General features: G+C 56.4%; 91 protein-coding genes, 1 tRNA gene, 1 other RNA gene and 2 pseudogenes (2 of these 95 cut by a window edge). 51 read left to right on the forward strand and 44 right to left on the reverse strand.

Features of this window, described 5'->3' with window-relative positions:
- From HDF10_RS06315 to HDF10_RS06360, 10 genes are all read left to right on the forward strand, one after another.
- Positions 1-723 carry the final stretch of a DNA cytosine methyltransferase gene (locus HDF10_RS06315; RefSeq protein WP_183811717.1) on the forward strand. Its footprint begins 810 nt before the window's first position, so the window shows 723 of its 1,533 coding nt (coding positions 811-1,533); its start codon lies beyond the left edge, outside the window; it ends in the stop codon at positions 721-723.
- A 598-nt stretch (positions 724-1,321) separates the two neighbouring features.
- Positions 1,322-1,735, forward strand: coding sequence for a single-stranded DNA-binding protein (locus HDF10_RS06320; protein ID WP_183811718.1), 414 nt, complete (start codon positions 1,322-1,324; stop codon positions 1,733-1,735).
- Positions 1,736-1,766: 31 nt separating this feature from the next.
- Positions 1,767-2,162, forward strand: coding sequence for a hypothetical protein (locus tag HDF10_RS06325; RefSeq protein WP_183811719.1), 396 nt, complete (start codon positions 1,767-1,769; stop codon positions 2,160-2,162).
- 88 nt (positions 2,163-2,250) lie between these two features.
- Positions 2,251-2,556, forward strand: coding sequence for a hypothetical protein (locus tag HDF10_RS06330; protein WP_183811721.1), 306 nt, complete (start codon positions 2,251-2,253; stop codon positions 2,554-2,556).
- 2 nt (positions 2,557-2,558) lie between these two features.
- On the forward strand, positions 2,559-2,852 hold the full coding sequence (locus HDF10_RS06335; RefSeq protein WP_183811723.1) for a hypothetical protein: 294 nt from the start codon (positions 2,559-2,561) through the stop codon (positions 2,850-2,852).
- A complete protein-coding gene (locus tag HDF10_RS06340; protein ID WP_183811725.1) occupies positions 2,849-3,907 on the forward strand; it encodes a hypothetical protein in 1,059 nt (352 codons plus the stop codon). Before HDF10_RS06335 ends, HDF10_RS06340 begins: the two co-directional genes overlap by 4 nt.
- Positions 3,904-4,950, forward strand: a complete 1,047-nt coding sequence (locus HDF10_RS06345) for a hypothetical protein (protein WP_183811727.1) — start codon at positions 3,904-3,906, stop codon at positions 4,948-4,950. Before HDF10_RS06340 ends, HDF10_RS06345 begins: the two co-directional genes overlap by 4 nt.
- Before the next feature lie 263 nt (positions 4,951-5,213).
- Positions 5,214-5,531: a hypothetical protein gene (locus HDF10_RS06350; RefSeq protein ID WP_183811729.1), complete on the forward strand. Its 318-nt coding sequence runs from the start codon at positions 5,214-5,216 to the stop codon at positions 5,529-5,531.
- Positions 5,532-5,546: 15 nt separating this feature from the next.
- Positions 5,547-7,583 (forward strand): type IV secretory system conjugative DNA transfer family protein, encoded by a 2,037-nt coding sequence (locus HDF10_RS06355; protein ID WP_183811731.1) that lies wholly within the window; start codon positions 5,547-5,549, stop codon positions 7,581-7,583.
- Positions 7,580-8,482, forward strand: coding sequence for a TadA family conjugal transfer-associated ATPase (locus HDF10_RS06360; protein WP_183811733.1), 903 nt, complete (start codon positions 7,580-7,582; stop codon positions 8,480-8,482). The genes HDF10_RS06355 and HDF10_RS06360 overlap by 4 nt, the downstream gene beginning before the upstream one ends.
- Before the next feature lie 34 nt (positions 8,483-8,516).
- Here HDF10_RS06360 and HDF10_RS06365 read toward each other — a convergent pair whose 3' ends face one another.
- The 7 genes from HDF10_RS06365 to HDF10_RS06395 form a co-directional block, all read right to left on the reverse strand.
- Complete coding sequence (locus tag HDF10_RS06365; protein WP_183811735.1) at positions 8,517-9,152, reverse strand: hypothetical protein; 636 nt, start codon at positions 9,150-9,152, stop codon at positions 8,517-8,519.
- Positions 9,153-9,186: 34 nt separating this feature from the next.
- A complete protein-coding gene (locus HDF10_RS06370) occupies positions 9,187-10,113 on the reverse strand; it encodes a LysR family transcriptional regulator (protein WP_183811737.1) in 927 nt (308 codons plus the stop codon).
- Between the two features lie 218 nt (positions 10,114-10,331).
- Positions 10,332-11,516, reverse strand: coding sequence for a substrate-binding domain-containing protein (locus HDF10_RS06375; RefSeq protein ID WP_183811739.1), 1,185 nt, complete (start codon positions 11,514-11,516; stop codon positions 10,332-10,334).
- Between the two features lie 137 nt (positions 11,517-11,653).
- Positions 11,654-13,978, reverse strand: a complete 2,325-nt coding sequence (locus HDF10_RS06380) for a DUF6259 domain-containing protein (protein ID WP_183811741.1) — start codon at positions 13,976-13,978, stop codon at positions 11,654-11,656.
- A 57-nt stretch (positions 13,979-14,035) separates the two neighbouring features.
- Positions 14,036-15,589, reverse strand: a complete 1,554-nt coding sequence (locus tag HDF10_RS06385; protein ID WP_260177697.1) for an arabinose isomerase — start codon at positions 15,587-15,589, stop codon at positions 14,036-14,038.
- Positions 15,525-16,715, reverse strand: a complete 1,191-nt coding sequence (locus HDF10_RS06390) for a glycosyltransferase WbsX family protein (protein WP_183811743.1) — start codon at positions 16,713-16,715, stop codon at positions 15,525-15,527. Before HDF10_RS06390 ends, HDF10_RS06385 begins: the two co-directional genes overlap by 65 nt.
- 97 nt (positions 16,716-16,812) lie before the next feature.
- Entirely contained in the window at positions 16,813-20,046 is a 3,234-nt protein-coding gene (locus HDF10_RS06395) for a TonB-dependent receptor (RefSeq protein WP_183811745.1), read from the reverse strand.
- Positions 20,047-20,296: 250 nt separating this feature from the next.
- Between HDF10_RS06395 and HDF10_RS06400 the strand changes: the two genes are divergently transcribed.
- Entirely contained in the window at positions 20,297-21,424 is a 1,128-nt protein-coding gene (locus HDF10_RS06400) for a substrate-binding domain-containing protein (RefSeq protein ID WP_183811747.1), read from the forward strand.
- A gap of 178 nt (positions 21,425-21,602) precedes the next feature.
- Here the strand turns inward: HDF10_RS06400 and HDF10_RS06405 are convergent, their stop codons facing one another.
- The 3 genes from HDF10_RS06405 to HDF10_RS06415 all read right to left on the reverse strand — a co-directional run bounded on the left by HDF10_RS06405 (position 21,603) and on the right by HDF10_RS06415 (position 25,912).
- On the reverse strand, positions 21,603-23,435 hold the full coding sequence (locus HDF10_RS06405) for a hypothetical protein (protein WP_183811749.1): 1,833 nt from the start codon (positions 23,433-23,435) through the stop codon (positions 21,603-21,605).
- Between the two features lie 780 nt (positions 23,436-24,215).
- Complete coding sequence (locus HDF10_RS06410; protein ID WP_183811751.1) at positions 24,216-25,076, reverse strand: hypothetical protein; 861 nt, start codon at positions 25,074-25,076, stop codon at positions 24,216-24,218.
- Positions 25,070-25,912, reverse strand: a complete 843-nt coding sequence (locus HDF10_RS06415; protein ID WP_260177698.1) for a phytanoyl-CoA dioxygenase family protein — start codon at positions 25,910-25,912, stop codon at positions 25,070-25,072. Before HDF10_RS06415 ends, HDF10_RS06410 begins: the two co-directional genes overlap by 7 nt.
- A gap of 186 nt (positions 25,913-26,098) precedes the next feature.
- On the opposite strand from HDF10_RS06415, the gene HDF10_RS06420 reads away from it, so the two are divergent.
- Both HDF10_RS06420 and HDF10_RS06425 read left to right on the forward strand, forming a co-directional pair.
- Complete coding sequence (locus HDF10_RS06420; RefSeq protein ID WP_183811753.1) at positions 26,099-26,989, forward strand: AraC family transcriptional regulator; 891 nt, start codon at positions 26,099-26,101, stop codon at positions 26,987-26,989.
- Between the two features lie 2,275 nt (positions 26,990-29,264).
- Positions 29,265-30,376 (forward strand): IS3 family transposase gene (locus HDF10_RS06425; RefSeq protein ID WP_183811755.1). Its coding sequence is split into 2 segments (ribosomal slippage): positions 29,265-29,517 and positions 29,517-30,376, totalling 1,113 coding nucleotides; the frame shifts between segments, so codons are not numbered across the junction.
- A 58-nt stretch (positions 30,377-30,434) separates the two neighbouring features.
- Here the strand turns inward: HDF10_RS06425 and HDF10_RS06430 are convergent.
- Together HDF10_RS06430 and HDF10_RS06435 are read right to left on the reverse strand one after the other, a co-directional pair.
- On the reverse strand, positions 30,435-30,680 hold the full coding sequence (locus HDF10_RS06430; RefSeq protein ID WP_183811757.1) for a hypothetical protein: 246 nt from the start codon (positions 30,678-30,680) through the stop codon (positions 30,435-30,437).
- Between the two features lie 526 nt (positions 30,681-31,206).
- Positions 31,207-34,479, reverse strand: coding sequence for an Ig-like domain repeat protein (locus HDF10_RS06435; protein ID WP_183811759.1), 3,273 nt, complete (start codon positions 34,477-34,479; stop codon positions 31,207-31,209).
- 624 nt (positions 34,480-35,103) lie between these two features.
- Here HDF10_RS06435 and HDF10_RS06440 point away from each other — a divergent pair.
- Positions 35,104-36,432 (forward strand): serine hydrolase domain-containing protein, encoded by a 1,329-nt coding sequence (locus HDF10_RS06440; protein WP_183811761.1) that lies wholly within the window; start codon positions 35,104-35,106, stop codon positions 36,430-36,432.
- Between the two features lie 435 nt (positions 36,433-36,867).
- On the opposite strand, the gene HDF10_RS06445 is transcribed toward HDF10_RS06440, so the two are convergent.
- On the reverse strand, positions 36,868-37,701 hold the full coding sequence (locus HDF10_RS06445; RefSeq protein ID WP_183811763.1) for a hypothetical protein: 834 nt from the start codon (positions 37,699-37,701) through the stop codon (positions 36,868-36,870).
- Between the two features lie 411 nt (positions 37,702-38,112).
- On the opposite strand from HDF10_RS06445, the gene HDF10_RS06450 reads away from it, so the two are divergent.
- Positions 38,113-38,808 (forward strand): Crp/Fnr family transcriptional regulator, encoded by a 696-nt coding sequence (locus HDF10_RS06450; RefSeq protein ID WP_183811765.1) that lies wholly within the window; start codon positions 38,113-38,115, stop codon positions 38,806-38,808.
- Between the two features lie 661 nt (positions 38,809-39,469).
- Here HDF10_RS06450 and HDF10_RS06455 read toward each other — a convergent pair.
- The 4 genes from HDF10_RS06455 to HDF10_RS06470 all read right to left on the reverse strand — a co-directional run bounded on the left by HDF10_RS06455 (position 39,470) and on the right by HDF10_RS06470 (position 44,940).
- A complete protein-coding gene (locus HDF10_RS06455) occupies positions 39,470-40,129 on the reverse strand; it encodes a general stress protein (RefSeq protein ID WP_260177699.1) in 660 nt (219 codons plus the stop codon).
- 54 nt (positions 40,130-40,183) lie between these two features.
- Entirely contained in the window at positions 40,184-40,585 is a 402-nt protein-coding gene (locus HDF10_RS06460; RefSeq protein ID WP_260177700.1) for a BON domain-containing protein, read from the reverse strand.
- A 2,333-nt stretch (positions 40,586-42,918) separates the two neighbouring features.
- Positions 42,919-43,959: a S8 family serine peptidase gene (locus tag HDF10_RS06465; RefSeq protein WP_183811767.1), complete on the reverse strand. Its 1,041-nt coding sequence runs from the start codon at positions 43,957-43,959 to the stop codon at positions 42,919-42,921.
- Complete coding sequence (locus tag HDF10_RS06470; protein ID WP_183811769.1) at positions 43,960-44,940, reverse strand: AAA family ATPase; 981 nt, start codon at positions 44,938-44,940, stop codon at positions 43,960-43,962.
- Between the two features lie 507 nt (positions 44,941-45,447).
- On the opposite strand from HDF10_RS06470, the gene HDF10_RS06475 reads away from it, so the two are divergent.
- From HDF10_RS06475 to HDF10_RS06520, 10 genes are all read left to right on the forward strand, one after another.
- Positions 45,448-45,969, forward strand: coding sequence for an Hsp20/alpha crystallin family protein (locus HDF10_RS06475; protein ID WP_183811771.1), 522 nt, complete (start codon positions 45,448-45,450; stop codon positions 45,967-45,969).
- Positions 45,970-46,098: 129 nt separating this feature from the next.
- Positions 46,099-46,380 (forward strand): hypothetical protein, encoded by a 282-nt coding sequence (locus tag HDF10_RS06480; RefSeq protein ID WP_183811773.1) that lies wholly within the window; start codon positions 46,099-46,101, stop codon positions 46,378-46,380.
- 989 nt (positions 46,381-47,369) lie between these two features.
- Positions 47,370-47,813 (forward strand): hypothetical protein, encoded by a 444-nt coding sequence (locus tag HDF10_RS06485; RefSeq protein WP_183811775.1) that lies wholly within the window; start codon positions 47,370-47,372, stop codon positions 47,811-47,813.
- 46 nt (positions 47,814-47,859) lie between these two features.
- Complete coding sequence (locus tag HDF10_RS06490; protein WP_183811777.1) at positions 47,860-49,053, forward strand: YXWGXW repeat-containing protein; 1,194 nt, start codon at positions 47,860-47,862, stop codon at positions 49,051-49,053.
- A gap of 37 nt (positions 49,054-49,090) precedes the next feature.
- Positions 49,091-49,369 (forward strand): hypothetical protein, encoded by a 279-nt coding sequence (locus tag HDF10_RS06495; protein ID WP_183811779.1) that lies wholly within the window; start codon positions 49,091-49,093, stop codon positions 49,367-49,369.
- Between the two features lie 648 nt (positions 49,370-50,017).
- Positions 50,018-50,155 carry a hypothetical protein gene (locus HDF10_RS06500; RefSeq protein WP_183811781.1) on the forward strand — a complete coding sequence of 46 codons (138 nt, stop codon included), beginning with the start codon at positions 50,018-50,020 and terminating at the stop codon, positions 50,153-50,155.
- A 113-nt stretch (positions 50,156-50,268) separates the two neighbouring features.
- Complete coding sequence (locus HDF10_RS20860; RefSeq protein WP_260177701.1) at positions 50,269-50,946, forward strand: KH domain-containing protein; 678 nt, start codon at positions 50,269-50,271, stop codon at positions 50,944-50,946.
- Positions 50,943-51,560 carry a histidine phosphatase family protein gene (locus HDF10_RS06510; protein ID WP_183811783.1) on the forward strand — a complete coding sequence of 206 codons (618 nt, stop codon included), beginning with the start codon at positions 50,943-50,945 and terminating at the stop codon, positions 51,558-51,560. The genes HDF10_RS20860 and HDF10_RS06510 overlap by 4 nt, the downstream gene beginning before the upstream one ends.
- Before the next feature lie 76 nt (positions 51,561-51,636).
- Complete coding sequence (locus tag HDF10_RS06515; RefSeq protein WP_183811785.1) at positions 51,637-52,476, forward strand: hypothetical protein; 840 nt, start codon at positions 51,637-51,639, stop codon at positions 52,474-52,476.
- A gap of 276 nt (positions 52,477-52,752) precedes the next feature.
- Positions 52,753-53,175: a YybH family protein gene (locus tag HDF10_RS06520; protein WP_183811787.1), complete on the forward strand. Its 423-nt coding sequence runs from the start codon at positions 52,753-52,755 to the stop codon at positions 53,173-53,175.
- On the opposite strand, the pseudogene HDF10_RS06525 reads toward HDF10_RS06520, so the two are convergent.
- The 5 genes and pseudogenes from HDF10_RS06525 to HDF10_RS06545 all read right to left on the reverse strand — a co-directional run bounded on the left by HDF10_RS06525 (position 53,172) and on the right by HDF10_RS06545 (position 57,122).
- Positions 53,172-54,375 (reverse strand): annotated as a pseudogene (locus HDF10_RS06525) (IS3 family transposase). The gene HDF10_RS06520 and the pseudogene HDF10_RS06525 sit on opposite strands and share 4 nt — an antisense overlap.
- A 65-nt stretch (positions 54,376-54,440) precedes the next feature.
- Positions 54,441-54,731 (reverse strand): hypothetical protein, encoded by a 291-nt coding sequence (locus HDF10_RS06530; protein ID WP_183811789.1) that lies wholly within the window; start codon positions 54,729-54,731, stop codon positions 54,441-54,443.
- Positions 54,676-55,209, reverse strand: a complete 534-nt coding sequence (locus tag HDF10_RS06535) for a MarR family winged helix-turn-helix transcriptional regulator (RefSeq protein ID WP_183811791.1) — start codon at positions 55,207-55,209, stop codon at positions 54,676-54,678. The genes HDF10_RS06530 and HDF10_RS06535 overlap by 56 nt, the downstream gene beginning before the upstream one ends.
- Positions 55,210-55,709: 500 nt before the next feature.
- The gene (locus tag HDF10_RS06540; protein WP_183811792.1) at positions 55,710-56,945 is read right to left on the reverse strand and encodes a tyrosine-type recombinase/integrase; all 1,236 of its coding nucleotides are present in this window, start codon (positions 56,943-56,945) and stop codon (positions 55,710-55,712) included.
- Positions 56,946-57,047: 102 nt separating this feature from the next.
- A tRNA-Phe gene (locus tag HDF10_RS06545) sits at positions 57,048-57,122 on the reverse strand.
- 205 nt (positions 57,123-57,327) lie between these two features.
- Here HDF10_RS06545 and HDF10_RS06550 point away from each other — a divergent pair.
- The 4 genes from HDF10_RS06550 (at position 57,328) to glgP (ending at position 62,782) form a co-directional block, all read left to right on the forward strand.
- Complete coding sequence (locus tag HDF10_RS06550) at positions 57,328-58,992, forward strand: adenosine deaminase family protein (protein ID WP_183811793.1); 1,665 nt, start codon at positions 57,328-57,330, stop codon at positions 58,990-58,992.
- Between the two features lie 130 nt (positions 58,993-59,122).
- Positions 59,123-59,413, forward strand: coding sequence for a hypothetical protein (locus HDF10_RS06555; RefSeq protein WP_311732684.1), 291 nt, complete (start codon positions 59,123-59,125; stop codon positions 59,411-59,413).
- A gap of 6 nt (positions 59,414-59,419) precedes the next feature.
- A complete protein-coding gene (locus HDF10_RS06560; RefSeq protein WP_183811795.1) occupies positions 59,420-60,790 on the forward strand; it encodes a pyridoxal phosphate-dependent decarboxylase family protein in 1,371 nt (456 codons plus the stop codon).
- Positions 60,791-60,985: 195 nt separating this feature from the next.
- Entirely contained in the window at positions 60,986-62,782 is a 1,797-nt protein-coding gene (gene glgP, locus HDF10_RS06565; RefSeq protein WP_183811796.1) for an alpha-glucan family phosphorylase, read from the forward strand.
- A gap of 140 nt (positions 62,783-62,922) precedes the next feature.
- Here the strand turns inward: glgP and HDF10_RS06570 are convergent, their stop codons facing one another.
- The 3 genes from HDF10_RS06570 to HDF10_RS06580 form a co-directional block, all read right to left on the reverse strand.
- Positions 62,923-66,255, reverse strand: coding sequence for an efflux RND transporter permease subunit (locus tag HDF10_RS06570; protein WP_183811797.1), 3,333 nt, complete (start codon positions 66,253-66,255; stop codon positions 62,923-62,925).
- A 180-nt stretch (positions 66,256-66,435) separates the two neighbouring features.
- Positions 66,436-69,594, reverse strand: coding sequence for a multidrug efflux RND transporter permease subunit (locus HDF10_RS06575; protein WP_183811799.1), 3,159 nt, complete (start codon positions 69,592-69,594; stop codon positions 66,436-66,438).
- Positions 69,591-70,976, reverse strand: coding sequence for an efflux RND transporter periplasmic adaptor subunit (locus HDF10_RS06580; RefSeq protein ID WP_183811801.1), 1,386 nt, complete (start codon positions 70,974-70,976; stop codon positions 69,591-69,593). Before HDF10_RS06580 ends, HDF10_RS06575 begins: the two co-directional genes overlap by 4 nt.
- A 190-nt stretch (positions 70,977-71,166) precedes the next feature.
- Here HDF10_RS06580 and HDF10_RS06585 point away from each other — a divergent pair, with 190 nt between their 5' ends.
- From HDF10_RS06585 to HDF10_RS06605, 5 genes are all read left to right on the forward strand, one after another.
- Positions 71,167-72,660, forward strand: a complete 1,494-nt coding sequence (locus tag HDF10_RS06585) for a UbiA family prenyltransferase (RefSeq protein WP_183811803.1) — start codon at positions 71,167-71,169, stop codon at positions 72,658-72,660.
- A 336-nt stretch (positions 72,661-72,996) separates the two neighbouring features.
- The gene (locus HDF10_RS06590; RefSeq protein ID WP_221271529.1) at positions 72,997-73,176 is read left to right on the forward strand and encodes a type II toxin-antitoxin system HicA family toxin; all 180 of its coding nucleotides are present in this window, start codon (positions 72,997-72,999) and stop codon (positions 73,174-73,176) included.
- Between the two features lie 4 nt (positions 73,177-73,180).
- Positions 73,181-73,396: a type II toxin-antitoxin system HicB family antitoxin gene (locus HDF10_RS06595; RefSeq protein WP_183811805.1), complete on the forward strand. Its 216-nt coding sequence runs from the start codon at positions 73,181-73,183 to the stop codon at positions 73,394-73,396.
- A gap of 9 nt (positions 73,397-73,405) precedes the next feature.
- Positions 73,406-74,503: a phenylalanine--tRNA ligase subunit alpha gene (gene pheS / locus HDF10_RS06600; protein WP_183811807.1), complete on the forward strand. Its 1,098-nt coding sequence runs from the start codon at positions 73,406-73,408 to the stop codon at positions 74,501-74,503.
- A 211-nt stretch (positions 74,504-74,714) separates the two neighbouring features.
- On the forward strand, positions 74,715-76,178 hold the full coding sequence (locus HDF10_RS06605) for an outer membrane beta-barrel protein (protein ID WP_183811809.1): 1,464 nt from the start codon (positions 74,715-74,717) through the stop codon (positions 76,176-76,178).
- Between the two features lie 531 nt (positions 76,179-76,709).
- Here the strand turns inward: HDF10_RS06605 and HDF10_RS06610 are convergent.
- The 5 genes from HDF10_RS06610 to HDF10_RS06630 form a co-directional block, all read right to left on the reverse strand.
- Positions 76,710-77,471 (reverse strand): bestrophin-like domain, encoded by a 762-nt coding sequence (locus HDF10_RS06610; protein WP_183811811.1) that lies wholly within the window; start codon positions 77,469-77,471, stop codon positions 76,710-76,712.
- Between the two features lie 26 nt (positions 77,472-77,497).
- Complete coding sequence (locus tag HDF10_RS06615) at positions 77,498-77,854, reverse strand: phage holin family protein (RefSeq protein WP_183811813.1); 357 nt, start codon at positions 77,852-77,854, stop codon at positions 77,498-77,500.
- A gap of 163 nt (positions 77,855-78,017) precedes the next feature.
- A complete protein-coding gene (locus HDF10_RS06620; RefSeq protein ID WP_311732685.1) occupies positions 78,018-79,016 on the reverse strand; it encodes an alpha/beta hydrolase in 999 nt (332 codons plus the stop codon).
- Positions 79,013-79,507 carry a nuclear transport factor 2 family protein gene (locus HDF10_RS06625; protein WP_183811815.1) on the reverse strand — a complete coding sequence of 165 codons (495 nt, stop codon included), beginning with the start codon at positions 79,505-79,507 and terminating at the stop codon, positions 79,013-79,015. The genes HDF10_RS06620 and HDF10_RS06625 overlap by 4 nt, the downstream gene beginning before the upstream one ends.
- A gap of 170 nt (positions 79,508-79,677) precedes the next feature.
- Positions 79,678-80,208 (reverse strand): PEP-CTERM sorting domain-containing protein, encoded by a 531-nt coding sequence (locus HDF10_RS06630; protein WP_183811817.1) that lies wholly within the window; start codon positions 80,206-80,208, stop codon positions 79,678-79,680.
- Positions 80,209-80,477: 269 nt separating this feature from the next.
- Here HDF10_RS06630 and HDF10_RS06635 point away from each other — a divergent pair, with 269 nt between their 5' ends.
- The 11 genes from HDF10_RS06635 (at position 80,478) to HDF10_RS06680 (ending at position 94,307) form a co-directional block, all read left to right on the forward strand.
- Complete coding sequence (locus HDF10_RS06635; RefSeq protein WP_183811819.1) at positions 80,478-82,973, forward strand: phenylalanine--tRNA ligase subunit beta; 2,496 nt, start codon at positions 80,478-80,480, stop codon at positions 82,971-82,973.
- A gap of 456 nt (positions 82,974-83,429) precedes the next feature.
- Entirely contained in the window at positions 83,430-83,687 is a 258-nt protein-coding gene (locus tag HDF10_RS06640) for a hypothetical protein (protein ID WP_183811821.1), read from the forward strand.
- Positions 83,688-83,706: 19 nt separating this feature from the next.
- A complete protein-coding gene (locus tag HDF10_RS06645; protein WP_183811822.1) occupies positions 83,707-84,093 on the forward strand; it encodes a cell division protein ZapA in 387 nt (128 codons plus the stop codon).
- Between the two features lie 142 nt (positions 84,094-84,235).
- Positions 84,236-85,285: a TlpA disulfide reductase family protein gene (locus HDF10_RS06650; protein ID WP_183811823.1), complete on the forward strand. Its 1,050-nt coding sequence runs from the start codon at positions 84,236-84,238 to the stop codon at positions 85,283-85,285.
- A gap of 70 nt (positions 85,286-85,355) precedes the next feature.
- Positions 85,356-85,541: non-coding RNA, 6S RNA (ssrS, locus tag HDF10_RS21575), on the forward strand.
- Positions 85,542-85,743: 202 nt separating this feature from the next.
- On the forward strand, positions 85,744-86,493 hold the full coding sequence (locus HDF10_RS06655) for a prolipoprotein diacylglyceryl transferase family protein (protein ID WP_183811824.1): 750 nt from the start codon (positions 85,744-85,746) through the stop codon (positions 86,491-86,493).
- Entirely contained in the window at positions 86,483-87,595 is a 1,113-nt protein-coding gene (locus HDF10_RS06660; RefSeq protein WP_183811825.1) for an RluA family pseudouridine synthase, read from the forward strand. The genes HDF10_RS06655 and HDF10_RS06660 overlap by 11 nt, the downstream gene beginning before the upstream one ends.
- 10 nt (positions 87,596-87,605) lie before the next feature.
- On the forward strand, positions 87,606-88,892 hold the full coding sequence (locus HDF10_RS20865) for a VWA domain-containing protein (RefSeq protein WP_311732686.1): 1,287 nt from the start codon (positions 87,606-87,608) through the stop codon (positions 88,890-88,892).
- Positions 88,893-89,164: 272 nt separating this feature from the next.
- Entirely contained in the window at positions 89,165-89,761 is a 597-nt protein-coding gene (locus HDF10_RS06670; protein ID WP_183811826.1) for a hypothetical protein, read from the forward strand.
- Positions 89,762-89,953: 192 nt separating this feature from the next.
- Positions 89,954-92,641: an AMP-binding protein gene (locus HDF10_RS06675; protein WP_183811827.1), complete on the forward strand. Its 2,688-nt coding sequence runs from the start codon at positions 89,954-89,956 to the stop codon at positions 92,639-92,641.
- A 109-nt stretch (positions 92,642-92,750) separates the two neighbouring features.
- On the forward strand, positions 92,751-94,307 hold the full coding sequence (locus tag HDF10_RS06680) for an alpha/beta hydrolase (protein ID WP_183811829.1): 1,557 nt from the start codon (positions 92,751-92,753) through the stop codon (positions 94,305-94,307).
- Positions 94,308-94,418: 111 nt separating this feature from the next.
- On the opposite strand, the gene HDF10_RS06685 is transcribed toward HDF10_RS06680, so the two are convergent.
- The gene (locus HDF10_RS06685) at positions 94,419-94,874 is read right to left on the reverse strand and encodes an ArsR/SmtB family transcription factor (RefSeq protein ID WP_311732687.1); all 456 of its coding nucleotides are present in this window, start codon (positions 94,872-94,874) and stop codon (positions 94,419-94,421) included.
- 29 nt (positions 94,875-94,903) lie between these two features.
- On the opposite strand from HDF10_RS06685, the gene HDF10_RS06690 reads away from it, so the two are divergent.
- From HDF10_RS06690 to HDF10_RS06700, 3 genes are read left to right on the forward strand one after another with little or no spacing between them, the layout of a single operon-like run.
- Positions 94,904-95,761, forward strand: coding sequence for an arsenite methyltransferase (locus HDF10_RS06690; protein ID WP_183811831.1), 858 nt, complete (start codon positions 94,904-94,906; stop codon positions 95,759-95,761).
- 1 nt (position 95,762) lies between these two features.
- Entirely contained in the window at positions 95,763-96,266 is a 504-nt protein-coding gene (locus HDF10_RS06695) for an arsenate reductase ArsC (RefSeq protein WP_183811833.1), read from the forward strand.
- Positions 96,263-96,967, forward strand: coding sequence for an MIP/aquaporin family protein (locus HDF10_RS06700; RefSeq protein WP_183811835.1), 705 nt, complete (start codon positions 96,263-96,265; stop codon positions 96,965-96,967). Before HDF10_RS06695 ends, HDF10_RS06700 begins: the two co-directional genes overlap by 4 nt.
- A 300-nt stretch (positions 96,968-97,267) precedes the next feature.
- Here the strand turns inward: HDF10_RS06700 and add are convergent, their stop codons facing one another.
- The 4 genes from add to HDF10_RS06720 form a co-directional block, all read right to left on the reverse strand.
- Positions 97,268-98,308, reverse strand: a complete 1,041-nt coding sequence (add, locus tag HDF10_RS06705) for an adenosine deaminase (protein WP_183811837.1) — start codon at positions 98,306-98,308, stop codon at positions 97,268-97,270.
- Between the two features lie 58 nt (positions 98,309-98,366).
- Positions 98,367-99,974 carry an amino acid permease gene (locus tag HDF10_RS06710; RefSeq protein WP_260177702.1) on the reverse strand — a complete coding sequence of 536 codons (1,608 nt, stop codon included), beginning with the start codon at positions 99,972-99,974 and terminating at the stop codon, positions 98,367-98,369.
- 71 nt (positions 99,975-100,045) lie between these two features.
- Positions 100,046-100,201, reverse strand: a complete 156-nt coding sequence (locus HDF10_RS06715; RefSeq protein ID WP_183811839.1) for a hypothetical protein — start codon at positions 100,199-100,201, stop codon at positions 100,046-100,048.
- A gap of 43 nt (positions 100,202-100,244) precedes the next feature.
- Positions 100,245-103,025 (reverse strand): ATP-dependent helicase, encoded by a 2,781-nt coding sequence (locus HDF10_RS06720; RefSeq protein WP_183812592.1) that lies wholly within the window; start codon positions 103,023-103,025, stop codon positions 100,245-100,247.
- Positions 103,026-103,321: 296 nt separating this feature from the next.
- Between HDF10_RS06720 and HDF10_RS06725 the strand changes: the two genes are divergently transcribed.
- A complete protein-coding gene (locus HDF10_RS06725) occupies positions 103,322-103,666 on the forward strand; it encodes a hypothetical protein (RefSeq protein ID WP_183811841.1) in 345 nt (114 codons plus the stop codon).
- Positions 103,667-103,798: 132 nt separating this feature from the next.
- Positions 103,799-104,371 carry an LOG family protein gene (locus HDF10_RS06730; protein ID WP_183811843.1) on the forward strand — a complete coding sequence of 191 codons (573 nt, stop codon included), beginning with the start codon at positions 103,799-103,801 and terminating at the stop codon, positions 104,369-104,371.
- A gap of 11 nt (positions 104,372-104,382) precedes the next feature.
- Here the strand turns inward: HDF10_RS06730 and HDF10_RS20870 are convergent, their stop codons facing one another.
- The 9 genes and pseudogenes from HDF10_RS20870 to cysD form a co-directional block, all read right to left on the reverse strand.
- Positions 104,383-104,595: a DUF3050 domain-containing protein gene (locus HDF10_RS20870; protein WP_260177704.1), complete on the reverse strand. Its 213-nt coding sequence runs from the start codon at positions 104,593-104,595 to the stop codon at positions 104,383-104,385.
- A gap of 4 nt (positions 104,596-104,599) precedes the next feature.
- Positions 104,600-105,187: pseudogene (locus HDF10_RS20875) on the reverse strand (DUF3050 domain-containing protein).
- 8 nt (positions 105,188-105,195) lie between these two features.
- Entirely contained in the window at positions 105,196-105,633 is a 438-nt protein-coding gene (locus HDF10_RS06740; protein ID WP_183811846.1) for a gamma-butyrobetaine hydroxylase family protein, read from the reverse strand.
- 66 nt (positions 105,634-105,699) lie between these two features.
- Positions 105,700-106,479: a sulfite exporter TauE/SafE family protein gene (locus HDF10_RS06745; RefSeq protein WP_183811848.1), complete on the reverse strand. Its 780-nt coding sequence runs from the start codon at positions 106,477-106,479 to the stop codon at positions 105,700-105,702.
- A gap of 61 nt (positions 106,480-106,540) precedes the next feature.
- Positions 106,541-107,320 (reverse strand): ATP-binding cassette domain-containing protein, encoded by a 780-nt coding sequence (locus HDF10_RS06750; protein WP_183811850.1) that lies wholly within the window; start codon positions 107,318-107,320, stop codon positions 106,541-106,543.
- Between the two features lie 124 nt (positions 107,321-107,444).
- Positions 107,445-108,209 carry a sulfite exporter TauE/SafE family protein gene (locus HDF10_RS06755; RefSeq protein ID WP_183811852.1) on the reverse strand — a complete coding sequence of 255 codons (765 nt, stop codon included), beginning with the start codon at positions 108,207-108,209 and terminating at the stop codon, positions 107,445-107,447.
- 33 nt (positions 108,210-108,242) lie between these two features.
- Complete coding sequence (locus HDF10_RS06760) at positions 108,243-108,947, reverse strand: phosphoadenylyl-sulfate reductase (RefSeq protein WP_183811853.1); 705 nt, start codon at positions 108,945-108,947, stop codon at positions 108,243-108,245.
- Entirely contained in the window at positions 108,947-110,623 is a 1,677-nt protein-coding gene (cysN, locus tag HDF10_RS06765; RefSeq protein WP_183811854.1) for a sulfate adenylyltransferase subunit CysN, read from the reverse strand. Before cysN ends, HDF10_RS06760 begins: the two co-directional genes overlap by 1 nt.
- Positions 110,624-111,535: a sulfate adenylyltransferase subunit CysD gene (gene cysD / locus HDF10_RS06770; protein WP_183811855.1), complete on the reverse strand. Its 912-nt coding sequence runs from the start codon at positions 111,533-111,535 to the stop codon at positions 110,624-110,626.
- Positions 111,536-112,136: 601 nt separating this feature from the next.
- Between cysD and HDF10_RS06775 the strand changes: the two genes are divergently transcribed.
- Positions 112,137-115,343, forward strand: partial view of a TonB-dependent receptor gene (locus tag HDF10_RS06775; RefSeq protein WP_183811856.1) — the 5' portion only. Its footprint extends 45 nt past the window's final position; the window shows 3,207 of its 3,252 coding nt (coding positions 1-3,207); its start codon is at positions 112,137-112,139; its stop codon lies beyond the right edge, outside the window.

Here is a 115,343-nt window from a genome sequence, read left to right on the forward strand (position 1 = left end):
CAAGACTATGAGAGCGAGACACTGATCGCGCACGCTCTCTTCGCCGAAGGCTTCGATGCCAGCGAGGACGGCACGGGACGCGGTGTCCCGATGATTCCGATTGCCATCTGCACGGCACACACACAGTCGAACGGCAGCGCCTTTTCGGATGGTATCGTGCACACCCTCGAACGTGGCACCACCCAAGCTGTCGCCTTCTCCGTGAAAGACTGCGGTGCCGATGCCAGTGACCTTGCTCCGACACTGCGTGGAATGAGTCACAACGCGAGTCACGCCAATGGCGGCGGCCAGGTGGCTATCGCATTCGCGCAGAACCAATCCGGCGATGTCCTAAGCGGCGAGGTGATGCAATCGCTTGGGACAAGTGCCAATGCGACGGGTCGCAACGCCGCGAATGTAGCGGTCGCATGGACGGGAGAACTCAGTGCGTCGACAGACATTGTCGGGACGATGCAACGCGGTGGCGAAGGTGGCCGGGCCGATGGTGTGATGACCCCGCAGATGGCGGTGAGACGGCTGAAGCCACGCGAGTGTGAGCGGCTGCAAGGATTCCCGGACGATTACACGCTGGTCGAGTACCGCGGCAAGCTGGCAGCGGACGGACCCCGCTACAAAGCGCTCGGCAACTCGATGGCGGTTCCTGCAATACGCTGGCTCGGGCAGCGTATTGCAGCAGTCGATGCCATCCTCCGCGATGGGCAGGGCACCGGGAGTGTCCGATGAGCCAACGAGCGCACATCCCGACGATACTGGCGCACACCTCCCAACCACGGATCGAAGCGAGTCTTCTTCTTGCCCTCGCCGCCCTGGATGAGGAGCCGCACACTTCGCCTACTGCTGTATCACCCTTCTCCAGGTTCTTCGCACGCCAGGATGCCGGGGGCACTACAGTGCCACCCGATACGGTTCACCCACTCACTGCTCTTGTAGCCGGACTTGGTGGCCGGCGAACACAAAGGGTCTTCTGCTGCTTGGTGGCGATGGCGTCCGACGCGCCATGCAACCTTCAGACAAGTGTTTCCGTAGAGCACCATCTCTCCCGTATTTTCCCTGCTCACCCTCGGTCACTCGCTTCGGTGCTTACCCCGCGCCCTGCGGCACTTCGATGTTCTGCTTCGGCTACGCCGCCCTACGGGTCTGGGTTTCCAAACAAAAATATCCCGCGCAAGATGCGCGCGGCTGCGGCCCAAAGTGCGGGCGAGATTTTTCTTCGGAGCCTCCGCAGAAAGCACATCTCGGCCTTGGGAGCGGGGCACCTCGCGTCGCTTCGCGCAGGAGTGTCCCGAGCCCAATCCGGGCAAATACAAACAGGAGAAATGACATGGCACTCTACGAAAACAACATCAAGCTGAAGGGGTTCCTGGGCAAGGACGCCGAGAACTTCGCCACCAAGCAGCAGAAGACCTTCACGGTCCTGTCGCTGGCCACCAAGTCCGGCTACAAGGACAAGCAGAAGAACGAGTGGGTGAACCACACCGAATGGCACCGCATCGTCGCCTTCGGCAAACCCGCCGACTACGCGAAGAACCTGAAGAAGGGCGACTACGTCGAGATCGAAGGCGAGCTGCGCAGCACCGAGTACGACGTCCAGGTCGGTGAGGGCAAGAAGAAGACCACGGTCAAGCGCCGGGGTTGGGAGGTGCGCGCCAGCATCGTCAAGAAGCTGGCGCAGCCCGAGAGCTCGCGCGGAGAGAATCCCGATGCCGAGCCGATCACGGAGGACGACGCGGCTTAGGCCGCGTTGTCCTCCCTCGGGAGGTTTCGCCATGAATATCTTTGAGAACACCCTCAAGTTGCGCGGCTTCCTCGTCAGCGATGCCGAGGTGCCTGCTTCGGATGGAATTACTGACGACGCTTACGCAATCCTGTACCTGGCAACAATGTCCGGCACGTGGGACATCGCCACCAACGAGTGGACGCCACGCACCACGTCTAACCGCATCGTCTGCCCTGGCCCCTGGTTCTGCGGCTTCACCCGCGGCATGAGGCGGGGCGACTATGTCGAGGTCGAAGGCGAACTTTACGTCCACGACTACGAACGGCCAGTCGTAGTGGCAGGGGAACGCTTTTCTGCCAAGCGATATGTCTGTGAAATACGCGCGCTTCAAGTTCGTAAGCTGGAGCGCCCGTTGATAGTCGTCGATACGGGTGAGGACGGCTAACGCCGTCCGCCCTCTTTCGCGGAGAGGCGGAAACCTCTCCGCTTTCTTTTGATCGTGCCGCGCAAAGATCGCGGCGGAAAGGATACCGATGATCGCCAACGCCGTCTTCGTCGCCACGCTGATCTTCCTCGCGCTCGGCTTCTGGTCGATGCACGAGCTGCACTTCCTTGTGCCGTGGCGCAGCCTCATCCTGCACCGCTACCTCCAGAGCATCGCGCTCTACGCCGCTCTGCTCTTCGCCAACATCCTCGGCCTTACCGTCTGGATCGAGCGCAAGTTCTTTCTACGCGACACCGGCCGCAAGCTCAGGCACCTCGATCAAGAGATACATACGGGACAGAGCGAACTCTCTGGCGAAATCCTTGCGCAGTTCGGTGATGAGGAGGAGCGCTGACGATGCAGAGCGAAGACGAATATCTCGACCGCACGCCGGACCTTGTGGCCAAGGTCCGAGCCATGCGCGAAGCCGCCGAGAAAGAGATGAACCGCTTCACTGTTGTGGCCGACTACGACGTGCGTCGTGTCGTCGGCCAAAAGCCGCAGGCGTCGCCGATTTCTGTCGAAACCGTCCCGCCTTCTCCCAGCGTGGAGCAATCGAAAAAGACTTCTTCCAAGCCATCGACTGTACAGACCTCTATTCAATTTGCGCCCGCTCCTTCGGAGCGCGGCGATGATGGGGAGGGCGCATGAGGCTGGACATTCCGCAGGAACAGCCGCGCCGCCGCCAGGGAGAGAATACGGCTCCTGGCCCTTCGGATGCGCGGACGCCTGCGCGGAAGCTGCCGGACAATCCGATCCTCCATCGCCTGAAATCTCTGAAGGAGCGTGCCGCGGATCATCGCTGGACTCATCCGCCCGTTGAGCGCAGGCGTCCTGAACCCACGCAGGATGTGTCCCGCGAACGCCGCCTCCCTGTCGCTTCGGCGGAGCCGCGCCGTCCGGCCCGGACCGCCAGCAACGTGTTCGGACTTGAACTGCGACCGGAAGAGAAGAACCTCCTGCGCGAGGTAGGGCGCTTTCGCGTCATCCGCACAGTGGATCTCCGCGAGACGCTTTACAACGGAAAGACCCGTCCTCTGGAGAATGATCTTAAATATCTCCGCGACAAAGGCCTGATCGAAGCCCAGCATGTCAATTTGCGCCGCGATGGGCGACGGCGCACGATTGAGCGCGTCGAGGTCGTCACGCTCACCAAAGACGGTCGCAGCCTGCTCCTGAGGCAGGGCGAGCTGCCCAAAGACCAGAGGGTCTACGCGGGATTGGTCAAGCCCCGTGAGGTCGAACACGATTCGCAGATTTATCGCGCGTATCGAAAAGAAGCGCAGCGGATCGAGAGCAAAGGAGGCAGCAACCTCCGCGTGCGCCTCGACTTCGAGATAAAGTCCGGCGTGCAGAAGGCCATCTATGCCGAGCGTAAAGCCGATCCTAAGCGAGATATCGCAGAGATCAAACAGCAGGTCGCCGAACGGTTCGAGCTGCCGTTCGTCGATGGCAAGATTCAGATTCCCGATGCCCGCATCGACTATGACCTGCCACACGGGACGGATCAGGCACTAAGCCCGGATCAAGGCTCACGCACTGGGCACCAGGACATTGAAGTCCTGACTGCCGCCTATCACGCCGGTCACCTGCGCTCCAAAGCGCAGGCCGGCTTCCGCAACTATGCCTCGGCCTCCGACCGCTCGTCCCTGACCGCGAAGATCCATGAAGACCAACACCTGATGGAGAACATTCTCGACCTATGACACTGGACTATGACCCGATCGCATCGCTTGAATCCGTTGGGTATCTGGAGCGCGAAGCCTCGTTCCTATACCTCGTCGCCATTCACTCCGGCTACTTTCTGAGCAGGCAGTTCTGCCAGTTCGTGAAGCGGGAGCGAGGAGCACTCCCCACGCGCTTTCTCGAAAAGGCCAGCCGCCTTCATCACATCCGCGTCATCGAGTGTGGCCGTGGTCGGCACATTTATCACCTGATCTCGAAGCCGGTTTACGAGGCGCTGGGCCGCCGCGACTCTCAGAACCGGCGCATCAAGGGCGACGCGCATGTCAAGTCCCGGCTCATGGTGCTCGACTTCATCCTTGCGAATCTTGGTGCCAACCTTCTCGAAGACGAGGTCAGTAAGGTCGATTTCTTCACCACGCAGTGCGGCGTGCCGAACGAGTCGCTGCCCCGAAGCTACGCCGGGCGGTTGATGTATTTCTCAGATGGGTTTCCCATCCTCGTCTCCAACACCGGCATCCCGCGCTTCACTTTCTTCGACGAGGGCCAGGTCACGGCCACTCGCTTCGAGCGTTACCTCAAACAGTACCAGCCCCTGTTTGCGGCGCTCGGCGAGTTCGAGCTGATCTACCTGGCCGACACCGAGAGCAGCTCTGCACGCGCCAGTGCCACCTTCAACCGCTTTGTCCCCCCAGACCGGCTGCGTGGAGTGACGCAATTGACCCCGATGGGTGTGGAGCACTTCATCGAATACCTTGCCGCCAGCCATCGCTATGAAGCGAAGGGTAGCGTCAGCAGCGCCCGCGATCTTGAAGTCCTGCGCGAGGGAGAGCACCGCTACACCACACTGGAACACCGTGCTCTTCAAGCGGCATGGAACAACCAAAGCACCGGTGCCGACAGAATCCGGCAGAGATTCCTAAACAAATCTCTGCGTGCCACCTTCACGACCGTCGTGCTTCCGTACAGCTATCCGGTCTACAGCTTGCGACAGAGCGCTCCGTCTCAGCAGGGGCACGGGACACCCCAGCGGACACGCGAGCGGGCACAACCACAGGAGACTTAGTGATTCGAATACAACGAGTTATGCAAGTAGATGGGGTCAGGGAGAGATATGTGCTGGGGGCGGGAGCGACCCCAGTGCTCCGCACTTCCCGCGTCGGCTATACCGCGCTGGTCGCTTCCGCCCCGAGGCACCAAGTATCCAGAACAGATCTGGCGCAGATACCGGATTGATCTGCGCAGAACATGAAGCGGATCAGTTCAGCATCAGTGGTTGATCCATATCGCATCCGGGAAGGATACGCACTTCATTGACAGGAGACATCCATGAGCAAGCTGAAACTAGAACATGGCGTAAGCAAGATTCGGCGCGCGAAATTGCAATCTTCCATCGACCAGACTGTAGCCGAGGACATCGAGCTACTGGCGCAATGGTCAAATAACGAAACCAATCATGTCGTCAACGAGCTGCTGCGCTTCGCGCTGACTCAGGAAGAAGACTTCCAGAAATACAAGGCCAGCGCTGCCGCGACCGCTGCGCGGGATGCCCATGCTACGAAACCAAGACCCACACCAACCAAGCCGGTGTCCGAATCTGCTGCTAAACCGGATGCAACTGCAACAAACGCCACTGCTCACGCATAGAGAGGAATCGACAACATGGGCTTCAGAGTTCAGCTTCAGAAGGTCATCCGGCCACTGGTCGAGAACCGCATCGTGCTCTCACTAGGCATTAGCGTAGCCGGTGGCATCCTCCTCAACAGTATGTTTCCTCTCAACACCGCAAATCCAATCCTGCGCCTAATCGAATTCGAGCGGCCTCTCCTCTTTCACGCAGTGGCGTGGAGTTACGACCTGTTTCTGTATTCGACCCTGTTCATAGCCTGCTCCATGATTTTCTCGCTGCTGTACGTCCACCTCTATCGAGACGAATCGGAGACGCCAGCCGGTTCTCTGCCTGCGTATCCCAACCCACGCACACGAGCCGGTCTGTCTCTGATCGTAGGCGAAGTCCACCGCCAGCTCGTCCCGAAGCCCAGCTCCGCTCCGCAGTGGCTCTCGATTCCAGAGCGCGGCCTCTACACCGGCATTGCATCGTTCGGCTCTATCGGTTCGGGCAAAACCTATGGGCTGATTTTGCCGGCGATGCGCCAGTTGTTCGCTTATCGTGCCGACGACCCAGAGCGCAGGCTCTCGGGCATCGTTCTGGAAGTCAAAGGCGATCTCTGCCGACAGCTTCAGGGCATCCTTAGATGGTGCGGACGGGAGCACGATTACGTTGAGGTCTCACTCAACGGCGACATTCGCTACAACCCACTCAACAACTCGCTCGATGCCTATGCCCAGGCGTTTAACATCGCCTCCATCATCACGTCGATCTGGGGCAAAGGCAAGGAACCGTTCTGGCAGCAGTCCTACACGGACCTGGTCCGGTACGTGATCCTGCTTCATCGCATCCGCGATGGATACCTCACTATGGTCGATCTATTCCGCACCGTCATCAGCGCGGGCAAGCTCGAAGATCTGCTGACAGAGGTTGGGTCGCGTTTCAGTGCCGCCAGCTACATCGGAATGACCAAGGAGGCGTACCGGGACCATGAAGGTCTCCTGTCTCCGCTTGGTTTCGAGTGGAATAAAGATGCGAATGTTTATCTGATCGCATGGACCGAAGCGCTTGAGAAACTGCTCACACAGGAGACCTGCGCAGCCTTCGATGTCTTCACTCGCAAGCCTTACCCACCGGAGCAGCGGGATCGCTTCGACAGCATCCAGTATTGGTATTGGGAGCACTGGAAGTTCTTCCGCTCCGAGGTCAAGACTTCCATTATCCAGGGCATCGCCGTCTTTCTCTCGCTCTTCGAGACCGATCCCGATGTGCGCCGTGTCTTCTGCCCACCGAAAGAGTTGTACGACGGCAAGCCGTGCTCTACGGATCCCACGGGCCGCGTCTTGGCACCCTTCGACGAGTTGATCGAATCGGGCGCGGTCGTGGGGTTGAACTTTCCCGTGGCGCTGAACCCGGCGTTGGCGAAGACCATCGGCACCATGATGAAGATCGACTACCAGCGTGCTGTACAGTTGCGCATTCCCAGGATGGACGCCCACCCTGAGAGACACTATCGCCCCACCGTCTTCATCTGCGATGAATATCAGAACTTCGCTACTGTTGGCGGCGATAATCCAACCGGCGATGAACGCTTCCTGTCGCTCTCCCGGCAGCCCAAGTGCATTCCCATCGTTGCCACCCAGAGCATCTCCAGTCTGAAGGACGCGCTGTCCAACGAGGGAGTCAAGACACTCCTGCAGGCCCTCCGCAACAAGGTCTTCCTGACAACCACCGATCCCGAGACTGCCCGATATGCGTCGGAATTGTGTGGGAAGGCGGACCGCACCCGCATCAGCTACAGCGTCTCCGAGTCCTCCACCAACGCTAACGTCGGATGGCTCAGTGGCCGTACTTCATCCAGCAAAGGCTCTGTCTCCGCTTCCAAGCAGTACCAGAAGCATATGGAGCCTCTGTTCGAAGAGAAGGTCTTCTTCGATCTCAAGAATGCACAGTCTGTCGTCGTCGCCTTCGATGGCATCAGCCCATTGCCGCCGACGTATTGCTATCTCAAGCCCGATTTCCTGCCCATCACCATGTCCTGGTTCGACCAGGAGAGGATCGCCTTCGATCCAGAGAGGATACCGTCTTGAGCTTCGATGTAATTATCCCGTTCCTGAAGCCGATCGAGCATCTGCTGCTAAATATCGGCATCTCTGAGATCATGGTCAATCCCGATGGCTCGGTTTGGATCGAAGAGCAAGGTCACATCGAGTTGCAGCCCGGTATCCATTTCGAGGATGGTGCGCTGCTGACTGGCCTCGAAGTGATCGCCAACCGCTTCGGCAAGAAGCTTGATGCGGACTCTCCGATCATGAATTTGCGTCTTCCGGACGGAAGCCGAATGGCAGCGCTCATCCCGCCAGTCGTCAACTCAAGTCCGATGATGACCATCCGCAAGTTCACCTCGCGGAACTTCAATATTGATGACCTGATCGAGCGTGAGATGCTGACCGACTCAGAGGGCGAGACTTTAGCAGACCACGTCCGGCGTGGCGACAACATCCTGATCTCCGGCGGAACCGGCTCCGGTAAAACAACCCTGGCAAACGTACTGTCCGCGTTCATCCCCGATAAAGACAGAATCCTCATCCTTGAAGATGTCGCCGAACTCAATATCAGGAAGCCGCACGTTATATCCGCCGAGATCCAGCTCGATACGCACAGGAGTCAGATCGGTTTCGGCGACCTGCTCAAGGCTGCGCTTCGCCACAGGCCGGACAGGATCGTTGTAGGTGAGATTCGCGGTGCGGAGGCGCGCGTCTTCCTCGATACCTTGAATACGGGCCATCGTGGATCGCTGACGACCATTCATGCCAACAGTGCTCAGGATGCATTGCGGCGGCTGGCCCAGCTTGCCACGCGTGGTTCAGGATGGAGCGCCCCTTTGCGTGACGTTGAAGAGGAGTGCGTAAGGTGCATCGACGTGATCGTGCATGTTATGAATGAGGACGGATGGCGCCACGTCACAGAAATTCGCACATATGCATGAATGACCGTTCACCAAGCAGCTCCATATCGGAGGACTATTGTCCCGGTGCTTCCCAGCCTCTGCTGGTTTGCTGCAATCCGACCTGCTCGGTCGTCTTCGATCCGCCGTTGAGATTCTCTCGGATGTCCGGGAATGCCCGCTGCACATCCGGGCGTTCCGCCCATGCTGCGGGGTTCGCGATCTTATAGGTGTAGGTGACTTCAGTCTGAGAGATCGATCCCAGCGCCGCCGGCTCTGTCCACTTAACGATGGTATCGACGGTCTTCTGCCCGTAGCAGAATCCTCTGGGCTGCCCAAGTGTGCCGGGAATCTGCCGAAAATATTTCTGGCCCTCCGCTGTTAGCTGGTACCGCCTCACCAGTTGGGGCGGAGTTGAACCTCGCAGCGAATCGAGCATTCCGTGAACGACCGATGTTGTATCGGTCGCCTGTACCAGAGTCGCCTGCTTCAACGCCTCCAGCTTTCGACCGATCCCCAATTGTTCATCTTGCTCCGAGCGCGGAACATCGATTGGAAACTGGCGATCCATCACTGTACATACTTGTCCATGCTTCATCAGGTGTTCGTTGATGGCCTGCGTGAAATTTGTATCAATCGGTTTTTTTGCATCGTTGCAAGCAGTGAGAACGAGTAAACCGACGATTGAGACGAGACGGAAACGATTATGCATGCGCGATCCTCCTGACGTGATTGTTTTGAGGTAGCTATTGATGAAGCCTTCGATCAGAGCGGTGATTGCTCATCCGCAGAGAAGCGGTTTCAGTCCATATGCGGTCGACGAATTGCCTGATCGTGTTGTCACTGCGATCATGTTCGCGTCGAATGAACACGCCGCTCTTTAGCGTGAGAAGCCGATCCGCCAATGGCCTGACCACGAGGCCCGAGCGCATTGAGTCGGCTGAAGAGCGAGTCATAATCGCGAGTCCCGTGCCCTGACTAACCATCCACAGGGCTTCTCTCGGCAGATAGGCATCGGCTACGATATTGAGCGCAACCCCCAGGCTCTCGAAATGAGTCACAATATCTTCGTGCCTTCCGGGGAGGGCCTTCCGGCCAACTGCGATCAGAGGTTCGCGGTCTAATTCCGTAGGGTCAATAGCACGCTTCGTGCTGAGTGGATGACCTGTGGGCAGGCATACCATCAGCGGTTCTTCCATGAGTTGCTGTGCGAAGAGGTCAGGCTCATGAAGAGGCAAATAGCCGAATCCAACATTCAGATCGCCTTGCAGAACGCTAGTAATGACTTGGTGGGTCAGCAGACTCTCCCTGCTGATCTGAAGAGGATCATCCAGTCGCAACTGCAACTGGGAAATAATTGCCAGAAGCTTCCAGTTGAGATGGCTGGAGTACCCGATGTGCAAGTTTTTCGTTTGCACTCGCAGAAATGCGCGGATGCGATCTACGCCCAGCGACGCATGTCTGACCGACTCACGCGCGACAGGCAGGTAGAGACTGCCAGCGTCCGTTGGCAGCATTCCGTTTGCTGTCGAACGGAACACCGGAGTTCCCAATTCGATCTCGACACCTCGCACTCTTTTGCGAACCGCCGACTTCCCGACGCCGAGGTACTTCCCGGCCGCTTCGAACGACCCTTTTTCCGCTACCGCGAGGACGGCAATCTGACCGTCCATAGTTACCCTGAGCCGACGCATAGCGACCACAAACTGCTAATGCCGGGCACAACATGCAGATGGCGAACCGCACCCGACAGGCCCTTTCTCCAACCAAAAAGTCAAAACCGTCCAACTTGGCGCCCGTTTTACAATCGCGTTCCAAAAATGAATGGTGTGACTCTGTGAACGACGATCTTGAAACAAAACAATCTAGTAAATTAGGTGTAGCTGCCCAATCAAGCTAAACCAAATACAACAGCCTTGTGCTGCACAAAATTATAGGGGTGAGTTATGTGTCCACGCAGCATCGCCACGCCAAGCTGGATCAGCTGCGGCCCATAGGTCTGAGCCTCATGTGAAACTGAGCCAATCAAAGCACCCTTTCGACCGCGCAATTCAACTAACATTTCCGGAATACCTTCCTGGCCCACAATTGCTGTGTGCTGCTCACGAGAGGCATCTCGGACAGCTTGTAGTGTGCCGAGAGCGCTGGTGTCCGTGGCTGCTGTAATCAAAATGCGATCGGTGAGCGCATGACTCTGCAAAAACTCACCCACAACCTTCGCACTCGAACCACGCTCAGACCCAACATTGAGTTGCACATATCGGTCCAGGGATACTCGCGGGAAATGTGTTTGAACGCCCTCAAACGAACCAGCGATACGGCTATTCACTAAGCTGCATCTGTCACTCGCATTAAGTCCTAGAACCCAATCCACTGTTCCCTTCCACTTAGCTCGGGCGTATTTCGCAAGGAGTTCACCAGCTTCGAAGCCAGCCTTGAAGTTATCGACTCCGAAATAGACGGCGTGCGGAATCGAGGTATCCACGGTGATTAGCGGTATGCCCGCACTGGATATAGTGTGACCTACCAGAGATGCTGATTGCTCCTCAATCTGGAACCCAATGATCATATCGGCTCCATTCGCTACTAAGTCCTTCGAATTTCGCACGCAGCCCGCATTGCTATATTGGTTGTCTCGCTCCATTAGCTCCACGCCATTAGTCATTGCCGCTGACCGCAGAGATGCGACGACAGCTCCAGCAAACGGATTCTTTTCGCTCTGTCCTGCGAAACCGAAGCGCATTCGCTTCGGGCGCGCGAGACGACTGTATAGAGTCTCATTTCGAGCCAAATACCCGCGGCTCGCAAAGGTTTGTAGAACGCGGTAGATGGTGCTTTTCGCAATTTGAGGATGCTGCCTTGCGAGGAATTCCAGAGAGACCGGCTCTTTCTCCATTTCAAGCGCCTCTAGGATATCCAAAGCTTTAGACAACATTGGGATGACATAAGTCCGCTGAGATGGTCGCTTCGTGGAATATATCTCCGGCTTAGGCAACGAAGAGATATAGGTTTCAGAGCACCGAGGTGGCCTTGACGGATGCTTATCGATGACCGTAGGTATCGCTGTATTATCCATAATCACACCTAGACCATTCATCAGGTTGATAAGTTCAAAAGATTAGCTATTCATGACTCCAAATTGTTGTTGTTTGACTGCTCATAATCCACCACACCTTGTTAGAGCCTTTTTCGACTGTCTTGTCGTATGAGTGCTCATTGGACTTCAATTAGAGCTAGAGATCGGGGAGTCATTTCGATATCGATTACAGTTGGTAACAGCACTGTTCGACGGGTCTCAAGGCCATCGATGGTTAGCTTTAACTGTTTCTGTCCGGTAACCGCTAACTCCACGCGCGGCGATTCGCCCAAATCAGCATAATTAGCCAACACAATACCAATTCTTCCATCGGGTGCTTGCCAGATCGCAGATTGTACTAAGGGTTCCTTACCCCAGCCAAAGTCGCGAGTCATTACATTACTTACCTTCCACGGTCGCAGCATACGTCCAAAAACGAGGTAATCTCGAGCTATTCCCGTTCGAAATTGATTGGCTCGTTTAATCCAATCGACAATTGCGACCTGATCTGGAATAGCACGGTTCCATAGTTGATCCCAATCGTATTCAATCAAGCCTTTATCGCGCAGGGTCACGTTGACCATATAGCCGTTGACGATCGCCCTTGCTACGGAGAGCCGTAGAGCTTCATCACTAACCCGGTTGGTGTAGAACCCCTGATGGCCATTGCCATATTCATGATAAAGGAAGGAATAAAGAGGGCACATGCTAGCACGGGCATCCCAAGTCTGAAAATCCTGCAAATAGCTCTCCGGCGGCGCTCCTTCGCACGACATGATGACTGCAGCTTTCGTCGATCTCGCCGCTTTGGTGTCCGCTTGAATCAACCCGGTGAAGGCTGCTGTCATCCACGGTCCTGGAACTGGCGGGTGTCCATGATCGGCCGCATAACAAGCTCTGGGCCCTGGACCTTGATCGAACTGCTGGATGACAGCGGGTCCGAGTTCCGACATCTTTCGCGTCATATCCAGAACCATTTGCCTGCCTTTCTCAGTTCCAAGGCAAGCGACATAGTTTTTGCGCCAAGCCCAGACGTCCTCAAGCAGGCTTCCATCCCACTTGCGAGCAACGGCCGCTTTACCGTCACGGGATTTAAAATATGCCATGCCATCGTAGTTCGTGTTCTTTTGCCAGGTAACCCAGGAAAGCCCATCTCCATACAGAACGGGATACCAGCCTTTTTCTTTTGCTCTGGCCATGAACTCTCGCATCGCGGCCTCTCCTCCTAAAGGAGGGAAGGCATCGGGTTGCACCCACGGGCCACCATGCTCCCAATTAAAAACAATGGGCATCAAAGGGCATTCAAGACCAGCTGCGAGCTTCTCAAGATAAGGCAAGGCATTCGTCGCGGGAGTGTATTCCGCATTCACAGCGGCGGGAGGATCCCAGTCTCCTTGGCCGCGCATCGGAAAGGCGATGGCGACGGGAGAATCCGTAAGCCACGCCGGATGATCTTTCCTTTGTGCTAGCTTGGTCGCGCAGAACGGCTGCTTCGAGGCCCAATCGCGGTAGATCTCGGCGGCAGCATACCAATCGCCGTGGAACGTTCCAAGGACAACGTTGTAGGACAGCTTTAGGGTCGATGGGCCACGCGTGCCAGGGTAGTGACCCAGTCCCATCGTAACCCCATCTTCCTCTATCAATGGATCGATAAATTTGGGCAGACCGGAGGGATCGTCACACGCCACATAAAGGCCCCCGGCATCGTTGTAGTAGGCCATCAACTGGGTCGAAGTCCATTGTCCAGGATAGTTGTTGTATCGCCAGAGTTCTGGAGTGTTGCGCTGATTGTTGCCCCATGGCCCTATCGACATCGAGGGCACGACCGGGCTTGCCAACCCGCCATCTGCAAAGGACCAGAGGATGTGACTAGGATCGTCATCCACAAGCTTGTCAAACGGAATCTCGATCAGCGGGAACTGTATGTGCCCGATCCATGAGGTGGTGCCATTCATCAACTCCAGGCTCCAATAGGTAAGAGTCTCGTTTGCCGGGCAACGCACGGTCACACGTGCCTCAATGGGTAAGTCGGCAATATCTTTATACTCAATCGTGATTGTCGGCTCCGCCTCCTCTCCATTTTTACGTACCGTTACCACCTTTGCTTGTAATGAATCAATGGTAAGGAACTCGGAGTGATCATTCATCAATTCCATCTTCAAAAGCGGCAAACGAACATGATTTGAAATAAGCAAATCGCGATCGACGCCAAACGTAGATCGGAACGAAACAATGCTCCCGGTCTTCGAATTAATCAGCAATCGGTAACCTGAATTCAATACGATCACAGGTTCGGTAGCAAGAGCTTCGCGGGAGATAGCGATGTGACCGTCCTCGGCCATTGCGGGCGGCGATTCGCAAGCCAGAACGGCATCCAAAGAAAGGGGAAGGCATGAAGTTGCCGCCGTAGAAGCAACTACGGAGAGAAATCGCCTACGCGAGAGTTCCTTCGAATCAGTCATTTATTGATCGTCCTTTTGCTTCCCTGCGTGTAGCCCGGTTCCAACGAGGAAGAGCTTCTAGCACACGTGGATGACTGGAATTCCCAGCAACGCTCCTACTTTTTCAATCGTGGAAGCGAGGTGGCCCACACCAATGGCACAATGGTGTGCAGGTCCGGCTGCGCTCCATTCCGAAAGAAACCGTCGCGCTCCTATCGAAAATCGATAGCGACTATTCGTGTTGCCGATCTCGAGAGTCGGACCTGGAACCGATTCTCCTTCGGCTACGACCAGCTTGAAACCTCTTCCAGGATCTTCGGCAAGGGACAGGAGTGTGACAGGCCCATGACGGACAGACATCTCGATCGACAGACCACGGCCAACCTTTCCGTGATAGACAGCAAGCGATCTGACCTTAGGCTTCCCCTCCGCGATTGCTACATGTCCAGGACCGTCATGACCCATGAGCACAACATCATCCTCAAAGTCTGTCGCATAAAACTCGCTGAACGAACCTCCCGCCCCTAAAGATGACAGGATTTTCATCGCTAGGACATTCTTAACTTCGTACTCGCCAGCAACAGGTATCCCCTTTGCGGTAAGCAGTGAAGTACCAAGAATAATGGAACTGATCGCCTGCTCATTTTCAATGTTGCCTGTTCCTTTGTGGTAGTAGGCGACCGACTTCAGCCCATGTTGCTCAACAAGCCGGTCCAGCGCAACTGAAGTCCGAGCAGCCTCGGCTATATCCGTAGGGTCACAACCATCTTGCATCTCGAAAGCTTGTTCGAAGAGTTCAACGCGGCTCTCAATTACCTCTGCTTCCGCTTCTGCGCGTAACCTTGCGAGCTCTTCGACTTCAAGAATCTCGATATGAACTCCAAAAACTGCGCTCAGCAGCGTAAGATCCGTATAGATATCGAGCATTCCGGAGTAGTAGTGTCCCAACAATCCAAGCCGGTTCTGTTCCAAATCTGCCACAACCTGTGCCGCGCTGATCCAGTCGTCAACGTCCTTCCAACAGGCATCTTCTCCTTCGAGAACGCCGGTCACCTCGTGCATCTCAATCCCTGAACGGCGAAAAACATTCACGAACTCGGGGAGAGGACAAGCGGAGCAATACGCAAGCCATTCCCCTGTCATTGATTGCCTGTCAGGCAATCGGTTGAAGTTTGCGTAGTCAATCCTGCTTGTCGGTTGAAGATTAAGTACGATTAGAGGCACCTTCAGACGCCGCATCAATGGCAGCACGGTCGCTGATAGGGCATATGTTGTGATGTACAAGAAAACTATGTCAACGTCTGCCCGGCGTAGCTCGTGACTCGCTTCTAGTGCGCGATTCGGCGTATCAATAATTCCAAGATCAGTGATCTCAACGCCTGGTCTGCTTAGCCGGATGGCAACTTGGCTCATATAGCCGTCCAGTCGCCTTTTCAGTTCTGGAAACTGAGGCCAGTACGCTTCCAGTCCAACACCGAACAATCCGACACGCAGGTTCTGTTCACTGGATACTGCAGCAAATGACGAAACTTCTAAAAGCGATGTATTTATTTTTGTCATGAGCGATTCAGGCCCCAAATACTTTCTGGATTGAATTGAGATAAGCCATCCCGTGAGTGGCGTCAGGTTCAAGATAACTACCCTCTGTCCACTCGTTCCAGGAATTAATATTTAGAATTTTTGGCTGATTTGTAAGGCCATCCATATAAACCTTTGCGTTGAGGAGACCTTGCTGAAACAGCTCCGGGGTATTGTTTACAAGGATGCTTGTATAGGGATAGTCAGAATGCTCGAACTTGTCGCATTGGCAGGTTCGCGGGCTCGGGTCCCAACCCATACTGACGTCGGCCTCGTACGGAACTCCAAACATCGCGTTTGCTTCTTTCCAAAACCCTGGCGCAGCCCGTAACGCTGAGGCATAGTCAACCGTAGGAAAGGTATTCATCTCGAAATGGTGGAACCACGTGTAAGACGTGACACTTTGGACGCGAAGCGCGTGAAGAAACGCCGCCGGATCGGAAATCGACTTGATACCTGCAGCGACTGCATTGAAGTAGACGTCCCTGAATCCGGCCGATCGCACCTTGGCACGAAAGCGCTCAAACGCTTCTCGGGCTATCTCGAGGCCTCCCATCCTATCCACAAGATTGGCCAGCTCGTAGATGGAAAAATATGGACAACCATCTACTTGAAAGTAATGATTATCCCTGAAATAATGCGTGACAATATAGTCGGTAATTCGATCGAACTCACTTGCACTATATGTCCCCTTGTAGAGAAGCGCTTTCTCCTTTTGGTCGAGCCGAGCAGGCATTAGATTGTACCAATCATGGTTAGCCCACATGATGCAGAAGCTGACGTCATTCTTATTTGCGGCGACCTGATAGCCCTCCTCAACAGCACGCTGCAGGAACGGCTTTCCCTCGTACCAGTACCAGTCAAAGATGAAATGGTTTATTCCCGCTTGATGTGCCGCTGCAGTCTTCTTCTCGAACGCAGCCGGAGTGGCCTCGTCCAGGTAGCCCCACGCAGGCTTTTTCGGTTGATCGTGTCCGGCGAACTTAGGTTCGCCCCGTTTCAGGATCTCCCACTCCGTCCAGTCCTTTCCATGCACCTCCTCGTTTCGAGGATCTACGTGAAAGTTGGGAAAATAGAACGCGCCAACGTTGTACTTATTAGACACGGGCACATTCGGTGCAGCTCTGGCCGTCGCAGCTAAGGCACCCATCTTCATGAACTCACGTCTATCTAAATACATTCAATTCTCCAATATGGTGTCCACGGCAAGCATCCTGTTCTGTAGATGCTTGCCGTCGTGTCGCGGGCAATTTGCTGGTAACACTGGTCAAGCACGACTAGAATATGGCCTTCAGAGACAACTGAATCACCCGCGATCCACTAACGCTAGTAACTTGACCATACGTCGGCGATGCAACGGTCTGGTTGTAAGCGGGCAGACTACCCTGCGGATGATTCAATGCACCTAATAAATCCGCGCGAAGCTGCAAAGCCCGTACATCGCCAAAGGAGATGGTCTTCATCGCAGACGCATCCAGATTTGTGTACCGGGGCCCGATAATGTCGTTCCTGCCTGCATTACCCAGCACTCCAATGCCAGGCTGTACAAAGCAGGTTGTGTCAAACCAGTGGTTGAAGCCTCTGCTGGAAGGTGAGTTACCATTGCAAACCTGATTCGCGTACTGCAAGTGATTACCTCCGGTCTGAGAGAGGTCGTTCGCAAAGACGCTTGTCGGTGTTCCACTTTGGGCGATAAAGATTCCGCTCACCTGCCAACCGCCGATCAGTTCACGCTTAAGTAAGTTGCTCGATTGTTTTCCGTACGGCAAATCGTAAACCCCGGACAGCTTGAAGACGTGTGTCCGGTCGAAGTCAGCACGGCCATAGTCGAGACCTAAATTTGAAGCTAAGCGTGGTGTTTCATTATCAGTGCTGTCGTTATCAAGAGCCTTCGACCACACGTAATTCGTATTGAATGTCAGACCATTCGAGAACCGTCGTTCAAGTTGTGCTTGGAGAGCGTTATAGTTGCCGTAGGCTACATCTGCTGCTTCCAAGACATCTCCGACATAGGCGTAGGGGCGGCGCGAGCTTATTGGAGTTATGTTTGATGGGTCAGGTGGCGTGGCTTGATTCGGATTGATCCTCTCTTGCAGGTGACTCAATTTATTGCCCAAATAAGTGATACTGGCCAGCCAATTGTTCCCGAAGGATCTTTGCACAGCAAGATTCCACTGCTGCACATTTGTTGTGGGCATATTGAGAGCTGTAGTGAAAGGCGAAAGTACGCTGCTATTGGGATTTGCAACAAACACGTTTGAGATTGCCGTCGGCGAATCGACCGCAAAAGTATTAATCTGTAAAGTGTAGTTCGGTTGGTTCGCAAGCAAGAACTGCAACTCGTTATAAAGAAAAGTGCTGTAGTAGATCCCGTAGCCACCCCGAAGAACTGTCTTATCATCGACCGAATATGCAAAGCCAAACCTTGGCGCAAAATTGAGATAGTTCTGGCGAAATGTTCCAGGATGATTGGTATTTGTTGCGACGTCATACACGTTAGAGTGTCCGTTGTGATCGCTCGGGGACTCATAAAAATCGTAGCGAAGCCCCAGATTTAAGGTTAGCTTGGGAGTTAACTTCCAGTCATCCTGAACATATGGCATCACATAGACCTGCTTAAAATCTCCAGTTGTGTAACCATTTGCTCCGTATGCCTGGTTGGAAAGGCCTAATAGAAAATCGGCAACGTCTGATCCGCCCTGCAAGTTGCTGATGCTGTGATTCGAAGTATATTGGCCGTTAAAATTTAATTGGCCATTGTTCCAAATCACCCAGGACGCATTAAAATCGATTTGACTGACATCTAATCCAACAAAGATTGAGTGCTTCCCGATCGTCTTGTTTAGTTCGTCTGTGTACTGGTAAAGATGCTGGTTAGCTCCGTCGGGAGCGAACGCGTTACCTAATCCAGAGTGTGAAGAAAAACTAACTGTCGGAGGAAGCTCTTGGATGGTCGCAGGAGTAATAAAAGGCAAACCGAAGAGCTTACTATACATCTGTTGACCGGCTCCAGCTAAGGTCTCGAAAATATTGCTATGGTTGTAGCCAAAACGGGCTACATTGACCAATGTCGGACTAAACGTATGGGTTTCTTGCGCATACCCATTGGTCGCATCCTGGATGTTCTGTCCCGTAAAAAGTGACACTGCACTGAATGACGGCGTGTTAGTTGTTGGATTGTTTACTTCAATCGCACCGTATATAGAATCTCTACTGCCTATGTTGTAGTCGAGCCGTCCCAAGTAGTCGTCAAATGTTGTCTGCGGCGTAAGGTTTTTTTGGAAGTTATTCCCAGGAATGGCGCTTCCGTTGGGAAGCGGAAAGTACGGTAAATAGTTCGTGGCAAAAGAGCTGATCCGCGGCGTGGGAATTATGTTGCCGGGAAACGGCGATATCGTGCCTGTTGTTGGATTATAAGTATTGGGGTCGTAGATAGTGAAAGGGTCTGCTGAGAAGTCACCGCTTCGTTCCGCTGACGTTGGCACGAAAGCCTGTTGCGTGAAGCCAGTACTGCTCCTAAGGCCGGTATAGGAAAAGAAGAAGAATAGTTTATTCCGGAAGATCGGTCCCCCAATATTGACCCCGAAGTTGTTGTATCTAAGCTTAGCTTTGGTTGTACTAAAGTAATTTTTCGCGTTCAGATCATCATTCCGAAAATAATCGTACACCCTTCCATGAAAGGAGTTTGATCCACCTTTAGTGATGATGTTGACCACAGCAGGCTGGGCAAAGCGTGCTGACGCGCCGTTCGCCTGAATACTTACCTCTTGCACGTCTTCCGGCGAGGGTTGCAGATTTGCGGTTTTGGTTAGGAGATTGTAGTTCGTGACACCATCCTGCAAGTAGCTGGTATTCCCGTATGTCGTACCGCCGATGGTCAGACTGTTGCCTCCGGTCTGGAAAAAGTCGATGTCGCTGTTACCATTGCTGGTCGCGTAGGATTGAACATTTGGAGCAGCGGTCAGTGTGCTGAACACATCTCGACCGGCCGAGGGCAGATTTTCGATTGTTCTAGAAGAAAATGTGCTACTCACTTCATGGCTCTCGGTTTGAAGTTGAACACCGTTAGCCTGCACCTCAACCGTCTGATTGCTTCCACCCACCCCAAGCTTGAAATCTGCTCGTATTATGGCGTCAAGGGTTACTTCTACTGTAGAGACTTGGTTGGCAAAACCAGCGGCTGCGACCGTTATTCTGTAGGACCCCGGTTGTAGTGATGGCAGGCTATAGACACCAGAACCGTCGGTTTCCGCAACCCGTTGCAGATTAGTCTCCGTGCTAGTCACAGTGACGGAACACTTGGGAATCAAGCCGCCTGACGAATCCGTAACTGTACCAACGATCGTTCCAGAAGCCACTTGGGCTTGCAACCCTGAGCAAAGCAAAACTGCAAAAAACATCGCAGAAATGATGCAAATTAAGAGACGACGTCCGCCTTTCTCAACGGCTTTGGCCTGGGGCTGGGATTCTGACGTTATAGCTAATATTTGATGAACTAATTGTTTTTGCATGATGCGGTTTGCGCCTCCTAATGTACTGCCTCTATACAGCAGCGCCGAATCTATTAGGCGAACAAGAGCTTGACAAGACGTAATAGCTATATATAGTGATATTTCACGGTGCGCAATCGAACCATAGTGTGTCCGGAGGCCACATATCTCTTTTGGCGTTGTTTTAGAACCTTGGTACATTGAAAAAATTGGTCTGACCATATTTTCTGTATACTGAATTTCATTGATTGAAATTATGGAGCGTCCTTTTATGAAACGAAGCCAGGATAATTCGTATGAGATTGAGTCAGTCGCAAGGGCTTGCCGACTTATCCGTATCCTTCAGGACGAAGGCAGCCTGCCCCTCTATGAAGTCGCCGCACGAGCGGCCTTGAGCAGACCGACCACATTTCGCCTGCTCGCAACTCTTCATACCCACAACATTCTTACGAAGAACGCGGCACGTCGTTATAGTTTGGTCAGCAACTCACGGAAGCGTACGCGCTTCAGAATCGGCTACGCTGCACAAACCAGCGAATTCGCCTTCTCCCGAGCGGTAACTCGTGGTCTGATCGAAAGTGCAGCCAAATTAGACGTCGAGTTGATTGTCATGGACAATCAGTACAGCCCCATGGTCGCGCTCACGAACGCCGACAAACTTCTGGCGGACGGAATCGATCTCATTATGGAGTTTCAAACCGATGCCTTGGTAGCGCCACTCATCTCCGCACGAGCGATCGAGCGAAAGGTGCCACTCATCGCGATAGAAATCCCGCATCCTAACGCCACGTTCTTTGGCGTGAACAATTGCCAGGCAGGTTTGGTTGCTGGGCGGTATTTGGGAAAGTGGGCTGAAAAACACTGGAAGGGACGGGTCGATGAAGTTTTGTTGATAGGCTTGCCACAAGCTGGGTCTTTGCCGGAAGCGAGACTCACTGGAAGTCTCCTAGGTATCCGAGAGGTGCTCCCTAACTTGATGGAATCGAAAATTTCTGTCATTAGTGGAAACGGCCAACTCGAAGCAAGTCGAATGGCTGTAGGCCGCCATCTCGCCTCTTCGTCTGCTAAGCGAATTCTTGTAAGCGCGATCAACGATCCCAGCGCGCTGGGCGCTTTGGCAGCATTTACAGATGCCAGTCGCCTTCAAGACTGCGTGATTGTAGGTCAAAATGGCTCCGTTGAGGCTCGTCTGGAGATGCGTAAACCAGGCACTCGCCTCATCGGATCCGTTGGATACTTCCCTGAGAAGTATGGTGATCAACTACTTGCCCTCGCAATGAACATCCTGGAGCATCGCGATCCAGTGCCACAGGCCATATTCATAAAGCATCAATTGCTCACAGCGAGCAATTTGAAGCAATACTACGGACGCGAGACAAAGGCTTCCAAAGCAAGTTGACCACCATCACATCTGCGAACCAGTTTTATAGGACCAGGTCAAATAGTCTCATCCGTTTTACGATACATCCTATTCAACACGTCTCCAACGGGAGCGGGGCGTGTCATAGACATGTTCGTGTTGTCGCATGTAGAAGCCAAAAGAGCGTTCTGAGCACTGTTGTCTCTGAGCACTGTTGTCATTGATATGCAATCGAGGGCATCCAGCTAACCAACGCGCCCGAAGGTGACAGACCGCTTTGGTTCCCGACCACAAACTGAAGCGTGTCCCCCTTAGCGACGACTACAGTTGCTAAGGTCGGCACGCCGATTTGATCGTTTGCTCCGAGTGTGTACCAACTGTTGGCTGAGCCCCATACCCACCCTGGATTCGTTCCTCCGTGGTAAATCCCCACCTGCGCGGGTGTACCTGTTGAGTTCTTTAGCACCCAACCGGTCACATGTATAGTCCCAGCCTGCGGGGCGGTCCAAAAGCGCGCAGTCCAGCAGTTCGTGCAAGTGTCAGGCTGCATGTCGAAGTTGTTGATGAACGCGCCCGTGTTCCAGATCCACGTACCGGTTGCAGAGTTGTAGGTAGGAGTATTGACGAGCCACGCTGACCCATTCCAGTATTCGTAATTCCACTGGTATTGCCCTTGTGTGCCGCTGAACTGAGACAAGGAGTTATATAGACCGTTCGATCCGAAGTTAATATTGTTTGTAAGGGTCTGGTAAGCTGAGTTCGCCCGTACGACGAAACCGTTGCAACTTTGAGGTGTGTCCGAATACAAATTGTTTTGCACAGTCATCTGTGTCTGAGGGCTATAAGCGACACTGATATCTCCATAGTAGCCATATGTAGCAGTGGGATTTGCCGGCACAGTACACACTGCTTGTGTTGAATTGTCGTAGAAAGTCGAGTTGGACACTTCAAACTGAAAATTCGTAGAGGCCGTGCAATCTTTAAAACACAGGTTTTCAGCTCCCTCGATTCCGGCAGCTGCATTCTTGTAAAAATAATTGCCGCGCCACCGAAGTTGAGTTTCCTGATTGTCATAAACGAAGGCAGCGTTGTCGTTTGCGTTGGTAAAGGCATCGTTATATGAAAGTACGTTATTAAACGTGACATTTGAAGCGGCCACGAGATAAACGGCTGCTCCGCAGCGGCCATTGACATCGCCTTGTGTCCAGGAGCCGTCCGTGACTACTACGTTCTCAATGTTTGCGAACACAAAGCAATCGCTAAAATTGGATGCCGTGACGTTCTTCATCAATACATTTTGTTGAGCATTAGGATATCCATTGTTTACCTGTTGTGCGTTTGCATAGCCCGCGGTCAGGTAGATCGCACCAGCCTTAGAGATGGTAATGTTTGAAAAGGTTATGCCACTGATCACGTATTGATTGCTGGCAATCAATGTGGGAGGATTTGTGTTCATTCCGTCGATTAGAATCGCGGAAACGGTCCCTGCCATATCGTGAATATTAAGATTCTGTAGAACTAAGCCTTGATTACCCAATTGGCTAAAGTTAATATGAATTCCGTTCAGACCTCCTGTCATTGACAGATTCGTTATCGTCCAAAAAGATGGATTTATCAGGGAAACTGCCGAAAGTTGCGAGCCCGGATTTATCACTGGGTAGTTCGTCGAACAGGAGCTCGCTGGATAGCAACCAAGAATAACCGGATTACCGCTGGCACCGTTACCTAAAGGAGCGATTTGCGATGCCCAGCTACCTCCGGACTGGAGCAGGATCTGGTCTCCCTGACTAAACGTGCTTCCATTTACATTTGTGAAGTCACACCAGGGTGCAGTTGAGCTAGTGCCCGCGTTTGCGTTGCTGCATCCTGTATTACTTATGTAATAGAGTGTATTACTAGGATAAACTGTAGCGAACGCGCTGTCGCTTGCAAGTAAAAGCATTACGGCTGCGGCGAAAATAACAAGAATATTGACATCTAACTGCGCCACTTTTTTCGGGCGGATGTCACTTTTTTCATGAGCGCATAAAGGGAGGATAAATCGTTGCATCAAATCTATCCTCTTCAACTCGCAAATTGTCATGAGAAATCTCCCAAAAGCTTCCAAATAGTCGTCGCCTAATGTACAGAGCTAAAACCTACTTGACTAGAATCAATGGTAGAAGAAATGAGCATTTCACATAATGAAATGTTCGTGGTCGAATCCTTAGGCATTCTTGTGTTCATTTGAACCTTAACGCTTGGCGAGCTTCTACCAAATTTCAACAGCCAAAACTTCGTCGCGTCTCTAGATGAAACAGCTAAACTGATCGTGTCCCCTCGCAAGACGATTATCATGTTCCTCCGTTTAGCAGCATGACCGTTACCTCGCGTTCAAGATTCGCCAGTTCCGTGTCGAATTATCAAATCCATCGTGACCTTTGGGGCGAGGAGGCTCGGATATGGTCGCGCATCAAACCGAAATGAGGTTGGGCAATTGTTGGCAGCAGGTTTTTTCTCGCGTAAACCCCGCTGGGAGCTAGCCGTTGGTTAGGTAGGTCAACGTTGGATTGTACTTCGGATCCCCCGAGGGTGAGTCGTTTTCCCGTTTATTTGTTTGTCCAAAATTGTGCCTTTAGCACCGCCCGAGATCGTGATGCAAAATAATGAGAGTGTAATCTTTCGTAAGGATGTAGTCTCGGCGGAGGTAAAACGCCTCGCCAGCATTGGTCGAAGCTGCTGATCTAATAAGCCTTCCAGTCACCTCGTTATGGTCTTGACTTCTTTGATAAGACATCAACCATTTGCCATAGATCGTTTTCGATCTTCTATTTCAAAAGTGCTAGCAGGTTCATTCTTCATTTTTTGCGGCCAAAGCACGGTTGAAGCAATGTCTTGCGATACGCACCAGTTCACCTGCTTGCAACCACCTGTCACTCTCTTCGCGCAACTCTCCTGTTCCGTCTGGAAAGACTCGGGCATATTCATATTTGGTACCCAGTAGTTCTGGACAGAACCATAAATCATTGCTTCGATTACATTTGAGAAAGTAGTGCATCACCCGGGTCCACAACTCCTCAAAAATTGGTACAGATGGATGATCGCCTTGCCCAATATCTACCTGCATGCAGCAGCGGTTCCCAATGCGGCCATGCACCAAAGCTGTTCGCGAAAATACAGGTTCCAAGAACGCAAGGCGACGCGGTAAATCTCCGTAAAGCATCTCCTGGCCGGTAAACCAATGTGAAAAGTCCCCTGTCAGCAACAATTCGGGCGTCCTCCGGATCAACTGTACGGTTCTCCATGCATCCTGTGTGATGGAACCGCGGTGTGTTTCAATTAAGATTGGTACGCCGTGTCGCGAGGAGGCAGTCAAGATGCTCTTCACGAGCACGTCGCACTCTCTCTCGGACTCGTAACCGTAACCGGCGATGCAAGACGCCATAACCGCACCACGAGATCTGCACTCATTCGCAAAAGAGTCCGCCGCAGCAGCTGAAGGAACAACTCCGCTTGCAATCACAGCTAAGCCTGTATCGCGACAATAGTCAGCATCGCCACCTTGGACTGCCTCATAGCCCGCCAATTTAACCTCCCGATATTTGTCGCGCTCACTACCATGCGGTCCTAACGAAAACGCTGGCAAATCCGTAAAATTTCCGGCTACAATTCCAATGCGAAGACGCTTCGCCGCCGAGTTTACATTCAGCAAATCCGCCCCCGTTTACCCGCGCGGCTATGGCCCGAAGGATTTTCGCCAATCCATCGCTCGTCTGCTGGTTCGCTAGCTAATTGATAGCGAGAATCGGACGAAAGCCGGAGGCGGTTGGAGCGATTGTCCATTCCCCCGTGTACCAAGTCCATGCAAAAGATAACAACGTCTCCAACTTCATACTCGGCAACCAGCCAGCGCCCTCCCAACGACTCTCGGATAAGGTTTGGATCTTCTGAGAGCCAACCGTTATAACCGTTTGCTGTCAGTGCGGGATCGTTTGGACGGTTTTCGCAATAGCTATCGACATCTCTAGACCCGTATGTTTCGCGTAGGCGGCCGTTTGTGTGACTGTTTTCCAGAACCATCAGGCCACCAGTAAGGAAGTCGACGTCGCCAAGAGGCACCCAAGCCGTATACAGGTTTCTAGTGCCTCTGCCCATAAACACGATGTCGCAATGCGAAGGAGTTCCCAAACCGGGCGAGAGACAGCGCAGCCATGTGAAATCGAAATGGAGTACGGGGCCGCCAAGGAATCGACGGAACAACCGCATGAGATTGCAATTCGTGTCATACAAAAGCTGCTGAAGTGGCTGATTGTTTTTCTGAGCCAACTCAGGCTGAAATGAGAGCTTTATATCCGATTTCGGAACTCCATCCATGAGCGGCATCCCGGGATCCAATTGTCCGTCACTTTGAAGGCTATCAAGAACCGTCTTGCGCGCGTGCAGAACCAAATCTTGTTCCAACACTCCTCTGAGCAACAAGTAGCCGTCTTCGCGCATTCGCTCCTGCATCAACTCGCGCCTCTGTAATAAGGCGTTGGCATCGCGCATAAGGCCCAACTGACGTTCGCCCTGTCCCAATCGCTGCCCACATGAGAATAGCTCTGGCAAAATCGCACTTGTTATCATGTTCAAGTCCCCTGCATCGGCTGACCGTCTGCGAAGCGAACTCTATTCCTTGCGCTCTACCTTCTACAATGCACCTCGTGTCTTCGCATATATACTTTCTGCTCAAGCATGAACCTTTCACAGCAGCATTACTTTTCCGTTAGCCGTAAGGATCGCGCTTGGGGCTTGTACCTGACCGGCACAGGCCGCATCATCGTGCGACCCCGACAACCTTACCCTCCACCCGGACACCCAGCAGGTTATGATTTCGACTGGAAGCGCGGACGTATTCTGGATGAATTCATTCTGCTTTTCATCACAGCGGGATCTGGCAGCTTTGAATCGGCGCGCGACGGTAAGGTTCAAGTCGAAGCTGGTAATCTGCTTCTTGTCAACCCGGGCGAGTGGCACCGGTACCGACCCGACATCTCAGCGGGGTGGACTGAGTATTGGGCTACATTCGATGGGGAAATGGCTCGTCTTTGGCGCAAAGAAGGATTGCTGCCCGCGACATCGATGTTGCGAGGCTGCGCAGAGAGTGTGGTCCATCTCTTCGTTGATCTGCTCGCTGCCGCTGACCACGATGCACGTTCGACACCCTTTCTAGCGGGTCTTTGCCACGCTATTGTTGCGCAAGCAGCTTCCTTTAAACCGTCTCACCCAGAATTTGTAGAAGATGAGACTCAAAGACTGCGCGACGCAGCAGATTTCTTGCGGCGCCATTTCGGGAGTGTCAATTCCTCGTCTCTCGCGCTCAGTTGCGGAATGGCTTGTAGCACTTTTCGGCGGAAGTTCCGAAGCTATTTTGGAGTGTCTCCCCAACGATATGCTCGTGAACAACAAGTCGCCCGTGCCAAGCGAATGCTTATAGAGACCAGCATGCCCATCAAAGCTATCGCTGCTGAGCTTAATTTTTCGAGTGAGTTCTATTTCATGCGAACATTTAAGCAAATCGCGGGATTAACCCCCGGTGGCTGGCGAAGGCAGAGTTTTCAGGCACCCCGAAATCAAGACAATTGAATAGATTCGGGCTGATGTTCGTTTGTCTAATGCCCGTTGAACAGAGATCGGTCTAACATTTTGGAAACCGTTAAGAGGTTCAACACGTCGCTTAACAAGACTTCCTGCATTACGTTTTTGCTACGAATCGAACACTCTCCGCTGAGAGGAGGCGCGACGTAAACACCCTAGAACTACGGTCGTTTCGAGCATCGTAGCTACGTATCGGTGTCGAGCTGAAGGAAGAGAGATCATCGGTTCGATCCCGAAGAGAACATACGATCAAGTTGCCGGCAATATTCATGGAGAAAAGAAGAACCAGCTATCTTTGTTCGCCTCAACGACATGTCAAAGTGGTGAGTTTAAGCTGCTGCTGAAGCTCAAGGCCAATGATGGGGATGTAAAGAGGTGTGTAATGCTCAATAAAAACTGCCTCTGGCCGCCATTACTCCTACACCTTTCGGCATTACTGCCGTGGCTGTTAAATGGCTTTTAGAGTGCTGGTGAGGGATTAAAAAGTTACGTCAAATAGGTTATATGGCATGGAAGAGATCACCAAGATTGGATCCAGCAGACAAGTGGCTTGTGAAAGAACTTATCTATCGCAAGGGAGCGCAAGGGTGCTGAATCTTCTTGGCTTAATGGTGGCAAACCTGCGGATGGGGAAGTTCGGGATGGAATCAGTTCTAAGAGTTGATGCCTCGCGAGTGAATCGGACGCCATTACTTCCACAGCGACAGTGGGTCAGATACACGAATACTACGAAAGACTGGGCCACGAAGCAGCGTCCGCGGTGAGAAGCAGTTGAAAGAAGCGCATCAAGCTTGGATAAATGGATGGACCATGGAGATGAAAAGCAAGGACAAACTAGACATCTAAAAAACGATCACTAAGCGTATTGATTTGGTCATCTCAGGGAGCGATCCGATGCTATGGTCTCGCGTTTCGGCCCACATTTCTTTGATAGGTGGCCGTGTTCGATGGAGGTGCGCAGCGTAGATTTACCAAGCACTCATCATATATTGAGGGAAACGAGCTAATGACGAACATGATTTCACTACATCAAGCCGGCGTTCGGTCAGCGCTGAAAATTACTGCAATCTTTATTTACTGCATGTCGCTCACAGGGTGCCTCGTTGCAGGAGTTTCCAGCAATGGCGGAGCGTTTATATGGCCCAGTGGGTTGGGATTGGTCGTAATAATCCTGGTTATAGTCTTTCTTCTCCGGCGTCGCTAGCAATAGGCTTCAGGAACTCGGATCGGCTGAACTGACCTTTCTTAGCTCTATCGAGGTCATCAAGTTCGATCTTAATTAACGCTGAAGTGCCCCGAAGAATCTTCCTGACTCTATCGATCGCAACTACCTCAGTAATCGTGGGCGCGCCATCGTCTTCTAACGTTTTTGATGATCTAAAGCACTCAGTCCGGACTGGATTCCGTCAAGGATTTCATCAAAAAGCTGTGACGCAGTTCTCAGCACAATAACGACCTACCTTTCTTTACAGGCAGCCCAACCGATTTCATCGGAGGCTCTTGTCGCACGGTATACGGATGACCCATGTTGCACACATGGACTGTCTCATCATTTGGAAGTTCGCCTTCGGTCTCACGATGTCCGATAGTTTGATAGCACGTGCGGCAAATTGAATCGAAAGAAGAATCCAGATTAGATCGGTGAGTAAATCCCATCCGCTCGTTCATATCGATGACTTTGGGTATTTGCGTGGGCTACAAAATCTAGGCGATTCTGTCTTATAAATTCTTCCCTCATGACGACCCGGGTAAGACTAGGACAGACATAACTGTTCATTCTACATTTTAAATGCAGCTTATAAACAGTGACACAGACTCAGTTTACCCACCTGTCCCCTCCTATTAGTCGCTCAACCGTCGCTATTGAACGAACTTTTCGGCGTCCGGGGTTTGCCCTTGTGCTTTTGTAATGATTGGCAACTACCGACGACCATACGCCTTCCGCTTAGGATTGATGGTCTGATTATAGAACGAAGGCAATCGTGATTGAAATATTGCTCCGGTTAGCTGTCGTGCGCGGAGTCTTCCCTATCAATGGACGCGCACTGTTGTAGTCGTCCAGACCACCTGCTTCAATTGATGTGGCTAGCGCGGCGGCCTGGCGAAACATGATTGCGAGACCCTCGCCCGTGATCGCGTCGATCGATCCAGAAGCGTTTCCCACTAAAAACATCGAGCCATAACCTGATCGGCCTCGTTATTCCTGAACCAGCCGAAATGTTAGTCTCCGACCAAATCTGACCTGATTAAGGGGAGGCTTTGGATGAAGAAGAAGCGTTTTTCTGTGGAGCAGATAGTCGGTATCTTGAAGCAGGCGCAGGTGGGTGTTCCTGTGGCTGAGGTGATCCGGAAGGCTGGGATCAGCGAGCAGACGTTCTACCGATGGAAGGCGAAGTACGCTGGCCTGGAAGTGGACGAGGTTCGGAAGATGGCGCAGTTGCAAGAAGAGAACATGCGCCTGAAGCAGTTGGTAGCGGAGCTAACGCTGGACAAGACGATGCTGCAGGATGTGCTCTCAAAAAAATGGTGAAGCCTTCGCGGCGTGGACCGATGGTAGAGCGTCTGGTTGGAAGCTATCTGGTGAGCGAGCGGCGTGCCTGCCGTGTGCTTCGCTTGGCAAGAGCGACCTACCGATATCGCAGCTGCCTCGATCCACGGACTGAGCTGCGGATGCGAATCCGCGAGATCGCTCAGGCAAGAGTGCGCTATGGATATCGCAAGATCCGCGTGCTGTTGAACCGTGAAGGCTGGGATGTGGGCAAGTATCTGGTGTACCGGCTATATAAGGAGGAAGGCCTGATGCTGAAGAGGATGAAGCCTGCCGGGAAGCGCAAAGCATCACAGCAGCGTGAAGAGAAGTTGAAGGCGACCGGACCGGATCAGGCCTGGAGTATGGACTTCGTCTCTGACCAGCTTCAGGACGGAACGCGCTTCCGCTCGTTGACGATCGTCGATGTGTTTACCCGCGAAGCCGTGGCGATCGACGCTGGGCAGAGTCTAAAGGGAGAGGATGTTGTACGAACGCTGAACCGGCTGAAGTCCAGCCGTGGAGTCCCGAAGGTGCTGTTCTGCGACAACGGCAGCGAGTTCACCAGTCAGGCCATGGATCTGTGGGCGTATCGGAACGGCGTGAAGATCGACTTCTCCAGGCCCGGCAAGCCAACCGACAATGCGTTCGTTGAAAGCTTCAATGGTACGTTTCGATCGGAGTGCCTGAACATCCACTGGTTCATGGATCTAAAGGAGGCCAAGCAGCTGATCGAAGCATGGAGACAGGAATACAATGAGAGTCGTCCTCACGCATCTCTCGATGACAGGACACCAAGCGAGTTCGCCAGCCAGATCGCGGCTCGCCGCGATCTGGCTGCAACCTAAACAGGTCGAGGACTAACGCTAAGCTTGGTACAAGAAAACTAGGCCCTTCAAAGCCGCGCTACACTAACAAACAATCTGGTTCAAAAGATCGGGCAGCCCAGGTGCGCAGGTGGTCTATCAAGCCGATACGGTGAAGTTGATGCTCGTTGCCGTAGGTCACGAGGAGGATTTCGCGTTCGGTACGGATGAGGTGATCCAGCATCTGGAGGGCTGACCATTCGTTGGAAGTGGGGCGGAAGGCGAGCCGCTCGGATGCCCAATGGCTGAGCTCGTCGATGAGCTCGCGCTTCTGCTGTTCGATCATAGCGAAGTTAGCCATGGGAAGTTGGGTACAGCATACCTCAGGAGATATGGCTCAGGTGGTACGCTTTTGACCCGACGAAATGGGGGCGAGGTATGTGGCGGCGGCTTTGAAGGTGAATTTTGGCCTATGGATCGGTAGGCTTCAATTTGATCCCCTTTGCTGAAATCGCTCGAGCCATGAAAAGGTAAAGGTCTCACTATGTTCAGTGACATCCTCCCCACCGTGTTTCACTGAGCACTCAGTGCAGGCGTCCGTGTCGGTTCAATCGATGCGAGCCGCAGATTACTGGCAAGGGGATCGCGCAAATGAAATTTGCAATCTGTGACGTTGGACGAAATGCGAGAAGAATTGCTTGAACGCTTCCTTACGGCAATTGATCCCTTCGTTGCTAGAGCTAACAGCATGATGAGGTGACGCTAGCCGTCTATGCGGGTGAAGAGGAGACCGAGATGCGCTCTCCCTCGTCGGAAGTGAAGAGAATAGGGCACAATCTGATGAAAGACCGGTTAAGCCGCACTCGTCCTGTCTATTGCACCGTCAATGTCATTGGTTGCATGTGGACTAATCCTGTTGTAGTCGCGGCGGTCACCTGAACCGTGTAATTGCCAGCTGTCGGTCCTGCGCTGGTGGCCGTCCCAATCGTCTGGTTGACTCCTGCTCCACATCCTGCGATAAGAAGCGTGAAGGCTGTCATGGCGAGGGCTGCGCCGAACCTGCTCAATCGCCTGCGGAAAAATAGAAGGATGCCGGAGATTGGCAGGAGGAGATCGGCAGTTGCAGTCGTGGAGGAGACTACTGTAATTGTAATGCTGCCGGTAGCTGCAGCGGCGGGGGTCAGCGTGGCGGGCGAGAAGCTGCAGTTGGCACTGGCAGGGAGACCGGAGCAACTGAGTTTCAGCTGCTGGTTGAATCCATTTTGCGGGGCGATGGTAAAGCCAATCTGTCCGGAGGCTCCCGGTGCCAAAGTCATTGCAGTTTGACTTAGCTGCAGCGAAAAATCCTGTGGCGCCGGAGGGGGTGGCGCCGTGGCAGCCACGCTAATGGTTAGCGGAGCTGAGACGGATGCAGCGTCGTTGGCATCCCCACTGTAGTTCGCGACGATGGTTTGAATGCCTGCGTTGAGGCTAGTGGTGATGCTGGCAAGTCCATGAGAGAGCGACACGACGCCGAGTGTGTCGGCGGCATTGCGGAATGTGATGGTTCCAGTCGCAGACGGGGTCGAGGTGCTTACTATCGCGGTGAGAGTGAGAGTTTGACCTGCAGTGAGTTGAGTAGAGGACGCATTGAGGGCCGTCGTGGTGCTGGCGGGGGCTGGTGGTTGAGGCACAATGGGCGGAGCAACAGGAGGCTGCGTCACGGTTACGGACAGGATGGCAGAGGTTGAGGCTGTGTGGGTCGCGTCGCCGCTGTAAACGGCTATGATGTCGTGAACTCCTGCAGCAAGATTGGAATCAATGAAAGTAGCGGCTCCATTTGCGAGGGGCACGGAGGCCAAGGCGGTCGCGCCGTCACTTAGTATCACCGTACCGGTAGGCGTGCCGGTTGCGGAACTGACGGAGAGGGAGAGGGCGAGATTTTGTTGCGTTGTGATCTGAGTGCTGGAAGCTGTGAGCGTCGTCGTTGTGGCGGCTGGCGCGGGTTGTGCTACGGTCACAATCGCCGCGTTTGAATGGGAGGTCGCGTCATTCGCATCGCCGTTGTAATCTGCAGTGATGGTGTGAGGGCCGGCGCTGAGAGCTGACGTGCTCAGGCTAGCGCTGCCACTGGTGAGGGTAGCAGTTCCTATGCGGGTTCCGCCGTCGTTGAAGGCTACCGTACCTGTTGGGGAACCTGAGCCTGAGACGATTGCGCTGAGAATGACGCTTTGGCCGATTGTGGGCTGCGAAGGTGTTGCAAAGAGCACGGTTGAGGTGCTGAGAGGAGCGGGCTTCGTCAGCGTGACAGTCACGGGGCTCGACGTAGAGGTAGCGTCGCTGGGATCTCCGCCATAGACCGCAGTGAGTGTATGAGAGCCGGCGCTGAGAGCTGACGTGCTGAAGATGGCTTTGTTGCCGGAAAGCGTTGCGCTACCGATGGTGCTGCTTCCGTCTTTGAAAGACACGATCCCCGTCGGCGAACCTGAGCCTGAGACTACAGCTGTAAGAGTTAGAGCCTGTCCGGTGTTTAGCGTCGTTGAGGATGCCGTAAGCGTGGTTGTTGTAACTGATGGAGGCGCTGCAGCGGGAGTAAAAGCAAAAAGCGTGGCCGAGTAGCCTGCGAAGCTGTAGGCGATCGTCTCATTGTTGATAGGTGCATTAGTTTCCGAGACAATCTGTTGTAAATTTGCGCTAGAGTAGCTGTAGACAGAGGCAGTAGCCGGCAGAGAAACGCCGGTAAGGGCGACGGTTGTGCTGATCGCAGCACCCGTCTTATTCAAGATGAGAATGGTTACGACGCTATCTGACGTTCGTTGCGCGGCGTAGACCGAAAGCTGGCTCTGATCGGAGCTGGCCGCATCGACCCAGGTGTCTCCGTATTGTTCCCCGTTGCCGTCATAGTTGCGATACATCCTGAAGGCGTAGGCGATTGGATCAGTCGGAGCCGGAGCGCTCCACATGTTCGCAAAGCCGAGCTGTTCGCGTCCAAAGATTCCCAGAACATCCATCTCGGCTATCGCATCGACGATCGACTTCCTCCCACTGTCGATGGAGTACTCCGATAAGGCGATCTTGGTGCCGGGGTAGTATTGGCTGACCCATCCCTTAAACCGCGGCAGCAACTGCATGGGTCCGTTGAAGACATACTGTTCTACCCACGTGCCGCCGTTGAAGGTTGGATCCCAAAGAGTCCGTGTGGAAGCAAGCTGTGCCGTGGCGGACGACACGTCGAAATAATAATGCTCGTCAAAATAGTCAAGGATGCGGCTACCGTTCGTCGCCTGATACGCGGCCATCTGCTGAAGGTAGTATTGGCCCGCCAGAAGGCCGCCCTGTTTGGTCGTATCGCCAACCCAGCCGCCTAAGGTGAAGTCAGAAGGCCCGAGAACCATGGCCGATGGATCGACCTGTTTGATCGCCGCGGCATACTGTTCTCCTAGTTGTGTAATGGTGGGATAGTCCGCCCCACTGGGCAGAACATCCCGATGGGTGTTGCCCCATCCTAAAGGTTCGTTGTCCAGTTGATAGAAGGCGACTCCGCCCTGAGCTGCAGGTCCGAAGGTTCCCACCAGGTGTTGTAGCCAGCCTTTCTGCAGACCGATGGAGTTGTCGATATGGTTTGCGTAGATATTGTTATCAATCAGCTGAGTTCCGTTAGATGCGATGCTGTTGCCGCAGTTATCCCCATTCGGATGAACATAGGGATTGGTCGATTGCTGCGCGCCGTAGACAGAGACAGGGAAGCTGCAGTTCCACGCTGCGGATTTATTGACGAACGGAATGATGGGAATAGTGATCAGCGCATTCGCCGGCTGATAGGTGCGAATCATCTGATCGGCGGAGCCGCCTGGCGTAGGATTGGCGGTCCCACTGCCGCCCATAAAGTACCAATCGAAGCCCGCATTACTCGAGTCAACCTGCCAGTTGTAACGTGTAGTGCCGTCTCCGCCCCAACGGATATTCGGGACTGCGATCTCTTTCGCATACGTTGCATCGAGACCGTAGTTTGCGATGCCGTAAACCTGCGCGCTGATCGGATGTCTTCCGCTAGAAACGTTGACCGATAGTGTCGGTGGAGCGCTGGCTTGTCCTAGTGCTGTCGCGGACGCGGCAACGCATGCGACTAGTAGCTGAATGCATAGGGTGCCGACGTCGGATCGCATGGGGAGGCGTCTCACAATCGAGCGAAGATGATCTGCTCTGTCAGCGTAGATGGCCCGGTACAGCATCTGTATACAACCTAAGTTGTAGGAAGGCTGTAGGTCGACGATGCCCGTTTAGGCCACTCGTCTGATAATGCTATACGCCCGATACCGTGCTGCCTAGGGAGACAACCGCGAACGGACGAAAACCGGTGATCACGGTTCCGATACACGTACGTCTTTGCGTGCTGAGAAGCAGAAAAATCGCAGCTTATCCTGGCATCCCCGCCCGAAAGGATGTGGACATGGAATAGCACAGCGGAAAGCCGAGCATGTGCAGCGGATGGCCGAGTACGAAGACGAGCAGAAGCGCGAAGAGGGGGAACGTAAAGCCGTAGTTTCGAGCGCTAGCAAAAAGGAGCACGAAGCCCAGCAATCCCGCCAAGCGAAAAGCGTAAAGCAGGGCTCGAAATGGTGAGGTCGGCCAGAAGGCACGATGCCGGAACTTTCTGCACGAACGCATCGTACAGACAAGGCATGGGGCGTGCATCTTTAGTCTTCCTCTCAGTCGTGATGCTTGGCCCTAGGCTTGAGTGCCAAACAGTCCAGCACCTAAAACAGGAAATACTCGATGTCGAGAACGGCTTGACGCCTCCTATTCGAGTGGCGGGGCAACCGCCCGCACATAAAAGCCTGGTTCGGGAGATGCAGGAGCTGCATGTGCCCGCAGTCAGCGTTGTCGTGATTCACAACGGCGCAATTGAATGGGCAAAGGGCTACGGCGTGGTATGTCCGGGTGGTGCGCGTGTGACACCTGAGACGCTTTTTCAGGCGGCATCGATCAGCAAGTCTCTGACCGCGATGGCGGCGCTTCATCTCGTGGAGACAGGTAGTTTATCTCTTGATGCGCCCATTCAGACGGAGCTGAAGAACTGGACTGTGCCTCAGAACAAGTTCACCATGCAACATCCGGTCACGCTGCGCGAACTTCTGTCTCATACCGCAGGAACGACTGTGCATGGCTTTGCGGGCTATGCTGCGGGATCCCAAGTTCCGACGTTACTGCAGGTTCTGAACGGGCAGAAGCCTGCGAACTCCGATCCGGTTGTAGTGAACGCGACGCCCGGCGAGGGCTATAGCTACTCCGGAGGCGGGTTCATCATTGTGCAGCAGACTCTAATGGACACTGCCAACGAGCCCTTCGCCACGCTAATGAAAAAGACTGTCTTGGACCCGATTGGTATGCACCATAGTAATTATCAGCATCCTCTCAACATAGCACTGCTCCCAAAGGTCGCACGGCCCGTGGACGGGAACGGAAAGCCGATCGAAGGCGGACCGCACACTTATCCTGAGATGGCAGCTGCTGGTCTGTGGACTACTCCAACCGATCTGGCGCTTTGGATCATTGAGATGCAGCATTCACTGGCGGGTAGAGCGAATCACGTTCTCTCAACCGAAATGACACGAACTATGCTGACGCCGGTGAAATCCGATTATGGACTAGGAGTAGGTTTGCAGGCCACCGCAGGCAAGAAATCCTTTTCGCATAGCGGCGGAAACGAAGGCTATCGCGCTTTCTACATTGGATATGAAGACGGAGATGGTGCGGTGGTGATGACCAGTGGTAATAACGGCGGCAATCTCATGATGGATCTCATTCGCAGCGTCGCGCAAGTCTACGGTTGGCCGGATTTTAGAGTTGTGGAACACGCTGCGATTGACTTGCCCGCTTCGCTGCAGGCGTCGTATATAGGGAAATTTGCGGCCAAGAACATCCTGGATTTCAGTATTCGCAACCAAGGCAGTCGATTGCAATTGGAGCAAAAGGGTGAGGGGCCTCAGCCCCTATTCGCGTCGGCGCCAGCGCTACTTTTCACCACTGCAAGCCAGATGCTGATCCGTTTCGACTCATTCGATCGTGGCGCGCTAATCTTCGGAAAGGACGAATACCCGTTTGAGCGAATAAAGTAACCCCCTCCACAACGCAAGAGATGCCGGTCGACGACGATACGATGCTGAGAATCGCCGCGTCGTTCTCCTTCTGCTCTTGAGGATGACTTCTCGTTTCTGAATTTCCTCTGCTGCTTGAGGTCTGAGAGATACTATGAGCAGATTCCACATGCTCTGCTCAAAACCGCTACAGTCGAACGGATTAGTTATGCGAATTCAAAGCGCGGAAGAAGTAGGCGAGTGAACAATTGCCGACAAGTTAAGACATCAAGGATATTGATATCTGTCCGGGCATACTCGAGGGTTAGTTCATCCCCTCATCTGTTTCCGGATCGAACAGAAGCGGTGATCGCAAAGATTCGACCAGCTTCTAATCGAACTAAGGCATTGACGGAAGTTGGCCTATCCAATCGCTATAAGCGAAGCAATGAGTAGTACGTAACTGTCTACTACGATTCAGACCGGGTCTGGAATGTTGTCCTCATCTGCAACGAGTGTGATACCGTTTAGGTCAACAGTGCTTGTTGAACCGGCGTTAGGTTGGAGCAGCTTACCTTTTACGTGTTCGAGCACTTCAGGCAGCGTGACCAATACCTGGTGCCCATTCAAAATCTTTAGTCGACGCTGTGTCTTCTCAAGATCGCCTGCAAAATGCCATAGACAAATAATGATATTAATCTGCGGAAATTTTGCCCGGAGTTTCTGGTAAAGGGTTCGAGTGTGTTCGATGGCAAAGGGCGGAAGTGCCGAGATACAGACGACCACAGGATCAAGATCAGCAACGGCAGAAAGCATCTCGGGAACTGGGCCGATCGGGATGCTCTGGCTGGCGAGCCCTGCTCGATCGAGCAACTGGCACAGTAACATTCCCACGACCTCGTCTGCCTCGTCCCGCGCCGGGATGCATGCGATTCGGCTCTCGGTCTCCGCTCCTAAAAGCTGTCGGCTAATACCTTCGCTGGGTGCGGATTCGCCAAGCTCTTCGATGAGCTCACGGGTGCTCTGCATGATAAACGCCAGAGTCGCATCATCTAATTCGTTGCGATGGCGGTCCTGTTCGACCAGGCTAAGAGCGGGTATTAAGACTTCAGTGTAAAGGTCTTCCAGGTGCTTATTCTCAAGGCATTGCTCGAGTACTTGTCTAGCCTCGGCCTGATCGGAGGCAAGAAGCCGCTGATAGTAGAGGCCACTTTTTGAGATCTCGGGTTCATCTCCCAGAAGAATATCTAGGAAGCTGAGACTGGGAATGGTCGTGTGCTTGGGTCGAGTGCTCCGCCGCAGCCGAGTCATTCTTTGCATGCTTGTCCGCAGCCGTGTGATGCGCTTTTGCTGCGTTCTCGTGGTGTTCTGCTGCTTTCTTATGTGCTTCGTGTGCCATGATCGATTTCCTTATCTGAGCCAAACTCAGGTTACCGGTGCGCTTACGTTGACCTGATGGTTTCGTTTCTGACGGCAAAAGTTCGCCTTCAGGCAGTCATTGGTTGGTCGTAACGGCTTGGTACAAAGTGTATGATGCCGAACACTTCTTCACGCTCAAAGGAATTAGAATTAATTTGTAGGGGGTATCCTGATAGAGGACAGTGCCAGATGCTGCTCGGAGCATTCGTAGGCAGTGTTCTTGCTGAAGAGCCTCCACCTGCTAGAAATCAAACTAAGGAAAAAGCCTGAAATAGCGAATTTCAAATCTGTTCTAAGGAACCCATGGCAAAGGAAGTAACGAATAGGCTTCTAGAATCTCTGAACCCCAAAACTCGCCAAATGGTTATTGCCAAGTCCAGCCTTGTCGATTTGTCCGTCCGGCAAACCCTTTCAGACGCAGGCGGGCCTCCAAAATTAGCCTATTTTCTTCTCTCCGGCTTTGCGTCGGAAGTGGTCCAACTTGCCGACGGGGAATTCGTAGAAATAGGGCTGGTGGGAAACGAGGGGCTGACCGGCAGTTACTATCTTCTGGGACCATCGTCATCGCTCCACCGCTGTTTCATCCAAACCACGGGGACAGCGTATGAGATTCCGTTCTCTGAGTTAGAAAATCTCTTCGCAGCTTCTCCGGATCTGAGAAGTGGTGTCCTGAAATACGTACAACATCAGATTGCGCACTTGGCGCAAACAGCAGCTTGCAATCGAGTGCATGACGCGGCTCCGCGCTTTGCCCGTTGGCTCCTAACTATCCAAGACCGGAGTCGAGCGGCGGAGTTCTCTCTTACTCAGGACTTTCTCGCACAGATGCTAGGGATTGGAAGGCCAACCTTGAATATCGTCGCCAGGTCTTTTGAAAAGGCCGGATTGGTGGGCCATCGGCGCGGAACGATTCAGATCCTCAACCGAACTGGTCTCCGAGCTATCGCTTGTCTGTGCTACGAAACCACACGGCAGGTGCTGGTCAAGCTTTACGCGTAAACACGCATAGTACCAGCCACAGCTGAGTAGCCTACGATGTCGATGTGAAGCGGCCGGTGCAACGGGGCTTGAGCTGAATTCAATGTTTCCATTGTGGCTCACCAAGCTATTGGGAATCCGGATCGCCAGAACATTCGTGCTCCGGCGCAAGTTCCGTTGAAACTATAGGACGTCTTTGCCGGCTAGGCGTCATACACAGAATGGCTAATTGATCTGCACTTAGTTCTAGTTGGTCGCAGCAGACATCGACTCCGGGGGACTCATAGGCATTCCTTGCAAACGACAAAATCGAATCACAATCCGTAGGCCCGATCTTGGCCAGGCCTAACGCAGTTTGAAGGGCCGAGATGTTGGGTTGTATGGCTACCACTGGATCACCTTTAGCCCGCTCCGCTATGGGCAAGCTCGCCATGCGAAGGTGTCCTTCTTCCGTAGTCCTGAATGTGAGGGCATAGAGCATGCAAAATGTTAGCATCAGCGAAATCCCCGCCAGCATTCTCGGAAGCTCAGATTCATGAGGAATACGTTACTGGTTGTCTGAATAGATTTACGGGTCGAACGTCAACTGCTAGCCAAAAGGAGCGAAGGCCTGCACACCAAATCGCGCATGCAAGCCTTCAGTAGCCGATAGAAAAAGAACAAAAGTCATTGTGACAAAGGCTTAGTAAGTTGCTTTAGTTCTTTCTCGGTCGATCACAACATCATCCGCTGTTCGCGTTGCGCCTTGCCGATCCGCTCCTAAGTGATGCAAAGCCGCCTGCTCTGTGCCTTCATTTGCAGTCGCAACGGTGTGGCTGCTGACGCTCTTTTCCCCTGACGATGCAACGTCTTCACCGCCGGCAGCCTTGAGAATATCCTTGGCACGGGATACTTCATCAGAGCTGTCACAGTGAACCGATAGCAAAATGCCACCGTCATTGACACGCCCTTCGTAGCGTTTGGCCTCGTATTCCGGGATGCCCATGCCAACGAGTGCACCGACTAAACCCCCTACTGCCCCGCCGATGCCAAGCCCCGCAAGTGAGGCCATGATCGGACCTGCGGCAATAAGAGGACCGACTCCAGGAATTGCCAACGCTCCGATGCCTGCCAGCAAACCGAGCGTGCCTCCAACCACGCCACCGACTCCGACGCCAGTCGCTGTTCCTTCAGGGGCCTTCGTGTTCTTCTCAGTCGCGAAGTCTTTGGATCCCTCTTTGTCAGACATCAAGACTGAAACATCATCGTTAGAAAAACCGGCGGTTGTTAACTGATCGACTGCTAATTCCGCGGCCTTACGAGTAGAGAATATTGCGAATGCTGCTGTATTTTTTCCTGCCATGATAGTTCTCCTTGAATTAGATAGAGAGTGATTGAAACCGTAGTTTCAATTCTGTTATTGTTTGACCGTTAACTGATTTGTCACTTTGTCCTCACCAACGATAGCCGCTGTCTTGGAGGCGATATTCTGCCTCTCCTCTTGGGATTTGACAGGCCCCTTCAACGTAACGGCTCCATCCTGAGTGATGATCTTCACGTTGTGCGCATACGTCGAAAGCGATTTGTCCGCCAGGATTGATTGACGGATTTTTTTGCTTGTAAGGCGGTCTGCTGTGTTTTCTTTTTGCTGGTCCGCGGTCGTTTGTCGCGCTTTGTTCCTCGCTGAGTTGTCTGCAGCAGGAGAAGCGGCATGTTGTGCCTGGTCTTGAGCAGCTAGTGCAACAGGCAGAAAGCACAGCGCCATGAGCACACAACAGGTCATAGCCGATTTCCGTAGGTTTTGTAGCTTTGTTGACATATGTGTCTCCCCTAACATGCACTGCGAATCGCCTGAGTTATGTCGCGCGAATTGCATTGGTGAACAGTTCGGGGGTATGCCTTCGGATCAATACCTGCAGCGTCACCGCCCCTTACAAAATGTATGATGCCGAACACTTCTTCGCGCGCGAGCAAATCTGAATTTATTTTTGGTACTTCTGGTACGATTTCGTTTCCTGCGTAGGCACTGCTGATGCTGAGAGGCGCTAAAACACGAGTTTCCTACGCAGGGCCTTCCCGCAAAAGTCAGTCAGGACTGTACGAAATAATGCGGCAAACACAGCAATTAGGACGCAAGAACCCGAGAGCGGGTCACTCGGTCTATCAAACTGCAAAAAGCCTGGCAGATATGGACCAGACTTCCCAGACGATTGCACACGGACGGAACGCCTACGGAATCGCCTTGTCACTTCTGCAGGCTCTTTCATTCTGATGCAACAATCTGTTCTCACCAGTCATTCGACGGAAACGAAGATCTGTTTTAGATCGCTATCACGGTTCCAATGACCGTCCGCATCATTTACGAAAGATGTTGGTCCCTAGGCACCTCCGTGGTTCGAACGGATGCATGGCCGAGGAGCAACTGAATTTGCTCTCGTGCCCCTTCTGCTTCCGGCAGAGTTTCGCGAGTCTGCCGCAAGTCGTACGGCGCGAATTTGCCTAGTTCTGGGGCCCTTGCGTAGCGCATTCCCAGGCGCTAGACCGCCATCGCTTCCGTGATCTTGATTCAGACCACATCGCTCTTCTTGATGAGCCTGAAGGTCTGACCGGTCCAGATCCCTGCCGCAGCCAAACATAGTCGATCCGACGCTTGCCCTCCTGCTAAACCACGGTCCGTATCCGATTTCCCCTGTCAGTCAGGTCGGGAAGCTTCCGAGATGATCAGCCTCTGAAATGCAACACTCTCGACGCTAAAGTCACCATCAGAAAAGAGCGTCTGCTTTACTCTTTAAGTCATCAAAATAGAGTGCAAGAAAGAACAAAGAGGTAAAAAATATGCCATTAGAAAGCAACATCCAATTATCCGTTTCAAAAATTGAGAAGATGCCAGCGTGTCATGAACGACTGGAGCTTGCGCTAAGGTTTTTGGCGGCAGCTGGAGAGTGTGTGAACTCAGTAGGTCCTGGCAGAACGAGCTCGAGCCGTGCAGACCTTCTTTGGACGTACAATGCCATGGTGAATCATAGTGATCGGTGCCATAAGTGCACAGAAGTCTGAGCTGATTGACATAAATCATTGCATTGACTTATGGACTCGCATTCAGACGAACCAAAGATGAATACCTTAAAGTAGTCGCATCTGTAATGAGACACCCTCGTCGCCTGCTATCCATCTAAGTTCGGGCGTACTGGCGGAGGCCGCACGTAGCAGGTGCCTTAGAGCAATGTGTTGAGAATCTGATCAGGACGGCAGAAGCAGCTTAGGCAGGGGAAGGGTCTCGATGTGTGTAGAACTGAACTCAGACCGAATCAAAAAGCTTGGCTTGAGTAAGGATTGGCGCAGGCTACCCGAACAAGCCCAGTAAAGAAAGAGTGACCATGATTAGTAAGCACTTTAAAACCCTGCGGAACTGACGAGATGCCCTGCCTGCGCTGAAGGAATGATGTCGTCTCAGGTGCTCCCGATCAGTCGTGGTGAAGGAGTCGACCGGCTAGGCACCGAGAAGCCACCAGCCCCCCTCACCAAAATCACAGCCCGCTAGACGGCTTCTTGTGGAGCATGGTGACGGCTATGATTTCGGTAAAGCGGTCTGACCACGCACTTCCACTGGATCATACGTCATAACCTTATCACTCCATATCTACCTTCTCGACGGTAGAAGCAACGAGCACTCACCCGTCTTGAGCTGGTGTTCAGGCACTGCATGCTCAGTTTCTGAATTAACCTCGCCGCTCAGGGGTATCATTAACCCCTGTACGATAAACCAGAGCAGCGAACCGACGATCCAACCGACTACCCGGATGGCAATCGACAAGCATCCACCAAGAATATGAACAAGTGTTGATATAGTGAAAACTGATATCCAAACTAATGCTGGTGCAGATGACAACGCCGAGATGTCCGTTACAGCGCTGTTTCCATTCGTCAGGAAGAAAGAGGACGCGCAGCACCGCTCCAGAACTGCCCAGGAAACACATTTCTGATGGCGACGTACCAATAGCGTACATCGACGAACCCAAAACATCCCGAACAGTCCTACACAATCCTGAGCATCTTTTTATCTAACCTCCTACTGTTCATTTAGTCGCGTTCATTCCGAACCGTTTAGCTTGATTGGAAAAGGCCGGCGTCTGACGCATCGGCTTGAGTCGGTCAAAGTGCTGCCGGATCAAGGAGGGAATGATCCGAAGCCGATTCAAGTACCGAAGCTAGATCGCCATACAAGGCGACGCCCGCCATGTTTGTTCCGTGGCCGCGATTGTCTTGTAATGACCACGCTGGGTCATAAACCTGTACGTCATTTGGAGCCAAAGCCGGAGCCAATAGAGGATGAGTGACAGTTACACCAGAATCGAGTATGCAGACCGCAACATCATCCGTGATCGGCATCACAATCCTGTCGGCCAGGTCTGTCGCCCACTCTGCCTGCTCGACATTCGACCAAGTAACGAAATGTCCGGGTAGATCTTTGGCGCGACGTAGCTCGGCAATGGAATCGCAGTTGAGAAATAAGCGGCCTATAACCGCAGAGTCACCGTACACAAGGCACACTTCGCGGTCAGGGAAGCTGAGACGAGTTTGCTGAACCGGAAGATTCAATCGTTCGGTGACAGCGCGAAAGGAGTCGGTATGCTCATTGCGCAACCAGACTTCCCACCAGATCGCTTCACCGTCAGCAGGATATAAATCTGGATCGTCCGTATAAAGCGAACGCACCGCCGCGATTGTCACGCGGTCGATTCTGGCAATCAATGCTTCGCCTTTCGGATTGCCTTTCCTGGTGTTCTCCTGCTCGTACTTGTCGATCTTCTTTAGGAAGTGTTCGCTTGCTGTATCCGGGACAAACACGGTGGCAATGGCGGCTTCCGTTGTGACCGGTTGGCGGAATGCTACGAGTTCAATGTGTTTCAGGCGGTTCTCAAGAAGTTCCGCCGCATTTTCCGAACCGGCAGGAATCTCGAAATCAAGATAGAAGCCGGCAGTGCCGGCGAGAAGCGCAGGATCGCGTTCATTTCGCTGCGTTGCAGCAGCAGCCAAAGCCACACGGAGCGTATCCCGAATAGCCTCTGCATGCGCGGCGCGCTCGCGCTGCGGGAGCGCATGACGAGGCGGAGGTGTCTTGCTCGTGTAAGGCTCGGGTTTGCCGCTGCCGCGCAAATACAGGTGGGGCAGCTCCCGTGGATGTTCCGGCATTTATAGACAAGCCGCCTTTCGTTCCTCAAGAGCGGCGAGTATCGCATCGGTCGTGATTCGATTGGAACCACCCAATATGGCGTTCTTCGCGGCTTCCTGGCTGGCTCTAACCAGATCTGCGGGGCTGAGAGACTTCGCTCCAGGCAAAATCTGGGTCCAATCAACCCCAGCGTTATCGAAACCTGCCAGCTTCCGTTTGAGATTTTCTTCAGTTAATCGAGCATCCGGAAGTGTGTACTCGATCACATCGTCGAAACGCCTAAACAGTGCTTTGTCGAGCATCTGGCCGTGATTTGTTGCAGCAACAATCAGGCTGTCGGATGCGTCCTTTTCGAGCATTTGGAGAAAGGAGTTCAACACACGGCGTATCTCGCCGACGTCATTGACCTGATTGCGATTTGCACTCAGAGCATCGAACTCGTCGAACAGATAAACCCCGCGAGTCTGTCGAATCGCATCGAAGACCAGCTTGAGCTTTGCAGCGGTCTCGCCCATGAATTTCGTGATCAGACCCTCTAGCATGATCGTGAATAGCGGCAGATGCAGCTCTCCCGCTAGTGCTGAAGCGCTCATCGTTTTTCCGGTGCCAGGAGGGCCGACAAACAAGAGCTTGCGGCGAGGATGGAGACCGTGCTCGTTCAGCTTCTTTCTCTGCCTCTGTTCAAGCAAGACCCGCTTAAGGCGAGCAGCCAGGCTCTCCGGCAATGCCAAGTCTGTCAGCCGAATAGCAGGTGTCTGTACGGAAAGGAGATTGGCGAGCTCTCCTCGTGGCTCAAGAACAATCAGCTGACTTGAACGGTTCTGCGTCGCGGACGAACGAAGTTTGGCCTGATCGACGAGTTCCCGCAACTGCTGCGCGATGGCAACATGCCCCAGTCTCGCCTCGTGGGCAGCAGCCTGCATGGCGACGGACAGAAATTCTCTGTCATCACCTTCCAGGTGGCTCTTCAGGAGTGCGACCATGTGACGTGCTGCGCTCATTTGGTTAACCCGTGGTCGTTGAACCCGACCAGTTCCTTTCGGGACGCTTTGTTCATCTTATTGGAACTGACGGGAAAATGACCCGATTGACCCACTGTATGCCCGTCTCACCAGAGAGAATAGTACGCACAATTGTTCCTCGCGATGGAAGCGTCCTGATATCCTCAATACCTTCAACGCAATCACCGCTAGGTAACACCGAACCGATTCCATTCTGCGTCCTATTGTTTCCATGTGGACAGGCTCGACTTTCGCACCTCGAAACATCATCACCGTTTTGCTTTTCTGTCAACTGATTACGCTGCCGGGCGGAGTGTGAGACCGACGATCTGGGTATGCAACGGAGTGTAATGCTGAACAAAGCCGTCTATAGAAAGTTTCTTCTCCCCGATAATATGAGTGCCTACCTGTCAAATTATCTGCAACTATTTCCCCTTTTTTGCGTCATAATGTGCGTGAGGGATTTCCCTCGCAGACCTATTGAGGAAGTGATAAGGAGAGTGTGCTATGACCACGATGACTCGCTTTGTTCCGTTCCGTTCGCCGCTGGAGGGCGTCGCCGTACTCCAGAATCGGCTCAACTCTATCTTCAACGATTTCGCCATCCCTAATGGCGAGTTGCAAAATGAAAGCCTGAGTGCCGGGAACTTCATTCCTCCCGCCGATATCTACGAAGACGCGCACCGCCTGGTGCTGAGGCTGGAGGTTCCAGGTATCCCGCAGGAGGACCTGCAGATCAACTTGGAAAACCAGACCCTTACGGTCAAAGGCGAACGCAAGTTCGTCGCAGAAGAGAAAGAAGAGAACTTCCACCGGATCGAGCGCCGGTATGGCAGCTTTGTCCGCAGCTTCACTCTGCCGATGACAATCGATACCGACTCCGTGCAGGCCAACTTCGAGAACGGCGTGCTTTCGGTCACGCTGCAAAAGAAGGAAGCTGCCAAGCCGAAGCAGGTCAAGATCGAGATCGGTTCGGGTAGCAGCTCGAAGTCGGCTCCGAAGCAGATGGAAGGCTCGCGCGCGGCCTGAGAAGGCGGCGGCATCGCAACACCCCAAAATAACCAGAAGTAAAACCTTGCCCGTGGGAGGGCGCGCTCACAAGGAGTGTGCGCCCTCCTGTGCGGCGGTACTGAAAGGAGCAGTACCCAAGGAGGAGCCGTGAAGATTTTTTTCAATCTCGATTTTCAAAAACGTTGGGGCACCTTTTCGATCTACGAGAAGTTCGAGCACCTGATTATTTTCTCTGCTGACAGCCATCATCGCAGCTATCGTGGGGGCGGCTATCTGACCGGCGACTCCGACTATAAAACCTTGGATAAACAGATCTCCGATCTCGAATCCACGATTCAGGGCAAGCACGATATCGGCTCTAAATTCACAGATCTGCGCGACCGAATCGCTCCATTTTTGAAGCGCCAGAAGGAACACGAACGGCGCTAAATCGGCCAACACGTCTGTGTATACGGGACTCGGGACTAATGTTCGCAGATGGAAGGTGGGTGGGGAGCCCAGCGAGCTGCCCGCCATCCATTATGGGGTCACGGGAGATCATTTGCGGCCTCTGGCCTTCGGCCTTCCGCGAAGCAATTGGCCACCCGATGCTCGTCGCTCGAGTACGCAGGTTACCATTGGCGCGCCCAGCGCTTTAATCGCGGCCTTCGGCTATCGTGGGGTCCATATCAGACCCCACGACGGTCTAGCAGGCCGCCAGCGCGAACAGGACCGGGGTCATGGATTGCATTGGGACACATGGCGATTCCAGGCGATACAGTGTGCCTCCACCACAACTTTCACATTTAGGAAAGCGACTCCCCTCGAAGTACAGCTCACGCCCTCCAATGACGTGCGGAGTGGAATGGAACACCTCGTACACGCCCGAGGCCGGAACGAGATCGCCAGACTTGAAAGTCTTGCTAGTCATAAATGTACCTCCTGATCAGCATCGCGTGGTCCTCAATCAACTAAATAGGACCCTTGAATAATAAGGATGAAGCTTGCGAAGACAAGGTTGGCTTGCCGCCCGTAGCTTCGCGGCAACGCCCGCTGGCGGCTCGAAATCAGGGTGGCACCAATGGCAAATCCCACATCTCATTCACCACCACCGCTCACCGCATGACGGGCAGATCTTGCCGCTCGCAGCAGCAGCCTATGCATTAGCAGCGATACGCTGTAGATTGCGCGACATCATCTATCAGGTCAATGGGAGGGGCGTGAATAGGTCTTGAAAACTTGCGCGAACTTGCTGCGGAAGATTCTTCCTGGAAACCCTCTGGTGCTTCACGTGAAGCGAGATGACTTGCTTTCTGTGTACCGCGAGGAGTTGCTAGATATTAAGAAATTGCTGAGGAAAAGCAACAAATTGGGATAAATGGGGTCTCCACAGAAGGAAGAAAATCGGGCCTCAGTGGTTCGCCTTACGGAGTCGTTTTATGTACAAGTTTCAGTCTCCTAACCTTGTTTTTGGATTTGCTTTAATCGTTGGACTGTCGGGCAGCACAGCACATGCCCAAGATCAAAGCCCGCCGTCCGCGGGGACATCTCCTTCCGCGAGTACCCAAGTACCTCAAACTGGCCATGTTCCGAATCCGCAACATCAAGCAAAAATGATGGCAAAGAAGCTCGGGTTGACAACAGACCAGCAGGCGAAACTTGAGCCGATTCTTGCCGACCGTGACCAGCAGGTTGAAAGCGTTCGTGCGGACAGCACGCTTGCTCCCAAAGACAGGCGGGCAAAACTTCGGGGAATCAACCAGGACAGCGATAGCAAGATCGAGTCCGTCCTAAGCGATACACAGAAACAGCAGTATGAACAAATGAAGCAAGACCGCAAAGCCGGCAAACAGCAGCAGAGCGGCAATTTCCCAACGAGTTAGAAGCTCAGAGTTGAGTCTTTTCCATATACCCGCTGGAGACACAGGTATGATCACATTTATCCGTCGTAGATTCTTCTATGTTGCAATCCTTTTGGGCGCACTCTGCGTAACGCCAATCGCGTCATTTGCTCAAATTGCAGTAGGGGTATCGATTCATGTCGCCCCTCCTGCACTTCCCGTCTACACCCAGCCTCCTTGTCCGACGCCGGGCTACCTCTGGACTCCGGGGTACTGGGCATACGGAGCTGCCGGCTACTACTGGGTTCCGGGTGTGTGGGTGGCTCCGCCGAGAGTCGGAGTGCTTTGGACTCCTCCCTACTGGGGTTTCGTGGGTGGCGTCTATGTTTTCCATGCCGGCTACTGGGGGCCGCATGTCGGCTTTTATGGTGGCATCAACTACGGCTTTGGCTACAGCGGTGTCGGCTTCGGCGGCGGCGTCTGGGCCGGGAATGTCTTCCGCTACAACACGGCTGTGGTGAACGTGAACACTGCAGTCATTCATAACACCTACGTCAACCGAACGGTGATCAACAACACTGTCGTCAATCACACCAGCTTCAGTGGACCGGGCGGGATTCCTGCCCAACCGACTCCGCAGGAGCGGATGGCGATGAACGAACAGCACCTCCAGCCAACCGTAAACCAACTTTCCCACCAGCAGACGGCAAGCCAGGACCGGAGCCAGTGGGCTTCGAGCAACGGAGGAAGACCCGCGACCGCAGCCATGAATACGGTGAATGGTCGCCGATATGACCAGCAAGGCCGTATTGCCAACGGCGTCGCTTCTGGGCAGCTTACGGCCGACGAAACGAAGCACCTCGAAAACCGCGAGGCAAACCTGAACAGCACCATTCACAACGACCGCCAAGCAAATGGTGGCAGCTTGACGTCTCAGGAACGCCAGAACATCAACCAGCGCCAGAACAATATCAGCAACTCGATCTACGACGACAAGCACAATGGTGCGACCCAGACTTATGGAAACAACGAAGTTGGGCAGCGTCGTTATGATCAGCAGCAACGCCTCGCGCAAGGCATCGCGAGCGGGCAGACCCCGGCCGCAGGAGCAGCCCGCACGGAGCAACGCGAGCACAATATCAACCGCAGCATTGCCGCTGATCGCGCGGCCAATGGTGGCCGTTTAACGCAGCAGGAGCGGCAGAATATCAATCGGCGACAAAATGGTGCCAGCCGCCAAATCTACCGCCAGAAACACAATGCCGCACATGCACCGCGATAATCTATAAGCAGCATCCACTCAAAGGAGAAATGAACAGATGCAACTTCGTAAGGTAATCCTGGTTGGCTCTCTGGCGCTCGGTACCATCGGTGTAGCTGTGGGCATCGCGCAGAATCCGGTGCAGAACGTGCGCCCCGGCCGTCACCCCAATCTGGCAGCCGCGCAGCGGCTAAGTGAAGAGGCCTATCAGAAAATCGTAGCTGCGCAACAGGCCAATGAGTTCGACATGGGAGGTCATGCGCAAAAAGCCAAGGATCTGCTCGACCAAGCCAACCGCGAACTCGCTCAAGCAGCTGGCGCTGCCAATCGTCACTGAACTCTTAAACCCGCGAACACATTCTAGAGCCGGAGTAATTTCTAACAAAACGAGGGTACCCATGAAGAAAGCTTTCGGCCTGCCGTTTTTGCTGCTGCCACTTCTCCTGGCAGGATGTTCACATACCCAGCCGGTTGTCTATGCTCCTCCACCGCCCCCGCCACTTCCAACTGCAAGCCAAGTTGCACAACAAGGTTTCCATGATGGTTTTGAGGCAGCACGTCGTGACGTAGCTGACGGACGCCCTCCTGTCTTCAATCACCATCCCCGCTTACGCAATCCTCCGGTGCCGCCGCCGGCCTTTGCCGAGTACCGTCACGCGTTTCGCGATGGATATGAACGGTTCCTGCATCCCGCTCCGCCTCCTCCGCCACCCGGCAACTGAGCTAACGGCTAAACCCCACAATGCTGTCGTCAAGGGCAAGGTGAAACAGCCTTCTGTAACTCCTATTGAGGGGGCTGGGTGCTTTCGGGAGTTGGCGGAGTGGGCTCTGCCTCTGGCTTGCGCTTCAGCTTGGGTTTGTGCGAAGGCCCGGAACTCCGGTTCTTGGCGGCACTTCCCCCGCTGGGTGTAGCTTGTTCCGTCTTTGGGTCTATTCCATGTTTCAGAGACAGGAGGGTATCACTTCAAGAAACAGATTTTTATGTATGCTAACGCTTCCCTGGATCAACTATTGCGCTATTGCGGCGGTTCAGCAGCTGCGGGAGCTGGCGGCTCTCCCTCAGGCCCTCCATCCTGTCACGGATTGGCAAGGGGTTGAAGCCATAATCTCCATCCGGTTCTAGCCATTGTCGTCTCGGCCAGCTCCGCGTCAAGGCTCCGGCGCTGTGCGGCCCTGACCCGAAGCTCTCAGGCCGAAACGGGGCGCTGGTCATTCCGGGAAGGTAGGCTAAAAACCATGAGTGCCAGCACCTGGCAGAACCCGGCCCACTTCCAAAGTTGCGACGGCAAACGTGCTTTCCGTTCGCTCGCCGAAGCCGAGATCGAGGCCGAGCGGGCCAGTAAAAAGACGGGAGAGCTTATCCTCGCCTATACCTGCTATGACTGCGGGCGGTTCAATGTCGGCCATGCCGACCTCTCCCAGCAGCTCGCCCGCATTCTACATCTCGACCGGCCTTGCCAGCGTTGCGGACAGGTCGAAGAAGCAGAAGGCCAGGAACTTCCGTTCAACGACTCTGTATTGTTCCGACCGATGCCAGAAGGACGCCGCTCAGGAACGTCGCGCCGCGCGGGGGACAGACGGTCCTGGAGTACCTCCGAAGTACACTTAACCCCTATGGCAGACCAGGTATCCACTCCGGAGAGGGAGAACATCGTAGCGATGACCGCACTGGTAAGTAGGATCGTTCACTGTCTGGTGGAGGAGGCCAGTGCAGTATCGATCCAGGCGGTGACGAAGAACCACGAGACCAGCCTGCGGATCAAGGTTGCGCAGGAAGATGTGGGCAAGCTCATCGGCAAGCACGGTCGCACCGCACGTTCCTTGCGCACGATTCTCATGGGCGCCAGCATGAAACTCCGGCAGCGATTCGCGTTGGAGATCCTCGAAGAACACCCCCGGACAGGCCGGTCATGAGGACGATCTTCATCCGCCACGGGCAGAGTACCGGCAACGCCGGCATCCCTTGTCACGACCTTGCTCTTCCGGAGCTGACCGAACTTGGTTGGCAACAAGCCAGGGAAGTGGCGAAGAGCTGGACCGATACACCCAGCTTGATCGTGACTTCGCCTTATCTCGGGACTCAGCAGACTGCCGCGCCCACCATCGAGCGGTTTCCCGAGGTACCGGTCGAGGTCTGGCCGGTTCAGGAGTTCACTTATCTCCAGCCGGGTCGCTGGAATGGAACTCTCAGCTCCGAACGGATGCCGGTCCTAGAGCGGTACTGGACGGAGGCCGATCCGGAGTATTGCGATGGGGAGGGGGCGGAGAGCTTCGCCATGCTGCTTTACCGGGCCGAAGAAGCTTTGATACGGTTGGCCGGCATGGCGGAGGACTCCTTGGTCTTCGTCTTCAGTCATGGCCAGTTCATCCAGGCGGTACAGTCCATCGTGATCGACTCTGACCTGAGCAATCACGAGATTATGCGGCAGTTCTGGGATAAGGGAAACCCGGCCATCCGCAATGCGGAGCTGGTGCCTCTGGAGTGGAACAACGGAAGCTGGAAGGCTACACGCGCGGCAGCCTGCTAAGCGGCAACAGGAAGAAGTTTATCGCTTTGCCGCTTTTTGGCTGGTACTATTCGATCGGAAACGAAGGTCGGGCCTTGTGAAGAAGACACTTGTGGCGCTTGTATTCTCTGTCTTTGTTCTGAATGGATGCGGGAGAGGAGGTCCTGCCCTCGCCCCTATGACTCTGGACGGAAATTGGCAGCTTGCCGGAAGCCGTTCGGCCAAACAGTTCCCGCAGCTGTCAATGAGTCTTCTGGTCAATGGATCGCAGATTCTGGCGGCGGGATCGATGGATACCCAATGTACCGGATCCTTCTTCACCGCCGGGGGCGGCTTTTCTCTCGCCGGGACCATTGCCGGCGATGGGACCTTTCAACTTACAGATGCCTTTCCGCCGCCTTCGACGCCTCCCCTGCCAGGACTTGTTCACATTTCTATTCAAGGAAGAGTTCCCCGGCAGGGCGATCTGTCCTGGACCGGAAGCTACACTCTGTCAAACGGCGGTACCAACTCAACCTGTGGGGTAAACCAGGCAGGAAGCTTTCAAGCTGTCTCCCTGCCGCCGGTGAGTGGAACCTATGTCGGCTCTGTTTCCGGAAACGCGAGTAGCAGCAAAGTCAGTATTCAGATCGCGCAGCAACCTGCAGTGGAGCGTACTACCCCCACCCATTCCACCTTCTACGTTCCGCTCAATGGGACGATCACGATCCAAAATGCAGCCTGTTCGATGCAGGGAAAGACGTCAAGTCCAAGTTTTCTTTCTCTTCTTTCCGGAGATCAATTAATCCTGCAGTTCACCATGGACGACGGATCGACGGTTCTTGGCTTGGGGTATCTCAACGATGCGAGCGAGACCGAAATAATCCTTAACGCCCTTGGAACAGTCGAAGGAAAGTGCCATGGAGTTTTTCAAAGTGGCACGCTGACTAAGCAGTAAGTTGAACAGGAAGGTGAGGGGCAAGCTACTCAACCTTTCAAAGCCGATAAGCCGGACAGGATGAGCGGAGCGTTCTTAGAGTTCCGATCTCGGTCTCCGCGATCTCCAGGGCGTGCTTGTCCCTAATGCCGAGCTTGTTGATGAGCACGTCGGTGCCGGGGTAGCAGTAAGGATCGTGGACAGTAGAGGGAGCAGAGGAGCATAAGAACTCTCGCAAAGTTTCCCAACGTTGATTAAGCATTATGCTTTCCATCTCCAGAACTCGAGGATGATCTTATGCGTGTATTGCTGGTCGCTCTTTTCTTTCTAACGATCACCGACGTATCGTCCGCGCAAGCAGTCTCCTCAGGGTTCCAAACTGAAATCACAGCGTTCAATCGAAGACTCGAAGATGCGACCAAACGAATGAACAACGCCGATGTAATGTCGCTTTGGGCAGACGAAGGAATCAGTTTGCTGCCCTCCACAAACCCTCTGGTTGGGAAGGCTGCGATCGCAGCCTTCCTCGACAGGGTTACCGCGCAGCTCCAAAACGCAAAGATGGAAAAGTTCGAACTCCAGTGTTCTCCCGCTGAAGGCGATGGCAACTGGGCTTCTGAGTGGTGTGATGAACATCAGGTTGTCTCGTTGCCGGGCGGAAAACCACCCTTTGACGGTCGGGGTGGAGTGCCCGATCTTTTGTGCCGTTGGATGAGTTAGTGTAACGCAGCTATCTCTGAGTTCAAGTAGCCGCCGTCGGGGGTGTGGAGAAGTGGGAAGCGCGTAGCGGTTTCCACTTCTCCATGCCCCGTGTTGGATGTCAGCCATGCTTCCGGTGCCGGTGACCTGTAGCCCAGCGAGGAGTGTGGCCGGATCGTGTTGTAGTGGACGCGCCATCGTTCGGCCAGCACGCGCAGTTCTTTCATCGAGTAGAAGATCTCGCCGTTCAGGAACTCGTCCCTGAGCTTGGAGTTGAAGCTCTCGCAGTAACCGTTCTCCCAGGGAGAGCCAGGCTCGATGTACAACGTCTTTGCTCCTGTCTTGGCCAGCCATTTTCGTAGGTCCTTAGCTACGAACTCCGGCCCGTTGTCCGATCGAAGATGTTCCGGCACTCCTTTCAGCACCATGACATCAGCCAGTGCAGAGATGACTCTGGCGGTGGACCAGCGGCGTTCTGCACGCACGAGCAGGCTCTCGCGCGTATGTTCATCGATCAGGTTGAGAAGCCGTACGCTGCGACCATCATGCGTCCGCGCGCTGACGAAGTCGTAGCTCCACACGTGGTTGCGATGTGTCGGTCTGAGCCGTACACACGAGCCGTCGTTGAGCCACAGTCGTCCTCGTGGCTTCTGCTTCTGCGGTACCTTCAGCCCCTCGCGACGCCAGATACGCTCCACGCGGTCCTTACCCACCCCCAGCCAGCTCGCTTCAGCAACGCCGTGATGCGGCGATATCCGTAACGACCGTACTGGCTGGCAAGCTGGATGATCGCCTGCGTGAGTGCATCTTCGTCTTCACACCGCATCGCACGATAGCGCTGTGTGCCGCGCGGCTGGTTGGCCAACCGGCACGCCCTGCGCTCCGTCATCCCATGCTTCTGCTGCGCATGAGTTGTAGCGATGCGTCGTCGCCCAGGGCTTAGAAGTTTCCCGAGGCGAAGTCCTTCAACACAAGGTTATCCAGGCTCAGGTTCGCGACCAGACGCTTCAGCTTGGAGTTCTCCTGCTCCAGTTCCTTCAGCCGCTTCGCCTGATCCACCTGCAGCCCACCGTACTCCTTACGCCAGCGGAAGTACGTCTGCTCCACGATACCGGCTTCCTTACACGCCAGAGCAGTCGTCTTCCCGTTCGCGATCGCTACCTCGATCTGCCGCAACAGATTTACCACCTGCTCAGGCTGGTACTTCTTGCCTCGTCCCATATGCTCTCCTTGTCCATTGTCTCTCTTCTCCACTGGCACATTTCAAGCCGGGCACTCCAGTGCTACTATTCATTCGTAGTACGAAAGGATAGGCCAACATGAGCAAACCCAAGATGTACCCTGTTGAAGAAGCCATCAAAGCCCAGAAAGCTCTCCGTTCGGCCGCCGGACTCGGACCGGAACAGTTTCCGATCCAAGCCTTCGTCGGCATGATCAGCGATGAGATTGAGTCGTTGCGCAAGCGCGGCAAGACCGATAACGAGATCGCAGAAATGATCCAGCAGAACAGCGCCATCGAGATCACCCCGCAACAGATCGCCGAGAACTACGCTTCGCCCGAGGAGCGGCATCAGCATGGGGAGCAGTCAGTTCCTGCAAATTGTCTCCGTTCTGCAGCGGACTCAGCTCGACCATCCGCTCCAGGCCGGTCAGTAGCCCTTGTCTTTCAGTTCCAGACATCGCCGTAAACAGTTCGGCCATGAAGCGACGGAATTCTCCAGACGCGGTGTTCTTGAGACGCGTTCCTTCTTTTGTGTTCAGGATGTCCACTTTACGGGCATCCTGATCGCTTTTTCGCCGCAGCACCAAGCCACGATCTTCCAGCGAATCGACAGTAATCTTCAGCGAGGCAGGGCTAAGGTTTAGCTTCTGCGCAAGCTGCGTAAGGGTTAACCCTTCGTCCGGAATGACGTTCAAGGTCATGAACTGAGTCGCGCTCAACCCAGCACGATGAAACCGATTAAAGTTGGCAGCTTGCACCACCTGGCGGACGTGCATCCAGGCAGCCAGAAATCGGCCCGTCTCCTCTTCGAGAGCAGATGCAACATTACTCATGATTCACCCTTTCTGGTCTCTGTTCGGCTAATCCAGTTCTGTATCGCTGGCGGGTTTCTTAACTGCGAGTGTAAGACCGTATTGCGCGACCTTGACCCGCAGCTTGAACTAACTACTTTGACATCTTTGATTTAGAAGTGAGAAGAAATGGCTTGCCGGTCTCCGAGGAATACTGCAAGTATAGAAAGGTTCTCCCTCTTCTGATTGCCTTCTACAGCCGACTAATGAGATGGTCGGCCTCTTGATTCCCCGGCCGCCATAGATTCCTCTGCCTCCATAGAGGGACCGTGGTGCTGTTTCTGACAAGGAGGATCATCGACATGCAGATACACTCGGTTGGCATCGATCTGGGTAAGACACGTTTCACCTCGTTGCACTCGGCGCTTTCTTCTCAAATCCATAACTGATACCACGGATCGACTGAACGAGATTACGAGCAAATTCGTGAGCTTGCAGGGCCTCGCAACCATCCCAATTTGCCTGGAGCGCTAATCAGCTCGTCACGCTGATTTCTTGACGCTAGCTGAATCCTGCCGTCTTGCATGCTTCTTCGAGGATGAAGCTCTCTTCTTCTGAAGCGATTGAGTTGGCTTCTTCCAAGCCAGCTTTACGGAAGCTGCAAGCTGTTCCTGCCGAGCTTTGCAGAAGGGTGCATAGTGGCGTTCCGTGATCTTCACGCTGGAGTGTCCCAACAGAAGCGAGACTTGATCGATAGGCACGCCGGCGAGCAGCAGCTCGACGGCGAAGGTGTCGCGGAACATATGCGGATGGCACCGCTTCGGAGTTCCATCAGGCTTCTGAATGTCTGCCAACTTGAAGAGCTTCCAGTACGATCGCTGGAACGCCTTCGCCGCGCTACGCGGATCTCCATTGCCCGACCAGAAGAAGTAGCTCGGATGTGAGTTCGGCAGCGTCCGGAGTGCCTCTCCGACCTCGTTCGGGATGACGACGTTGACGGGTACGCCGGTCTTGGCGCGGTAGAGGAAGATCTGATTGTCGCCGTTCTCATTCTTCGAGAGCCGCTCCCGTTCCAGCGATGTGGCATCGAGGATAGCAAGTCCTGACCACCGCATCAGCAGCGTCAGCGCGCGGAGCCGCTGACTGCGATGCTGATTGTCGTTGCCACCGCCGTATTCGTACTTCTCTGTGGCAGCGACGATCTGCTCGAATTCTTTAGGCAGGAAGTAATCGGTAGGCACGACATTCGGCGTCTTTGGTTTCTTGAGTGCATCCATCGGATTCTTGCGCCGCAGATCATTCGCTACGCAGAAGGCGAAAAAGGAATGCATCCGCTCATGCTTGCGGTGCGTGGTCACATCGCCGTTGTTCCAGGTGGAGCGGAACTCGGTCAGATCGACGGGCACAATTTGATCGATATGGACGAACTTGCGAGCTTCGCAGAAGGGAAGGAACTGGCGCTCGAAAAGGGTCCGCGACTTCTTACGGGACGAGTGCTCCAGCCCACGAGCCTCTTCGTCTTCGAGGAACATGCGGATCGCATCTTGAACGGTCGCACGACGGGGCCGCGCTTGATCCACGCGAGTGGGATCGGACTCAGCTTCCTTCTTGCGGGCATTTCGTTCCGCTTGCTCCCAGCTTCGCGTTCCGGCAGACTCGCGGATGGCATCTCCATTAGACAGGACGCCGCGGAGCCATTTGGGGCAGCGGCAGCGCCGCCATTGGGTGTCGTTGGCGTGGCCGCAGTCGGCGGCGTGACGAGTATAGATATGGAGCATCGGAAGCAACCTCCGTATAACGAGGTTAACTCAGGTGGCGGTACAAAGTTGGTACAGTTCGCCCGCGCCGCCTCTAAGTCTATGATTTATAAGGTAATAAAATGGTGGCCAGAGACGGGATCGAACCGCCGACGCCGGCCTTTTCAGGGCCGCGCTCTACCACTGAGCTATCTGGCCTTGGCATGGAACGCCTGTGATCGGGGATCGCCAAGAACCGCCGCGCGCTAATGCTACATCTGTCGCCCCGGCTTTTCAGGGGAGCCCGTCGCCGGCGGGGGAGCCAGCAACGCAAACGCATTCTAAGTATAGCAATCCCGAGCCATACCGCCAACTCACCCGTCTCGCGCTATCCTTTCTCATCATTCGAACTTCAAGGACGCCCATGCTCCGTCGTCTCCAAAGCATCACGCCTGCATCATTTCTCCTTTGTTTCGTCACCGCTGCTCACGCGCAAATCGCAGCATCACCGGCCGCATCTGTCTTTGCGAAGGGAACCGCCGCGACTCCCACGCCACGCGAACAGCGGGCTATCAAGGCCTTCAACACCGCAAGGCAAAGCCCTCTCCAACTCAACGCCTTCCTCACCCGCATGCCCAAAGGCGCGGACCTGCACATGCATCTCGCAGGCGCCATCTACGCCGAGACCTTTATTAAGGATGGCACCACCGATCTTCTCTGCGTCGAACCCACCACCCACAGCTTCATCAAGCCGATCGGTACCACCCGCAGCATCCCTCCGCAGCCCGTCTGTGGCGAGGGCAATGTCCGCGCCGAGGACGCCTTCAAAGACCAGAAGCTCTACGACGCTCTCGTCGATTCCTTCTCCATGCGCGCCTTCGTTCCCAGCGCAGGCGTCAGCGGACACGATCAGTTCTTCGCCACCTTCGACCGCTTCCGCAGTCTCAACAAATCCCACACTGGAGAATGGCTCGACGAAGTCGCCACTCGCGCTGCCGCTCAGAACGAGCAATACCTGGAGGTCATGGAGACACCCATCTTCACCGACCTCTCGAAGATCGTCTCGAACATTGATTGGCCCTCTACCCCTGCCGATCCCACGCAAAACCGCACTGGCGACGCCACCGGCACCAGCCGCGAAGACCTCAGCCATCTCCGCGATACCCTCCTCAAGGCAGGCCTCCGTGAAGAGGTTGCCGTCGATCGCAAACAGTTAGACGACGCCCTTGACGCTCGTGACCGCATCGAAAACTGCGGTCAGCCCAGCGCCCGATCAGCCTGCTCCGTCAAGGTCCGCTTTCTCTACCAGGTACTCCGCGCCTTCCCCCCACAGCACGTCTTCGCGCAGACCCTGCTGGCCTTCGAGGTCGCCTCAGTCGACCCGCGCGTCGTCGGCCTCAACTTCGTCCAGCCCGAAGACGCCTACCTGTCCATGTCCGAATACCACCGCCAGATGTTGATGCTCGACTACCTTCACAGCGTCTACCCCAAGGTCCACATCGCCCTCCACGCCGGCGAGATTGCCCCTGGCCTCGTCCCACCCGATGGTCTTCGCTTTCATATTCGCGAAGCCGTCGACCTTGGCCATGCCGAACGCATCGGCCACGGCGTCGATGTCATGTACGAAAACGAGCCTCAAGCACTGCTGAAAGAATTAGCCGACCGCCACATCATGGTTGAGATCAACCTCACCTCGAACGACGTTATCCTTGGTGTCACCACGCCCTGGCATCCGCTTCCGTCCTATCGCGCCGCCGGCGTTCCTATCGCTCTCTCCACTGACGACGAAGGTGTCTCCCGCATCGATCTCACCAACGAGTACACGCGCGCCGCATTGGACTTCAACCTCTCCTACCTCGACCTCAAACAATCCGCCCGCACCAGCCTCGAGCACAACTTCCTGCCCGGCCCCAGCCTCTGGCAGCAGCCCGACGTCTTCAGCAAAACCGTCGCAGCCTGTGCCGGGCAGCCTTTAGGAAGCGCCAATCCAACCCCAAACTGCCTGAGCTTTCTTCAATCCAGCGAAAAAGCCGCCGAACAGTGGGAACTCGAACACCGCTACGAACTCTTCGAATCCAATCTGAATTAGGGCGCCCTCAGATGCGCCGAACATCAACATCGTCACATCAAACGTTGGTCGCACATTGCCCCATATCTTTGTAGGGCATTTCTACAGATCGCACTAGACTCAACCCGAGAGTTCATCCATGAAAAAAGCAGTGGCCACTTTTCTTCAATTTGTTCTCTTCCTGTTAGTTTTCGTCATCGGCAGCTTTGCCCATCCGTTAAATCTGCAATGGGGCCTTACGGTGACTACTCCTACCGTAACTCGGTACTTCGTGGCGGATGGACTCGTCCTTATGTTTATCCTCTACGCGCTTATTCTCGTTATTGAGGCTTTAACCAAGCGCCTGCGAAGTTACGCAGCGTGGACGACGTTTGCCCTCATTCTCGCAACAGTGCTCGGGTTGATGATCAAGATAGGTTTCGTCACTCGGTCTGCCTACTAGGGTTCTATGACATACGACATCTTCCATCTCCTCACCGAAGCCCAGAGCCGCCTCGATGAAGGCTTCGCCCATCTGCCGCCCGCACCCACGCACGCGTTAGGCGAAGCTGCATCAGACATCCTCCATCAGGTGGCCGATCGCCTGCACGACAACTATCCCTACGCCCATCCTCTCTACGCCGGCCAGATGCTCAAGCCGCCTCACCCCATCGCCCGCGCCGCCTACGCGCTGGCCATGTCGGTCAACCCCAACAACCACGCCCTCGACGGCGGACGCGCCAGCTCCGCCATGGAGATCGAAGCTGTCGCCGCTCTCGCAAAGATGTTTCACTGGCCCCAGCATCTCGGCCACCTCTCCAGCGGCGGCACCTTCGCGAATCTCGAAGCCCTCTGGGTCGCCGGCCAACTCGCGCCAGGCAAGGCAATCGCCGCCTCCGACCAGGCCCACTACACGCACAGCCGCATCTCAAGCGTCCTCGGCCTGCCCTTCCTCGCCATCCCCTCCGACGACCGCGGCCGCATGGACCTCCACGTCCTCGAGCATCTCCTCGAAACCCAAAACATCGGCACCGTCGTCGTTACGCTAGGCACAACGGCCATCGGCTCGGTCGATTCGCTCGACCAGATCCTCACCCTGCAGAAAAAATTCCACTTCCGCATCCACGTCGATGCAGCCTACGGTGGTTACTTCACCCTCGCTTCCAGCCTCTCCCCCGAGACCCGCGCCGCCTTCGACGCCATTCCCCAAGCCGATTCCATCGTGATCGATCCCCACAAGCACGGCCTCCAGCCCTATGGCTGCGGCTCCATCCTCTTCCGCGACCCAGCCGTCGGCCGCTTCTACAAGCACGACTCCCCTTACACCTACTTCTCCTCGAAAGATCTCCACCTCGGCGAGATCTCCCTCGAGTGCTCGCGCGCCGGCGCCTCCGCCGTCGCTCTTTGGGCGACCCAGCAACTCCTCCCCTACATCCCCGGCGGCATCTTCGCCCAGGGACTCGAAGCCGGCCACACCGCGGCCCTCGAACTCCACCGCCGCCTCACCGAATCCCCCCACTTCCTCGCCCCGTCCAGCCCACCACAACTCGACATCGTCTTCTGGGCCGTCAATGCCCCCACACCGGAAGCCTCCTCGGCGCTAGCGCAGTCGATCTTCGACGAAGCCGCCAAGAACGATCTCCACCTCGCTCTCGCCAAACTCCCGGTACGTTTTTTTCCACATAATACCTGGCCAGATACCCCCTCAAACGACGCTGAAATTAAAGTCACCTGCCTCCGATCCGTCCTCATGAAGCCGGAACATCTCCTTTGGTTAGACCACTTATGGCAGCGCCTTCAGGCGGCTGCCGACAGCCAAGTCGGGTCAATCACCCGATAGCATGAGGAAACGTAACCAGAGTTCCATCTTTTGATGGAGAGTCGTTTGGTAGAATCAGCGTTAATTTCAAGCTCCAACGATCTCTTTCGGATCTCGCAGCGCACTCTCACCCGCCGATAGGGAATCATGTCATCGCAACCTGGGCCATCGTCGCGACGAGATACAAAATCGGATGAGAAAAGGATCAACCACCGCATGACTCTTCCCTCCGCCCCCATCCCTGTTACGACGCCCGATCTCTCCAACCGCACCATCGCTTACTTCTCCATGGAGATAGCTCTCTCTCCGGCCCTCCCCACCTACTCCGGTGGCCTCGGCATGCTCGCCGGCGACACCCTCCGCTCCGCAGCCGACACCGCCGCCCCCATGGTCGCCATCTCGCTCGTCCATCGCTGTGGCTACTTCCGCCAAAAGCTCTCCGACATCGGCCAGCAGACCGAAGCCGACGTCCCCTGGTCCCCCGAGACCACCCTCCCCAGCGCCAACCAGATCATCGCCCTCACCATGCAGGGCCGTCAGGTTCTCGTCCGTGCCTGGCGCTTCGACGTCGTCGGCGTCACCGGCCACATCATCCCTGTCTTCCTCCTCGACACCGACGTCGAAGGCAACGACCCCTGGGACCGCCGCCTCACCGACCACCTCTACGGCGGAGACACCTACTATCGTCTTTGTCAGGAGACTGTTCTAGGACTCGCCGGCGTCTCCTTACTCGACGCGTTGGCCTGTAAACCGAAGGTCTATCACATGAACGAGGGCCACGCCGCCCTCCTCGCTATCGGCCTCCTCGAAGACCGCCTCGCCGGCACCCCACTAAAAGACGCAACCGAAGCCGACATCGAGTTCGTCCGTCAGCAGTGCGTCTTCACCACTCATACCCCGGTCCCCGCCGGCCACGATCAGTTCGGTGTCGACCAGATGTACCAGGTTCTCGGCAACGACCGCGCCGCCGCCATCGACCAGTTCGGATGCCTCCACAACGGCCTCATGAATATGACCTACATCGCCCTGCGCTTCTCGCGCTTCGTTAACGGCGTCGCCATGCAGCACGGCAAGGTCTCCCAGCAGATGTTCCCCGGCTACAAGGTCTACTCCATCACCAACGGCGTTCACGCCGCTACCTGGCTCTCCCCCCAGTTTCAGGAGCTTCTCGACGAAGAGATCCCTCACTGGCGCACCGACAACCAGTACCTCCGCTCGGTCTACGGCATCGACCCGGCCCGCATCGCCGCCGCTCACAACAAGGGCAAGCTGCGTCTCTTCAGCGCCATCGCCAAACGCACCGGCCATCACTTCAACCCCAACGTCCTCACCCTTGGCTTCGCCCGCCGCGTCGCCACTTACAAACGCGCCAGCCTGCTCCTGCACGATCCCAAACGCCTCGTCGAGATCGCAGAAAAGATCGGCGGCCTCCAGATCCTCTACGCCGGCAAGGCCCATCCCGCCGACGTCGCTGGCAAAGGCCTCATCCGCGACGTGTTCGCCTCTGCCGCCAAGCTCAACTCCTCAGCCCTCAAGATCTACTACATCGAAAACTACGACTGGGAGCTGGGCGCTCTCCTCACCCAAGGCGTCGATGTCTGGGTCAACACGCCCCGCCGCCCCTACGAGGCCTCCGGCACCTCGGGCATGAAGGCCGCCCTCAACGGCGTTCCCTCGCTTTCCATCCTCGATGGCTGGTGGATCGAAGGCTGTGCCGAGAACACCACTGGCTGGGCCATCGAAGACGGCGAAGACGAAGCTGCTGAAGCAACCAGCCTCTACGAAAAGCTCGAAGAGTCGATCGCTCCGATGTACGCCAACCCTCACGCGTGGGCGCACATGCAGCGGCACTGTATTGCCATCAACGGCAGCTTCTTCAACACCCACCGTATGCTGGCGCAGTACTTCAAAAACTCCTACTTCCCACCCACACCGCTCTCCACAACCCAGACCAGCTACCTCGAGCACCGCCGCTCCACCGACGCGGTAGTAGCCGAACCCGCTCTCGTCTAACTGAAATAAATCGTATCGAGCAGGCAACGGGGAAGCAGGCGCCGAAGGCGCGTCAGCCTCGATGGCAGATCGCGCCGTGCGTGCAGCACGCCGTTGACTGTTTTTGGTTTCTCAAAGGGAAGCGGTCGACATAGAAACCGCTAATCCCCAGCCACAACCTCTGCCACCCGTCGCCGCCCAGCCCGTAGTCCCCGCACCCCCCGAGAGAACCTGCCCCTCACCCGATCGAAGAACAGATAAACCACCGGCGTAGTAAACAGCGTAAGCGCCTGCGACACGATCAATCCACCCACAATCGTGATCCCCAGCGGCCGCCGCATCTCGCTGCCCGCCCCACGACCAAGCGCCAACGGCAACCCGCCAAGCAGAGCCGCCATCGTCGTCATCATGATCGGCCGGAACCGCAGCATACAAGCCTCAAAGATCGCCTCCTGCGGCGTCTTTCCATGCTGCCTCTCCGCCACCAGCGCAAAGTCGATCATCATAATCGCGTTCTTCTTCACGATCCCGATCAGCAGAATGATCCCGATCATCGCGATCACGCTAAGGTCCACCTTGAACAGCAGCAGCGCCACAATCGCACCCACCCCAGCCGAAGGCAGGGTAGACAGAATCGTCAACGGATGAATGAAGCTCTCATACAGAATCCCCAGCACAAGATAGACCGCGACCAGCGCCAGCAGAATCAACCACGGCTCGCTCTTCAATGAATCTTTGAATGCCTGTGCCGACCCGGCAAATCCGCCATGAATCGCCGAAGGCATTCCAATATCAACGCGAGCCTGCTGAATCGCCTGCGTCGCCTGACTCAGCGAAGCCCCCGGCGCAAGATTGAACGACAACGTAGTAGCAGGCGACTGCGCCTGGTGATTCACTGCCAGCGGAATCCTCTGCGCCTCAAAGTGCGTCACCGCCGAAAGCGGCACCATCGCCCCCGTCGTGCTCTTCACGTAGATACTCTTCAGCGCATCCGGATCTTCCTGGAACTGCGGCGCAACCTCCATCACCACGTGGTACTGATTCAGCGGCATGTAGGTTGTCGAAACCTGCGTCTGCGCAAACGCACCCGACAGCGTCGAATCAATCGTCAGCGGCGACACCCCCAACCGGCTCGCAGTCGCGCGATCGATCACCAACTGCCCCCGCAATCCCAGCGCCTGTTGATCCGTAGCAACGTCTTTAATCTGCGGCAGTTGATCCATCGCAGCTTGCAGCTTCGGACCCCACTCATTCAACTCTTTGAGGTTGTCTCCGGTCAGTGTGTACTGATACTCCGTCGCCGTATTCCGCCCGCCAATCCGCAGATCCTGAAACGCCTGCAAATACATAATCACGCCAGGCAAGTTGCTGACCTTAGGCCGCAACCTGTTCACGATCACCTGCGCCGTGTCTCCCTTCTTCTTGCGCTCCGCATCCGGCTTCAGCGACATGAACATGAAGCCGCCGTTCGAATTTCCGCGCCCACCCGCAAACGCCGTAACATCCTCAACGCCTGGGTCCTGCCCCGCAATCGCCGCCAGCGCCAGCACATTCTTCTTCATCTGCGCGAACGATACATCCTGCTGCCCCTGCACCTGCCCGCCGATACGTCCCGCATCCTGCTCCGGGAAGAATCCCTTCGGCACCAGAATGTACAGATAAACATTCAGCACAAACGTCAGCACCGTAATCACCAGCACCAGCCTCTGATGCTTCAACACCCAGCGCAGCCCCAGCTCATACTCCGCCGCCAGCCACGCCAGCGCCCGCTCGCCCGAGCGATAGAACCACCCATGCTCCCGCCTGCCATGCGGCTCCAGATACTTCGCGCTCAACATCGGCGTAGTCGTCAGCGACACCACCAGCGACACCATAATCGCCACTGACAGCGTCACCGCAAACTCGCGAAACAGCCGCCCCACAATCCCACCCATCAGCAGAATCGGAATGAACACCGCAATCAGCGACGTGCTCATCGACACCACCGTAAATCCAATCTCCTTAGATCCCAACATCGCAGCCTGGTACGGCGACATCCCAGCTTCAAGATGACGGCTGATATTCTCAATCACCACAATCGCATCATCGACCACAAATCCCGTCGAGATCGTCAGCGCCATCAGCGAAAGATTATCCAGCGTATATCCCAACAGGTACATCACCGCGAACGTCCCCAGCAGGCTCAAAGGCACCGCGACTGTTGGAATCAAAGTCGACCGCACCTCCCGCAAAAACAGAAACACCACCAGGATCACCAACAGAATCGAGATCACCAGCGTCCGTGTCACATCCTTCACTGAAGCGCGAATCGTCGTCGTCCGGTCGAGAGCCACATGCACCGTAATCGCCGGCGGAATCGACGCCTCCAGCAGAGGAAGCATCTTCTTCACGTTGTCCACAGTCTCGATCACGTTCGCCGTCGAGGTCTTGAACACGATCACAAGAATCGCAGGCTTGCCGTTGAACACACCGGTAGCATGAACATCCTCAACGCTGTTGACGACATTCGCCACATCCTGAATCCGCACCACACCATGCGCAGTTCCTGGCCCGGCACCCATCCCGGTACTCGCAACGACAGGCGAAGCGACAGCCGCCGTCGAGCCGTTCGCCACGGCCGCATTCGCAGCAGTTCCGGCGCCAGTCGAACCCGCGCCTCCATTCACCGCCTGCGGATTGCTCGTCAACGCACTCGCCACCGAAGCAGGCAACCCCGTGCTCGCAGGCGCCGAACTCACCGGCCCGCGATCGGTCGCCACAATCAGCGGAGCATATGCTGCCGCGCCAAACAACTGATCCGTCGCACTGACACTCCACCGCCGCGTGTCATCCTGCAGATATCCCTTCGGCTGATTCACATTCACCGTGCCGATCGCCGCCCGCAGAGCCTCCAGCCCCACGCCATAGTGCGCCAGCTGCATCGGGTTCGCCTCAATCCGCACCGAAGGCTTCGCGCTCCCCCCGCAGAAGGTCTGCCCCACACCCGGTATCTGCGCGATCTTCTGCGCGAGAATACTGTCGCACGCGTCGTACAGCTGCGGCACGTTCATCGTGTCCGACGTCAGCGCGATAATCATGATCGGCGAGTCCGCCGGATTCACCTTGTAGTACCCAGGATTACTCGGCAGATTCGCTGGCAGCTGACTCCGCGCCGCATTGATCGCCGCCTGCACATCCCGCGCCGCCCCATTCACATCGCGCGTCAGATCGAACTGAAGCGTAATCCCCACCACGCCAGTAGAAGAATAGGACGTCATCTCGTTGACGCCGGCAATCTTCGAGAACTGCCGCTCCAGCGGTGTTGCCACAGACGAGGCCATCGTCTCCGGATCGGCGCCCGGCAAATTCGCACCCACCGAGATCACCGGAAACTCCACCTGCGGCAGACTGGCCACGGGTAGCAGCGTATAGGCCACCGCACCCGCCAGAATCACCGCCAGCGACAACAGAAACGTCGCTACCGGCCGCCGAATAAATGGTGCTGAAAAATGCATAGTCCCCTAATCCATTACCCTTTGCTTCTAGCCGTTTCTTCTTCTCTTGTTCTAGCCGTTGCTTCTAGGTAAGCCAAGGCTTTAGCCTTGGCCCTCTATCCCGCCCGCGAAGCGGGGGGCTTTAGCCCCTGGGGTATGCCTTCCTGTCTCAGACAAAAATGTTGAATCAGCCAAAGACATTCAATCCCCCGACATCGCGTGCGCATGCAACTCCACATCCTTCGTCCGCCGCGACCTGCGCGCAATCCGGTCGAAGAACAGATAAACCACCGGCGTCGTAAACAGCGTCAACACCTGCGACACAATCAGCCCGCCAACAATCGTGATTCCCAGCGGCCGCCTCAACTCACTTCCCGTGCCCGTACCCAACGCCAGCGGCAGCCCGCCCAGCAGCGCCGCCATCGTCGTCATCATGATCGGCCGAAACCGCAGCAGGCAAGCCTGATAGATCGCCTCCGTCGGCGTCATCCCCTGTTCGCGCTCGGCCTCCAGCGCAAAGTCGATCATCATAATCGCGTTCTTCTTCACAATCCCGATCAGCAGAATAATTCCGATCAGCGCAATCACACTCAGATCCACATGGAACAGTAGCAGCGCCAGAATCGCGCCAACGCCAGCAGAGGGCAGCGTCGAAAGAATCGTAATCGGATGGATATAGCTCTCGTACAAAACACCCAGCACGATATAAACCACGATCAGCGCCGCCAGGATCAGAATCGGCTCATTCGCAATCGAAGACTCAAAAGCCTTCGCCGAACCCTGGAACTCCCCCTTCACGCTCGGCGGCATATTCAGCTCTGCCTGGGCCTTGTTCACCGCATCCACCGCATCACCAATCGACTTGCCCGGCGCCAGATTGAACGAGATCGTCACAGCAGGGAACTGTCCCTGGTGATTGATCACAAGCGCTGTGGGCTTCTCTTCAAAGTGCGTAAACGTCGACAGCGGCACCTGCGTTCCGTTCGAACTCTTCACGTAAATGTTATCGAGCGCCGCCGGATTCCGCTGGTACTTCGGAGCCACCTCCAGCACCACATGATACTGGTTCTGCTGCGTAAAGATCGTCGAAACCTGCCGCTGCGCAAACGCGTCATCCAGCGTGTCGTCGATATTCTGCGGCGTAATCCCCAGTCGCGAAGCCGTATCACGATCGATCACCAGCTGCGCCTCAAGCCCGCTCATCTGCTGATCGCTCGCCACATCGCTCAAGATCGGAATCTGGTTGAGCTTCGCGACCAGCCTGCCGGTCCACATCGCCAGCTCGTCAACGTTCGCGTCCTCGAGCGAATATTGATACTGCGTCCGGCTAACGCGGTCTTCCACCGTCAGATCCTGCAGCGGTTGCAGGAAGCACTGAATCCCATCCACCGCTGCAACCTTCGGCTCTAGCCGTTGAATCACCTCGAGCGCAGTAGAGCTCCTCTGCTCCCGATCCTTCAAATTGATCTGAATACGCCCGCTGTTCAACGTCGAGTTCGTCCCATCGATCCCAATGAACGACGAAACGCTCTCAACATCTTTGTCCTGCAGAATAATCCTCGCCAGCGCCTGCTGCCGCGAGCTCATCGCGTTGAAGCTGATCGTCTGCGGAGCCTCCGTAATCCCCAGCAGCACCCCGGTATCCTGCACCGGGAAGAACCCCTTCGGCACAATCAAAAACAGATACACCGTAAGCGCAAACGTAGCCAGCGTCACCAGCAGCGTCATCGTCTGATGCCGCAGCACAAACCGCACACCCACCGCATACTTCGCAATCACATACTCGAAAAACTCTTCGCTCTTCTTGTAGAACGCATTCTGCTCGCTCTCCGGCGTATGCCGCAGCAGCTTCGCCGACATCATCGGAGTCAACGTCAACGAAACCAGTGCCGAGACCAGAATTGTAACCGCCAGCGTTACAGCAAACTCGCGAAACAGCCGACCCACAATATCGCCCATGAACAACAGTGGAATCAGCACCGCAATCAAGCTCACCGTCAACGAAACAATCGTGAACCCAATCTGTTCCGAACCCTTAAGCGCAGCCTCCAGCGGTGAGTCACCCTGCTCCAGAAACCGCGCAATGTTTTCGATCATCACAATCGCGTCATCCACCACAAACCCGGTAGAGATCGTCAACGCCATCAGCGACAGGTTATTCAGGCTGTACCCCAGCAGGTACATCACCCCAAACGTCCCGACAATCGACAGCGGTACCGCAACCGAAGGAATAATCGTCGCAGCAATCGACCGCAGGAACAGGAAGATCACCATCACCACCAGCCCGATGGTCAGCACCAGCGAGAACTGCACATCCTTCACCGAAGCCCGAATCGTATTCGTCCGATCCGTCAGCACCTGCAGCTGTACCGTCGCCGGCATCGTCGACCGCAGCTGCGGCAGAAGCTTCTGCACCTCATCCACCACGCCGATGATGTTCGCCCCCGGCTGCCGCTGGATGTTCACAATCACTGCCGGCCTCAACACCGCCTCGTGTGCCTGCTGCCCGCCCGTACCAGCCTGCGCCGCAGTCCCCATCCACGCTGCCTGAAACAGGTTCTCCGCACTGTCGACCGCATTCGCCACATCCGACAGCCGCACCGGCGACCCATTCCGATAAGCAACAATCACATGGTTATAAGCGTCACTCGAAGGCAGCTGATCGTTCGCGCCGATCGTATACGACTGGCTCGCCCCATTCAGGTTTCCCTTCGCCTGATCCACATTCGTCGTTCCGATCGCCGCACGAATATCCTCAAGGCTCAGCCCATAGTTAGCCAGCGCCGTTGGGTTCGCCTGAATCCGCACCGCCGGCTTCTGCCCACCATTGATCGACACCAAGCCCACGCCCGAAAGCTGCGAGATCTTCTGCGCGATCACCGTATCCGCCAGGTCCTCCACCTTCGCCAGCGGCAGCGTATCGCTGGTCAGCGCCAGCGTCATGATCGGCGCATCCGCAGGATTCACCTTGCTATACACCGGCGGATTTGGCAGGTCCTTCGGCAGATAGCTGAACGCCGCATTGATCGCCGCCTGCACATCCTGCTGCGCAATATCAATCGACTCCGCCAGATCGAACTGCAGCGTAATCACACTGCCGCCACCCGAACTCGACGACGTCATCTGGCTCAGCCCCGGTATCTGCCCAAACTGCCGCTCCAGTGGAGCCGTCACCGACGACGCCATCACCTCCGGGCTCGCCCCCGGATAAAACGTCTGCACCTGAATCGTCGGATAGTCTACCTGCGGCAGCGCCGACACCGGCAGCTGCTCATACGCGACAAACCCCGCAAGCAAAATGGCCACCATCAAAAGCGAGGTGGCCACAGGCCGAAGAATAAATGGCTTCGAAGGACTCACGAGGGCTGCCCCGCGTTGCTCGTCATACCCAGCTCAGCAGTCGTTCCATCTCCAGCCTTCGCCGGTACAGTCTTCGGAAACACCTTGCTTCCGTTCTTCAACTTCTCCTGCCCATCCACCACAATCTGGTCTCCTGGCTTCACGCCGCCGCTCAGGATCACCTGCGTCCCCTCGGTCAATTGCACGTTCACCGTCTGCGCCACAACATAAAAGTTCGTCTTGTTCTCCGGCAGCTCAATCGTCGGCCCATCCGCATCCTTCTTCGCTAACGGATCAGCCGGCGGCTGCCCCTGCTTCAGCAGATAGACGAAGTTCCCCTGCGTTCCCGTCTGCAGCGCCGAAGCTGGAATCACCACCGCATTCCTCTGCTCCTGCAGGATCAACCGAACATTCACAAACTGATTCGGAAACAGCGCCCCATCTTTATTTTCAAACACGGCCTTGGCCTTCACCGTTCCGGTCGTCGTATCAATCTGGTTATCGACCGTCAGCAGACTCCCACTCGCCAGATGTGTCGCAGCAGCCCTGTCATAAGCCTCCACCACCAGCTTGTCGCCCGCGCGCGTCTTCTTCAAAACCTGCGGCAGCTGATCCTCCGGCAACGTAAAGATCACAGCGATCGGCTGCAGCTGCGTCACCACCAGCAATCCATTTGTATCCGCTGCATGCACAATATTTCCGGCATCAACCTGCCGCAGCCCAACCACACCATTGATCGGCGAAAAAATCTTCGTATACCCCAGATTCACCTTCGCCGCCTCAATCGCCGCGCGGTCCGAGGCAATCGACCCCTCCGCCTGCCCCGCCGTAGAAGCCTGCGCCTGCTGGCTCTCCTTCGAAACCACACCAGCCGACAGCAGCGCCTCATACCGCGCCGCCTCCGCGCGAGCATTCACCGCGTTCGCCTGGTCCTTCACCAACTGCCCCTGCGCCTGTTCCAGCGCCGCCTGGTATGGCTTCGGATCGATCTCGGCCAACACCTGCCCTTGCCGCACCGCCTGCCCCTCACGTACCGGCACCTGCATCAACTGCCCATCCACACGCGACTTGATCGTCACCGTGTTGTACGCCGTCACCGTCCCCAGCGCCGTCAAAAAAATCGGCATCGTCTTCTGCTGCACCGACGAAACCTGTACCGGAGCCGGCCTGTCCGCCTGCGCCGCCATCATCATCTGGACGCCGGTCTGTTGTGCCGTGTTCCGGCGGATCTTCCACACCGCCGCCCCCACCACCGCCAGAATCACCAGCACCACAATCCACTTCCGCGCCGGCGACCCCTTCGGCTCCTCCGGAATCGGCTCTACCTGGCGCGTGTTCCTCTGCGGCTCATCCACCGCCGCCCCGTCGTGTCGTTCTCTCTCATTTACTTGCGTTGACAGCATGGAGGTGGTCTCTGCTCTCTCGGGAAAAATTCACTGCACGAACAAATGGAATACTGTGCCAGATATCTAAGAATAAATGATAATGACCTTGGTCATCCAAGCACCTTCATTCCGCTGCCGCCAGGCCGAATGACTGTGCAAGGAGATGCACCATATTCGAATATTGGGTTAGACGTACGAAAGGACACTTTTGCCTCAACAGGCCACTGAAATCGACACCGCAGCCCTCCCCGTCCTCTGCGTCGACCTCGACGGTACCCTCGTCAAGTCAGACACCCTGCACGACTCCGCCCTTGCCGTCGCCCGCCACCACCCCCTGGCCCTCCTCAACCTCCCCTCCTGGCTCCTCCAGGGCAAAGCCGCCCTCAAGCGCCACCTTGCCGCCACCGTCCAGCTCGACGTCGCCCATCTCCCCTACAACCGCGAACTCCTTCAATATCTTCAGCAGCAGCACTCCACCGGCCGCCCCATCTACCTCGCCACCGCAGCCGACGCCGACACCGCCCGCCGCGTCGCCGCCCACCTCGGCTTCTTCACCGGGGTTCTCGCCTCCGACGGCCAGCTCAACCTCGCCGGCAAAAACAAGCTCGCCGCCTTCCGCTCCCACTTTGGCGACAACTTCACCTACATCGGCAACGCCATGCCCGACCTCCCCCTCCTCGAAAGCTGCAGGGAGCCCATGGTCGCCAACCCCACCCCTGCCCTCCGCACCGCCCTCCGCAAAGCCGGCGTCACCCCCGCCCGCACCTTCGACGAGACCGTCTCCCCCCTCAAAGCCTGGCCCAAAGCCATCCGCCTCCATCAGTGGGCCAAAAACGTCCTCATCTTCCTGCCCCTCCTCCTCGCCCACGCCTGGGCCCCTGGCGTCCTCGCAGCAGCAGCAATCGCCTTTCTCAGCTTCGGCCTCTGCGCCTCCGCCACCTACATCGTCAACGACCTGCTCGACCTCGAAGCCGACCGCCAGCACCCCCGCAAGCGCCGCCGTCCCTTCGCCTCAGGCGACCTCTCCGCCCTCTCCGGCGTCATCGTAGTCATCCTCTTGCTGGCCGCCTCTCTCGTTCTGGCGCTGTCAGTGCCCCGTGTCATCGCCGCCCTGTCGCCTCAACTCGTCTCCCTCATTAAGCCGCATTACTTCCTCGAGTGGCTCGGCATCTACCTCGTCACCACACTCGCCTACTCGCTGCGCTTCAAGCGCTCCGTCCTGGTCGACGTCATCGTCCTCTCCGGCCTCTACACCATTCGCATCATCGCCGGCTCCGCTGCCTCGGGCGTGCCCGTATCCACCTGGCTCGGCAGCTTCAGCATCTTCTTCTTTCTCTCGCTCGCTTTGGTCAAACGCTTCGCCGAGCTCGAAAACCTCAGCGAGCGCGGCGGCTCCACCGTCGGAGGCCGCGGCTACCACGTCTCCGACATCGAGCAGCTTCGCAGCTTCGGCTCCGCTAGCGGCTTCGCCTCCGTCGTCGTCCTCACCCTCTACATTTCGACTCTCGATGCGGCTCAGCTCTACCAACACACCCGGCGACTCTGGCTTCTCGTTCCCGTCCTTATCCTTTGGATCATGCGTCTCTGGCTTCTGGCCTCTCGCGGTCAGCTCAACGAAGACCCCGTCGTCTACGCCATCACCGACCGCCGCAGCCTCCTCATGGGCGTCCTCGTAGCCCTCATCGTCCTCTCCGCCCTCTAGTAAAAACCTCGCTGCTGCTGCTGAGTGTTTTTTTTTCGTCATCCTGCGGACGATCGGGTGGGAATGTATAACCTTTCCCTGCCTGGCAGTCAAACACCGTCCAACGATCGTCCTCTCCGCTCTCTAGCGCCCATCCGCAAATGATCGGGTGCCCCATCCATCGCAGTCTCATCGCGATGGGTGGGAATGTATAACCTTCCCCAGCCCCGCTCTTGCCTTTGCTTGTCCTTTTTCTCTGTCATCCACGCGGACAACTTCGCAGAATGGCCACGTCCATCCGGTACAGCACCAGCTGCGTCCTGGTCCTCTGCGATACACTTAGGACGTAGAGAATTAATGAAGACGCGGGATATTCTGAGGCTGATTCACGAGGATGGCTGGTATCAGGTTGCCCAACGCGGCAGCCACCGTCAGTTCAAGCACCCGACCAAGCCGGGAAGAGTCACCATCGCGGTCATCCCTCAGAAGACATGGACGAAGGTACCCGCAAAAGCATCTTCAAGCAGGCAGGTATAAAGCTATGAAAGAGTACGCCGTCATCTTCGAGCAGACCGCCACCGGCTGGAGCGCCTACGTCCCCGACCTGCCCGGTCTCGGCGTCGCAGGCCCCACCTACGAAGCCACCGAGCAGCTCCTCCGCGAGGGCATCGTCTTCCACATCGAAGGCCTCCGCGCCGACGGCGACCCCATTCCCGAACCCACCACCCGCGTAGCCCGAATGCCCATCTCCGCCTGATCAAAATTCATGAACGAACCCATACCGCAACTCCCGTCCTACGACGAAGCCTCCCTCGACAACGCCTTCGCCACCCTCGCCGAAGAGGCCCGCACCACGGACACAACCGACCCCGAAGCCTTCCGCCTCCACTGGCTTGGCCGCAAACAAGGCCGCCTCAAGCTCATCACCGAAGCCTGGCTAAAATCCGCCCCACCCGAAGCCAAAAAAGCCCTTGGCATCCGCTTCAACCAGCTCAAGCAGCAGATCGAAGCCGCCCTCGACGCCCCCGCCGCAAAACCCACCACAGCAGTGCAGGGAATCGACATCACCCTCCCCGGCACCCTCCGCGCCCCCGGCATCCCCCACCCCCTCCTCAAGACCATGCACGAGATCGTCTCCGTCTTCCATCATCTCGGCTACAGCACCAACCTCGGCCCCCAGGTCGAGTCCGACTTCTACAACTTCGAAGCCCTCAACTTCCCCGAGAACCACCCAGCCCGCGACACACAAGACACACTAGTCATCGCCAACCAGCAATCCCGCCCCAGCCGCGACCGCCTCCTCATGCGCACCCACACCAGCCCTGTCCAGATCCGCACCATGATCGCGCAAGCCCCACCCATCCGCATCGTCATCCCCGGCAAGGTCCACCGCAACGACGCCGCCGACGCCACCCACTCCCCGATCTTCCATCAGATCGAAGGCCTCTGCGTCGACACCAACATCACGTTCTCGGATCTAAAAGGAACGTTAGACCACGCCATGAAGGCCCTCTTCGGCAGCGACGTAAAAACCCGCTTCTTCCCCAGCTTCTTCCCCTTCACCGAACCCAGCGCCGACGTCCAGATCTCCTGCATCTTCTGCGGTGGCAAAGGCTGTCGCAAGTGCAAACACTCCGGCTGGATCGAGCTCCTCGGCTGCGGCATGGTCGACCCCGCCGTCTTCGCCGCAGTCACTGCCGAGCGCCGAAAGATAAATCCCTCCGACGACGCCTACAACCCCGAAAAGATCACCGGCTTCGCCTTCGGCATGGGTGTCGAGCGCATCGCCATGATGCTCCACGGCGTCTCCGACATAGGCCACTTCTACTCCGGCGACATGCGCTTCCTCGAGCAATTTGCCTAACTCAATCCCGAGCAACGCGAGGGCCGCAGAGCCCGCGTCACCCAGACAAGGTAAACAAGTCACGAAGTGACCGCGCGCCGCGCAGGCGGCCTGTCCGGCAGGACCCGAAGCACTCGTCCTTACGAGTTCTTTACGCCGAACCAACGAAATCTTTACGCCATAACAATTTAGATAAGAAGATTGCTGCTTATGGGAGGCGGCAGTTCCCTCCATGCGCGAACGCCCCCGCCGCCTCATATTTTTGAATGCCGTCCTGATCGTCCTCTCCGCCGCCCCTTCGACAGCCCAGGATCAAATCCAGGATCATATCAACGCTTCCGCCCCCGCAGCCCCCGCAGCCTCAACTCCAGACGCCCCAAAGCCCTTCCTCGCCGGCCTCACCGACGCGTACAAGGAAGACTGGCACCCAACCCAGCCCGCAGTCCCGGACCCCGTTCGTCGCGGCTATCCAGCCCCGCTCGACTCCACGCCCTTCCCAAGCAGCGACTACAGCGTAGGCGGAACACCCGTCCTCGGTGCGCCCGACACCCAGACCTACCCCCTCATGCAGGCCATCAACCAGAATCGAACCCGCACAAAGATCTACGGCTGGCTAAACGGCGGCTTCAACGTCAGCACCTCCAACAAGGGCGACGGCGCAAACTCCCCCGCAGCTTACTACTACAATCCCAATCGCATCACGCCCGACCAGCAGGTCCTCTTCATCGAACGCCTGCCCGACACCGTCCAGACCGACCACATCGACTATGGCTTCCGCTTCGCCCAGCTCTGGGGGCAGGACTATCGCTACACCACCTCCAAGGGCATCCTCTCCCAGCAACTCCTCCTTCAAAATCACGAGTACGGCTACGACCCCGTCATGTTCTACTTCGACCTCTACATCCCGCACGTCGCCAAGGGCATGAACATCCGCATGGGCCGCTACATCTCCCTACCCGACATCGAGGCCCAACTTGCCCCCAACAACTACACCTACTCCCACTCCCTCCTCTACACCATCGACCCCTACACCCAGACCGGCATCGTCGCCTCCATCAAGCTCTCCGACCACTGGCTCATCCAGGCCGGCTTCTCCGGTGGCAACGACGTAGCCCCCTGGACCAAAGACGCAACCCCCACCGGCACCGCCTGCGTCGACTACACCTGGCACAAAGGCGGAGACGCCCTCTACACCTGCGCCAACTCCTTCAACAAAGGCAAGTACGCCTACAACAACCTCCAGGGCTACTACGAGACCTGGTACCACAAGATCAACGCCACCTGGCACACCGACACCGAGACCTGGTACATGTACCAGCGCGACGTGCCCAACATCGCCGGCAACGTAGCCAACCCCATCAAGCCCGAGATCGGCGCCAATGGAGCCTTCTGTTCCTTCGGCGAAAGAACCTGCTTCGCCCCCGAAGTGGCCATCGTCAACTACACGGAAAAAGAGTTCAATCACAAAAACTATCTCTCCATCCGCAACGAGTTCGTCGACGACATCAAAGGCCAGCGCACCGGCTACACCACCAAATACTCCGAGCACCTCATCAGCTACGGCCACTGGATCGGCAGCACCGTCCTCTTCCGCCCCGAGATTCGCCTAGAGCACTCCTACAACCTCCCCGCCTACGACCTGGGCACCAAAAAGACCCAGTTCATCGCCGCCGGCGACATCACCTACCACTTCTAGACCGCAGATCTTTGCCTTCCCCGGCGACCCCCGCGAGTGGGAGCGCACCAAATACGAGACCGGCCAACTAACCCCACTGGCCGCAACTCCTTGGCCTCGACCCCTGGTAGACGCGCATCAACGTCCTAAAATAGCCGTTCCAGCAGTTGCTGTTGCCTAGACCCACACAAATCATCGGGTGCCCCATCCATCGCAGCTTCATCGCGATGGGTGGAAGGAACGCCTCTTCCTAGCCAGTTCTTGTGGTTGCGGTTGCGGTTGCGGTTGCCGTTGCCGTTGTTGTTGTTGTTGTTGTTGTTGCTGTTGCCGTTGCATCTGCGGTGGTCGTTGTCGTGAAGTTGTTACGCCGTCATCCTGAGCGCAGCGAAGGATCCCGAAGAACCCTGACCGCCCCGACCGCTCGTCCCTTTCAACCCACCCTCTTCGCGCGTTGCCGTTGTCTGTTCTTTAGTCTCTATGCTGTCATCCTGATCTGCTTTGCAGCTGCCTTCTCACTCGAACCCTTGCTTCCCCGGACCTGAACGATTCAACCTACTCCGCACCCAGCCCAGCCCGCAAACTAACCAAATTCTGCGGATGCACCCGAATCACCCCACCACGCGGACTATCAATATCCGCAATCAAAAAGAACGCCACCGCCACCACCACCGGAAGCACCATGAACAGCCTCGGCTCCATCTGCCGAGCCCCATACCCCAGCAGCCCATTACAAAAAATCGCAATCGCAAACATCAGGCACCACGCCGCCACCGGAATCCGATTCCACCACGCAGCCTGCGTATACCCCTGCGAGTTCAGTACATCATTCATCCCACCCACCGCCAGCGCAATCACCGGCGAAGGCTGCGCCATCGCAGGCTTCCGAGCCGCCGCCCAAAGCTCCCCCTGCAACCGCGCCGTATCCAGATCGATCTGCCGAAGATCCCCCTGGTCCCGCGTCTTGTAAAACCGAATCCGCAGGTCCGTATACTGCCTCAGCAGCGCCCGCACCTCGGCACCCTCCGCCGCCGGTAGCAGATCCGCCCTCACATACTCAGTCCCAATCGCATTCGCCTCGGCCTCTTCATACGTCTTGCGCTGGTCGTAGCGCCCCGTCGCCATGGAAAAGCTGAACCCGATAATCAGCCCCAGCAACGTCAGAGTCGCGGCCAGCACCACGCCAAAGTCGGTCCGCAGCTCATCGGTCAAATCACGCCGCCGCTGGCTGATCCATCCACCCATCCACGCCGCGAACCACAAAAGAACAAATGCAGTTACAAATACCAGCAAAGGATAGTCCAAAGGATTCCTCACGCTCTACTCTCCAGAATCGTCCCTCCCTACGAACGTCTCTTCATAGCCGCACCGAAGAAACCAAACAGCAGATGCAGCACTGCCAGCGCCAGCGCCCCGAGAAACGCCGCCTTGAACGTCGTCACCGCAAACCCCGGCACAAACTTGCTCGAGAACCACAGAATCACCGCATTGATCACCAGAAAAAAGATTCCAAACGAGAGAATCCCCAGCGGCAGCGTAATGATCTTCAGCAGCAATCCCAGCGTTGCGTTGAACAACCCAATCACCACCACCGCAATCAGCGCCGACACAAAGTTATTTACGTCGAAACCCTGGACAAAGTGCGCCACCACCAGCAGCGCCACGGCATTCAAAACCCAATGTAGAAGCAAGCGAAGCATCGTCTATCCTCGTCCAAAAAAGATGTTCAAAAAATGTCCAGCGAAAGGTGCAGCGTAAAGTTGATACCGGAGTAGCGACCAGCATATCCGACGCCACCCGCCCACGCCACAAATTACTCTATCGAAAGCCGAAACTAACCCCGGCTGTCGCGCGCGAGCAGACTCACCGCCCCACCGGCGTCACTCCAATCGTCTTCATCCACACATCCACTAAATCCGGCCACCCCGTCACCGGCAGCATCGTCTGCCGCAGTCCATATCCATGCCCGCCCTCGGCATACACATGCAGCTCCGCCGGAACACCCACGCCCTTCAGCGCCAGAAAGTACTCCACCGCATTCTCCACGTGTACCGGATCATCCTCCGCCTGCACCAGAAACGTAGGCGGCGTGTCCTTCGTCACCGGAATATCCGCGCTGAACTTCATCCCATTCTCCGCATCCGCCAGATACCCCGGATATACCACCACCGCAAAGTCCGGCCTGCAACTCAACTCATCAGCCGCATCCACCTTTGCGTAGAGCCGCTTCTCATAGTGCGTACTCACCGCCGCCGCCAGATGCCCACCCGCCGAAAACCCCAGCACCCCAATCTTCTTCGCATCCACCTTCCACTCTGCCGCATGCTCCCGCACCAACCCCACCGCCCTCTGCGCATCCGCGAGCGCCTCGTCCGACTTCGGATAAGGCCCCGTCCCCGGCACCCGATACTTCAGCAGAAAGCACGCCACTCCCCGCGCCGTCAGCCAATCGCAGACCTCGGTCCCCTCGAGATCCATCGCCAGAATCTTGTACGCGCCCCCCGGAAGCACCACCACCCCAGCCCCATTGCCCGCCCCCTTCGCCGCATACACCGTCAGCGTAGGCACCGAAACATTCCCCACCCGCGCCACCCATCTCCCCGCAATCATCGGACTAGCCGCCGTCGAAGTCTCCGCCTCCGGCCCCGTCGTCGTATTAGGCCCAGGCGCCCCCTGCGGCCAAAGCGTCACCACCGCATGCTCCGGCCCTGCAGGCCAACTCGTAGACTGCGCCAGCGCCACGCCACAGAAAACCACCATCCCCAAACCCAAAAGAACTCGCCGCATCACAAATCCTCCCCGAACCACGCAGCCATCATCGCCACAAACCCCACCCGCCTCCGCCACAACTTCCGCACTCACTTCGCCCCGTGATGGTCGTAGCTGATCACCCTCGAAACTTTCCACGCTCCATCCTTGTACTGCCACAGGGTAATAAACTTCGCCTCACCCACCACCCCATGATCCTGCGTCCCAGGATGGTGAAAGCGATGCACCCCGATCTCCACCGCTCCATACCCATGCAGCGGATACACCTCCAGCGTCCCCGGCACCAGCTCCCGCGTCACCTTCCCGCAGATATTGTTTTTGATCGCATCTAGAAACACCTGCTTCCCCACCGCAAGCCCCGTCTTGTCGTGATAGAACTCCAGATCATCCGTCACTAGCGTGCCCAGCATGTCCAGGTTGCAGGTGTTGTAAGCGTCGAACAGTTCTTTATCCAGCATCGTAATCGCCCGCGTCAACTCCTCCTGGCTCTTCATGCTGTCCAAAGACTGAACCGCCTGCGCATGAGCTAAAACAAACGCGCCCGAAACCAAAAAGAGCGAAAGCAAAGCCGAAAGCCTCTTCATAAACATCCACCTCTCCTGAAATCGCAACACCCACCGCAGTACGCAATCAGCACACGGAATGTTCGTCCAAATCCCGCCCCGTCGCCTCTTTCGGTTTAGCGCTATCTTTCTAGCTGCAGCAAAGGAAAAGCCCCGCCAGAAGGCAGGGGCTTCACCAGAAGGCAATCGTTCTATGCGCGAAAGAACCTGCGCCGTGCTGCTCCAGCCATCCCAAGCAAGCCCGTTCCGAAAAGAACCAGCGTAGAAGGCTCCGGAGTCGGAGAAGGCGAGCTTAGATCGGTGATATCAAGGATGCCTGGGCCACCTGGGACAATCACGAGATTACCCACCACAACCCTGGTTTCAGTTAAGCTGAATTCCCCAAGAAGGAAGGTCGGATGTGCGTCGGTCCCCGTAAAGAGGGTTGGGCCCTGAAATGGAAGGTTGAGGTGACCTGGAGCGGAAATCTCAAGGAAGCCGGTATTACCGAATGAGACACCACCCGCGCCGGTCGAGCCGTCCGCTGTTACGCTTGTACCAAGTTGGAAAAAATTGGTGGTAGAGAAGATGGCAGTTGGTGACGAAGGCAACTGAAAGCTGAAAGAGTCGGCACTGCTGCCGGCTGACGGCGTAAATGTAAACTGGTACGTGTCGGCGTGGGAGACCATGGCGGGTCCAACCATGAGAGCGAGAAATGCGATCGAGCGAACAGCAAAACGCATCGTAACCTCCAGGGGTCACAAAATAGATTTTCCTGCATCCTGATCAGGGGCCGCGCTAACAATATCTGCACGACACGGGCCAATTGAGATTAAGCACAAACCCAACGATTCGCTCTCTTTCTAACCCATCGCAGATTTGACCATGCACCACGTTGCGCACAAGCTAGCACCGTGCGGTAATCATCCTTTCGCTTCGACCCGCGCTCGCTTGTCCCCGGGGAAACCCCCAGTCATCTGTTTGCCACCATTTAGACTGGAAACCGTCCATCATGAATATCCTCACCACCTGGCTCCGCCACTATCTCCCTGCACTCCCCATTGATGATCGGCAGTTAGCCGACGACCTGACCCTCCGCGGCATCGCAGTCGAAGGCGTCCACCCCCTCGGTCCCAACAACGGTCACCTCTTCGAGATGGACATCACCACCAACCGCGTCGACGCCATGAACCACTACGGCATCGCCCGCGAGGCCGCCACCATCTACAACCTGCCGCTGGCCGACCTCAACCCCAAACTCCCCATCGGCACACTCGTCGACGCACCCTTCTCCGTCCGTATCGCCCCCGAAGCCAAAGGCCTCTGCGGCCGTTTCACCGCCCAGGTCATCCGCAACGTCACCATCGCCCCCAGCTCGGCCCACGTCGCCGCCTACTTCACCCTCCTCGGTCAGAAACAGATCTCGAACGCCGTCGACGCCTCCAACTTCGTCCTCCTCGGCATGGGCCATCCCACCCACGCCTTCGACCTCGACCAGATCGAAGGAGGCATCGTCGTCCGCCTCGCACACAAAGGCGAAAAGTTAAAACTCCTCGACGGCACCGACCGCACCCTTGAAGCCGACGACCTCGTAGTAGCCGACGAAAAGAAGGCCCTCGCGCTGGCCGGAGTCATGGGCGGCTGGGACTCCATGATCACCCCCGAGACAAAAAACATCCTCGTCGAAGCCGCATGGTTCGATCCCGCCACTGTCCGCCGCAGCTCACGCCGCCACGGCCTCCACACCGACGCCTCCCACCGCTTCGAGCGCGGAGCAGACTTCAACGCCGCACCCATCGCCAACGCCCTCGTCACGCAAATCATCCTCGAGCACGGAGGCAAACCCGAAGGCGAACTCATCGACCTCCTCGACCCCGAGGTAGCCGCCCGCACCGCAAATCGTCCACCCATCGACCTCTCCGTCAAACAAGTCCAGCGCCACCTCGGCACCACCATCGACCCCCAGGGCATCACCTCCGAGATCGTCGCCCAGTACCTCACCTCGCTAGGCTGCGAGCTCCTCCTCCACGGTCTGCGTGACGATCAAGCCGTCTACTCCACCAAACTCCCAAGCTGGCGTCTCGACCTCGAGCGCGAGATCGACCTCATCGAAGAAGTCGCCCGCGTCTACGGCTACAACCGCTTCGCCAACACCCTCCCCGCACCCGGCGTAGTCCTCACCCAACCCAACCAAGCCAAAGAGACCGCCGTCCGCACCCGCCTCCTCGCCCTCGGCTTCAGCGAATCCATCTCCAGCACCTTCGCCTCTCAACAAGACTCCGACCTCTTCTACGCAACCGCGCGAGCACAAAATCCGGGTGCTAAAGAACCGGATGCCAATGAACCGGGTGCTCCATCCTTTGCAATCTCATCGCAAAGGGTGGGTTCTTCGCAAATCGGACAAAGTGCCTCAAATCCGAGTGCCCCATACGTGACAGCCTCACCGTCACGTGTGGGCCATCGCGACAGCGATCCGTCTTCTATTGGAGCGGCAATCGTCCCCATGGAGAACCCCCTCTCCGAAGAGGCCTCCCTCCTCCGCCCCTCACTCATCCCCGGCATGGTCACCATGCTCGCCCACAACCTCAACCGCGACGTCCGCGAGGTCCGCCTCTTCGAGCAGGGCCAAATCTTCACCGCCACCATCCGCGCCGACGCCAACTACATCTCCGACGTCCACGAGTCCCCCCAGCTCTCCTTCGGCCTCACCACCGCCGCGTCTCAACCCACGGCCCCACTCCAAATCGCCGCCGACGCTCCCTTCTTCGAACTCAAGGGCGCCATCGAATCCCTCCTCTCCCTCTTCGACCTGAACGCGGACAGTCAAAAAAATCCAGACAGTGGAAAGAATCCGTCATTTCGATCAGAGGCGGCAAGGGGCGCCTTTCCTCCCGACGTTCTAGCGTCGTCAAAAGAATCGTCATCTCGACCGGAGGCGGCGTTTTTGCCGCCGGAGCGGAGAGACCCCCGTATCTCGTCCGTACAGCCGCTTACCTTCTCGGCGGTCGCTCCAGCGTGGCTCCAGCCAGGCCGTAGCGCGACAGCACTGTTGAACAACCACCCCATCGCCCACTTCGGCGAGCTAGTCCACACGCAAAAAGAATCCCGCAAACTCCGCCAGCCCCTCTACCTCGCGCAGCTTGACCTCGCCGCCCTCTACGCGCTCCCCCTCAAAAAAATCACCGCCCACGATCTCTCCCGCTACCAGGCCGTCGAGCGCGATTTCTCCTTCGTCTTTCCCGACGCCACCCAATGGCAAACCGTCTCCGACGCCATCCACGCGCTGTCGATCTCCGAGCTGCAAAGCCTCAAACCAATAGAAGTCTGGCGCGACGCGAAGAAGTACCCCGGCGTCTACTCGCTCCTCCTCCGCACGGTCTTCCAGTCCAACGAACGCACCCTCCGCGAAGACGAGCTCACCGACTGGTGGACCCGCATCATAGCCGCCCTCACCGCGCTCGGAGGCACCATCCGCGACGGCGCAGAGAGCCCCGCCAAAACAAGCTGATCAACTGTCCTGCCGGACGGGCCCACTACGCGTGGAGCGGGAGTTCGCACGCCTTTTTAGAGCTTCGCGTGGTCCTCCGATGGTCGGAATCATCTTTCCTTGCGACCAACGGGAGCGCCAACCGAAGGGGTATACAAGTCACGAAGTGACCGCCGCCCGCGCAGGGCGCCCGTCCGGCAGGACAGTCTCTGCACCCAAAAAATAAATCCCAAAACCCTGTCACTTTTTTCGCCCCCGAAAACATGACGGCAAAGAACCACACTCAGCCACACAAATCACCACAACCGCACCACAAATTCACCACATCAAAACCACCCAAAATCTCAAAAACCCCCTGAAAAACCGCCACTCCACCACAAACAGAAAATAATCCGCAAAAAACCCGCACCCAAATAGATTCCACCCCGTTTTTCCCCAGCAAATATCCTCGTCTCCGCCGTCTATACTGAAATCAATATGAGCACCTCCACAATCAGCGTCGATGAATTTCAGGCCCTCGAACAAAAAGTCCTCCGCGCCGTAGAAGTCGTCAAGCGCGAACGCGAAGCCCGCGCCACCGCCGAAGCCGAAGTAGCCACCCTCCGCGCTCAGTTAGCCGAGCAGCAAACCCTCTCCACCATGGTCGAATCCGAGCTCACCACCCTCACCAAAGAGCGTGAAGCCGTCCGCCAGCGCGTCGAAAAGATGCTCCAGCAGATGGACGAACTCCTCTAACCCACCGCCAGGAGACCCGATGAACCAGACTCTCGAAGCTCAGACTCGCGAAGCCCCCCAGGCCACGCAATCACCCGCAGCCGAGCCCACGCAGAGCCAGTCCATCGCCGTCGAAATCTATGACCAGATCTATCACCTCCGCGGCACCGACCCCGTCTACATCGAGCGTCTCGCCGCCATGGTCGACGCCAAGATGCGTGCCGTCTCCGCCCACGGCAACACCGTCGACTCACTCCGCGTAGCCGTCCTCGCCGCCCTCAACATCGCCGACGAGCTCTGCTGCGCCCGCGACCGCAGCGACAACCTAGCCGGTAGCCTCCAATCCTCACAGCAGTCCGTCCGCTCCCGTGCCGGCAACCTATCCCACCTCCTCGACGAACTCCTAGAAGACCGCAAAGTCGGCTAGCCTCCAGGTCGAATCCTTCGCGAGCTCGAAAAGCCAGCTCTGGTCCGGCCCAGGCAGCACCCCCTCTTGCATTTTTCACTTGAGCGCAAGACCTTGGCCTGTAATGATCGGTGCGCCACCATCATCGTTCCGGAGCCCTTCGATGCGCCGATGCATCCTTCCTGCCACTATTCTCCTTGTTAGCTTCCTCTCTCTGCCTGTTCTGGGCGAACAACCCTCCGCAGACTACAAATCAAATCCAAAGTTCCAATCTGCGATCACCGAAGGCAAACAACTCGCGCAGCACCGGCAGCTCTCCTTCGCGCTTGACGCCTACAAAAAAGCCAACAAAATTGCAGACGGAAAAGACATCGATACCCTCAACGAAATCTTCGCCCTGCAGATCCAAACTGGCAGGTATAAGGATGCAGTCTCCTCTGCCTCTTCGCTTGAGTCCGCCGCAACCACGCCCGCGCTCAAGTCCCGAGCCGAGGTCAATCACGGCTACACCCTCTTTCTCCAGGCCGGTGACAAACACAAACCCGAACTCATGCACGCAGCAGACGTAGAGCTAAAGGCTGCTCTCGTCGACAATCCCCAAAACGCCAGCGCCTTTTATCTCGACGGCAAAATCCTCGCGTATCTCGGCAACATGGATGCGGCCCGCGACCAGTTCAAAGGCTGCCTCACTTGCATCAGCCCGAAGGACCCCAGTTATCTTCGCGCCCAGCATTTTGCCGACGACCCAGCTCTCGTCCTACACAAGATGGCCCCTGCCTTCGAGGTCACCGCGCTCGACGGTTCGAAGTTCAACCTCGACGCCATGGGCGGTCGCGTCGTCCTCATCGACTTCTGGGCCACATGGTGCGGCCCATGCAACGAGGAGCTTCCGCACGTCAAGAAGATAGCAAAAGAGTTCGCCGGACAGCCCTTGGTTATCATCAGCGTCAGCTGGGACTCCGACGAGACCAAGTGGAAGAACTTCATCAACAAGAACGAGATGACCTGGGTCCAGTACCGTGATGCCGATCACTCTCTCAGCAGAGAATTCGGCGTCGAATCCATCCCTCATTACTTCACCATCGACTCAGACGGCGTCCTCACTGCGGAGATGCTCGGCTCAGGCTCCGATGTAGAGGGAAAACTCAAAAAACTCATCGCCCGCGCGAAATCGGCTCCGCAGCCACAAACCGCAAGCCATTCGGGAAACTAGAGATAAGTGCTTTAGCAACGCCGTCGAGTTGCGAATCTCCCCACATCCCGATAGCATCCAAACTAAGAACGCCGGCCTGCAAAGCAGGTACGCGAACAACGCTGGTTGAACCAACATTCATTGAACAGGGGCCTGGCTCGTAGACATGGTTCGGTGTGCAGTCCTCCAGTCAGGAACGCCTAAAGAGCCACGGCAGGGTCCCGCCGTCTTAGGACGGGTTCACCAGCGCTTCGACGTACGGCCCAGTGGGTCGGTCTTCTTCTCTTGAAACCCGTCCCAGACGTACGCATTTAAAATGAAGCCACTATTTGGGGTTGCAAGCAGTCGTAATTGCCGCTGCCGTTGCCTGTCCTTTTGTTTGTCATCCCGTAGGGATCTGCGGTTGTCCTTGCATTGCGTGCTCTTCTAATCCGTATTCGCAACACCTCCTGAATTAGAACTTTGAGTTCGCCCAGAACGTGCACCCCTACCTCCTCCACTCCGGCCATCTCCTCCTCCCCACCTTCGGCGTCCTCGCCGCCCTTGGCCTCATGGCCGCGCTCTCTCTCAGCCTGCGCACCGCCGCCCTCGTCGGTCTTAACTCCGACAGCCTCTGGAACGCCGGCCTCTTCACCCTCCTCTCCGCCTTCGCACTCTCCCGCATCCTTCTGATCGCCACCAATCTCCACAACTTCCTCGCCTACCCCATCCTTCTACTCACCGTACCCTCCCTCACCTCCACCGGAATCCTCCTCACTCTTCTCGCCACCCTGCTCTATCTCCGCATCCGCAACCTCCCGCTCCTCGACACCCTCGACGCCTGGAGTCCCCCCGCCTCGCTCATCTGGGCCTTCCTCGCCCTCGGCCACTTCTCCGAAGGCAGCGACGCCGGCCTCCCCACCACCCTCTCCTGGGGCCTCCGCATCCCGCCTAGCCACACCCGCCTCCACGCCGTCGCACTCTACGCCGCCATCATCGCCGCAATCCTCACCCTGCTCCTCCTCCGTCAACTCAAACACCGCCGCCAACCCGGAGAAACCGTCGCCCTGGCCCTGGCCTCCGCAGGCACCCTCCAGTTCCTTCTAACCTTCTTCCGCCAGCCCTACCCCTACACCACCAGCACCCTCTACACCGCGCTCGACCCCATCCAATGGATCTCCCTCGGTATGATCGTTGTAGCAGTCGTCCTCGTACTGTTGCCAGGAAAGCTGGTCACCCATGCCGTCTAAGAACATGCTCCCCAAGGGCCAGCGCCGCCGCACCGTAAAACCCGAGTACCGCGCCACCCGCGGCGTAGAAGAGACTGCCGCGCCACCCGTCCCGGTCCTCGAATTCGACGAAGCCGAGGACTCCGATGCAGTCCGCACCTTCCTCGCCGACCCCGCCGCCGCCAACCTCCGCCTCGATCTCTACCTCGCCCAGGCCCTCCCCGACATCTCCCGCGCCCGCGTCCAGCTCCTCATCGAAGCTGGCCAGGTCCGCGTCGACGGCAACCCCGCCAAGCCCAAACAAAAGCTCCACGGCGGTGAATCCATCGAGATCGAAGGCTCGCCCCAGCCCGCACCCCTCCACGCCGTCCCCGAAGACATCCCCCTCCATATCCTCCACGAAGACAAGTACCTCGCCGTCATCAACAAGCCCGCCGGCATGATGGTCCACGCCGGAGCCGGCACCACGGACGACGCCCGCAACCGCGGCACCCTCGTCAACGCTCTCCTCTTCCACTTCGCCAAGCTCTCCGACGTCGGCGGCGACCTCCGCCCGGGCATCGTCCATCGCCTCGACAAGCTCACCAGCGGCCTCATCCTCGTCGCCAAAGACGACAGCACCCACCGCAAGTTAGGCGACATGTTCTCCCGCCGCCAGGTCACCAAAACCTACGTAGCCCTCCTCCACGGCCACATCAAAAAAGACGACACCACCGTCAACCTCCCCATCGCCCGCGACCTCATCCGCCGCACCCGCATGACCACTCGCCGCGCCGATGGCCGCACCGCCGTCTCCCACTTCCACGTCCTCGAACGTCTTGCCACCCCCTACGTCCCGTTCACCTTGGTCGAGGTCCGCATCGAAACCGGCCGCACCCACCAGATCCGCGTCCACGCCCAATCCCTCGGCCATCCCGTCGTCGGCGACACGCTCTACGGAGCACCGCACCTCATCCCCGGCCTAGCCCCCGCCCTCAACCTCGAGCGAAACTTCCTCCACGCCGCGCATCTCTCCTTCACCCACCCGCAGACCGGTAAACCGATGGATCTCGCCGCACCCCTCCCTGTCGAACTAGAGACGTTTTTGCAAGCAATTCGCACCAATTCGTCCACAATTGAGTAGAATCATCCGAGTGACCGCCCCCAACCGAATGAACCACGCCTCAAGGGTTAAACTCCCCGTGTTTTTACGATCCGCCCTGCTCCTCCTCCTCCTCGCCGCCCCGTCTCTCCATGCGCAGACTACGCTGACTCAAAGGCCCAACTGGCTACACCGCCTCTTCGTCTCCTCCAGCGACTCCGCCGCCCCATCCTCCGCTGAAGTCGCCCAGTCTGCGACCACACCAGCACCCGCATCAACACCAGCACCCTCATCCACACCAGCGCCCGCATCCACATCGGTGCCAGCGTCAGCGACACCAACCCCGGCAGCCCAGAGTCCGCAGCCGCCCCCCTCTTCGCTCCAGCCCGCGGCGACTGCAACCCAGACTCCCGCGACCCAAACCCCCGCAACCACAACGCCAACCCAGACCCCAGGTCAGGCCACCCCACCCGCTGCCGACACCCCCCAGGACCAGCCCGTCGAGACCCTCAGGGTTCAGGTCAACGAAGTCAATCTCATCTTCACCGTTACCGACAAGCACGGAAAGTTCATCACAGGCCTCAAGCGCGAAAACTTCGGCCTCCTCGACGACGGCCGTCCTCCCACCGCCGTCCTCCGCTTCACCCAGCAAACCAATCTCCCCCTGCGCGTCGGCATCATGCTCGACACCTCAAGCTCCATCCGCCAGCGCTTTCAGTTCGAGCAGGACTCCGCCATTGAGTTCCTCCTCCAGATCCTGCACCTCAACGACCGCGCCTTCGTCGAGGGCTTCGACATCGAAACCGACGTCGCCCAGGACTTCACCAACAACGTCGATCTCCTCAACCAGGGCATCCGCAAGCTCCGCCCCGGCGGCGGTACCGCCCTCTTCGACGCCCTCTACAAGACCTGCAAAGACCAGATGCTCCCGCTGCAAGAGACCGGAGCCGTCCGCCGCGCCCTCATCCTCGTCTCCGACGGCGACGACAACTACTCCCGCGTCCAGGAATCCGACGCCATCAAGATGTGCCAGCGCGCCGACACCATCGTCTACACCATCAGCACCAACATCAGCCCCAGCAAAGACAAGGGCGACGACGTCCTCAAAGCCATCTCCGACGCCACCGGCGGCCAGGCCTTCTACCCCACCAAGCTCGAAGACGTAGCCATCGGTTTCCGCAACATCGAAGAGGAGCTGCGCAGCCAGTACCACCTCGTCTACCGCCCCGCCGATCTCCGCATGGACGGCTCCTTCCGCACTATCTACCTCCAGGCCAACGACCCCCGCTTCAAGGTCCGCGCCCAGAAGGGCTACTTCTCCCCCCGCCCACCCCAATAGGCCTTCTCACCGCAGACCCAAACCGTCGCCGTCGCGGTTGCCTTTGTCCTATCTCACTCTCTCCACGAAAAGTGCGTCATCTCGACCGAAGCAGCTCACAGTCTCATCGGGAGCTGCGCAGTGGAGAGACCCCCGCATTTGTCTTTGCTGTTGCCCGTTCTGCAATAGCTAAAAAGCCGGAAGACTTGCGCGCCCACCCCAACAAGCAAATAATAGTGCACCGGGGAGAACTCCCCACCGAAATCCGGGTCCAATCAATCAGGGAGACATCCATGAAACTGCGTCCCGTCCTATTCACTCTCGCCCTCTTTACCGCAGTGGCTATCGCGCAACCACCCGGCCCGCCACCCGCCGGTCCACCGCCCCCGCCGCTCGACCTCCACGGCGCGCTCATGAACCTCGCCGACCAGCCCGCCACCCACACCTCCTTCAGCTTCGACCGCAGCATGATTCAGATCGCGCAGAATCTCCTCGAGTCCAACGGCCTCGACGCCAACCGCGCTCCCGCCGCCCTCACCGGCATCTCGATCGACAACTACCGTTATCCCCGCCCGGCCTTCTACACCCCTGAGGCCATGGACGCCATCATCGCCTCCTACAACGCCGCCGGCTGGAAGCATCTCGTCAACGCCAACCAGAACTCCGCCAACACCGCCCAGCCCCGCAACACTGTCACCGATCTCTGGCTCCACTTCGCCGGCGCGGACATCACCGGAGTCACCGTCATCAACCGCTCTGCGCGCGATATGAGCGTCATCCAGATCGCGTGCGAGCTTCGTCCACTCGACCTCGTCCATCTCAGTGGACACTTCGGCATCCCCAGGGTCGACCCTGGAGCCGTAATGGTCCCCGCGCCCCCAGGCCGCTAAGTCACTTCGTGACGTGTTTACCCCTTCGGTTGGCACTCCCGTTGGTCGCGAAGAAAGATCTTGTGCCGACCATCGGGAGGCCTGGGGCGAAGCCGGTATACAAGTCACGAAGTGAACGCCCCACGCGCAGTGGGCCCGTCCGGCAGGACAGTCCCCGGACAGCATAGGTTATCTTGGGTTTAGCGAACACCCATGCCCACCCGCCCCCACCTGGCCGTACTCCTTGACGACTTCCGTCGCTTCGGCCACCAGACAGCCATCGTCCAGTACACCGGCAACCGCCGCAAGGCGACCACCTACGAACAGATCGCAACCCGAGCCGGACGCTTCGCCGCACTCCTGGCCTCCCACAACCTCCAGCCGGGCGACCGCCTCATCCTCTGGGCGCAGAACAGCGCCGAGTGGGTCGCCGCCTTCTACGGCTGTATCCTGCGCGGAGTCATAGCCGTCCCACTCGACGCCTACGGCACCCCCGACTTCGCTGCCCGCGTAGCGGCAGACGTAAAGCCACCCCTCATAGTCGGCGACGCCACCCTTCTCCAAACCCTGAACAACGACTTCCCACGTCTCGCCTTCGAAGACTGGCCCACCACGCTACCAACCAACCAAGCCCCTCCCATCCCCACCCTCACCCACGACACACCCCTCCAGATACTCTTCACCTCCGGCACCACCGGCGACCCCAAAGGCATCGTCCACACCCACGGCAACATCCTCGCCAGCTTCGAACCCATCCGCCACGCCGCCCAGCCCTACCTCTGCTACGAGCGCATCGTCCACCCCCTGCGCTTCCTCCACACCCTCCCCCTCAGCCACGTCTTCGGCCAGATGATGGGTCTCTGGGTCCCCTCCATCTTCGCCGCCGAGGTTCACTTCGAATCCCGCCTCACCGCCCCGCGCCTCATCGAAACCATCCACCGCGAACGCATCTCCGTCCTCGCCGGAGTTCCCCGAGTCCTCGCCCTCCTCAAAACCCACCTGGAAACCGAACACCCAAACCTGACTCAGCGCATCGAAGCCGCCCAAGGCATCTCCGCGTTCAAACGTTGGGTCCGCTTCCGCGACATCCACTCCCTCTTCGGCTTCAAATACTGGGCCTTCGTCACCGGCGGCGGCGCCCTCCCCGCACCCATCGAGCAGTTCTGGAACGCCCTCGGCTTCGTCCTCGTCCAGGGCTACGGCATGACCGAGACCTCCGCCCTCATCACCCTCAACCACCCCTTCAAGGTCGCTCGCGGCACCATGGGCAAGCCCCTCCCCGGTCGCGACGTCAAAATCCAGCCCGACGGCGAAGTCCTCGTCCGCGGCCCCATGATCTCCCCCGCCACCTGGTCCGGCGGCGCCCTCCAACCCCGCACCGGCGAGTGGCTCGCCACCGGCGACCTCGCCGAAGCCCAGCCCACCGGCGAGCTCCGCTTCCTCGGCCGCAAGAGCGAGACCATCGTCACCGCCACCGGCGTCAACCTCCACCCCGAAGACCTCGAAGCCGCCTTCGAGCCAGAGCCCGAGGTCACAGCCTGCGCCGTAGTCCCCATCGACACCCCCACCGGCCCCGAACCCTGCGCTATCCTCGCCCTCCGCGCCGCACCCGACCACGCCCCCGCCATTCTGCAACGTGCCAACACCCGCCTCGCCGAGTTCCAGCGCATTCGCCGCCAGGCCGTCTGGCCCGAGCCCGACCTTCCCCGCACCTCCACCGGCAAGATCAAACGCGCAGCCGTAGCCAATTGGCTGGCCAGCAGGGAAGCCAACAACGGAAGAGCCGCTGCCGCAGCTGGTACCGACTGGCTCCTAACCCTCATCACTCAAATCACCGGCGAAGGCCTACCCACCGAGCCGTCCCAAAATCCCGTAGCCAAAGATCAAGACCTCCGCCTGGCCGAAGACCTCCGCCTCGACAGCCTCGGCCGCATACAGCTCCAAGAGGCGCTCGAAGACAAGCTCGGCATAGCGTTTCCTCAAGAGCAATACGACAAGGTAGAGACGCTCATCGAGCTACGCCAACTCATAGCGAACTCTGGCAACAGAGGGGTCTCCGAAGATCAATCGCTCCCGCATCCGGAACACCCCGAATTCGCTGAAACCGCCGACCTCACCGCGCAAACAAAAAGGCCACAGGCGACCCAACAGCACGGAACCCAAATCCCGCCAGGGGCAACACAATATATCTATCCTCACTGGCCCTGGCTGTCACTCATCCGCTGGATTCGTGCCGTCTTCATCGAGTGCGTAGAGCAACCGCTTGTCTGGCTGCTGGCTGCGCCCCGCGTCGCCTTTCCCTCTCCGGGGACAACAGAAACAATCAAAACAACCGAACCCCTCCTGATCATCGCCAACCACGTCACCGCCTACGATCTCCCCCTCCTCCTCTACGCCCTCCCGCGCCCCATCCGCCGCCGCACCGCCGTCGCCATGTCCGGCGAGATGCTCGAAGACTTCCGCCACGCCCGCAACCAGCAGCCCCTTTGGCTCAACCCCCTCGGCCCACCCACCTGGCTCCTCCTCACCGCGCTCTTCAACGTCTTTCCCCTCCCCCGCCTGCGCGACTTCCAGCGCAGCTTCGCCCACGCCGGCAACGCCCTCGACCACGGCTTCCACGTCGTCGTCTTCCCCGAAGGCACCCGCTCCCCCGAAGGCACCCTCGCCCCCTTCCGACCCGGAATCGGCCTCCTTGTAAAGCAATCCCAGACGGCAGTCCTGCCCATGGCCCTCCAGGGCTTAGGCGAACTCAAGACCCGCCGCCGCCCATGGTTCCGCTCCGGCACCCTCCAGATCCATATGGGTCAACCCATCCGCTTCACCCCAGACGCCACCGAAGCCGCCATCACCGCCCGCCTCCACGCCGAGGTAGAAACGCTCCTCGCAAAAAATCAACTATAAGGTTGTCGCTCCGTCAGAGAGGACTGGTCGAAGGTCGCGACTATCCCATAGTGCGCAGATCGTCGCATAATGTCTTGGCGCATTGTCGGACCGGGCATAGGAGTTGCGAATGAATCAGACAGCCTTCGAACGATACGTCGTCAACCTCTTCTTTGTCGCTCTCGAGCCGTTCGTTCGAGGCCAGCCTGGCTGGGAATATAGGCCCGTTGAATCGCTCATAAGTGGCCCCATCCTCTCCCAGTTCTACGAGATGACAGAACGCTTGTTCTCCAGGCTCATCAGCCTCAACATCCACAGGCCGTTGGGAGCCGACAAAGCCCATCAGCAGGCGTCTGAAATCCTCACCAAGAGGGATATCCAGACACCACGTTCGTTGGCCGAAGCTCTTGCAGGCGTCATCCTTTCCAACTCCCCGCGTCAGCAGCAGCAGCAGCAGCAACAACAGCAGCAGCAACAGCAACAACAGCAACAACAGCAACAGCAGCAACAGCAGCAACAACAACAGCAGCAACAGCAGTACGAGGACTTCACCTTCACCGGCCTCCTCCCCACGGACCAGTTCGAGTTGGACGCCGTCGGCGCTTTCGGCGCGGGGCTGGATCTGCGCCCTCCAGCAGCCCCCGCACCGTCACGGTCTGCCGCACCGCCACCCCCGCCTGCTCCTGTCAAGCTCCCCGACAACTGCACCGCCGTTCGGATCTTCTATGCGACCGATCGCGAACGCACAAAAGATAAGCTCCTGGGATTCAACTTCACCGCGAAACGCTCGTCTGACGAGAATCTGCGCTATGGCCAATGCACGGTGAGTATTCCCGCCAGGCACAAGCTTGGCGAGCTGGAATCTCCTTCCTTCTTCCGATTCGAGTTCCGGCCCAACCCCGAAAAACATATCGTCCTGCAGGAGATCACCAGCCTCGAGGAAGATGCGTTCTTCGACCGCGTCAAGCAACGAGTCGACAGTTCGCCGGCCAAGGACGCCTTCGTCTTCGTCCATGGTTACAACGTCGACTTCGAGACCGCAGCTCGCCGTGCCGGTCAGTTCGCCTTCGATCTCAACTTCATCGGAGCTCCCATCCTCTATAGCTGGCCCTCCAACGGCACCGTCGAGGACTATGCGAGCGATTCCGCAAACGTTGGCTGGACGGCCAGTCATCTGGAACGGTTCCTGCGTCTTCTTGAGGCTCGCAGCGGCGCACAGAAGATTCACCTCATCGCCCACAGCATGGGCAATCGCGCAGTATGCGACGCCCTCAAGGCGCTAAGCTACGACCGCACTGCGCAACCCCATCCCCTGCTGCACCATCTCGTGCTGGCCGCGCCCGATATCGATGCAGAGACCTTCCGTCAACTCGCATCCGCCCTGCACCAGGTCTCCGATCACATCACCCTCTACGCCTCTTCCAAAGACAAAGCACTCGCGGCCTCGGCCAAGCTGCACAAGTACCCAAGAGCAGGAGGCGTCCCCGTACTCGTCCTCCCGGATGTCGAGAGCATCGACGCATCCGCCGTCGCAAGTGACTTCCTGGCGCACTCCTACTTTGCCGGAACCTACCCGCTTCTCTCCGACATCTACGAGCTCCTGTCTGACGACAAGCCCGCATCGAAGAGATTCGCTCTCCGATCCACAACCGGCACCGACGGCGTCTATTACATGTTCAAGCCATAACCGATCAACCAGAACACGGTCGATCGAAGTTGTTTGCGTGTCGTTAAAAATGAATCGCCGAGGTAGACCACGAGGCGCCCTCGCAGGCGTCTCCGATACTACGAAACATGCCTATCTGGAAGCCGTGTCGCTTCCGATAGCAGCCGGTAGCGGCGCACCTTGCAGTGTTACGAACCTCTGAGGTTCACAACAGGCTTGCCCCAACCGCACAAGGTCAGCTTGCATGTTCCGGTCTGTCTCGAATGATTTGAACGTCGCGTCGAGAATTGAGGCTGCTCTCGCGTCCTCAGGCCGCTCGATACGGTAATGCATCCACTTGCCATCGCGACGGGCCTCAACGATTCCCGCACGTCGTAGATACGCTAGATGACGAGATATCTTAGGCTGCCCCAGCTTCAAAATCTCCACAAAGTAGCAGACGCACACCTCACGTCCATCCATCAGATTCAACAAGCGTAATCGCGTCGGGTCTGCGAGAGCCGCGAATAAAGCAACCAAGTCGAATTTCACCGTCCGTCTCATCTGTAAAGTATACGCCTTGACAGATATGTTCATTGCGTTATACATTCGTTTTGGCGCATACGAGGACGCCGACAATGGCAACCCAAACCGATATCAGCGACAAATACGGCGCAATCGCTAGAAGCGTCACAGACTCCGGACTAACCGCCTGTTGCGATCCTGCCATGCGATGCTGCGACCCAATTACCAAAAATTTATACGGCGATCTTGAGAGAGACGGTCTACCAGAGAAGGCTTTACTCGCCTCTTTGGGATGCGGCAATCCTACGGCGCTCACGGAGCTCAAGCCGGGCGAGATCGTGCTTGATTTAGGCTCTGGCGGCGGTATTGATGTGTTGCTGTCTGCGAAGCGCGTAGGGCCAACCGGTAAGGCCTACGGCCTCGATATGACCGATGACATGCTGTCCCTTGCGCGAGAGAATCAGCGTAAGGCGGGAGCAATCAACGTGGAGTTTCTGAAGGGCGAGATTGAAAACATCCCTCTGCCCGACAACTCAGTCGATGTCATCATCTCGAATTGCGTCATCAACCTCTCCGCCGATAAATCCCGCGTCCTCAGGGAAGCCTTTCGGGTACTCCGTCCTGGCGGTCGCTTCGCCGTCTCTGACGTTGTAGTGCGCGGCGAGGTGCCGGATGCCGTTCGCAAAAGCATGTTGCTTTGGGTGGGCTGCATCGCCGGAGCTTTGGAGGAGTCTGACTATCAGGCTAAGCTACGAGCCGCCGGATTTGAGTCTATAGACCTTGAGCCAACCCGCGTGTATGACATCGAAGACGCCCGCGTGTTTCTCACGGAGGCTGGGATTTCGGTTGACGAGATTGCGCCTCAAGTCGAAGGCAAATTCCTAAGCGCGTTCATTCGCGCTACCAAGCCCGCGGCGCCTTGCTGTGCGCCGGGATGCTGCACACCCGGCGCCATCCCCGGGAGAGTCTGACATGACCTCTCCCACTGCTAACCACTACAACGTTCTATTCCTTTGCACTGGCAACTCCGCCCGCTCCATTATGGCTGAGGCAATTTTGAAGCATAGAGGCAAAGGCATATTCACCGCCTACAGTGCGGGCAGTCATCCATTCGGTACAGTCCGGCCCGAAGCACTACAACAGATCGAAGCTTCTGGACTTTCCACCGAAGGACTGCGGAGCAAGTCGTGGGACGAGTTTTCAGCGCCCGACGCCCCACACATAAATTTCATCTTCACCGTCTGTGACGACGCGGCCAACGAAGTCTGCCCTCTCTGGCCGGGGCATCCCATCACGGCTCACTGGGGTATCCCCGATCCCGCAGCAGTGCAGGGTACGCCCAAAGAGAAGGCCCGCGCCTTCTGCGACGCCTTCACCGTCTTAGACCGTCGAATCAGCCTCTTCCTATCCCTCCCCCTCTCCCGCCTGGAGAGCCTTGCAATTCAGAGAGAACTCGACAACATCGGCAAACAATGAAGCCCACACTCTTACGAAAGATCGTTGCAGAGTTCATCGGAACGCTCATGCTACTTGCAGCCGTTGTCGGCTCTGGGATCATGGGAGAAAGGTTGGCCGCGGGCAACGTCGCTCTCGCTCTCCTGGCCAACACCATCGCGACCGGCGCTGCGTTGGTAGCAATCATCCTTGCATTCGGGTCCACTTCTGGGGCACACCTCAATCCAGCCGTAACGCTTGCCGACGCGTGGCAGGGCGGTCTCGCATGGCGCGAAACTCCGGCTTATATTGCAGCACAGATAGCCGGAGCATTTGCCGGGGTTGCAACCGCTCATCGTATGTTCGGGCTCGCTCTATTCACTGCTTCGACGCACGTCCGCACCGGCCCCGCTCAGCTCTTTAGTGAATTCATCGCTACCTTCGGTCTGCTCTCTGTCATCTGGGGATGCGCCAAACATCGGCCATCCGCCGTTCCTTTCGCGGTGGGTGCCTATATCACCGCCGCCTATTGGTTTACCGCATCTACTTCCTTTGCCAACCCAGCCGTGACCGTTGCCCGATCCGTGACCAACACGTTTGCCGGGATCAGACCAGCCGATACAGCCGGATTTGTCGCCGCCCAGTTGTCCGGGGCAGCCGTGGCAACTTTGCTCTTCCGTTGGCTCATCCCTTCACTGAGAACTGAGGCTTCAGCCGTTATGGTGGAGCATGACATTCAGTGACGGCTGAGCGTCAGAGTTAAAAACTTGTCAAGCCCCATAATCGCGAAAACCCACGCCAATCCACCAGATTCGCGTGGCGTATGAGTTATGGTCAAACCTCTATACTAGATACAGATCAAGAAGCCCCCTGCGAACTCCGGGGCTTTATTGTTTTAAAAGGAGAGAACTAACCCGTAACCCCTTTGTTTGCTCGAATCTGCAGGCAAGTCCTTTGGAATCTGGTCTTTGCAGCTAACGACAGCCCGTAAACCGTTAATAATAAATAGCTTATGCGCGTGTAAGGGGGGGGGACTCACGGAATCAGTACCTGTACTGCTCCACCTGCCGCAGCAGCTCCAGCTTCCGCTCCGGCGGAAGAAAGCTGGCCTCCACCGCATTGGCCGCCAACTCCCGCATCTGCTCCAGCGAAAACTCGAACCGGCTCTGCACAAGCACATACTCCTCCAGCAGATTGCTCCCAAACATCGGAGGATCATCGGAGTTGATCGTCACCATCAGCCCTGTCTCGAAGTAGTGCTTCACCGGATGCTCGTCGAAACTCTTGCAACAGCCCGTTCGGATGTTGCTGGTCACATTCAGCTCCAGCGGAATCTGTCGCTCCGCCAGCACCTCGAGCAGCTCCGCATCATGTTGAGCGGACAAGGCATGACCCACCCGCTCCGCCCCGATGTTGATCGCCGCCCAGATGCTCTCCGGCCCGATCGTCTCACCTGCATGAGCCGTCAGCCGCAACCCGGCCGTCTTGGCCTCCGCATACGACTCCTTGAACAGATCCGCACTCCCCCGCGCCTCATCCCCGCCGATCCCGATCCCAACGATGCTCGGATACAGTCTCCGCAACTCGGCCGCCTTGCGAAACACCTTCACCGCCTCCTCCGCCCCGAAGTGCCGCACCGCATCGATCAGCCAGTAGACAGTAGTCCTAAAGTCCTTCTCGCCCCGAACCCGCCCCCGCTCGATCGCCTCGACGTAGGGTTCCACCTCAGCGTTCTTCCAGTAGTAGATAATCCCGAACGAGATATACACCTCGGCATGAACCACCCCCTGTGCCGCCAGGTCCCGAACCATGTTGTAAGTAATCAACTCATAGTCGTCCGGCCCCACCAGACGAGCCGAAACCGCCTTGAACGAGTCCATGAATCCAAGAAAATTCTCATAGACATAGAGCTTCTTCGCCGCCTCGCTCGTCAGCGGCTCCGCATCATGCCGCTTGCTCAACTCCAGCAGCGTATCGAGTTGAATTGTTCCTTCGAGATGCAGATGCAGCTCAACCTTCGGCAGCTTTCGCAGCCAATCAACCACATCGATCTCAGCGTCTTGTCTAGTCTGTTTTCGCGCCATCTATCTATCTTAGACTTCTTGGACCTACTTCTTCGCCCAACTCGTTGCACAGACTTGCCTAAACCTTCGGGGCGTAAAACTCACTCCGCTTTCGGCTGTAGAAGAAGTAGATCAACAAACCAATTCCAAGCCACACGAAGAAGCGCATCCACGTGATAATCGGCAGTCCCATCATCAGCAGCACACAGAAGAACACCGAAAGCATCGGAATCACAGGCCCAAAAGGAACCCGGAACCTGCGCCGTCGCTCCGGCTCGCGATACCGCAGAATGATTACGCCAATCGAGACCAGAGCGAACGCGAAGAGCGTCCCAATGTTCGACAGATCCGTCAAGGTACCGATATCAAATAACCCAGCAGGAACGCCGACCACGATTCCAGCCACCCAGGTTGCAACCGCAGGCGTCCGGAACTTGGGATGTACCTTCCCGAAGAACGCAGGCAGAAGCCTATCCCGCGACATGGCGAACCAAACCCGCGACTGCCCCAGCTGGAACACCAGGATCGAGGAGATCATGCCCATCATCGCACCCAGCAGAACCGCAAGCCTCACCCAGTGCAAACTGTGTCCGCCCGGCTGCAACGACAGCTTCTTGAGCGCATTCACCACCGGAGCAGCATCATCGACCATGCTCTGCCATGGCACCAGCCCAGTCAGAATCGTCGCCACACCGATGTACAGGATCGTGCACACAACCAGCGTCGCGATGATCCCGATCGGAACGTCTTTCTGGGGGTTCCTGCACTCTTCTGCCGCGGTCGATACCGAATCGAACCCGATATAGGTGAAGAAGATGATCGAGCCGCCCGTCAGCACACCCGACCAGCCGTTCGGCGAGTAAGGATGATAGAGCGCAGGTTTGATGAAGTGCGCGCCAGCGAAGATGAACAGCAGAATCGCGGCGAGCTTCAGCAGCACCATGATGTTGTTGGTTCGCGCCGACTCCCGAATCCCACGCACCAACACCACAGTGAGCAACATAACCACCAGAAAGGCTGGCCAATCGAAGCCGAAGTGCCATCCCGGGAGATAGAGATCATGTCCCTGAAGGTCCTGTAGTCCGCCGGGAAGAAATGCAGGCGAGATCCACCGCAGGGCAGGATGGAATCCGAACCAGTCGAGCAGATCCACCATATGAGCTGCGAAGCCCACCGAAACAGCCATATTGCTGCCGGCATACTCCAGGATCAAGTCCCACCCGATGATCCAGGCAACGAGCTCCCCCAGCGTCGCATAGGTATAGGTGTACGCTGACCCCGCAATAGGAATCATCGAAGCCAGCTCTGCATAGCAAAGTCCCGTCAGACCGCAGACGATCGCAACCAGCACCAGCGAGATCGCGAGCGCTGGCCCCGCTCCTGGTCGTCCCGCCAGTGCCGAGTGGTGAATCAGATAGTCCAGTACAGGGGCACGCAGGATCGAAGTAGTGTCGAACTTCTCGCCCGCAATTGCGGTTCCTACGACCGTAAATATGCCTGAACCAATCACCGCGCCAATACCCAGCGCAGTCAGCGAGACAGGGCCCAGCGTTTTCTTCAGCGCGTGCTCCGGCCTCTCCGATTCTGAGATCAGCTTGTCGATCGACTTGGTTGCAAAGATTTGCCTGGCCAGCGCGCTCGCTCCTGCTTGCAGATGAATTGGTGCGGGGCGTTTCCGACTGCACAATGCGATTTAGAAGACTTCAATCTAGGCCGGGGTCAGGGCGCAATACCATTCGAGTGACCCCGGCAGGGGGGCTACCGCTTGCTTTGACCGCGAGCTGCCTTCTTAACCGTTTGCTTGTTCTCGCCACGAGCACCGGTGCGCGGACCCTTCGCTGGTGCGGCTTTGCGTGCTGCGCGTTTTACTTTCTTGCGCTCCTGTGTGTCGGTGATGCTCTTGGTGTTTGCCATGTATCTTTGCCAATCTTTCTTATAGACGCGATTTTTCGAAACTTTAGAGGCGCTCCAGCTGGGCAAACTTCTCCACCAGCTTCTTTACGCCGTGCTGTTGGAATTGTACTGTAATCTTCGCATCATCCCCATCGCCTTCGCGACGAAACACCGTGCCTTCCCCATACTTAGGATGCCTGACCCGCGAACCCTGCTTTAGCCCAGTCTTCCCAGTCTGCTCCTGAACTTCAGGTTTCGGGCGCGAAATCTTCTGTCCCCGTGCGGCGAAGAAGCTGGCAATGTTATCCATTGATTGCCCCGGCGGCGCGGTTTTAGCGGTGTATCCGGAGCGACGGTTCACACTGGAAAGCCCAGAAGGCCGTGCCGGAGCTCGCTCACCGCTTTGATCTTCGTCTTCATAGCTATAGTGCTGATCGCCCTGCTCGGTACTGGGACGGCCGAACCTGTTTGCCTTGGGATAGGGCGTAGCGTACGCCCCACCGTAACCCGAACCATAATCCGATCCAGAAAACTGCGGTGGCGCAGGCGGGCTTCCCAAATCTTCCACAAGTCGGCTTGGAACCTCTTCCAGAAATCGCGAAGCGATACTCGATTCCGGCATATCGCTTCCGTATCGCCGTCGATATCTGGCGCGAGTCATTATCAGCGTATCCATCGCCCTTGTCATTCCGACGTAGCAAAGGCGGCGCTCTTCCTCTAGCCCGGTTGGATCGGTCAGCGTCCGAGAGTGAGGAAACAGACCCTCCTCCATTCCACTCAAAAAGACCAGCGGAAACTCCAAACCTTTGGCAGCATGCAACGTCATAAGCGTTACCCTGGCCTCTTCGCTGTAACTATCTGCATCGCTGACCAGCGCGGCGTGATCCAGAAATTCATGCAGTGTTTCACCACGCTCCTGTGCGTCCTGTGCTGCGTTGGCAAGTTCCTTCAGGTTTTCGATCCGCGAGAAAGACTCGGGTGTAGCCTCCTCCTCCAGTGCTCGAATGTATCCACTCCGGTCGTTCAGAAACTTGATAAGCTCGGGCAGCGTGGCGGCATCCCCGGGTTTGCGAAACGCCGGTTTCTCGTCAGCCATCTTGATTTCAGCGGCTCGTTCCATTGTCGCCGCGGACTTCTTGAGTACCACCGGTGCAAACGGATTGAAACTCGCTGAATCAATACCGTGCGCAGCATCAGAGTCTAAAGAGTTTTCAGCTGCGATCGTGGAGAACTCTTCGCTCGGACCAAAGTCGAAGCCGAAGTTAAAACTCGTGTCGAACGAAGTATTCGCGCCCTTGTCGTCAGATTCTGGATCTCCAAACCTGAACGAAACATCGGCTTCAGCTTCTTCGGTCGCATCGGAGAGCAGAGAAGCACCGCTATCGTGCGCGAGATCTTCCGTTAGCTTCTCTGCAAATCCCGGTCCCAGCATTGCCCGCGCGTCCTCAATCAGCCGTCGGAAGCTGCCCAGAGCCTGCAAGCCACGCGCAGGTAGTAGCTTATCTTCAATGGCGCGTCCTATCGCGTCCCAAGTGCTGATACCGCTTGACAGAGCCATCCGCTCCAGCGTCTCCATCGTTGTTTTGCCAATTCCGCGAGGCGGCGAGTTCACCACCCGTCCCAGCGCGACCGAGTCATGCACATTCTGCACCAGCTTCAGGTAGCTCAGAATGTCTTTCACCTCAGCGCGGTCATAAAAGCTGAATCCGCCCACCATGTGGTACTGAATCTGGTACCGGCGCAGAGCTTCTTCAACGAGCCGGGACTGAGAGTTGGTTCGGTATAGTACGGCGCATCTCGGCAGATCTACCTGTCCCCCAGCCTCGCGCAGATACCGCTGAATTCGATCGGCAATAAACAGCGCCTCGTTCTCGCCATCGGGAGCTTCGTAGTAGCCGATCAGACTTCCACCCTCTCGCGTGGTGAACAGATTCTTGCCCTTCCGCTGCGTATTCTGCGCAACAACCGCTCCCGCACCTTCCAGGATTACCTGCGTTGAACGGTAGTTCTGCTCGAGCCGGATCGTCTTTGTCTCGGGAAAGTCCTTCTCAAACTCCAATATGTTTTTAATATCTGCGCCACGCCAGCTATAGATCGACTGATCCTCGTCTCCCACCACGCAGACGTTGGCGTCCGGTCCGGCCAGCAGCTTCATCAACTCATATTGAGGTCGGTTCGTGTCCTGGTACTCGTCGATTAAAAGATATTTGTAGCGTCGGTTGTATCTTTCTCTAGTTTCCTCAGACGACTTCAGCAGGCGGACAGTTTCCAGGAGTAGATCGTCGAAGTCCAGTGCATTCGCTTTAAATAGCTCCTTCTTATAAATCTCAAAGATGTGAGCAATTTTCTCCTCCATCGGGTTAGTGCTCGCAAGAAAATATTCCTGCGGGTCAATCATGTGGTTCTTCGCCCAAGAGATTCGCCCAAGCGCAACACGCGGCTTCAGAGTCTTGTCGTCAATGGCAAGCCGCTTCAGTGCCTGCTTCACTACCGCCTGTTGATCGGTCTCGTCGTAGATGGCGAAGGTCTTTGTCAACCCAACGCCTCCTACGCGGAGCGCCTCAATATCTCGCCGGAGCACGCGGACACAAAAGCTATGGAATGTGGCCAGCATTGGTTTAGCCAGACTGCTGTGCCCTAGGATCCTATCCACTCTCTCGGCCATTTCCTTGGCGGCCTTGTTCGTAAAGGTCACAGCGAGAATCGCGTCGGCCGGTACACCCCGCTCCTGAATCAGATAGGCAATGCGATGTGTAATGACGCGCGTCTTACCAGATCCAGCTCCTGCCAGCAGCAACACCGGCCCATCCACCGATCGGATGCCTTCCTGCTGTTGCGGATTCATATTCTCTAAAAGTCGACTCAACTGCACACGCTCCAATACCTATTTTAAGCTCTCAGGGCTGGCTCGTTTTGCAACCGCCAGAACGCTATCGAATGTCCATTCTGTTGTTCATTTGCGAACAGCTTGTCCACTCTTGGACATTGGTCGAATCAAATTAAGACTAGATGGTTAATTCGAAAACCAAATTGATTTTTCGGGGAACTAGCATCGTCTAACTTGCGTAACTCAATTCACGACGGGCTCCCTGATCCATGGCAGAGAACTTCAGTCGAAATCTTGAAGTAATGGAGCGTAGTATGAAACGTCACAATCTCTTGACCGTCGCAGTTGTCGCTACCTCTCTTGTTGCAGTTCCGGCCATATATGCGACTCCCACAAGCATCTCATCTCCTGTTTATGCAATGTTCGGCAAAACAAAGACCAATACGGTCAAACTGAATCTTCGCAATGACACCGGCGCTTCTCTGCAAGTCCTGGTAGGGGATAAGCCTATGACGCTTGAGCCCGGCAAACTAGTTAACCTCGATGTTCCAGTGGGAACACGCATCGTCGCCAATAGTGCCACACCAAACCACGCGGTAGGATCTCTCATCGAAGAGGTCATTAAAGATCATAACGGTGCCACGATCGCAATTCGTTAGCCAGGAGACGATATCAGCTAAATGACTCCAAAGGCCGATCGCTACTATCAAGTCCGGTCGGCCTGCAATTCTTTCCCCATTTGATTGATCAACTCAGACTTTCTATGTGACGCGCTTGATATCCTCAGCAGTATGATTCGCAATGTCGCCGTCTTTTGTGCTTCCACCAATGGTTTTCATTCTGCCTACCGAGCCGCCGCCGAGGATCTCGGGCTTGCCCTTGCTGCTCGCAATATTGGCGTAATTTATGGAGGCGCAAACGTCGGCCTGATGGAGGCCGTTGCCGAGGCTGCCCTATCCGCTGACGGCAAAGTTATAGGTGTTATTCCGGAGGTACTCGTCGATCTCGAAGTGGCCCATCGCGGTATCACCGAGCTTCACATCACCAGCACCATGCACACCCGTAAGGCGCTGATTGGAGAAAAGGCCGACGCGTTCATCGCGCTACCGGGCGGATTCGGTACCCTCGAGGAACTCTTCGAAGTCCTCGCCTGGCACACCCTCAAGCTCCACGCGAAACCTATCCTCTTGCTCAATACGCACGGCTTCTACGACAAACTCCTTACCTTTCTTGATCACTGCGTAACCGAGGGGATGCTGAAGCCGAAGAACCGCCAACTCCTTCTCGTCGCAGATACTGTTGAAGAGGCGCTTACCATGTTGAAGTTAGACCACCAGAGAGCGTCTGCAGACAAACTCGACTGAGTCTCGACAGGCTACGGAACCAACGACATCGTTCGTACAGTTTTCAATCTATCCGCAATTCCATCCCACAGGGCAAGCCTTGCTCTCAGGGCGATCTCTGCGGCTTCGCCGGCCTCACCCCACTTCGCGTTGTCATTCCCGCAGAGCTCGGCGATCATTCGCAGTGCCATCGGCCCATGTTCTTCGCTATCCACCTCGATATGTCGCTCCATATACCAGCGCATCAGTTCAAGCGTTCCATAGCCGCTCGTTTTGGTCGCGAATGAAACCGCGGAACATATCCGGAATCAGGTCTTCACGACCGAACGTAAACGCTGCCGCTGTGGCGTGCAGCTTGCCACCGTCAATGATCAAGAATGTGTTTCGCACAAACCGCTGCGCGGCCTCGGGAGCGCCGCTAAGCGCCAGTGCTGGTTCCCAGGGCGAACCATCGCGTAGCCTGGCTATCAGGGCTTCAATTGCTGTTGTCGATGCCCCGCATTCCCTCACGGCCCTCAAATATAGTTCGAAGTGGCTCACGGTCTCCGTTCCGTACACGTCGCTTTCTTCGCCAGGCACGATCTCATTCATCAGTCGGCGGCTCGCGGCAAATTTGCTCGGCACCCATGGTACTTCTACACAGGTGAGTTCGCACTGTAGAGTCTTTAGTAGTGACATAAAATCCTAAATAGCAAATACGTGTAACTCCATAAAGACATGAAGGTCTTCTACGGTCTCGAACGATCCATATAACGTGTGGCTCGCCAAGCGGTCATACAAGGGACGCAACCGCTCTGCCAGAATCTGTAACTGCTCTGTCTGTTTCAAAAGAATCATTGACCTCGCTACAGCCCTTGCTTTGCCATACAGCTTTCACAATGGCACATCCGGCGCAGATATTCCCAGGAGTAGATTCCACTTTCGTGGCCATCATTCCACTTGAACTTCAGCGCATATTTGCCAATCGGCGTCACCTCCAGCGGTTTCACCGGAGCCTCATACATCTTCAGCAGAGCCTTGTCTTTGGCTTTCGCCTCCCCCGGTAACCTGCCTGTCTTCTCCCGATCTTCGTGGCATGTGGCGCACGGACAAGCATTCCGCAACCATGCGAAGCTCCACGCGCTTCGGTGCCCGTCCTGCCATTCGATCTCAACGCCGGTCCCCTCGGTCTTCTTCACCCGCACTTTTCTCGGAGTCACCGAGCTCGTGGGCATCTGCTCGTGCTCCGTGTCTTCCCGGCGCGCCTGCTCTGTGCTGACAATACGAATTCCTTCATGACTCATAGCGCACGCTCCTTATGCCGTAGTCACCGAATGACATCTTCAAAACTCTCCACTCTGACACGCTGGTTAGCCATTTCTCCAGAAGAAATAAGCAGCCATCATGCATCCTGTAATCACAACGATCGTTCGCAGTACATTCGCATTCATACGCCGAGCATATTGTGCTCCAACATACCCGCCAACGCCGGCAAATATCATTGAGATCAGGCAATAACGCCATATGACTGCGCCACTCACTACAAACGTAACCACGGCGCAAAAGTTGGACAAACACGCCGCAAGCACCTTCAGTGAGTTCAACGCGTTCATCTCCTCTACTCCAAATAACGCCAGCGCGCTCATGATCAAAAAGCCAGCACCGGCTCCAAAGTAGCCAATGTAAAAGCATACCGGCAGCAGCACAAAAAACAGCGGCTTCACCGCAGGGGATCTCTTGATATGAGGCTCAGACGACCGCTTCCGCAGCCACTGTGAAACCGGGCCACTAATTCCAAACAAGAGAGAAGCGACCAGCAGCAGCCACGGAACCATATGCAGAAACGTGATTTGCCGGGTATTCAGCAGTACCGCAGCTCCGCTTACTCCTCCTAGAACTGAAGCCGCACAGACAACCGGCAAGAGTTCCCGGGTTAGGTCTCCTCGTAACGCAGCAACCGAGGTCAGCTGTCCCGGCCATAGCGCGACGGTATTCGTCGCATTTGCCTGAATAGGGGCTACCCCAATGGAGAGCATAGCCGGAAAGGATACGAACGATCCTCCACCAGCCATAGCATTCATCACGCCAGCGACAAGAGATGCTGTGACCAGCCAAACGTAATGCCAATGCGAACTAAGATTCGAGATCATCCATCTTCCATTGTATCGACTGGCAGTTGGCTGTTAATCCTGAGCCTTAACCTCTTAGGGGTTACATTGTCGCTGGCATCTCCGGAGTCGCCGCAATCAAGCGGCGGGTATATTCTTCTCGTGGCGTATCGCAAACCTGTTCGCACTCCCCCAACTCCACCAACCGTCCGCGTTGCATCACTGCGACCCTGTCGCACAAGTACCGCACCAGCGGCATAGAATGCGAGATAAACAGATACGTCAGCCCATATTTTCTCTGTAACTCGCGTAGCAAATTCACAACCTGCGCGCCTACGCGTACATCAAGTGCGCTCACTGGCTCATCCAACACCACGAACTCGGGCCTGAGCGCCAACGCGCGGGCAATATTAATTCTTTGTCGTTGCCCACCGCTGAATTCATGAGGAAATCGCTCCAACGCCGACTCATCCAAACCAACCGTCCGCAACATCTCGTTCAGCCGGGAGGCCAGACCGGCCGATGGTCTCTCCCCGTGGATTTCAAACGGCTCGGTCAGAATCTGTTTCACCCGCATCCTCGGATTCAACGCCGCGTAGGGGTCTTGAAATACGATCTGCATGCGTCGTCGCATGCCTCGCATCTCGTGCGAAGTCATGGACAGTAGGTCCCGACCTTTGTATCTTACTTCGCCTGCAGAAGGTTCTTCCAATCGAAGCAAAAGACGCGCAACAGTGCTCTTCCCTGATCCAGATTCGCCGACCAATCCCAACGTCTGTCCCGGCCGAATCACGAACGAAACGTCGTCCACCACTCGGCGTCCTCTCACGAACTCTTTCGTTAGGCCTCGAGCCTGCACCAGCGCCGTCTCATTGATTGGCATAGCCGGATGGTAGCATCCGAAGTCGGGGCGCTCCGCACGGTTATGCGCTGATAGGTGCAAAACCCTACTGCGCGGAATGGTAGAAACAAAAAACGCACGAACAAGTGGACAAAGTGCGGAAGCTCTAATGGTGCGATGCGGCAAAAGCGTTCGTGTAGATGAACTGCGATCCGACAACCAGAAGCCACACCCAAAGAGCGAATCGCAGGGGTCTCTTGGGTATCCACCGCACGGCAACTGTTCCAAGAGCAACGCCCGCAAGGCCTCCAAGAATCAAGTGCTGAAGAAGAGTTGAGTTAGTCCCATGAAAGAAGCCATGGGCACCGCTACCGATGAGCGAGAGGAGAAAGCCAAAGACAATATCGGTTCCAACCACTTGCGCCGGTGTGAGAGAAGTCAGACTGAGCAGAGCCGCGGTGCCCAACGCTCCAGCTCCTGCAGAAGAAAAGCCCACCTCAACTCCAAGAGGCAGCATCAGAAAAGGGAGTAGGCGACTGCGATCCTTTGGCGGAGCTTCGGTTCTCGCCGGTCGAAAGGAGAAAAAAATCTGCCAGAGTGCCGTTAGAACCAGTACGCCCCCCAGAAGGCCGTTCAGCAGAAGTTGCGGTCCGTGAACGTCCAGGTGACGGAGCACAAGCGAGCCAATAAGAACCCCCGGCAAACCGCCGACCAGCATCAGGCTAAGAACACGCCATGAAACCTGCTTACGAGCGATCTGCGATGGCACCAGAACAAGTTTGACGGCAGCAGAAAACATGAGCCCCGTGGCCACAGCCATCGGCGCTGGAACTCCAAGAAACAAAATGAGCAGCGGTGTTGTGATCGTACCAGCACCGACGCCGGTCAAAGCGATGAAGACGGCGATAATAAATCCGATGGCGTATTCCATGAGTCTTCCTTTCGGCGACCGTATCGACGCGGCTCACCGGTTTGGAGCGGCCTGAATGTGAATGCCGCACTCGACCTTGCGGCCAGCCCAGCGACCAGACCGTGGGTCGTTGGGATCTGTAGGGATCGAGGTGCAGGGTTTGCAGCCGATGCTGGTGTAGCCGACGTCGTAGAGCGGCAGGAGAGGGATGTCGTAGAAAGCGCACACCTGCCAGATGTCCCGCGTAGTCCAGTCGGCGAAGGGGCTAAGCTTGCGAACGGTGATGCCGCCGGGCAGCGTGAAGTCTGTAATCTCTTCAAGCGCAGTGCGGCTACGCGCCTGTTCGCGGCGGAGACCCGTAAGCCAGATCTTGTAGTTGCCGACCGCAGAGAAAAGCGGCTCGACTTTGCGTAAGGCACAACAGCGGTCCGGTGCGGTCTGGTAGAGCAGTCCGTGCTCAAGCTCCTGTTCCGCCACTGTACGGGTTGGAAGAAGATTCGTAAGGTTCAGCTTCCAGTCGACTGCAATCCGGTCGCGGTAGGCATATGTTTCCGGGAAATGGTAGCCCGTGTCCAGAAAGAGGACCGGGATATCAGGCCACAGTTCGCGAACGAGATGGAGGAGAAGAACATCCTCGGCCTGAAAGCTGCAGGTAAGGCAAGCATCATTCTCGATAGGTGTTTCTGGCAACTCTCGAACGAGGAGTTCGCGGACGTGTGCGAGTTTGGCATCAGGCATGGGGGACTGGAGAGTAGTCATTATCGGTTTCCTCCCGCAATGACGGCTTGGGTCTCGAGAAAACGAAGGAGATCATCAACGTCGGATAGGACGGCCTGCCTTGAGCCGAAACGAACTGTCTTCTCCTCAGATGTATCGTGAGTCAAGACGAGGGCTCCTCCAGCGGTAAGCACGGCAATGGATTCCTCAGAGGGGAACTCAGGGCGAACGAGGAAAGCACCCCGAAGAAAGAGAGTTCGTTCCACCGCATCGGCGAAATGAAGTGGACCGAAGAGATGAATGTGCGCTCCAGAGTGGCCCCAACGCTCGCGTCGGTCAGCCTCTGTCACTACGTTTGTCGCCTTGGCAATCGTTTCAACGCCGACAGACCGGATCATTCCTGCAGCGACGGTCAGATTCGTTACAGAATCGATCAGAACGAAGCTTCCGGTGATGCGGTTTGTGGAGTAGCTGTCAACAGAGAGCGGCAGAACAGATTCAATTTTTACCAGGCCGATATCGTTAAACTTCAGTGTTTCGACTGCGTCTTGTTTCAGGGTTTCTACGTCAAGCCGATATCGAATATCAGTGATCTGAACCTGAACGGTCCTGCTGGTATGCTTCAGTAAGTAGCGGCGTGCAAGGTCGAGAGGCTTCTCATCCATCCAAACAAGGGAAGCAGTGAAGTTCCTTGTCGTGATCGCCGGAGATTCGGGAGCGACGATCAAGTCGCCTCTACTAATGTCAAGTTCATCTGTAAGAGTAAGGGTTACAGATTGGGGAGTCTGTGCCTGAGCAAGATCGCCATCGAAGGTAACGATACTGCGCACGCGGTTTATTCGGCGGGACGGGAGCACCATGATGGCATCCCCAGGGCGGATTGTTCCCGCCGCGATCTGTCCGGAAAATCCACGAAAGTCCTGGTTGGGGCGAAGGACACGCTGGACCGCGAAACGAAAAGGGTGGGCGACTCCGGCCTCCGCAGCGGGGACCGATTCAAGTAGTTCGAGCAGCGAAGGTCCTTCGTACCAAGGCATGGCAGCGGTTGGGCGAACGACATTGTCGCCGGTCAGCGCGCTGACTGGAACGAAGTAGAGGTGCGGCGGACGCATATCACCCAGTTCGTCAAAAAATGCGGTGAAGTCAGCACCGATCGCGCTAAATGCCTGCTTCTCATAGTTGACGAGATCCATCTTATTGACGGCGACGACGATGTGGCGAACGCCAAGGAGCGCGGTTATGCAGGCGTGGCGGCGAGACTGAGTGAGCACACCCTTTCGCGCATCGACAAGAACGATGGCAAGAGAAGCAGTTGAGGCGCCAGTAGCCATATTGCGGGTGTACTGCTCGTGGCCTGGCGTGTCGGCGATGATGAATTTGCGGTTGGCGGTGGAAAAATAACGATAGGCCACGTCGATGGTTATGCCCTGCTCGCGCTCGGCACGGAGCCCATCTGTCAGAAGAGCAAGATCGACGCTGTCCGCGCCCGTGGTGCCCTTGCCCGTAATCGAATGGACCTGATCTTCGTAGACGCTCTGCGTGTCGTAGAGTAATCGGCCGATGAGGGTCGACTTCCCATCATCGACTGAACCGGCAGTGGCGAAGCGGAGCAGATCACGGCCATGCTCATTCGCAAGAAAATTGGCGAGAGAAAACGTTGAGTCTTCTTTGAGCTGTGTGTCTACATCCAGCTTCGGAATGAATTCGCTGGTAGGCATTTAGAAATAACCCTCGTGCTTCTTAAGTTCCATTGACCCTTCCTGATCGTGATCGATCACACGATTCGCGCGCTCCGACGAACGGAAGGAAAGCAGTTCCTCGATAATCTTGGGCAGCGTATCGGCATCCGAGCGAATCGCTCCGGTGCACGGACTGCAGCCGAGAGAACGAAGCCTGGAGAGCACCATCTGCCGTTGCTCCCCAAGCCGGGCAACGAAGCTCTGTTCAACCGGAAGAAGCGCACCTTCGCGGACATACATCGGCCGTTCTTTTGCAAAGTAAAGATCGACGATGGGAATGTCTTCCTGCAGGATGTACTGCCAGACGTCCATCTCGGTCCAGTTCGAGAGCGGAAAGACACGGATCGACTCACCGGGGTGAATCCGCGAGTTGTAGAGGTTCCAGAGCTCAGGACGCTGGGCCTTCGGGTCCCATTGGCCAGCCTTGTCGCGAAATGAGTAGATGCGTTCCTTCGCGCGAGACTTCTCTTCATCGCGACGTGCACCACCAAACGCAGCATCAAAACCGTAATGATTAAGGCCATCGAGCAACGCCTGCGTTTTAAGCAGGCCACAGCATCGTTTGGTGTCGAGCGCTATCGGATTCGTGCCTGAAGCAATGGCAGGCTCGTTTCGCCAGACAAGAAGTTCAGCTTCAACTTCAGCTGCCATGCGATCGCGAAACTCGATCATCTCGCGGAATTTGAACCCAGTATCGATATGGAGGAGAGGAAACGGGATCGGAGCCGGAAAGAAGGCTTTTTGCGCAAGCCGCAGCATCACAGAGGAGTCTTTCCCGATCGAGTAGAGCATGACGGGGCGTTCAAACTCGGACGCAACCTCGCGAAGGATATGAATGCTCTCGGCTTCGAGAAGCTGCAGATGCGTAAGTGCCGTTGCGGCCAATGCCATGACAGACTCCAGAGGGAGTTTCGGATGCAACTTACCCAAAGCACAAAGCTCAGGAAAAGTGTCTGAAAAACAGTTTTTTAGAGTGGAGGACTAGCGCGTGAGTCGACACGCCTGCTCGACGTTAAAAGGGCAACAACAACGGAGCTGGCATGAGATGCGCATTTCTATCCCCAGAATAGCAAAGCGCAGAAGCAGAGGCAAGTCTTGGTGGTCGGTTCGGGAGTCTTGTCACTCAAAAAGCGAGCTGCGATCCGGCTGGATAAAAAAGTCTTGTGCTACTATTCGGTTTATGGCTCTGACCTTCCACTATGCCGTTACTGGCTGTCGTTGTTGTGAAGCAGGTCTGCGCCTCTCGCCGTCGCGAAACTAGTCTCCTTCAAAGCAAACTCACATCGATCAGTTGTCAGAGCGGGTCATCGTTCTTTCGAGAATTCAATGTATTCAAGAATTTCAAGGCAGTTCCGGCAGGCCAGCATCATAGTTTCCTCTCTGGAAACGATGCCAATCTGTTGTCGACGCTAGTCTTTCTACTCCTCGCAACTTTATAAAGCCATCCCTACCTGCATACGTGTCCTTCCCGAAGGCACTTGGAGATATCTTCATGTTCCGCCGATCAATTTTTCTCATAGCCCCATTTCTACTTGCAACGGTTTCCAGCGCCCAGATCGTAGGTGGAACGATCGGCGGTATTATCACGGATCCCTCAGGTGCAGTCGTTCCCGATGTCCAGATCACGATTCGTAATCAAGAGACAGGCGGGGAGCGCCACCTCATCTCCGACGCTGCCGGAGCATATGCTGCACCCTCGATTCCCGTTGGTGTTTATGCGATCTCGGTGGTGCGCGAGGGCTTCGCTCCGCAGACACGCGCCGGGATTTCTCTCACCGTAGGTCAAGCCACGCGCATCGATCTCACGCTGCATCCGGGTAATATCACAGAACAGATCACCGTTACGGATGTGCCCTCGTCTGTCAATCTTTCCACCCAGCAGATCTCCGGTCTCGTCAACGAGCGCCAAGTCAAAGATCTTCCGCTCAATGGCCGCTCTTACGATCAACTCATCACGCTGAATCCTGCGGCGGTGAACTACACAGCGCAGCGCAGCGGATCGGTTGGAACCTCCAACTCCTCCGTGGGCAGTATGTTTGCGATCTCTGGTCGACGCCCGCAGGACAATCTCTACCTGCTCAACGGCATCGAATACACCGGCGCATCGCTGATCAACATCACCCCGGGCGGCACCAGCGGTCAGCTTCTCGGTGTCGATGCGGTACGTGAGTTCAATGTCGTCAGTGACACATACTCTGCAAGTTATGGAAAGCGTCAGGGAGCCCAGATCTCCATCGTAACGGCCTCGGGCACCAATAACGTCCACGGTTCTGCGTACGAGTTTCTTCGTAACTCTTTCTTCGATGCACGCAATTATTTCGACCAGACCCACATTCCGAACTTTCAGCGCAATAACTATGGTGCCTCTCTCGGCGGCCCCATTCGCACCAATCGGCTTTTTCTCTTTGGCAACTACGAAGGCTATAGGCAGAACCTTGGGATCACCGACGTCACGCTCGTCCCTGATACTCAAGCTCGACAAGGCCTGCTTCCCGACCCGGCTAATCCCGGCGGAACTCGCAAAAATTATGGCGTTGCAAACGGAGTTAGACCTTTGCTTAACCTCTGGCCTGCACAAAACGGCCCAGAACTCCTCGATGCCAAGGGCCACCCGACCGGAATTGGTGAAGCTTTCTCGAATCCCACCCAGCACATCCGCGAGGACTTCGGCACCGCGCGTTTTGACGCCAACCTTACCTCGCGTGACCTCCTCTTTGCTGTCTACACTGCGGATGATTCCACCGCCAACACGCCTACGCAAAACCCCTTCTCGCTCATCAACGAATCGCTGCGAGAACAAGTCGTCAGCATCCAGGAGCAACACGTCTTCTCCGCGCACCTGTTAAACACCGCCCGCGTTGGCTACTCCCGCGCTAGCTTTTTCTTCCTCGGCAATATTCCCTCTTCCATCCAGACCGACACCCCTGGCTTCCTCGCGGGCAAGCCGACTGGAGCTATCGTGATCGCGGGTTCTACCGCCTCCAATGGCTCATCGCAGATCACCGGCGCCGGTGCCAACGTTGGATCGAACAATGCCACGGCGCGCAACCTCTATACCTTCGATGACCACGTCTTCTACTCACGCTCGCGTCACCAGATTGAGGTCGGCCTTTGGCTTCAGTCACTTCAGTCGAACGATAATCTCGCCCAGAACCAGTACGGCCAAGCCTCCTTCGCTTCACTCACTACATTCCTACAAGGAACTGTCAAGACCTTCACCGTTGTTCCCAATCCCACGCCTCTGAATTGGAGGAGCTTCATGAGCGCAGTTTATCTCGAAAATACCTGGCAACTTACGCCAGTGTTTGAGATTCGCGGCGGGATTCGCTTCGAATCCACCAATGGCTGGAACGAATCCCACGGTCGTGCCTCGCAATATGGCTTTACGAATGGCATCATCAATACCACTCCAACGACAGGAACCTCCGCCCTGTCGAACAATCGCGCGAAGATTCTCTCCGAACCGCGAGTCGGCATTGCATGGAACGTCTTCGGCAATGGCAAAACCTCGCTTCGCTCCAGTGTTGGCCTTCATCACTCTCTTCTCGACAATCTCGACTATCGCCTCGACCAGGCCGCGCCCTACAACACAACTCTCTCCTACTCCAACGTATCTATTGCAAGCCCGATAAGCGGCGCTCCAGGGCTCATCTCTCCTTCTAATATCCAACCCGATATCTCGACTCCGGCCGTAGTCTCTTACGCACTCAGCATCGAACAGCAGCTTGATCAAACGACCTCAATTACCGTTGGCTATGTAGGCTCTCATGGTTATCACCAGATCCTTTCGGAGGATCAAAACGAACCCGGTTCCATCATCTGCTCTCCGAACTCAAGCTGCCCTCTAGGTACTTCGACCGGAACGATCTACTATCCTACGACGGTCAAAGCGAACCCTCTGGTAGCCAACACCACGTCATGGACCTCCGGCGGCTCCAGCAACTACAACGCCCTCGAGGTTGACCTTCGCCGCAACCTGGCACACGGCTTGCAACTTCGAGCCAACTACACCTTCGCCAAAAATCTCGACGACGGCTCTGCCTGGAATACGAGCGTCTCGGCCAACACTCCGGCGTTTGTTTCTTATCCGGGGAATCCTTCGCTGGATTACGGCCCCGCGGCGACTGATATTCGCCACCTCGCTACCTTCAACGCGACATACGAGCTACCCGTTGGTCGTGGCCACTTTCTCTTATCCACTGTACCGCCGTTGATCAACCACGCGGTATCTGGATGGAGTCTCAGCACCATCGCAACACTCCAAACCGGATTTTCCTTCAGCCCTCAACTCGGCTATAACCCTACAGGATCAGGTGACACCCGAAACCCCGTCCGCCCCAACCTCAATCCCGACTTCCATGGGAGGCTTTACGCTAGCGGCAGCACCTCTACTCGCGTTGCGCAATTCTTCTCGCCTGCCGCCTTCTCCGCACCTGCATATGGCACCATCGGGAGCCTCGGCCGCGACACTCTTACTGGCCCAGGTTATGCAGACTGGGATCTCTCACTTCTAGAATCTACCGTGCTGACTGAGGCGACCAGACTCCAGTTTCGCGCCGAGTTCTTCAACGTTCTCAACCACACCAACCTACAAACACCCAACGAAGTCGTTTACACAAGTGGCCCTACTCAGGGCACAACCGCTAATCAGACTGCCGCCGCTGTTCAAAGCCCCACTGCCGGTGTCGTCACCGCAGCC

Origin of the sequence: Tunturiibacter empetritectus (assembly GCF_014201375.1) — a bacterium.
Lineage (GTDB): Bacteria > Acidobacteriota > Terriglobia > Terriglobales > Acidobacteriaceae > Edaphobacter > Edaphobacter lichenicola_D.

Coding starts and splice junctions, on each gene's coding strand:
- HDF10_RS06415 (WP_260177698.1), bottom strand. CDS start 25,912: ATGCGCGATGCCAACGCCTTATTACAGAGGCGCGAGTTGATGCAGGAG.
- HDF10_RS06695 (WP_183811833.1), top strand. CDS start 95,763: ATGACCTCTCCCACTGCTAACCACTACAACGTTCTATTCCTTTGCACT.
- HDF10_RS06700 (WP_183811835.1), top strand. CDS start 96,263: ATGAAGCCCACACTCTTACGAAAGATCGTTGCAGAGTTCATCGGAACG.
- HDF10_RS06345 (WP_183811727.1), top strand. CDS start 3,904: ATGACACTGGACTATGACCCGATCGCATCGCTTGAATCCGTTGGGTAT.
- HDF10_RS06355 (WP_183811731.1), top strand. CDS start 5,547: ATGGGCTTCAGAGTTCAGCTTCAGAAGGTCATCCGGCCACTGGTCGAG.
- HDF10_RS06490 (WP_183811777.1), top strand. CDS start 47,860: ATGATCACATTTATCCGTCGTAGATTCTTCTATGTTGCAATCCTTTTG.
- HDF10_RS06335 (WP_183811723.1), top strand. CDS start 2,559: ATGCAGAGCGAAGACGAATATCTCGACCGCACGCCGGACCTTGTGGCC.
- glgP (WP_183811796.1), top strand. CDS start 60,986: ATGACTCTTCCCTCCGCCCCCATCCCTGTTACGACGCCCGATCTCTCC.
- HDF10_RS06725 (WP_183811841.1), top strand. CDS start 103,322: ATGAAACGTCACAATCTCTTGACCGTCGCAGTTGTCGCTACCTCTCTT.
- HDF10_RS06645 (WP_183811822.1), top strand. CDS start 83,707: ATGAACCAGACTCTCGAAGCTCAGACTCGCGAAGCCCCCCAGGCCACG.
- HDF10_RS06590 (WP_221271529.1), top strand. CDS start 72,997: ATGAAGACGCGGGATATTCTGAGGCTGATTCACGAGGATGGCTGGTAT.
- HDF10_RS06680 (WP_183811829.1), top strand. CDS start 92,751: ATGAATCAGACAGCCTTCGAACGATACGTCGTCAACCTCTTCTTTGTC.
- HDF10_RS06460 (WP_260177700.1), bottom strand. CDS start 40,585: ATGTCAACAAAGCTACAAAACCTACGGAAATCGGCTATGACCTGTTGT.
- HDF10_RS06730 (WP_183811843.1), top strand. CDS start 103,799: ATGATTCGCAATGTCGCCGTCTTTTGTGCTTCCACCAATGGTTTTCAT.
- HDF10_RS20870 (WP_260177704.1), bottom strand. CDS start 104,595: ATGCGCTGGTATATGGAGCGACATATCGAGGTGGATAGCGAAGAACAT.
- HDF10_RS06550 (WP_183811793.1), top strand. CDS start 57,328: ATGCTCCGTCGTCTCCAAAGCATCACGCCTGCATCATTTCTCCTTTGT.
- HDF10_RS06685 (WP_311732687.1), bottom strand. CDS start 94,874: ATGTATAACGCAATGAACATATCTGTCAAGGCGTATACTTTACAGATG.
- HDF10_RS06625 (WP_183811815.1), bottom strand. CDS start 79,507: ATGAAGAGGCTTTCGGCTTTGCTTTCGCTCTTTTTGGTTTCGGGCGCG.
- HDF10_RS06720 (WP_183812592.1), bottom strand. CDS start 103,025: ATGAATCCGCAACAGCAGGAAGGCATCCGATCGGTGGATGGGCCGGTG.
- HDF10_RS06330 (WP_183811721.1), top strand. CDS start 2,251: ATGATCGCCAACGCCGTCTTCGTCGCCACGCTGATCTTCCTCGCGCTC.
- HDF10_RS06760 (WP_183811853.1), bottom strand. CDS start 108,947: ATGACTACTCTCCAGTCCCCCATGCCTGATGCCAAACTCGCACACGTC.
- HDF10_RS06455 (WP_260177699.1), bottom strand. CDS start 40,129: ATGGCAGGAAAAAATACAGCAGCATTCGCAATATTCTCTACTCGTAAG.
- HDF10_RS06535 (WP_183811791.1), bottom strand. CDS start 55,209: ATGAGTAATGTTGCATCTGCTCTCGAAGAGGAGACGGGCCGATTTCTG.
- HDF10_RS06405 (WP_183811749.1), bottom strand. CDS start 23,435: ATGCAACGATTTATCCTCCCTTTATGCGCTCATGAAAAAAGTGACATC.
- HDF10_RS06715 (WP_183811839.1), bottom strand. CDS start 100,201: ATGGCAAACACCAAGAGCATCACCGACACACAGGAGCGCAAGAAAGTA.
- HDF10_RS06350 (WP_183811729.1), top strand. CDS start 5,214: ATGAGCAAGCTGAAACTAGAACATGGCGTAAGCAAGATTCGGCGCGCG.
- HDF10_RS06650 (WP_183811823.1), top strand. CDS start 84,236: ATGCGCCGATGCATCCTTCCTGCCACTATTCTCCTTGTTAGCTTCCTC.
- HDF10_RS06495 (WP_183811779.1), top strand. CDS start 49,091: ATGCAACTTCGTAAGGTAATCCTGGTTGGCTCTCTGGCGCTCGGTACC.
- HDF10_RS06630 (WP_183811817.1), bottom strand. CDS start 80,208: ATGCGTTTTGCTGTTCGCTCGATCGCATTTCTCGCTCTCATGGTTGGA.
- add (WP_183811837.1), bottom strand. CDS start 98,308: ATGGCGCGAAAACAGACTAGACAAGACGCTGAGATCGATGTGGTTGAT.
- HDF10_RS06675 (WP_183811827.1), top strand. CDS start 89,954: ATGCCCACCCGCCCCCACCTGGCCGTACTCCTTGACGACTTCCGTCGC.
- HDF10_RS06420 (WP_183811753.1), top strand. CDS start 26,099: ATGAACCTTTCACAGCAGCATTACTTTTCCGTTAGCCGTAAGGATCGC.
- pheS (WP_183811807.1), top strand. CDS start 73,406: ATGAACGAACCCATACCGCAACTCCCGTCCTACGACGAAGCCTCCCTC.
- HDF10_RS06615 (WP_183811813.1), bottom strand. CDS start 77,854: ATGCTTCGCTTGCTTCTACATTGGGTTTTGAATGCCGTGGCGCTGCTG.
- HDF10_RS06470 (WP_183811769.1), bottom strand. CDS start 44,940: ATGAGCGCAGCACGTCACATGGTCGCACTCCTGAAGAGCCACCTGGAA.
- HDF10_RS06690 (WP_183811831.1), top strand. CDS start 94,904: ATGGCAACCCAAACCGATATCAGCGACAAATACGGCGCAATCGCTAGA.
- HDF10_RS06540 (WP_183811792.1), bottom strand. CDS start 56,945: ATGCTCCATATCTATACTCGTCACGCCGCCGACTGCGGCCACGCCAAC.
- HDF10_RS06395 (WP_183811745.1), bottom strand. CDS start 20,046: ATGCAAAAACAATTAGTTCATCAAATATTAGCTATAACGTCAGAATCC.
- HDF10_RS06430 (WP_183811757.1), bottom strand. CDS start 30,680: ATGATCGAACAGCAGAAGCGCGAGCTCATCGACGAGCTCAGCCATTGG.
- HDF10_RS06485 (WP_183811775.1), top strand. CDS start 47,370: ATGTACAAGTTTCAGTCTCCTAACCTTGTTTTTGGATTTGCTTTAATC.
- HDF10_RS06475 (WP_183811771.1), top strand. CDS start 45,448: ATGACCACGATGACTCGCTTTGTTCCGTTCCGTTCGCCGCTGGAGGGC.
- HDF10_RS06465 (WP_183811767.1), bottom strand. CDS start 43,959: ATGCCGGAACATCCACGGGAGCTGCCCCACCTGTATTTGCGCGGCAGC.
- HDF10_RS06450 (WP_183811765.1), top strand. CDS start 38,113: ATGGCAAAGGAAGTAACGAATAGGCTTCTAGAATCTCTGAACCCCAAA.
- cysN (WP_183811854.1), bottom strand. CDS start 110,623: ATGCCTACCAGCGAATTCATTCCGAAGCTGGATGTAGACACACAGCTC.
- HDF10_RS20860 (WP_260177701.1), top strand. CDS start 50,269: ATGAGTGCCAGCACCTGGCAGAACCCGGCCCACTTCCAAAGTTGCGAC.
- HDF10_RS06390 (WP_183811743.1), bottom strand. CDS start 16,715: ATGTATTTAGATAGACGTGAGTTCATGAAGATGGGTGCCTTAGCTGCG.
- HDF10_RS06755 (WP_183811852.1), bottom strand. CDS start 108,209: ATGGAATACGCCATCGGATTTATTATCGCCGTCTTCATCGCTTTGACC.
- HDF10_RS06670 (WP_183811826.1), top strand. CDS start 89,165: ATGAAACTGCGTCCCGTCCTATTCACTCTCGCCCTCTTTACCGCAGTG.
- HDF10_RS06660 (WP_183811825.1), top strand. CDS start 86,483: ATGCCGTCTAAGAACATGCTCCCCAAGGGCCAGCGCCGCCGCACCGTA.
- HDF10_RS06380 (WP_183811741.1), bottom strand. CDS start 13,978: ATGACTGATTCGAAGGAACTCTCGCGTAGGCGATTTCTCTCCGTAGTT.
- HDF10_RS06375 (WP_183811739.1), bottom strand. CDS start 11,516: ATGGATAATACAGCGATACCTACGGTCATCGATAAGCATCCGTCAAGG.
- HDF10_RS06435 (WP_183811759.1), bottom strand. CDS start 34,479: ATGCGATCCGACGTCGGCACCCTATGCATTCAGCTACTAGTCGCATGC.
- HDF10_RS06530 (WP_183811789.1), bottom strand. CDS start 54,731: ATGCTGATGCCGCTCCTCGGGCGAAGCGTAGTTCTCGGCGATCTGTTG.
- HDF10_RS06500 (WP_183811781.1), top strand. CDS start 50,018: ATGCTAACGCTTCCCTGGATCAACTATTGCGCTATTGCGGCGGTTCAG.
- HDF10_RS06750 (WP_183811850.1), bottom strand. CDS start 107,320: ATGCCAATCAATGAGACGGCGCTGGTGCAGGCTCGAGGCCTAACGAAA.
- HDF10_RS06595 (WP_183811805.1), top strand. CDS start 73,181: ATGAAAGAGTACGCCGTCATCTTCGAGCAGACCGCCACCGGCTGGAGC.
- HDF10_RS06635 (WP_183811819.1), top strand. CDS start 80,478: ATGAATATCCTCACCACCTGGCTCCGCCACTATCTCCCTGCACTCCCC.
- HDF10_RS06745 (WP_183811848.1), bottom strand. CDS start 106,479: ATGATCTCGAATCTTAGTTCGCATTGGCATTACGTTTGGCTGGTCACA.
- cysD (WP_183811855.1), bottom strand. CDS start 111,535: ATGGCATTGGCCGCAACGGCACTTACGCATCTGCAGCTTCTCGAAGCC.
- HDF10_RS06580 (WP_183811801.1), bottom strand. CDS start 70,976: ATGCTGTCAACGCAAGTAAATGAGAGAGAACGACACGACGGGGCGGCG.
- HDF10_RS06340 (WP_183811725.1), top strand. CDS start 2,849: ATGAGGCTGGACATTCCGCAGGAACAGCCGCGCCGCCGCCAGGGAGAG.
- HDF10_RS06640 (WP_183811821.1), top strand. CDS start 83,430: ATGAGCACCTCCACAATCAGCGTCGATGAATTTCAGGCCCTCGAACAA.
- HDF10_RS06320 (WP_183811718.1), top strand. CDS start 1,322: ATGGCACTCTACGAAAACAACATCAAGCTGAAGGGGTTCCTGGGCAAG.
- HDF10_RS06445 (WP_183811763.1), bottom strand. CDS start 37,701: ATGACTCGGCTGCGGCGGAGCACTCGACCCAAGCACACGACCATTCCC.
- HDF10_RS06560 (WP_183811795.1), top strand. CDS start 59,420: ATGACATACGACATCTTCCATCTCCTCACCGAAGCCCAGAGCCGCCTC.
- HDF10_RS06400 (WP_183811747.1), top strand. CDS start 20,297: ATGAAACGAAGCCAGGATAATTCGTATGAGATTGAGTCAGTCGCAAGG.
- HDF10_RS06365 (WP_183811735.1), bottom strand. CDS start 9,152: ATGCATAATCGTTTCCGTCTCGTCTCAATCGTCGGTTTACTCGTTCTC.
- HDF10_RS06570 (WP_183811797.1), bottom strand. CDS start 66,255: ATGCATTTTTCAGCACCATTTATTCGGCGGCCGGTAGCGACGTTTCTG.
- HDF10_RS06510 (WP_183811783.1), top strand. CDS start 50,943: ATGAGGACGATCTTCATCCGCCACGGGCAGAGTACCGGCAACGCCGGC.
- HDF10_RS06605 (WP_183811809.1), top strand. CDS start 74,715: ATGCGCGAACGCCCCCGCCGCCTCATATTTTTGAATGCCGTCCTGATC.
- HDF10_RS06370 (WP_183811737.1), bottom strand. CDS start 10,113: ATGGACGGTCAGATTGCCGTCCTCGCGGTAGCGGAAAAAGGGTCGTTC.
- HDF10_RS06520 (WP_183811787.1), top strand. CDS start 52,753: ATGCGTGTATTGCTGGTCGCTCTTTTCTTTCTAACGATCACCGACGTA.
- HDF10_RS06740 (WP_183811846.1), bottom strand. CDS start 105,633: ATGAGTCATGAAGGAATTCGTATTGTCAGCACAGAGCAGGCGCGCCGG.
- HDF10_RS06325 (WP_183811719.1), top strand. CDS start 1,767: ATGAATATCTTTGAGAACACCCTCAAGTTGCGCGGCTTCCTCGTCAGC.